Below are 115,343 nucleotides of genomic sequence, written 5' to 3' on the forward strand. Positions count from 1 at the left end.
TGGGCTGCCCGGATGCCAGCCTGCTGATCAGACCGTCGAGAACCAGATCCAGGTAGCTCTGCAGCACATCGGTGGGCACGTCGTTGCGGAGCCTGCCCGCCTCGCGGCCGCGCTCCAGGCGCGCGTGAGTGGCGGCGTCCAGTTCAGCCGAATGCGCCAGCCACGCCGCGCGGAACGAGTCGTCGGTGCGCAGCTTTCGGGCGATCTCCAGCCGGGTGGCCAGCCAGTCGAAATCGGCCGGGTTGGCCAGCACGTTGCGCATCACCTGCACGAGGCCCTGCTCGGCGGCCACATCGGCCATCCGTTCGGTGTCTTCGTGGGCAAGGGCCAGGAACAAGGCCTCCTTGTCCTTGTAGTGGTGAAAGATCGCACCCCGCGACAGTCCGGTGGCCTTCTCGATCCGGGAGACTGTCGCGCCGTCGTATCCGTACTCCGCAAAGCAGCGCCGCGCGCCGTCGAGAATTTCCCGACGACGCGCGGCGAGCCGGTCATCACTGACCTTGGGCACGATCAGCTCAGCTGTTGATCATGTTGCGCAGCACGTACTGCAGGATGCCGCCGTTGCGGTAGTAGTCGGCCTCACCGGGTGTGTCGATGCGCACCTTGGCGTCGAACTCGATGACCGAGCCGTCCTCCTTGGTGGCGGTGACCTTCATCGTCGCCGGGGTGATGCCCTCGTTGAGCTTCTCGATGCCGACGATGTCGATCACCTCGGTGCCGTCCAGACCCAGCGACTTGTGCGATTCGCCCTCGGGGAACTGCAGCGGCACCACGCCCATACCGATGAGGTTGGAGCGGTGGATACGCTCGAACGACTCGGTGATGACGGCCTTGACGCCCAGCAGGACGGTGCCCTTGGCGGCCCAGTCACGCGACGAACCGGAGCCGTACTCCTTGCCGCCGAGGACGACCAGCGGGATACCGGCCTTCTTGTAGTTCTCGCAGGCGTCGTAGATGAACGACTGCGGGCCACCCTCTTGGGTGAAGTCGCGGGTGTAGCCGCCGGATACACCGTCGAGCAGCTGGTTCTGCAGACGGATGTTGGCGAACGTGCCGCGGATCATCACCTCGTGGTTGCCGCGGCGGCTGCCCAGCGAGTTGTAGTCCTTGCGGGCCACACCGTGCGAGTCGAGGTACTGCGCGGCCGGGGTGCCGGGCTTGATCGGGCCGGCGGGCGAGATGTGGTCGGTGGTGACCGAGTCGCCCAGAACCGCCATCACGCGGGCACCCTTGATGTCGGAGACCGGAGCCGGTTCCATCGTCATGCCGTCGAAGTACGGGGCCTTGCGCACGTAGGTCGAATCCTCGCCCCACGCGAAGGTGTCACCTTCGGGGGTGGACAGGTTGCGCCAGTGCTCGTCACCCTTGAACACATCGGCGTAGGACTTGCGGAACATGTCCTGGCTGATGGCGTTCTTGATGGTGTCGTCGATCTCCTGGGCCGACGGCCAGATGTCCTTGAGGAACACGTCGTTGCCGTCGGTGTCCTGGCCGAGCGGCTGCGACTCGAAGTCGAAGTCCATGGTGCCGGCGAGGCCGTAGGCGATGACCAGCGGCGGCGAGGCCAGGTAGTTCATCTTGACGTCGGGGGAGATGCGGCCCTCGAAGTTACGGTTGCCGGACAGGACCGCGGCGACCGACAGGTCGTTGTCGTTGATCGCCTGCGAGATCTGCTCCGGCAGCGGACCGGTGTTGCCGATGCAGGTGGTGCAGCCGTAGCCGCCCAGGTAGTAGCCCAGCTTCTCCAGGTACGGCCACAGGCCGGCCTTCTCGTAGTAGTCGGTGACGACCTGCGAACCGGGCGCCATGTTGGTCTTGACCCACGGCTTGGTCGACAGGCCCTTCTCGACGGCGTTCTTGGCCAGCAGAGCGGCACCGAGCATGACCGACGGGTTGGAGGTGTTGGTGCACGAGGTGATACCGGCGACCACGACGGCGCCGTGGTCGAGGATGAACTCGCCGCGCTCGGAGTCGACAACCTTGATCGGCTTGGTCGGCCGGCCCTCGGCGCCGTTGGCCGCCGACTGCACGACGACCGCGTCGTCCTCGGCGAAGCTCAGCGTGGCCGGATCGGATGCCGGGAAGGTCTCCTCGACGGCCTCGTCGAGCTGGGTGTGGGCCGGGGTCAGGCCCTCCTCGACGTAGTTGTGGATGTCCTTGCGGAAGGCGACCTTCGACTCCGACAGCAGGATGCGGTCCTGCGGGCGCTTCGGGCCGGCGATCGACGGGACGACGGTGCCCAGGTCGAGTTCGAGGTACTCGGAGAACACCGGCTCGTTCTCGGTGTCGTGCCACATGCCCTGTTCCTTGGCATAGGCCTCGACCAGAGCGAGCGACTGGTCGTCGCGACCGGTGAGCCGCAGGTAGTTGATGGTCTCCTCGTCGATCGGGAAGATCGCGCAGGTGGAGCCGAACTCGGGGCTCATGTTGCCCAGGGTGGCGCGGTTGGCCAGCGGAACCTCGGCCACGCCCTTGCCGTAGAACTCGACAAACTTGCCGACGACACCGTGCTTGCGCAGCATGTCGGTGACGGTGAGCACCACGTCGGTGGCGGTCACGCCGGGCTGGATCTCGCCGGTCAGCTTGAAGCCGACGACGCGCGGGATGAGCATCGACACCGGCTGGCCGAGCATCGCGGCCTCGGCCTCGATACCGCCGACGCCCCAGCCGAGCACGCCCAGGCCGTTCTCCATGGTGGTGTGCGAGTCGGTGCCGACGCAGGTGTCGGGGTAGGCCTGGCCGTTGCGCACCATGACGGTGCGGGCCAGGTACTCGATGTTGACCTGGTGCACGATGCCGGTGCCCGGGGGGACGACCTTGAAGTCGTCGAACGCGCCCTGACCCCAGCGCAGGAACTGGTAGCGCTCGGAGTTGCGCTCGTACTCCAGCTCGACGTTGCGCTCGTAGGCGTCGGCGCGGCCGAACACGTCGAGGATCACCGAGTGGTCGATGACCATCTCGGCGGGCGAGAGGGGGTTCACCTTGTTGGGATCGCCGCCCAGGGCGGTGACGGCCTCACGCATGGTGGCCAGGTCGACCACGCAGGGAACGCCGGTGAAGTCCTGCATGATCACGCGGGCGGGCGTGAACTGGATCTCGATGTTGGGCTGGGCGCTCGGGTCCCAGTTGGCGAGGGCGTTGATGTGCTCTTCGGTGATGTTGGCGCCGTCTTCGGTGCGCAGCAGGTTTTCGGCGAGCACTTTGAGCGAGTAGGGGAGTTTCTCGGTGCCGGGTACCGCGTTGAGACGGAAGATCTCGTAGGACTCGTCGCCGACCTCCAGGGTCCCGCGCGCGCCGAATGAATTGATACTCACGTTGTATTCCACTCTCCTCATAAACCGACGGGCTGCGTCGGCGTGTGTTGTAGATCTTCCGAAGTCGATCTGACCGACGGGCTGCGTCGGCGTCGTGCAAAGTCCGTGCCTGGTGCGCGTGGACCGAACTCCCCGGAGGGAGCCCCGACTCCCCGGAAGGAGTCCCAACCCCCCGAAGGGAGTCCCAACCCCCCGAAGGGAGTCACTGTGTGGAGCTTGCCACCGTTGCCCGCGTCGGGCCGGTCATTTTGCCAACTGTTTGTCTACCGAAGAGTGGTAGGCCAGCTCGCAGGCGGGTGACCTGGACACGGTGGTCGGGGGCGTGGTCGTCGGCGATGCGGCGACAGGTTCCAGCATAACAGTACGCGCGTACGGTTTACAAGCCGGCCTGCGCGGAACACGCCGACCGGGTGTGCGGTGTGCGTCACGTCCGTTCGCAGCATCTAGATTTTGATGAGGCATCTCCATCTTGACGCAGGAGTGAGCCCCGGTCGCGGCCGACAGCGGCCCGCCGGGTGGAATTAATCTCCGCGCAACGTGACGAAACCGAGGTAGTGGCAGTGAGTACAGGGACCGACGGCATCGGGACGGGTTCGGGCTCCGGCGAGGTGTTGGCGATCGGCCCGCTGGCCGCCCCGGATCTCCATCTGGCCGCACCGAATCCACGGAACACTCAGGTGGGTGAGGGGATCAAGCTGGGTCCGCTGCGCAAGGATCTGGCCGACGACAATGTCTCGGCACCGGCCGCGCAGGTGCCCGCGTTGCGTGAACTCGTCGCACAAGGGAAAAAGGACGGTCACGACCTTCACTTCGTCGTGCTCACCGAACGGCAGCCCGTCTTCACCAACTATCGCGACATCGCCACCGCATTACAGAAGGACACCTCCGGCACGGTCATCGTTATCGGGCCCAATGCCGTCGGCAGCGCCTCGGATGAGTTCAGCCGTGTCACGCTCGAGCAGGCCACCGACAATCTGAAGTTTGCCGATCAAACCCAGGCCGCCCGGCAGATGTACGACAAGATGACCGAGCCGTCGATCAACTGGACCGTGGCCACGCTCGTCCTGATCGTCGTCGTCGTCATCGGCGCGGTGGCCGCCCGTGTCCTCGGAAGCCGGAAGGGTGAGGTGTCCGGCGCGCAGTCCGACACCGGTTCCCAGAACGCGGACGCCGGCGACTCGGTGGTCGTGGGTGCGGGTGACGCACCGTCATCGGACCCGGGTTCGGCGACGGACTGACCTTCCGGCCGGCCCGAAGGCGCGTTCGGTGCCGCTGTCCTGGTTGTGGTGGCCGGTGTTGCCGAATTGATACCTGCTCCGGCGGCAACTCTTTGCCCTGTTCACGGCGTGATCAAGGAAAGTCACGTTTATGTAATTTGTGGCAGATGGTTTGCCTTGCGTCTGATGTGACGTACGGTTCTACTGTCAACAGTGTGTCTGATGTGATTTGTGTTGCTGATGTGACATGGTGTTGCGGTGGACCGGACCGGTGGAAAGAGGCAGGGAGTTCCTTGGTGACGCGACGTAACGCACCTGCGCCGCGGCTGATCCGTTGGGCAGCCGTCGTGGCGGTACTGCTCATCATCTCGATGTGCGCCGGCGTCGCGGAGGGCGCGCCCAGCAAGTCCAAGCGCGCAACCTCACGTGAGGCGCAGCTCATCACACAGATCGCCGGCGTCGACCAGAACATCGCCGATCTCGACAATTCCGTCGCCGTGCGGCAAGAACAGGTCAACAAGGCGCTCGTCGACTACCAGAACGCCGTCGCCGCACAGCAACTCGCCGATACGGCCGCCAAGGGCGCCCGGCGTGAACTCCGGTTGTCCACCGACGCCGTCGAGAAGGCGCAGGAAGACTTCAACGAGTTCATCCGCACCGTGCAGCGGCAGGGCAACCAGCGCGGATCCATGGCCGACTACGTGTCCTCGCACGATCCCGACGCGGTGCTGAACAAGATGACCGCCGTCGACCAGATCGGCCGCAACCAGAAGGCGATCATCAACCGGTTGCAGGTGGCCCGCAACCAGCGGGCAAACCGTCTCGCCGCGGCCCAGGCCACCAAACGTCAGGCCTCGTTCGCCACCGCCGGCGCAGCCGCCCGCAAGGACGACGCCATCACCTCCGTCACCCAGGTCCGCAGGCAGCTCGCCGACGAACAGCAGCGCCGGGGCCTGCTGGTGCAGCAGCGCACCGGCATCCAGAAGCAGCTCGCCGAGATCCGCAAGGCCACGACCAAGAAGGTCGACCTCGACACCCCCACCACCAGCAGCGGCACCGGCTCGGTCGGCGGCACCGGCAGCAGCGCCGGCGACATCGTCGGCAACCTGCTCGGCACCGACAATCCGTCCATGAAGATGGCGGCCGACGCCGCCGCCAAACTCCTCCTCGACACCGGCCAGCAACTGCTCGCCTCCCTCGTCGGGCAACAGCAGCTCCCGCGCTCGGCACTGCTCGATGAACTCGGCCTCGGCGGTGCCGACCTGGGCAGCTCGGGCCCCAACAGCCTCGCCACCCGGCTGACCACCGGATCGGCCGGATCCCTGTTCGGCAGTACCGGGTCCAGCGGCGGCGGCGTCATCCGGCCGGGTCTGCGCGGGCCGCAAGCCGTCGAAGTCATCGTCAACCGCGCCCTCTCACAGCTCAACGTGCCCTACGCGTGGGGCGGCGGCGACGCCAACGGCCCCACCCAGGGCATTCGCGACGGCGGTGTCGCCGACAGTTACGGCGACTACAACAAGATCGGCTTCGACTGCTCCGGACTGATGATCTACGCGTTCGCCGGCGTCGGCATCGAACTCCCGCACTACACCGGTTACCAGTACACCTCCGGCCCGCAGGTTCCGCTCTCCCAGATCAAACGCGGCGACATGATCTTCTACGGCCCCAACGCCAGCCAGCACGTGGCGCTCTACCTCGGCGACGGCAAGATGGTCGAGGCGCCCCAGTCCGGCTCCATCGTCAAGGTGTCACCCCTGCGCACCGACGGCGCCATGCCGATGGTGGTCAGGTTGCTCTGACCCGACGGTTCCGGGTCACCCGGTCGGCCGGTCTTCTTGGCGAGTTTTCAGTCGACGTGACTAGGCTGGAGCACCGACACACGAGCAGAGCCGTGCGACACCCCAGAACAGGAGCCAACGGTTGACCTCCCCGCAGTCACACACCGACCCGGCCGCAGGCGCGGCCACGCTCAGCGAAGCAGACGCCAAACTGCTTGAACGCACGATCTACGAGGTCAAGCGGGTCATCGTCGGTCAGGACCAGTTGATCGAACGGATCCTGGTCGGCCTGCTGGCTCGCGGGCACATCCTGCTCGAAGGCGTGCCCGGCGTCGCCAAGACCCTCGCCGTCGAAACCTTCGCCCGGGTCATCGGCGGCAGCTTCTCGCGTGTCCAGTTCACCCCCGACCTGGTGCCCACCGACCTCATCGGTACCCGCATCTACCGGCAGGGCCAGGAGAAGTTCGACACCGAACTCGGCCCGGTGGTGGCCAACTTCCTCCTGGCCGACGAGATCAACCGCGCCCCTGCCAAGGTGCAGTCGGCACTCCTGGAGGTGATGGCCGAACGGCACGTGTCGATCGGCGGCACCACCTACCCGATGCCCGACCCGTTCCTGGTGATGGCCACCCAGAACCCCATCGAGAACGAGGGCGTGTACCCGCTGCCGGAGGCGCAGCGCGACCGCTTCCTGTTCAAGGTGCTCGTCGGCTACCCGTCGGTCGAGGAGGAACGCGAGATCGTCTACCGGATGGGCAACTCGGTGCCCACCGTGTCGCCCGTCCTCGACCCGCAGACCATGGTCCGGCTGCAGAAGGTCGCCGGAAACGTTTTCGTCCACCACGCACTCGTCGACTACGTGGTGCGTGTCATCAACGCCACCCGGCGCCCCGCCGAGGTCGGGCTGGGCGAGGTGGCCGGCTGGCTGTCGTACGGTGCTTCACCGCGCGCCACCCTCGGCATCGTCGCCGCCGCGCGGGCGCTCGCGCTCGTCCGTGGCCGCGACTACGTCATCCCGCAGGACGTGGTCGAGATGATCCCCGACGTACTGCGGCATCGCCTGGTGCTGTCGTACGACGCGCTCGCCGACGAGGTTGACGCCGACCAGGTGATCACCCGGGTCCTGCAGACGGTTGGACTTCCGCAGGTGGGCACGCAGGCCACCACCCCCGCGGCGTACCCGCAGACTCAGGTTCCGCAGGCGCAGCAGAACGGTCAGGTCCCCACAGAGGCGGCACGCCCTTATGGCGGCCAATAGCGACCTGCCGTCGTTCGACGCAGGACTGCTCAACGACCCACAGCTCACCGCCGCACTCAACACGCTCGAACTCACGGTCCGCCGCAAGCTCGACGGCGTGCTGCAGGGCTCCCATCTCGGACTCATCCCGGGACCGGGGTCGGAGCCGGGCGAGGCGCGGCCCTACCAGCCGGGCGACGACATCCGCCGCATGGAGTGGTCGGTGACCGCCCGCACCACCGAACCGCATGTCCGGCAGATGATCGCCGACCGCGAGCTGGAGACGTGGCTGGTGGTCGACGCGTCGGCCAGCATCGATTTCGGCACCACCCGCTGCACCAAACGTGATCTGACTGTTGCGGCGGCCGCCGCGATCGTGCATCTCACCGCGGGCGGGGGTAATCGGCACGGGGCGATCATCGCGACGGGCGACAAGCTCGTCCGTGTTCCGGCCGCTTCAGGCCGCGCGCACGCGCGCGCCCTGCTCAAGGCGGTGGCCACCACCACCCGGTCCACCCCCGGTGTGCGCGGCGATCTGCCGGGAGCGATCGAAGCGCTGCGTCGGCCCCAGCGCCGGCACGGACTGGCCGTGGTGATCAGCGACTTCCTCGGCCCGATCAACTGGGACCGGCCACTGCGCGCCATCGGCGCCCACCATGAACTGCTCGGTGTGGAAGTACTCGATCCGCGTGACCTCGAACTGCCCGCGGTCGGCGAGGTCACCCTCGCCGATGCCGAGAGCGGTGAGGTCCGCGACTTCAACATCACCGAACGGGTCCGCCAGGACTACGCCGCCGCGGCCGCGGCACACCGGGCCGAGGTCGGACGCACCATCCGCCGCTGCGGCGGCTCGGTGATGTCGCTGCGCACAGACCGGGACTGGGTCAACGACACCGTCCGTTTCGTCGGCGCCCGTCGCCGCGGAATGGCCGCCGGGGTGGGCTGAACCGATGTCGAACCTGTCCAGTCCCTGGTGGCTGCTGCTCGCTCTCATAGTGGCGGCGTTGGCAGGGGTGTACGTGTACATCCAGCGCCTGCGCGCCCGCCGGGCGTTGCGCTTCGCCAATCTCGAGGTGCTCAACCGGGTGGCGCCGGTCAAACGCAACCCGCTGCGGCACGTGCCGATCGCGCTGCTGGTGGTGGCGTTGCTGCTGCTGACCGTCGCGTTGTCGGGTCCGCAGGCCGATCGCAAGGTGCCGCGTAACAAGGCCACGGTCATCCTGGTGATGGACGTGTCGCGGTCGATGAACGCCACCGACGTCGCACCGTCGCGCATCAAGGCGGCGCAGGCGTCGGCCAAGAAGTTTGCCGACGAACTCACCGAGGGCATCAACCTCGGCCTCGTCTCGTACGCGGGCACGGCGTCGACCCTGGTGTCGCCCACGCCGGATCACACCGCCACCAAGACCGCCGCAGACAAACTGCAACTGGCGGACAAGACTGCCACCGGTGAGGGCATCTTCGCGGCGATCCAGCAGATCCAGACCCTCAACACCGTTCTCGGCGGTGACAAGGCCGCCCCGCCGGCACGCATCGTGTTGCTCTCGGACGGCAAGGAGACCGTGCCCGACAACCCCAACAACCCGCGCGGCGCGTTCACCGCGGCGCGGAAGGCCAAGGAGGAGAAGATCCCGGTCTCCACGATCTCGTTCGGCACGATGGGCGGGACCGTCGACCTCGAAGGCGATCAGGTGCCGGTGCCCGTCGATGACGCCTCGTTGCGCCAGATCGCCAACATCAGCGGCGGTGAGTTCTTCACCGCCGCGAGTCTCGACGAGCTCAACCGGGTGTACGAGAAGCTGCAGAAGGACATCGGCTACGAGACCCGGCGCGGCGACAACTCCCGGCCCTGGCTGATCGCGGGCACCTTGCTCGCCATCCTCGCCGCTTTCGCCGCCCTCGTCATCAACCGGCGCCTACCGTAATACCCGAAAAAGGCTCGTCTCGGACCCGACAACCGCCCATCCATCCTCGACCGATAGGTTCTTGATCTATGGCAGACACCACTGACGTTCCTTCGCGCCCGGCGGCCACTCCGCGTTCGGTCCTGGTGACCGGCGGCAACCGCGGCATCGGACTCGCGGTCGCCCGGCGCCTCGCCGCCGACGGCCACAAGGTCGCCGTCACCCACCGCGGCTCCGGTGCGCCCGACGGCCTGTTCGGAGTGCAGTGCGACGTCACCGACGCCGAGTCCGTCGACAAGGCGTTCGCCGACGTCGAGGCGCACCAGGGCCCCGTCGAGGTGCTGGTGGCCAACGCCGGTATCACCGACAACATGCTGCTGATGCGGCTGTCGGAGGAATCGTTCGAGAAGGTCATCGACGCCAATCTGACCGGCGCGTTCCGCTGCGCCAAGCGCGCCACCAAGGGCATGCAACGCGCCAAGTGGGGCCGGATGATCTTCCTCGGCTCCGTGGTCGCCATGTCCGGCATCCCAGGACAGGTCAACTACGCCGCCTCCAAGGCGGGCCTGATCGGGATGGCCCGGTCCATCGCCCGTGAGATCGGCTCCCGCAATATCACCGCCAACGTCGTCGCACCCGGCTTCATCGAGACCGACATGACCGCGGCGATGGAAGACCGCTACGTGGAGATGGCCAAGCAGGTGATCCCGCTCGGCCGCACCGGCAAGGCCGAGGATGTGGCCGCCGCGATCAGCTTCCTGGCCTCGGACGAGGGCGGGTACATCACGGGGGCCGTGCTGCCGGTCGACGGTGGCATGGGCATGGGTAACTAGGGGAGGAAGAACACACCATGACAGGCATTCTCGAGGGCAAGACCGTCCTCATCACCGGGATCATCACCGACGCGTCGATCGCGTTCCACGCGGCCTCGGTGGCGCAGGAACAGGGCGCCAAGGTGATCATCACCGGTATCCCGGAGCGGCTGCGGCTGATCGATCGCATCGCCAAGCGGCTGCCCCAGGAGGTGCCGCCTGCGATCGGTCTCGACATCACCAACGAAGAGGATCTCGCGGCCCTGGCCGGCAAGATCACCGAACTCGCCCCCGAGGGCATCGACGGTGTGGTGCACTCGATCGCGTTCGCACCCAAGACCCTGATGGGCCCCGACGCGGTGCCCTTCCTCGAAGGACCCGGCCCCGACGTCGCGAAGTCGTTCGAGATCTCCGCGTGGAGCTATGCGGCACTGGCCCGCGCCGTACTGCCGGTGATGAACGAGGGCGGCTCGATCGTCGGGATGGACTTCGACCCGCGCACCGCACTGCCCGACTACAACTGGATGGGCGTGTCGAAGGCGGCACTGGAGTCGGTGAACCGCTACGTCGCTCGCGAGGTGGGCAACGCCAAGCGCATCCGGTCCAACCTGGTTGCCGCCGGACCGATCAAAACCCTTGCCGCCAAGGCAATTTCGGGCACCGCCACCGATGACGCACGCAAACTGAACATGCTCAACGAGTACTGGGATGGGGCATCGCCCATCGGCTGGAATGTCGATGACCCGACCGTCGTCGGCAAGAGCGTCGTCGCGCTGCTCTCGGACTGGCTGCCCGGCACCACCGGCTCCATCGTGTACGTCGACGGCGGAGCCAGCCACAACACCTGGTTCCCCGAGAACTTCCTCGCGTAACCCGATTTCGGTGAAGAAATTTGACGCACTGTTGCTGCTGTCGTTCGGCGGGCCGGAGCAGCCCGACGACGTGATGCCGTTCCTGGAGAACGTGACCCGCGGACGCGGGGTTCCCCGGGAACGGCTCGAAGCAGTCGCCGAACACTACTACCACCTCGGCGGCCGTTCGCCGATCAACCAGTGCAACCGCGACATGATCACCGCCCTCGACGCCGAACTGTTGGCGCGGGGGCGGGATCTGCCGATCTACTTCGGCAACCGCAACTGGTATCCGTTCGTTGCCGATACCGTCGAGCAGATGTACCGGGACGGTCATCGCCGGGTGCTGGTGTTCGGGACATCGGCGTGGGATGGATACTCGGGTTCGGTCCAGTACCACGAGGACATCGCCGGAGCTCTGGACGAGCTGACCCGGCGCATCCCGGACAGCGCGGATGATCCGATGCTGCTGCGTAAACTACCCCAGTTCTGTACAGAACCGGGTTTCCTCAACGCCTGCGAGAACGCGGTCCGCGCGGCATTCGAGTCGCTGCCCGCCGACCCCGCACCCCGGCTGGTGTTCACCGCCCACTCGATTCCGCTCGCTGCCGACCGCAAGTACGGCCCGGTCATCGACGGCCGAGGCATCTACTCCCGGCAGGTCGCCGACGCCTCGGCCGAGGTGGCCCGGCGGCTCGGCATCGACGACTACGACCAGGTATGGCAATCCCGCTCGGGACCACCGCAGGTGCCGTGGTACGAACCCGACATCTGCGACCACCTCACCGTCCTCGCCGACAGTGGCGTGCAATCGGTGGTGGTGTTCCCGATCGGCTTCATCTCCGACCACGTCGAAGTGGTGTGGGATCTCGACAACGAAGCCCGAACCCTGTGCGCCGAACGCGGTCTCGGCTTCCTCCGCGCCGCCACCGTCGGCACCGACCCGACATTCGTCTCCCTGATCGCCGACCTCACCGAACGCTACGCCGATAGCGGCGGAGACCTTGACGCACCGGGCATCGGCGACAACGGCCAGGTGAATGTATCCAGTGACGTGCTCCGCCCCTCAGACACGTCACCTGGGGGAATTCAGAACTTTCGGTTTCCGTGAAGTGCGCATTGCCGAAGTAGTCAATTGGGTATTCGGAACAAGTCTGCTATGTAACGTCGCCGTGCATTAGCCACTCGCTAGTCAAGACATCAAGGATCTTTTCGGGTAGTGATCGCGCAATACCGACTCTACTTTGGGGTCGCTGTAGACTCGTTTACATGCCTGGCAGCGGTGAGCGTACAGATTCTCCCATATTATGGTCTCGTCCCGTGCTGCAGTCCATTGCAGAATTCGTTCCGGGCCCTCATCTCTGATCCAACGTTTGAGGAAGTCTGCCTCTGCGCGAGTTCTCGCCGTAGCTAAGTCATCAACATCGACATGCCCTATGTTCAGCTCGTCAATTGATTGAGTTCCAAGTCCGCAGCACGCCATAGTCTTGCCATCTGGAAGGACAGTCATTGTGGCATGTCCCCTGTGAACCGGTCCAGGTAGTTCTGGAGTCCTGATTGCCCTGATGAGGGCGTAGAAGGGACGATGAGGGACATGGCAGGACGCAAACGGCACTCGGCTGAGGACATCGTGCGCAAGCTGCGGCGCGTCGATGAGCTCGCGGCCGAGGGCAAGACCGGTGAGCAGATCGCGAACGAGCTGGAGGTGTCGGCGGCCACGTTGTACAACTGGCGCCGTTCTCATGGCGGTATGGACGCTGACGCAGCCAAGGAGCTCAAGGAGTTGCGGGATCAGAATAGGCGGCTCAAGCGGCTGCTGGCTGATGCTGAGTTGGAGAAGGACGCGTTGCGGGAGATCGCGAAGGGAAAATTCTGAGCCCGACCTCCAAACGCGCCGCTATCGACATGCTCAAAGGTGAAGGGCATGTCAGAGCGTATGGCGTGCAAGGTGGTTGGGCTTTCCCGGTCTGCGTATCGACGGCTGCCGCAGGCGCAGACCCCGGCCGATCCGGATGCGGACCTGCGCGCCGATCTGCGCGCCTATGCCGGCAAGAACCCGCGGCATGGGTTCCGGCGGGCGTGGGCGTATCTGCGGTTCGACGTGGGGTTGGCGGTGAACAAGAAGAAGGTGCACCGGTTGTGGAAGGAGGAAGGGTTGCAGGTTCAGCGCGCGCCGCGCCGCAAGCGTGCGGGGCAGTCGTCGGTGCCGGTGATCGAGGCAGATGCACCGAATGTGGTGTGGGCTTTGGATTTTCAGTTCGATTCGACTGTGGACGGGCGCAAGATCAAGATCGCGTCGATGGTGGATGAGCACACCAGGGTCTCGCTGCTGGACATCGTGGATACCTCGATCCCGGCCGAGCGGCTGGTCGAGGAGTTGGAGAAGGTGTTCATTGCCGTCGGTGGGCCGCCGAGGGTGTTGCGGATGGACAACGGGCCGGAGTTTATTTCTCATGCGTTGCAACAGTTTTGCGACGGTAAGGTCGGGATCAGCTACATCCCGCCGGGCACACCGTGGAACAACGGGTTCGTCGAATCGTTCAACAGTCGGTTGCGGGATGAGTGTTTGAACCGCAACTGCTGGACCAGCGTGTTGGAGGCCCGTGTGGTGATCGGGGACTTCAAGGACGACCACAACCGCCGGCACCGGCACTCGGCGCTGGGTTACCAGACGCCGGCAGAGTACGCTGCCGGATGCACCTGCACCCACCACCCGGTGGTGTGTGAGATCGCGTGAGCGATCACCTGTAGGAACTGGCTCTAGAACAGCCTGGACCGACTATCGGGGACCTGCCATCTGCGCGTCCGGATGATCGGACAGGCGTTCGCGCGCGCTCGTGAGCGCTGCCGCATCGGGATCTATTCCGGTGATATGCCGACTTGTACTCGCCAACTTCTGCAGCAGTAGTCCGTCCCCGCAGCCGATATCGAGGACTCGGGTCGCATCACTTGCAACGGATGCGACCAGTTCCGTGTGGTATGCCGTGTTGTGGTTCCAGTAGTCTATCTGGCCCATGCGTGTCCTGACCTGCTTGTGATCAGTAGTCCCCGAGTTTCAACGTTTCGATGATGCGCTCAAACCACAGTTCTTGTGCACCGAAATGGGAAGTCGGGCCGAAGTATCGCTTGATCGTAGCCTCGATATCGGATTCCTTGGTGTAGCCGAGAATGCTGCACAGCCGTGCGGCATCTCGGCGGTCGCCGTCGGAGTGGCGCGTCGACATCGCCTTCATTGCGAGAATGTAGTCGGCGGACGCGACCTCGACGCTGAGGCTGGTGCCAAACTGTTGGGCGATCGGGTGCGCGTCCTCGTGCGGTGGCATATAGATGGCGCGCACGGCGTCGTTGAGCCAGTTGGTGGCGAGTCCGTGGCGTTCGGCGATCTCGCGTGCGGCGTCGAGGACCCTCTCCCGAGGCTCGAACACGCCGTCGATGTCGTTCGTCGAACGGCTCGCGTTGTACGCCAAGGCCATTGCGGCTCCGCCTACGATGAAGAGCTTTGCTTCGAGCCCTTGTTGTCGTAGGACCTCTGCCAGTTCGGTCAGCAGGCGATTGATGTCGTCGGCGGTGAACCCAGCATCGGACAGGCTCACACTCCCTCCAGGTTTCCTCGCGACAGGATGACGTTTCGTTCGCGCAGTGCGATGGGTGTGCGCAGCATTTCCAGGAGCCGGTACTTGCCGGTGTCGAGGGGATCGAACAATTCGGTGCTGCGCCGTCCGGGTTCGGCGCACCAGTCGAGTACGCCCGGTGTGGTGCGGCCGGTCCCGGTCATCACCGCTACTCCGGCCAGCAATGAATCCCAGCCGACGTCCCCGGTGGTGGGTGGGCGGCTGTGGAAGGCATCGATGCCGGTCTGGTCGACCAGGTCTCTGGCCTGGAGAACGCTCTGCCGGAGAACCCGGATCGCGAACGAAGGATCGTCGTGCAGCACGGGATCGGAGACGAACTGCTCGGCGAACGTCGCATAGGACGTGACGCGGCGCGATACCTGAGTATGGACGCTCACAATGGCTACCTCGTCTCCGCTCAGGCCAATGTCGTGGACCCCATGTAGGTGGACAAGGACAGGATAGTCGCGAGGCCGAAGATCCAGCAGGTAGTAGCTGGGTTGCTCAGATGATAGGGCGTCAGCGGACGTCGGCGAGTTGGCGGGAGATGAGCTGGTTGACGGCGGTGGCGCGGGCTCGGCGGGTCAGGGTGGCCAGGCGGCGCAGTTCGGTGTCGCCGGAGTTGTGAGCGCCGGCGGTATCACCGAAGGCTGCGCCCGAGGAGTGGGCGATCGTCACGATCGCCTCGATCTGGGCGGCCGAGTCGAGCATCCGGGACACCCGGGTGTCGTCGTGGGGTGGGACGTCGACGCGGAGGCGTTCGGTGAGGTCGCGCAGTTCGGTCCGCAGGTCGGCGGGGGTGGCCCGTAGCCTGGGGCCGGCCGCCGACAGTAGCCCGGCGGCTTCGGAAACTGCTTGGCGCAGCTCGTATTCGAGTTCTGCGGCCGAATCGGAGGGCTGGGTGGGCAGCGTGCCGGTGTACTCGTGGATCGTCCAGCGGATCAGGCCGTCGTGTTCGCGGGGGATCAGTGCGAGCGTCCCGGCCGGATCGTCGATCAGGAGAACCTCGCCGGCCTCGAATGCTGCGGTGGTGGCCGGGCCCGGGGGCAGGCCTTGCGGGTCGCCCGGCCCGGGCAGTCGCACGCTGAGCGCGTTCGCCGCCCGGATGACGGGGAGCAGGGACGTGGCGGTGGCCCCGTCGAGACGCCCGGTGCTGTCGTCGATGACGTAGCCGTCGCGACCGAACATGTCGATGACGTCGTCGGGGGAGCAGAGCCCCGCCTTCCACGCAGCCGCCCACGCCCCGACGGCGCAGGCGGGCCACGACGGGGTGAGCAGAGGTTCGGTTCCGGTCATAGATCTTCGACAATACCGGTCCGCTGATGTACGGGCAGGACAAGAGATTCGGGCAGAGCGGCGCCCGGCGTGGGTCACCCGCGCGGGCCGCCTGGCGCCCTACGGTGTTCGGGTGAGCGATCGTTACGGCAGAGACGTCCTGGCGCAGCCGCGCCGCACCAAACCACGTGTGCCCGAGGTGGCCGCCGAACTCGACCTGGTGGCCGAGGACGCCGCCACCGGCTTCTGCGGGGCGGTCGTCGGCTATGAGAAGAGCTACGCCGGTGATCTGGTGCGGCTGGAGGACCGGCGCGGGCAGACCCGCGTGTTCCTGATGTTGCCCGCCGCGTTCCTCATCGACGGCAAGCCCGTCACGCTGGTCAAACCGAAGGTCGCACGCGCCGGTTACGGTCAGGCCGCCACCGGGGCCGCTCCCGCGCCGACCCGTACTGCGTCCGGGTCGCGGGCGGTGCCCAAACAGCGGGCCCGCACCGCCCGGGCCAGCCGCATCTTCGTCGAGGGCGTGCACGATGCGACGCTGCTCGAACGGGTCTGGGGTGATGACCTGCGCGTCGAGGGTGTGGTGGTGGAGAGCCTCGACGGCCTCGACAATCTCGACGACGCGCTCGCCGACTTCCAGCCCGGACCGCATCGTCGGGCCGGTGTGCTCGTCGACCATCTTGTCGCCGGATCGAAGGAGGCCCGGCTCACCGAGGCGGTCGGCGAGCACGTCCTGGTGTGCGGTCACCCCTACATCGACGTGTGGCAGGCGGTGAAGCCGGCATCGGTGCGGATCCGGGAATGGCCCATCATCCCGCGCGGCACCGACTGGAAGACCGGTATCTGCACCGAACTCGGCTGGGGCACACCACAGGACGGGTGGCGGCGGGTGCTGGCCGGGGTCAAGGACTTCCGTGATCTCGAGGTACCGATCCTGCGGTCGGTCGAGGAACTGATCGATTTCGTCACCGCGACAGACGAAGCCTGACCGCGCGTCAGGTGATGATCAGTTGCGCGAGCCCGAACATCGCGGCCGCCCACAGCACCGACACGAATGTGCCGACGATGAATTGCTCGGATGCCTGCGGTGAGCGGAGTTCCGGGTATCTGGCCAGCCCTTTGACCGCCAGGATCACCGCCAGACCGGCCGGCCACGCCGCATGCAGACTCCCGACGACCGCGAGCCGTTCCAGGTAGCCGATGATGTGGCCGCCGCGCAGTGGGCCCTCGTCGGCGGCCGGTGTGTCGGGACCGGGTGCGTCGGGAGCAGGGGAGTCGGCTTCAGGGGAGTCCGGGGGCGTGGTGTCCACGCGGCCGACGCCGCCGGCGAACAGCACGGCCCGCACCAGGGTTCCGCCGCAGGTCACCGCCGCCGCCGTCGACACGACCCGGGCGATCACCAGCGTGGTGTCGGAGGCTGCAGCTGTCGGGAGAGCCAACAATGCGGCGATGGCCGCGAGGACGGCGATCGCGACGGCAGCACCGATGTCGGCTATCGACGTCCGGGCGTGCGTGCCGGCGCTGCGCCGGTATCCGGCAGCGGCCGGCGGGATCAGCGCGGTGCAGGTGAGGAGAATGATCGCTGCCACTGTCATCGGATGACCTTTGCGGTGTGGTTGTCGGCGGTGCGCAACAGGTCGGCGACCAGGGCGTATGCGGCGTCATCGATATCCCACGCGGCGGCGCGCAGTCGCTGCGACATGGCCTGCGGGGTGATCCCGAGGCGGTCGGCGGCCTGCGTCTGGCTGATGCCGGTGCGCATCAGGTCGACGGCCTGCGTGCCGGCCGTACTACGCCGGGCGATGACGTCGGCGAGCATTCGGGCCGCGGTCTGCGCATGCCGTCCCCATAGAGGGTCCGCCCCGCGGACCGCTATCGGGATACGCCGGTTCTTGGCGACTTCGACGGCGTCGCGGGCATGTTCGAAGGCGGGGCCGCGACCGGCCCGGGTGGATTCGGGCAGGGGCAGTTCGACCCGTCCGAATCCGATGCCGACACTCCAATGTCCGTCGGCGGCCACATCCACCGCGAGCCGGGCGACAGTGGCCGCATCGTCGGCGACGGCCTGCACCTCGTCGCCGGCGGTACGTTCGAAGGGGCGCACGAGTGCGGCGTTCGATGTTGCGGCGAGGAGATGTTCGACACGGTCGATGTCGCGGCGGCTGCCGCGCTGGTCGATCGTCATCACAAACACTGTTCAATGGTAGAACCTTAAGATCTAAGAATCAAGGTTATATACTTGAGTATTCAAGATCTATATGTTGATCTGCGAGATTGAAGGAATCTCGGCGCATACGTAGGCTGGCAAACCGGCTCGGTCGAGGGGGGACGAATGCAAACGCTGGAACAACGGTGCGAAGCGGCACTCAAGCGGTGCCAGGAGAGTCAGACGGCCCGCGCCTGGCGTCGACTACTGACCGCCGCAGCCGGCAACGAACCGGAAGCCACCGTCGCGGCGCTGAGGCTGCTGCCCGACCAGGAGCGTTTCGTCGCGACGATGCTGATCGGACTGTCGTTCCGGGACCTGCAGGTGGCCACCGCGTTCGCGCTCGACGACTCGATGGCCTCCGGCTACCGCGCGGTCGATTGGAGCCGCATCTGCGACGAGCGGATCGTCACCCGCTGGGCAATAGCGGCGCGTGAGATCGATCCGGCCACGGTCGCGCGGATCGTGAATCGTGGCCACACCGGAATAGCGGGCCGGGTGCTGGTCGCCACGATCCGCGAGTGGCTTCGGGCCGGCGACATAGCGGGTGCACAGGCGCTGTGGAACGCGATCAACGACTACGCGAAAGCCGAATGCGCGGCCGGAGCCGCACTGATCTGGTTGGCGACCTCGGACGAGGTGTGGTCCTGGCGGGCCGTCTCGGCCTGCACGGGGAGCTCGATCATTCAGGCGGGCTGGGAGGAAGCCGACGGGCTGGCGACGGTACTTGCTGAGTATCAGCGCGCGGGTCAGGCGGCGGATTCCCAGGGGGTGACCGAAGTCATTGCGGCTCTGAAAGATTGGGTCGACGACCTGGACCGTGGCTATGACTCGCGAGATGCCGTGCGGCAAGCCGGGTTCACCTGTGTGCGGGCCGGCTGGCTCGATCATGCCCGGACGATGGCGTCGTTTCTCTACAACGGTGACGGCGACGAGCTGGACGAGGCCATCAAGACCGGCGTCGCACCCCCGCCCCGTACCTACGAGCACAACAACCCCACGCTGGACGAGGTACTCGGCGAGGAGAGATGCGAGGACCGGCTTGAACAGGCCACCTCGTATGCCGAAGGCCGCTATGCGGCGGGTGAACCGGCCGGGGCGCTGAAAGCCCTGGGACTCGTGCTCGGCGGTGGCGACGAGCTGCCTGCCGCACCGACCGCAGCCGAACGTGCGGCCTGGGCGCTGGCGCTTGCTGTCGGTGGCGGGCATGACGAGGCGCGCGAGATCATCGTCGATCTGGCCCGATCTCAGGCTGCCGGCCGCGAGGAGTTGCCGCGCGATGCGTGCGAGGCGGCGGTCGTGCTGGCCGAGCAGGACGTCGACGTCAGCGAATTTGTCGATGCCGCAACCGCACACGCCACACAGCTGTATTCGGGAGGCGGGCTGCGAAAGTCGGCCGCGGCCGGGTATCTGGCCGGCCTCATCGCCCGGGAGAACAACCTGGATCGTGAGCTGACGCTGTTCCGGTCGGTCAACTTCGGGTACGCAGACCGGGCGCCGTGGCCGAGCGAACTCGCCCCGATCCGGTCGGCGCTGCGGGTGCTCTCCGATGCGCATCCGGAACGGCTGGATCAGTGGCTGAACGAGATCGATCCCCCGGTGCGGCCTTTTGTCGCCGGTGCCGCAGTGCGGTCGCTGGCCGAGTTGCCGTTGGCGGAGATCATCGTCGAGTGCCGGGGCGGTCAGCAGACCGGGGAGCGCAGTCAGAGCGCACACGATCATGAGCTGCCGCAGGAATTCGACGTCGAGCCGCTCGCTGTCGCACTCGCTGACCGGGGACGCGTCGGCGACGCGCTGGAGCTGGTGCGGCCGTATCGGTCCCAGGTGGCGAACGAGGTGCTGCTGAAGATGGCGGAATATACTGTGACACCGGATGATCGGGAAAGGATCAAGGCTGATTTCCGGGCGCGCATGATCGCCGACAAGGCCACCGCCCTGCCGTCCGGGTGGGATTGGGAAGAGGGCGAAGAGGCCGAACACGACGCCCTCGCGGAATGTCGGTTCGGGGCGCTGCTGATCAACTGCGGACAGATCGACGACGCGCTCACCCTCGCTGAATCGCTTCCGGACATCCGCTACCAGATGCGGGCCCCCGAACTCGTCCGCCGGATCGGCGAGCGGCTCGATGCCGCGGACAGCTGGACACCGGAACGGGCCGCTGCGGTGGTACGGATTCTGGCGGGGCCGAGTACACAACCCAATGAGGCCGACGCCGCGATCCTGGCCACCATCCCGGGCGCTGTGATCGCTGATCCGGAGCTGTCTTTGGTGCCGATTGAGGACCGGCTCCGGCACTATCGCTGGCGGCAGGTGCTGGTGCGCTGCGCGGCAGCGGTGGGTGCGATCCGCGCCGGCCGCGTCGACGACGGTGTGGCCCAGATCGCGCGGGAGCTGGACCGGCTGAACCAGCGGGCCGACCCAGACGTGCTGCCGCAGCGTCTGCTGTGGTGTGTCCAGCAGATTCCGAGATCAGTCGGCCGGCGGAATGAATTGTTCATCAAGGTATTCCGGATGCTGACATGGGCCGAGCCGGCCCGGCAGCGCACGCGCGTCGAGAAGATTTTCAGCACGCTCGACCCCGCCGATGCGCTGATCATGGCCCGAGCGATCCGCGAGACACAGCTGCCCGACAAGGTTCGCGTCGACGCCGATCATCGGATCGCCGAGTTCCTCGCAGAGCACAGCGATACCGGTACGTGGGCCTGGGCCGGTGCGCTCCCGATCGACTCCGCGACGACCCCGGCAACAGCCCGCGAGCGGACCCAGCAGGCCGCACGCTTCGAAGCCCGGCGCGGCGCGCTGATCTCGGCGAGCCGATTGGCGAAGCGGGCCGGGCTTGCGACGCTGAGTCACCATGAACGCGAAGCGATTGCCGGTCTGGAGGAACGCTGTGAGCAGATGCTGGAGCGCTGTCACGAAGGAAAGCTGGTCCGGGTCTGGCGGGCTTTGGGTGCCGCGGCCGCGGATGGTGACGGTCAGGCGGCGGCCGCGCAGCTGATCGCCCTGCCTCAGTCGGAGCGCTTTGTAGCGGCACTGGTTCAGAGCCTGACCTTTCCTCGCGTGCTGGTGGCCCTCGCCGCAGCGCTCGATGATTCGCTGCTGGACAGCGATGTCGCCGACGATGGTGACTTCCCGAAAGCGTTGCGATGGAACATGATCTGTGACGCTCGCCTGCTCATCCGCTGGGGGCTGGCGGCGCGAGAGGTGGATGCGGCCCGCGGTGCGAGGATCGTCAATCGCGCCGATCCCGTGGCTGCGGGCCGGGTGCTGCTTGAGATGGCGCGAGATAGGGCGCAGATCAACGCCATTGCGGATGCGACCATCTTTGCCGAGGCGATCGACGGGCAGGCCAAGATCTCTCGCGCGGCCGCGTGTGCGCTGCTGCGGGTGGCGACGCGCGACGACGAATGGTCGCGGCGCGCGATCGCCGGCATCGTCGAGACCCCTATGTCGGGCGATGGCAGCGAGGAGGCCGATGCGCTCGCCACGGTGCTCGGCGAGTACCAGCGGGCCGGGCTCGCCGCTGACGCCGAGGCAGTGGTGACAACCGTTACCGCACTGGTTGACTGGGGTGACGACCCGGATCGGCGCTACCTCGCCGAACGCGGCTACTACTGGGGTACGCAGCACTGCGTCCGCGCGGGCTGGCTCGATCACGCCAGAGCACTGGCCGCGTGCCGAGCCAAGGAACCCGACGACCCGCTCTACGCGGCGATCACGACGGGTATCGCCGTCGAGCCGCCGCAGCCGGCGCCACTGGCTGTGATCGGCATCGACAGGGTGACCGCGGAGACCGATCCGCAGGAAAGACTGGTCAAGGCGAGCCGGTATGCCGAAGTCGACTTCGCCGCCGGGGAGCTCATGGGCGGCCTAGGACTCGCCGCCGTCCTCGACGACGCGGACACCGTACCCGAGGTGGCCGATCCTCAGCGGCAGGCCGAGTGGGCGCTTGCCCTCGCTGTAGGCGGGGCACACGATGCGGCACTCAAGATCGTCGTCGAGCTCGCCGAGGGGCAGGAGTTGCCGCTGACTGCCTGCCAGGCTGCCCTGAGGATTGCCGAAACAGACTATGATGCAACAGCATTCGTCGACGCGGCGATTGCGCACGGTCACGCGACCGCATCGTACAACACCAACTATCCACCGTCAGATTACGTGGCCACCTACCTCGCCGGAATCCTGGCCTTGGGCAATGATCTGGAGCGGCAGAAGCGGCTGCTGACGGCCGCCCAGCGGTACCTCACCCGGGACGCGACGCCCCCCGACCTGCGGTTTGCCGGGCCGGTCAGGGAAACGCTGCGGATCCTGTCCCAAGCTGAACCATCTTGTCTGAGTTGGTGTCTGGCCGAGATTCAGCCCCGGCTGCGGCCCTATGTGGCGGGGGCGGCGGTCGAGTCGCTGGCGGCAATGCCATTGCCGGAGATCATCGCCGTGCGCGGTGGAGCCTCGGCGGCTGCGCTCAGCCAGAAGTCTTGGCGGGTCCGGCGTCAGCTCCAGGAGGTCGATATTCCGCCGCTGGCCACCGCGCTGGCAGAGCGTGGACGCCTCGCCGACGCACTGGAATTGTTGCGGCCATACCGGCCGCGGATCGCGCAGCCGGCCCTGCTGACGCTGTGTGAGACCGTCACGACCGCCGCCGACCGAGCGGAGATCATTGCGGCCTATCGCGAGCGTAAGTCGAGCGATCTGTCCCGCGATGTGGGTGACAACTGGGACGGCGACGAGATCGATTGGAATGTCTGGCTGGCCAGGATGCTGCTGCTCGACGGCCAGGTCGACGAGGCGGTCGCCATCGCGGCGGCTCAGCCCGAGCCCCCGCACTCCTATGAGCTGGGCAGACTGCTGTGCAAGATCGGTGAATGGCTGGATGCGACCGGCGGGTGGACACCGGCCCGCGCGGAAACGGTCATGCGGATCCTCGATGGACCCGGCGTCCCTGCCAAGGGGATGACGTGGACCCTGCTTGCGCTCATTCCTGGCGCGATCGCGGTCACCGGTGATGTGACCCTCCTGCAGCCCCTGTTCCGTAAACTCGACCGCCCGGATCGCGACGCGATACTGGACGTGACAGCGGCCCTCGGAGATCTCCGGGCCGGCCGGGTGAGCGCCGGCATGTCCAAGCTCGCCGAACGGGTCGTCGACGAGGGTCGCGAGACCAATCGCTGGGTGAATCCGCCGCTCATGCTCCCGTGCGTCACCCAGATCCCACGGACTATCGCGAGCCGGGATGACTGCCTGGTCAAAGTATTCCGGATACTTGAGTGGGACCTGGACTATGCGCCGAAGCACCTCCGCACGATGCTCGACGATGTCGATCCCGCTGATCTGCCGGTGATTGCCAAAGCCCTCGCGGAGTCGGAACTACCCGATGACATTCTGGCAGTGGGCAATCGCCTGCTCGGCGCACTCGTGGTGACGAACAGCGACGACGCGTCGCTGCTGCCCATCGAATCGGCACACGGACCGGTCACCGCACGCGAACGAGTCCACGAGGCCGCCTGCTTCCTGGCCCGGCACGGCGATATCGATATGGCAACACGACTGGCAGCGAAGGCAGGTCTCACCGCATGAGCGTCAACCCAACCGAGGCCATCGCCGCCGTCGAGCAGCGCTGCGAGGAGACGCTGGCGCGGTGCCGCGAGGGCACCCTCACGCGGGGCTGGCGGCGCACGGTCCGGGCAGCCGCCGACGGTGCGGTGAAGGCTGCGGCAGCGAGCCTGAAAACCCTGCCCGCACACGAGCGCTTCGTTACCGCGATGCTGCTGGGCCTGTCCTTCCCGAAGGCGCGGGGCGCCCTCACGGCGGCTCTCGACGATTCCCTCGCCGACGGCGAGCTGCAGTGGCACGAGATCTGCGATGAACGCATCGTCACCCGCTGGGTGGTGGCGGGCCGCGAGCTCGACGCGGCGCTCTGCGTCCGGGTGGTGACGCGGGCCGAACACCGTACGGTGGGCCGAGTGCTGTTGGAAGCCGTCCGGGAGCGTTTGCAGCACAATGACACTGCTGGGGCCGAGGTTCTGTTCGCAGCCATCGATCAGAAGTCCAAGCTTGCCCGCAGTTCGGCCTGCGCGCTGCTGTGGCTGGCCACACGCGACGACGAGTGGTCACGTCGGGCGATCGACGACTGCGTCGGGACACCAAAAGTCCAGGTCGGCAACGACGAAGCCGACGCCCTCGCCGCGGTTCTGGGGGAGTATCAGCGCGCCGGGCTGGCGGCCGATACCCCGGCGGTAGTGAACACCGTTGCCGCACTGGTGGACTGGGGAGACAGTCCGGATCTCAGGTACATCTGTAGAGACGGCTACTACTGGGGCGTCCAGAACTGCGTGCGTGCGGGTTGGCTGGACCACGCACGCCGCCTGCGGACGTGCTGGCTCACCCATCACGACGATCCACTCGACAAGGCGATCGCAACCGGGATCGCCGAGGATCCCCCGCAGCGGCAGCGGCCGACCCCCGGGGCGGCGGAAGTGCTCGCCGAACCAGATCGGAATCAGCAGTTGGTGAAAGCGACGGCATACGCCGAAGGCCGTTACCGTGCCGAGGACCTCGAAGGGGCCTACCAGGCGCTGGCCGGGGTCGTCGCAGCCGGCGATCGTGTGCCGGCGACCGCAGGAGCCGAAGAGCAGGCCGAGTGGGCGCTGGCGCTGGCGGTCGGTGGTGCGCAGGCAGAGGCACTGGCTGTCGTCGTCGGCCTGGCCTCCGGCGAGGTTCTGCCGCGCACGGCCTGCGACGCGGCGCTGAAGCTGGCTGAGCTGGGCGGCGATGCGCTCGCGTTCGTGGATGCGGCGATCGCGAACGGCCATGCGAAGGACATCTACGGCGATCACTATCCGCCGGAGGGATATGCGGCAACCTATCTCGGCCGCATCGTCGCCCGCACCGACGATCTCGATCGGGAGCTGGCGCTGGTGCGGGCGGTGCGTACCGAACGTCCGACGCACGTTCCGGAACCGGGCCTGCGCGACGCCGGTCCGCTGCGGGAAACCTTGAGAGTCCTCTCCGACCGGCATCCGCAACGCTTGAGCAGGTGGCTCGATGAGGTCGGCCCGGAGATGGGGCCCTATGTCGCCGGGGCCGCGGTGCGGCCGCTGGCGGAGGTGGTGTCGCTGGCCACCATCATCGCCATTCGGGGCGGTGACCGGGCCTGGATCCTGAGTCAGAACTCGTACGCCAAAACAGAACTCCAGGAAATGGATATCCGGGCCCTGACGACGGGGCTGGCCTCGCAGGGCCGGTTGGACGACGCACTGGAACTGCTGCGACCCTACCGGCCACTCATCGCCCAGGACGCCCTCTATTGGCTGTGTGAGACTGTCCGGACGTCCGATGATCGCGCCCGGATCATCTCGGTGTATCGCGGGCGCAAGCTGGCCGACTTCGATCGGGACCTTGATCAGGGCTGGGACGATGAGGGGTGGATCTGCGAAGAGGCGGTCGACTGGACGTGCAAGCTCGGCAGAATGCTCCTGTTCGACGGTCAGATCGACGAGGCCATCGCGATTGCTGCCGATCAGCCCAAGGTCAAGCACCCCTACGAACGAGCCGAACTGCTGCGCCAGATCGGTACATGGCTCGACGCCAACGACGGCTGGACACCCGCTCGCCGGGAACGGATCCTCCGGATCCTGTGCGGCCCGACCCTCACTGCCGGGACGGTGATGAACTGCGCACCGCAGATCATTCCGGGGGCGATCACCGGTGACCCGGAACTCTCGCTGACGGAGCTCGCGGACAAGCTTTACCTCAGGCAATGGCGGACACCCCTGTTCGCGCTCGCCGGGGTTGGTGATCTCCGGGCAGGCCGGCGCCACGAGGGAATGGCGGAGATCTCGGAGCAGGTACTGGACAAGCCCGATCCGAAGTCGAATCGCTGGGTGCCGCCACCGCGTCTCCTCTGGTGCGTTCAACAGGTTCCGCGGGACGTGAAGATCCGAGATGAGCTGTTTCTCAAGGTCTTCCGGATGCTCGAGTGGGATCTGGAAGACGCGCTGAAGAACATCCGCGCCATGCTCGGCGCCATCGAGCCCGCTGATCTCGCCATAGCCGCGCGCGCCCTGGCCGAATCGGAGTTGCCTGTGGAAATCCGCTCCGTCGGTGAGCAACTGCTCGGCGAACTTGTCGTGGCCCACTCCGAGGACGCCACCCTGCTCCCGATCGAATCGGCGCAGGATCCGATCACGGCGAGACAACGCGTCCAGCAGGCCGCCCGATTCCTGGCCCGCCACGGCGAGCTCGACGCCGCCCGGCGTCTGGCTGAGAAGTCTGGTCTCGTGGCGGCAGGCTGAGGAGTCTGTCGGTTTCACGCGAGTTTGTGATCTGGCACACTGGTCCCATGAGCGCACTGCTGTGGCTGGGGGCTGCGGTGTTGTTGGCCACCGCCGAGTTGATGATCGGTGATCTCGTGCTGCTCATGCTGGCCGGTGGGGCATTGGCGACGGCAGGTGTCGACGCGGTATTCGACACCCCGATCTGGGTTGATGGTGTCGTGTTTGCCGTGGTCTCACTCTTGTTGCTGCTGGTCGTGCGGCCGGTGGCCAAAAGGCACCTGCTCAGCAGGCCGCGCTATCTGAGTAATACCGAGGCACTGGAGGGCAGGAGCGCCGTCGTCACCGAGGCGGTGGACGAGCAGGACGGCCGGGTGAAGCTGAGCGGTGAGATCTGGTCGGCCCGGGCGCTGGAACCCGGTGCCCGGATCCAGCCCGGTGAACAGGTCACCGTGGTGCGCATCGACGGTGCCACCGCAATCGTGTGGAAGGGATGAACGAGAGATGGAAATCGGACTCATTGTCCTGGGGTTGCTGGTACTGCTCGTGGCCACCGTGCTGGCCAAGTCGGTCGCGTTGATCCCGCAGGCCGAGGCCGCGGTCATCGAGCGGCTCGGACGCTACACCCGCACCGTGTCCGGGCAGCTCACGATGCTGGTGCCGTTCATCGACACCGTCCGCGCCCGGGTCGACATCCGCGAACGGGTGGTCTCGTTCCCGCCGCAGCCGGTGATCACCGAGGACAACCTGACCCTGTCCATCGACACCGTCGTCTACTTCCAGGTCACCGATCCGCGTGCGGCCGTCTATGAGATCAACGACTACATCATCGGTGTCGAGCAGCTCGCCACCACCACGCTGCGCAACGTGGTCGGCGGCATGACCCTCGAAGAGACCCTCACCTCCCGCGACTCCATTAACGGGCAGCTGCGCGGAGTGCTCGACGAGGCGACCGGCCGGTGGGGCCTGCGGGTGGCCCGGGTCGAACTCAAGTCCATCATGCCGCCCCCGTCGATCCAGGAATCGATGGAAAAGCAGATGAAGGCCGACCGGGAGAAGCGGGCCACCATCCTGTGGGCCGAGGGTCAGCGAGAGTCGGCGATCAAGACCGCCGAGGGCAACAAGCAGAGCCAGATCCTCGCGGCCGAAGGCGCCAAGCAGGCCGCGATCCTCGAGGCCGAGGCCGACCGGCAGTCCCGCATCCTGCGGGCCCAGGGTGACCGCGCCGCTTCATACCTGAAGGCGCAGGGCGAGGCGAAGGCCATCGAGAAGACGTTCGCCGCGATCCGCACCGGCAAGCCCACCCCGGAGGTACTCGCGTACGAATACCTGCGGCAGCTGCCGGAGATGGCCAAGGGGGAGAGCAGCAAGGTGTGGGTGGTGCCGTCCGACTTCGGCTCGGCGCTGCAGGGTTTCGCGCGCTCGTTCGCCGAGAAGGGCGACGACGGCGTATTCCGCTACCGCACCAACGACGAACCGGTCGCCGACGTCGACGAATCCGAGATCGACGAGTGGTTCAGCCTCTCCCGCGACCCCGAGGTCGCGGCCGCCGTCGCCGAGGCCGAGGCGGTGGCCCGGACCCCGGTCGAAGAGCCGCAGCCCGAACGGCGTTCCGGCGGCCGGGAACGGCGTCCCGTCGCGGCCGCACCCGCACAAACCCAGTTGCCTCCCGAACAGCCGCAGGAGAGCACGGAACCGGGACAGACCGTCCAGCATCAGGTCCCGCCGACGCAGGAGCCCGCACCCGCGCACCGGCCGCCGCAGGCATGGAACGTGCAGCAGGGCGGTCCGCAACAGTCTCCGTCCCAGCAGTCGCCCGCACACCAGCAGACCCCACAACAGCAGCCGCCGTTCCAGGCGCCGCCGCGGCCGGCGTACCCGCAGCAGGGTCCGGGACAGCCTGGTCCCGGTCCGCAACCCGGCCAGCCGGGTGCGCCGCGCTGGTGATGTGCGGACGGCGGGGCTTCCGCGTCAGTTCCCGGTGGTAGGCGCAGGATCGGTGGGGGTGGAGTCCGGGTGAGTGGGCTTCGCCGAGGGTGCGGACGTCGCCGGTGAACTGACCGGCATCATCGAATCCAGTAGCAGCCCGGCGATCCCGGTGGCAAAGAAGACGACCGTCAGCACCAACAGCAGCGGGTCGCGTTCGCCGGTGAGCGCATCGCCGAGAAACACCACCGCGGCGGTCCCCGGCGCCATCCCGATGATCGTGGCCGCCACGTAGGGGAACGTCCCGACCGACGACAGTCCGGCGCAATAGTTGGTGACCGAGAACGGGCAGGCCGCGATGAGCCGCAGCGACCCGATCGCCAGCCAGCCCCGCTGCTCCAGCCGGTACTCGATGGTCCGCACGATCGGCTTGCGCAGGTAGGGGCGGACCCGTTCGCGGCCCACTCGCCGGACGAGCAGGAACGCGATGACCGCCGCGGCGGTGGACGCGATCATCGCGCCGGTGAATCCGACGATCGGGCCGAAGAACACCCCCGACATGACGGTGAAGGTCGACCGCGGGATCGGCGCGATCGTGACGATCGCCGAAGCGGTGAAGAACAGCCACGGAAACCAGGGGCCCAGCCCGTCGCCCCAGTCGCGGACGCTGCCGATCGGCGGCAGCGGAATCAGGTACGCGCACGCGATGACCGCCAACGCTCCCACGCCGCCGATGACGGCGGTCCGGATCGCTCGCGGGTCGGTTTGTCGCACCCGGCCACACTACTGCGTGGCCCGCACCACATCGCCGCGCAGATCCGACCACAAACGAAACACCGAGCGAGCGATCGGCTAAGGTCATGTACGCGTACACACAGTGGTCCACGGAGGTGTCCTGCCCCACATGTCACAGCTCACAGATTCCCTCGACGAGGCGTACCGGAAGTGGTCCTCGTCCGCGGCTGCCGTCCTGGCCAAGTCGCGTCGTGTCGAGGTCGACGAACTTCCGGGAGATGCGGAGTCGTTGCTCGCGACGACCACCGCCGACGGGCTGACGATCCGTCCTCTGTACACGCGGAAGGACGAGACGGCCGAGCCCGGACTGCCCGGCGAGTACCCGTTCGTCCGGGGTGCCGACCCGCACCGCGACGTGAACGTCGGCTGGCGGGTCACCGAGCGCTTCGGCGACGGCGAAACCCGTTCCGCCGCAGAGGTCAACGAGGCGATCCTCGACGCCTTCGTCAACGGCGCGAGCGGTCTGTGGCTGGCCGTAGGCGACGGTGTGGCGGCCTCGGACCTCGCCGAGATCCTCACCGGCGTGTACCTCGACCTGATCCCGGTCACCCTCGACGCCGGCGCCGACGCGGTCGCCGCCTCGCGGGCGTACCTGGAGTTGCGTCGCACCGCGCAGGAGGCCCCGGTCGCCGCCCGGCCGACCGCGGCCACCACCGGATCGCTCGGTCTGTCCCCGCTGACGGCGACCTTCTCCGGGCGGCCGACCATCACCGCGGCCGAGGCCACCGGGCTCGCCGCCGAACTCGTCGAGTCGGGTCAGGCGATCCGCGCCTTCCGCGTCGACGGGGCCGACTTCGCCACCGCCGGCGCCGACGACAGCCTGCAACTGGCGCTGACCGTCGCCGCGGCGCTGGGACACCTGCGCGATCTCACCGCCGCCGGAATCTCGGCCTCGAAGGCACTGGCACAGTTGACGTTCGCCGTGTCGGCCGACGACAACCAGTTCGCCACCATCGCCAAGTTCCGGGCGCTGCGCAAGATGTGGGCGCGGGTGGCCGACGTGGTGGGTGAACGTGAGGCGGGTGCCGCGATCACTCACGGCGTCACCGACCTGTCGATGCTGTCCCAGCGCGATCCGTGGGTGAACATGCTGCGCACCACCATCGCCGCGTTCGGCGCCGGTGTGGGCGGCGCCGACCAGGTCACCGTCCTCGGCTTCGACGCCGCGATCCCGGCCGACCTGCGCACCTCGGGTGCCCAGTTCTCCCGCCGTGTCGCCCGCAACACCCAGCTGCTGCTGCTGGAGGAATCCAACATCGGCCGCGTCATCGACCCGGCCGGCGGATCGTGGTTCGTCGAATCGCTCACCGACGACCTCGCGGCGTCGGCGTGGAACATCTTCACCGAGATCGAAGGCCTCGGCGGCTACCGGGCCGCGCTCGACGCGGGCTGGATCGCAGACCGGGTGGGTGCGGCGCTGGCCGCCCGCGACGATGCGGTGGCACACCGCAAGACCGCGGTCACCGGTGTCAACGAGTTCCCCAACCTCGGCGAGAAACCCATCGAGCGTGCCCTCGCCGGCGACAGCGCCGTGGCCACCGGAACCCCGAAGCTGGCCCGCGTGGGCCGGGCGTTCGAGGGCCTGCGGGATCGTTCGGACGCTCGGCTGGAATCGGTCGGCGCCCGCCCGCAGGTGCTGATGATCCCGCTCGGGTCGGTCGCCGAACACAACGGCCGCACCACCTTCGTATCCAACCTGCTGGCCTCCGGCGGCATCGACGGCGTCAACCCCGGCCCGGTGACGGCTGAGGAGGTGGCCGCTCACGTCGCGAGCACCCCGACCTCGATCGGCGTCATCTGCGGCACCAAGAAGCGCTACACCGAGGACGGTCCGGCAGTACTCGCCGCCGCCCGCGCGGCGGGGCTCGCCACCGTGCTGCTGGCGGGTCCGCTCGCGGAGTGGCCCGACCAGGACAACGCCCCCGACGGTTCGCTCAAGGCGGGAATCGACGCGATCTCCACCCTGACCGGCCTGGTGGATCAGCTTGACGCAACATCCGGTTCGACAGGAGACCAGTCATGACGCAGACCGACCCGGTCACCGACACCATCCCGGATTTCAGCGGCGTCGCCCTCGACGGCGACGCGACCCCGGCTCCCGCCGACAACGAGTCCGATGCCGCGGTGCAACAGCTCGCCGAATCCAACGGCTACACCGTCGACCAGATCACCTGGAACACCCCGGAACAGATCGCCGTCGCACCGCTCTACACGCGCGGCGACCGGGATGCGGTGACCCGCGGCGCCGAGCATCCGTATCCGCTGGATTCGATTCCCGGTGCGGCACCGTTCATCCGCGGCCCGTACCCGACGATGTACGTCAACCAGCCGTGGACGATCCGCCAGTACGCGGGCTTCTCCACCGCCGCCGAGTCCAACGCCTTCTACCGGCGCAACCTGGCCTCGGGCCAGAAGGGTCTGTCGGTGGCGTTCGACCTGGCCACCCACCGCGGCTACGACTCCGACCATCCGCGGGTGGCCGGTGACGTCGGCATGGCCGGTGTGGCCATCGACTCGATCCTGGACATGCGGCAGTTGTTCGCCGGTATCGACCTGGGTTCGGTGTCGGTGTCGATGACCATGAACGGTGCGGTGCTGCCGATTCTGGCGCTGTACGTGGTGGCCGCCGAGGAGCAGGGTGTGCCGCCGGAGAAGCTGGCCGGGACCATCCAGAACGACATCCTCAAAGAGTTCATGGTCCGCAACACCTACATCTATCCGCCGAAGCCGTCGATGCGGATCATCTCGAACATCTTCGAGTACACATCGATCAAGATGCCCAAGTTCAACTCGATCTCGATCTCGGGCTATCACATCCAGGAAGCCGGGGCCACCGCCGACCTGGAACTGGCGTACACCCTCGCCGACGGCGTCGAGTACATCCGCGCCGGCCTCGACGCCGGCCTGGACATCGACAAGTTCGCGCCGCGCCTGTCGTTCTTCTGGGGCATCGGCATGAACTTCTTCATGGAGGTCGCCAAGCTCCGTGCCGCGCGTCTGCTGTGGAGTGAGCTGGTCGCCGAGTTCAATCCGAAGTCGGCCAAGTCGCTGTCGCTGCGTACCCATTCGCAGACCTCGGGCTGGTCACTGACCGCGCAGGACGTGTTCAACAACGTGGCCCGCACCTGTGTGGAGGCGATGGCCGCCACCCAGGGGCACACGCAGTCGCTGCACACCAACGCGCTCGACGAGGCCATCGCCCTGCCGACCGATTTCTCCGCGCGCATCGCCCGCAACACCCAGCTGCTGCTGCAGCAGGAGTCGGGCACCACCCAGTCCATCGACCCGTGGGCCGGTTCCAACTACGTCGAGTGGCTGACCCATCAGCTCGCTCAGAAGGCCCGCGCCCACATCGCCGAGGTCGAGGCCGCCGGCGGTATGACGCAGGCCATCAACGAGGGCCTGCCCAAGCTGCGCATCGAGGAATCGGCCGCCCGCACGCAGGCGCGTATCGACTCCGGCCAGCAACCGCTGGTGGGCGTCAACAAGTACCAGGTCGACGAGGACGAGGAGATCGAGGTCCTCAAGGTCGAGAACTCCAAGGTGCGGGCCGAACAGCTCGAGAAGCTGGAGCGGCTGCGCGCCGAGCGTGACGAGACCGCGGTGCAGGCGGCGCTGGCCGACCTGACCCGCGCCGCCGGGTCGTCGGACGGCGGCATGGAGAACAACCTGATGGCGCTGGCCATCGAGGCGGCCCGGCACAGCGCGACGGTCGGGGAGATCTCCGAGGCGCTGGAGAAGGTGTACGGCCGCCACCAGGCCGAGATCAAGACGATCAGCGGGGTGTACCGGCATGAGGCAGGTCAGGTGAGCAACATCGACGCGGCGATCGACATCGTCAACCGGTTCGCTGACGCCGAAGGCCGTCGTCCGCGTGTGCTGGTCGCCAAGATGGGACAGGACGGCCACGACCGGGGCCAGAAGGTGATCGCGACGGCCTTCGCCGACCTCGGGTTCGACGTCGACGTGGGCCCCCTGTTCGCGACCCCGGAAGAGGTGGCCCGGCAGGCCGCCGACAACGACGTACACGTGGTAGGCGTGTCGTCGTTGGCCGCCGGACACCTCACCCTGGTGCCGGCGCTGCGGGAAGCCCTCGCCGAGGTGGGGCGTCCCGACATCATGATCGTCGTCGGTGGCGTCATCCCGCCGGGTGACTTCGACGAGCTGTACGAGGCGGGTGCGGCGGCGATCTTCCCGCCCGGTACGGTGATCGCCGACTCGGCGGTCGAACTGATCGGCAAGCTCGCCGACAGTCTCGACCTCGAACTGGCCGCCGCCGCGGGTTCGGGTGCGTCGGGGGCTGACGAGAGCTGATGGCACGCCGCCCGATTGACGTCGCAGCGTTGACCGAGGGGGTGCTCGCCGATCGCCGGGCCGATCTGGCCCGGGCGATCACCCTCGTCGAGTCGACACGGCCCGATCACCGCGAGGCAGCGCAGGAGATGCTGCTGGGGCTGACCCCGCATGCCGGAAAGTCGTTCCGTGTCGGCATCACCGGCGTACCGGGCGTCGGTAAATCGACCACTATCGAGACCCTCGGGATGCACCTGATCGAGCAGGGGCACAAGGTGGCGGTCCTGGCCGTCGACCCGTCGTCGACGCGTACCGGTGGTTCGATCCTCGGCGACAAGACCCGCATGGGCCGGTTGTCGGCGGAACAGAACGCGTACGTGCGGCCGTCGCCTACCTCGGGCACGCTCGGTGGGGTCACCAAGGCAACCCGAGAGACCATCGTGCTGGTCGAGGCCGCGGGATTCGATGTGGTGCTGGTGGAGACTGTGGGCGTGGGTCAGTCCGAGGTGGAGGTGGCCCGCATGGTCGACACCTTCACCTTCCTGACGCTGGCCCGCACCGGTGACTCACTGCAGGGCATCAAGAAGGGTGTGCTGGAACTCGCCGACGTGATCGTGGTGAACAAGGCCGACGGCAAACACCAGATCGAGGCGAAGGGCGCCGCGCGTGAACTGAAAGGCGCGCTCGGCCTGATCTACCCGCACGATGCGCTGTGGACACCGCCGGTGCTCACGATGAGCGCCATCGAGAACACCGGTGTCGACGGGTTCTGGAACGCGGTGCTCGACCACAATCGGGTACTGCGGGAGGCGGGGGAGTTCGACCGCCGCCGCACCCGTCAGCAGATCGACTGGATGTGGGCGATGGTGCAGGACACCGTATTGTCCCGGCTGGCCTCCAACGAGCGGGTCACCGATATCCGCAACGAGGTAGAGAAGTTCGTCGGCACAGGCGAATTGACGCCGGCGCTAGGCGCGCAGAAGCTGGTCGCGGCCTTCGACGGCAGCTGAACCGGGCGGCGGCCGCCCCGCGTCACATGTCGAGGGTGGCCCCGCCGTCGACCCGTAGGTCGTGGATGGTGATGTGCCGGGCCGCATCCGAGAGCAGGAAGACGATCGTCGACGCGATATCGCCGGGTTCGGCTATGCGGCCCAACGGGATTCCGATGCGGAACTGGTCCGGCGTTCCGGCCAGGACCCGTTCGCGATCGGCGTCCGAGGTCCACATGCCGGTGAGCATCGGCGTCATCGTCGAGCCGGGGGACACCACGTTGACCCGGATCCCGTGACCGGCCACGGCGAGTCCGACGCTGCGCGCGTACGAGGTGGCCGCGGCCTTGGAAGCGGCGTACTCAGCCATCGCTGTGCGCGGGATCGGCGCGGCGTTGCTGGAGAGCACCACGATCGAGCCCGCGACGCTGTGGGCGATCATCGCCTCGGTCGCGACATCGAGGGTATTGCGCACCCCGCCCGCGTTGACCGCCATGCACAGATCCCAGTCGTCGCTCATCACCCCGGCCGCGTGCACGAGCAGTTCGATCGGACCGTCGGCGGACTCGGTGGCCCGCCAGGCCTCGCGTACACCGCCCGGGTCGCGCACATCCACCGCGCGCACGCTGCCGGAGGCCGCCTGATCCCAGGCACTGACGCGTGCGCCCGAAACGGTCAGGGCGGCCACGACGGCGCTGCCGATGCCGCCGGCGGCACCGGTCACCAGGACATGACGCCCCGTGACGCCCGGTACCACAGCGCCCGCCGGCACCGATCCGGTCACTGCGCGGCGGCCCGCGCCGACGGCACCAGCGAGGAGAGCGCCTCGGCCGTCGAGAGCACCCGGCCCGCTCGCTTGGCGATGTAGGTGGCGGCCATCTCGTGCTCCTCGGCCGAGAAATCGCCGAGCGCGTCGTAGACGAAGAACGGCTCCACGTCGCCCATGAACGCCTCGGTGGCCGAGATCATGCAGCCCATGTGCGCGTACACGCCGACGACGATCAGCTGGTCACGGCCGTGATGGGCCAGCAGATGCCGCATGTCGGTGCGCTGGAAGCTCGAGTACCGCCACTTGGTGACCAAGATGTTGTGGTCGCGGACGGCGAGTTCGTCGACGATCTCCTCGTCGCGTCCCGAGGACAGGCCCTTGCCCCAGAAGTCGGCGAGGATCCCGCGGCGCGAGGGATGCTGATCGCCGGGCTGGGCGGTGAACACGACCGGTACCGAGGCCGTCTCGCACGCCTCCCGGATCGCGACCATGTTGGGCAGCGCGGTGGCCATCGGGTCGGCCGTCACGTCGTAGGCGTCGAGGAAGTAGCGCTGCATGTCGTGCACCAGCAGGGCGACCCGGTTGACGTCGATGGTCCAGTTCACGTTCGTGGGGTACGGACCGGTGGGGACCGGATAAGGGGGGATCTTCGGAATGGCCACATAGTGAGGGTAGCCTCACCCAAGTGAAGGTTGCACCGTGGCCCCAGGAGCTCATCGACCGTTATCGCGCCCAAGGACTGTGGCGTGGCGAAACATTCGACGACGTGCTGCGACAACGGGCGGCAGACCCGCAGGTCGCCACGCGCACCGCGGTGGTCGATGCCACCACGAGCCTCACCTACGCCGAACTCGACGAGCACGTCGGCAGGCTCGCCGCCGGCCTGGTGGCACTGGGCGTCGGCCGTGACGACCGGGTGCTGCTGCAGATCCCCAACCAGGCCGAATACGTGATCGTGGTGTTCGCCCTGTTCCGGATGGGAGCGCTGCCGGTGTTCGGGCTGCCGGCACACCGCGAGAACGAGCTGGTGGGCATCGCGGGCGCGGCGGATGCCGTCGCCATCGTGTCCCCGCGTCGTATCGGGGCCGTCGACCATCGCGCGCTCGCCGAGTCGGTGGCCGCGCAGGTGCCGTCGGTGCGGCACCTCATCGACGTCGACGATCTGGCGTCGGTCTCCGCAGACCCGATCGAGCACGCGCGGTCCGATCCGTCGGAGATGGCGTTTCTGCAGCTCTCGGGCGGCAGCACCGGCATCCCGAAGCTGATCCCGCGCACCCACGACGACTACCTGTACAGCGTGATCCGCAGCAACGAGGTCTGCGGGGTCACCGCGGACACCGTGTACCTGGCCACGTTGCCGGTGGCGCACAACTTCCCGATGAGCTCACCCGGCATCCTCGGCGCCCTGTACGCGGGCGGAACCGTGGCGCTCACCGAATCACCGGCCCCGTCGGTGGCCTGGGAGATGGTGCAGCGCGCAGGGGTCACGATGACCGGCCTGGTGCCGCCGCTGGCCCGGCTGTGGACCGAAACCGCCGAGGCGGGCACCGACTTCGACCTGTCGACATTGCGGACCGTGCTGGTCGGCGGGGCGCGCTGCCCCGACGAACTGGCCCGGCGCATCGGCCCGGCGCTCGGGGTGACACTGCAGCAGGTGTTCGGTATGGCCGAGGGCCTGGTCTGTTACACCCGCCTGGACGACCCCGAAGATGTGGTCACCTCCACGCAGGGCCGCCCGATGTCCGACGCCGACGAACTGCGCCTGGTCACCGAGGACGGCGAGATCGTCACGGACGGTCCCGGCTTCCTCGAAACCCAGGGTCCGTACACGATCCGCGCCTACTGGGCCGACCGCAGCCCCGAATCGTTCGCACCCGACGGCTGGTACCGCACCGGCGACGTGGTGGAACTGACCCCCGAGGGCAACATGCTGGTCCGTGGCCGCGGCGGTGACCGGATCAACAGGGGCGGCGAGAAGGTCTCCGCCGAACAGCTCGAGGAGGAGTTGCTGGCACATCCGCTGGTCCGCGACGCGATCGTCGTGGCGGTGGCCGACAAGTTCCTCGGCGAACGCACCTGCGCCTACGTGATCCCCGCAGACCCGGAGCAGCCGCCGACCCTGCCGGTGCTGCGCAAGTTCGTCCGCGAGGCGGGTCTGGCCGAATGGAAGCTGCCCGACGTGGTCAAGGTCATCGACGGGTTCCCCGAGACCGGGGTGGGCAAGGTCAGCCGCAAGCAGCTGCGGGAACTGCTCGCCCAGAACTGACGCTGTCGTGCGGCGCCGGTCGTCAGTGGCCGGTGCCGTCGACCGGCTCAGGGGCGCTGTGCAGCGCCTCGACCCGGCGCAGCGAACCGAGCAGCGTCATCGCGATGACCGCGAGTACGAGCATCGTCAGGCCGTAGTAGACGATGGCGTCCGACGCCGACCAGATGGTGCCGTACACACCCGCGACCAGTGAGCCGACGGTGATACCGCCGACCTCCTGCGCGGTCCAAAGGCCGGTGATCCGGCCGAGGATCGGGCCGGGAGTGTGGTGCTGGATCAGCGAGAACCGCAGGATCTCCTGCACGGTGTCGCCGTACCCGCCCACCACCAGGATGACCAGCGCCACCACCAGCAGCGAGGTCAGGCCGAACAGGATGTGCAGGCAGAACACCGCGACCAGCGCGCCGAGCAGCGTCAGGCCGGGTCTGCGAAGACCGGGCAGCCAACCGCTGGTGACCGCCGCGAGCAACGCACCCACCGCCATCGCCGCGTAGGCGAAGCCGATCGCCCGCTCGTCGCCGGAGAACCGTTCGTCGGCCAGCGCCGGGACCAGTGCGATGACACCGGCGCCGAGCATCGACAGCACCCCGACGGCCATCACACCGCCGACCACCCGCTGGGTGCGCAGGAACACCCCGATCGACTGTGTGGACGGTCCGTCGGCGGAGTCCTCACCGTGTGGCCCTCCGGGCGCAGCATGGGGCGACGGCGGCATCGAGGGGAGCCCGGTCAGCAGCAGCACGGTGATCGCCGACAGTACGGTCGCGGCCGTGTAGGTCCAGCTCACGCCGACCGCATAGATGACCAGGCCGGCGATGCCGGGGGAGACCGCGGTGCCGATGCGGACCGAGATCGAGTTGAGCGCGCCGACCGCGACCATCTTCTCCTTCGGCAGCAGCGTCGGCAGCGACGCCATCAGCGCGGCGATCGACAGGGCACCGATGAGGCCGTCCGCGGCGGCGAACACGTACACCATCGTGAACAGGGGATCACCGCCGAACACTCCGAACGCGTTGGCCGCCAGGCCCGCGAAGGCGAGCATCGCGCCCGTGCGTCCGATCAGGATCATGATCCGGCGGTCGTACTTGTCGGCGAGCGCCCCGCCGATGAGCATGCCGACGAAGGTGCTGATACCGGTGACGGCCGTCGCCCCACCCACATGCGCCGACGACGTCGTCAGGTCGTACATCTGGATCGGCACCGACACCATCAGCATCCCGATCCCGACAAGGGAGATCAGCCGGGCGGTGAAGATCCGGCGGAACGGTGCGCTCTCGCGCAACGGGGAGAGGTCGATCAGAATCGAACGGTCCGGCACAGAGGTTAGCCTAGCCATGCTCCGGGGCCGGTTGGTGTGCCGGGGTGTGTCCGGCCGCGTGCACATCCCGCGCATAGCCACCGATCACGGCGATCAGTTCGGCGAACACCACCTCGACGTCGGTGCTCACAGCGATGCGGGCATTCGGTCCACCCGGCCACATCGACCGTTCGTCGGCCACCGTCATGCCGCGGGTCAGGGTGCCCTCGAGTTCGACGGCCACCCGCGCCGGGATCGTGCCGACCACTTCGGGCGACAGGGCGACCATCGCGGCGAACGGGTCGTGCAGGTGCGCGATGTAGCCCTCGTCGTGGTCGTGGTGGAACTCGAAGTAGAACCGCAGGGCATCCACCACGTACCGGATCACCGGATTGTCCGAGCGCGACCGTACGCCCCGGGGGTCGGTCACGGCCGGGAGTTCGGCCGGGGTGCTGCCGGCTGCCTGGGCCAGGGCGAACACGTGCGCCGGGGTGAGCGCGATCGATTCGGTGATGTCGAGTGCGCACACGATCGGGTCGGCCGTTCCCGGCGCCGAGAACGCCGCGAACACCTCCGCCGCCGCCTCGGGATCGACGCTCACATTCCATTCGGACACCGGGGTGGTGTTGCCGTGCGTGTGGAACGCCCCACCCATGATCACCAGCCGGCCCAGGCGTCCGGGCAGCTCCGGATCCCGGCGGATGGCCGTCGCCAGCGAGGTCAGCGGACCGGTCACCAGACCCACCAGTGACCCGGGGAACCGCCGGGAGGCGTCGATCCAGGCGTCGGCGGCGTCGAGCCGGTGCGCGGCGGTGGTCGGAGCGGGTAGTTCGGCGTAGCCGACGCCGAGCGGGCCGTGGGTGTCCTCGGTGGTGCGCAGGTCGTCGGCCAGCGGGGTGGGTGCGCCCCGGTGCACGGGGATGTCGGTCCGCCCGCACAGTTCCAGCCACGCCAGGTTGTTCGTGGTCACCACGTCGACGGGCACGTTCCCGGCGGTGCTCGCCACCCCGACGAGGGTGACGTCGGGGCCGGATGTCTCGCGGCCCAGGAGATAGAGCAGTGCGAGCGAATCGTCGATACCGGTGTCGCAGTCGAAGAAGAGCGGGATCACCGGGCCATTCAATCAGCCCCGGGTGCCGGTGCTGATCACGTCCTGCTCGAGCACCTGCGCGCGCCCGCCGATGACGGCGTCACCGGAGACCGACGCGTCGTCGGCGACGACGGCGTTGTCGGTGATCCGGGCCTGACCGTAGACGCGGGCGCGGTCACTGATGGTGGCCTTGCCGGTGACGGTCACCGACCCGGAGATGCGCGCGTGGCCGTCGACGCGTGCCTGGCCGGAGATCTGGCACTGTTCGGTGACGGTGGCGTAGTCACGGATTCGGGCCTCATCGCTGACGCGGGCGTTGCCCGAGACCCGGGCGTGGTCGCCCGCGCTCGCCGATCCGGTGATCACGGCGTCCTCCTGCACCCAGGCGCCGCCGGAGACCATCGCGTTGGCGTTGATCTCGGTGTTGTCGGAGATGTGGGACTGACCCAGGACACGGGCCTCACCGAACACCGACGCATTGCCGTCGACGCGGGCGGTTCCGGAGATGTCGGCGTGGTCGCCGACGAACGCGTTGTCGCGCACCGCCGCGTTCTCCCGGACCCGGGCCGAACCCACCACCCACGCCTCCTCGCCCACCCAGGCCTGGTCGGCGAGGTTGGCAGGTGACTCGATCCATCCGCCTTGATCACCGACCGTGACACGATGCTGGGGCAGGTCGCGGGTGGCGCGGATACGCCGTAGCGTCACGGTATGGGTCACCTCGGCGACGGTGTAGGTGAAATCCTGTGCCTCGCCGACGAACTCGTAGTTCAGTGAGGTGGCGACCCGGGTGGTGTCGCCGGTACTGATCAACTGCGTGGGGGCTTCGGTCGGGGTCGGGGTGCCGACGGGCGTGCGCAGCGCCGCGGTGAGGTCCGCCACGAACTCCGTGCACGAGGGATAGCGGTCGGCGGGCCGCTTGGCCAGCGCCCGGTGGAACACGGCGTCGACGCCGGCGGGCAGACCCAGCCGCATCGCGGCGATCGACGGCGGGGGATCGACGAGGTGCCGCTTGATGATCGACGCGGCGGTGGGACCGGTGAACGGTTTGCAGCCGGTGAGCAGTTGCACCGCGGTGCAGGCGAGTGCGTACTGGTCGCTGCGGCCGTCGAGGTCGTCGTCGGAGATCTGTTCGGGCGAGCTGTAATCGAAGGTGCCGATGAAGCTGCCGGCAGCGGTGAGGCCGTCATCGCCTGCCATCTGGCGGGCGATCCCGAAGTCCGACAGCAACACCTGGCTGGTCTCCGTGTCGATGAGGATGTTGGCCGGTTTCACGTCCCGGTGCACCACCCCGCGCCGGTTGGCGAAATCGAGCGCCGACGCGACGGCCCGCAGGATGTCGAGCGCAGGTTCGATCGGCATACCTTGCGGCGAGATGGCCACCTGCGCGGCGGCGGTGGTGCCGCGCACCAGACGCATGCTCAGCCACAGTTGGCCGTGATCCTCGCCGCAGTCGTAGATCGGCACGATGTGCGGGTGCTCCAGCGACGCGGCCAGCTGGCCTTCGCGCTGAAACCGGAGCCGGAAGGACGGGTCCGCCGACACGGGCACGTTGAGCACCTTGAGCGCCACCATCCGCGGCAGACGGGGGTGCTGCGCGGCATACACGGTGCCCATCCCGCCCTGGCCGAGAATCGCCGACACCCGGTGACCGGCGATCACGGATCCCCCGGCTGCGTGCATGTGAGAGTGACCTTCCCCTGTAGCCGTATCCACCAAGCGCTGCATCTGTCCGGTGCGGTGACCACCCGGATCCGCGTCCACCGGAAAAGTCGGTGCGTGCCCAGAAATCTAACACCTCGGCGGGCACGGTAAGCAGGTCCCGTGACCGGTTGTCCGCCGATCGAACGGCATGATCGGGCGAATGCCGCACAACGGGCAACGGGGTGTGGAATCGGGCACTGGTTGGAAAACGAGAAAATCCCCGGATCCGTGTGGATCCGGGGATTTTCTCGGTGGTGTCCGGAGGGGGACTTGAACCCCCACGCCCGTTAATAGGGCACTAGCACCTCAAGCTAGCGCGTCTGCCATTCCGCCACCCGGACAAGGTGTTTGTCTCTGCTGCTCCGGCCTCCTCGCGGGGGCCGTTCTCGCACCGGCTGGACTACAGTAACCGAGGTTGCCCCGGTTCCCCAAATCACGTAGTAAAAGGGGGTGAGCACCCCACGCGCCACCGACGAAGTGGTCGATCTGGTCAGCCGTCTGATCCGGTTCGACACCAGCAACACCGGAGAGCTGAGCACCACCAAAGGCGAAGAGGAATGCGCCAAGTGGGTGGCGCAGCAGCTCAAGGAGGTCGGCTACGTCACCGAGTACGTCGAATCCGGTCAGCCCGGCCGCGGTAACGTCTTCGCCCGGCTGAAGGGCGATCCCGCCAACACCCGGGGCACTCTGCTGTTGCACACCCATCTCGACGTCGTTCCGGCCGAACCCGCCGACTGGAGCGTGCACCCGTTCTCCGGGTCGGTCTCCGACGGATACATCTGGGGCCGCGGTGCCGTCGACATGAAAGACATGGTCGGGATGGCGCTCGCACTTGCCCGGCAGTTCCGGCGCGAGCGCACCGTCCCGCACCGCGACATCGTGTTCGCGTTCCTCGCCGACGAGGAGGCCGGCGGCACCTGGGGATCGCACTGGCTGGTGGAGAACCGGCCCGACCTGTTCGACGGCATCACCGAGGCAGTGGGGGAGGTGGGAGGCTTCTCGCTGACCGTCGACCGTCCCGACGGCACCCAGCGTCGCCTGTATCTGGTGGAGACCGCGGAAAAGGGGCTGGCCTGGATGCGGTTGACCGCCGATGCCACCGCGGGCCACGGATCGTTCCTGCACGCCGACAACGCCGTCACCGAGGTGGCCGAGGCCGTCGCCCGCATCGGCAGGCACACCTTCCCGCTCGTCATGACCGAATCGGTGTCGCAGTTTCTCGCCGAGGTATCCGCCGAGACGGGTCTGGACCTGAGTCCGGACACCCCCGATCTGGAGACGGCGCTGTTCAAGCTGGGCAACCTGGCCCGCATCATCGGTGCCACCCTCCGCGACACGGCCAACCCGACGATGCTCAAGGCCGGCTACAAGGCCAACGTCATCCCGCAGAAGGCGGAGGCCGTGGTCGACTGCCGGGTGCTGCCGGGCCGGCAGGCCGCGTTCGAGGCCGAGATCGACGAACTGATCGGGCCCAACGTCACCCGCGAATGGATCACGCACCTCGACTCGTACGAGACGACGTTCGACGGGCATCTTGTCGACGCCATGAACGAGGCGATCCTCGCGCACGATCCACAGGGTAAGACGGTGCCGTACATGCTCTCCGGCGGCACCGACGCCAAGGCGTTCGCGAAACTGGGCATCCGGTGCTTCGGTTTCGCGCCGCTGCAGTTGCCGCCCGACCTCGATTTCGCGGCCCTGTTCCACGGTGTCGACGAACGGGTGCCCGTGGAGTCTGTGCTGTTCGGTACGCGCGTGTTGGAGCACTTCCTGCTCAACAGCTGATCCGGCCACTACTGTTGAGCGTGTCTGGACCACCCGTAGGAAAGGTTTTCGATGTCGTCGTTCGACCCGTACGCGGCGCTGCCGCAGCTTCCCGGATTCACCCTCACCTCGACGAGCATCAGCGACGGCCGGCCGCTGGGTAATGCCCAGGTCAGCGGGCTGATGGGGGCCGGCGGTCAGGACCTGTCACCGCAGCTGTCGTGGTCGGGTTTCCCCGCCGAGACCCAGAGCTTCGCGGTCACCGTCTATGACCCCGACGCTCCCACCGCGTCCGGTTTCTGGCACTGGGCGGTCGCCGACATCCCCGCGTCGGTGACGGAGCTGGCCGAGGGTGCCGGCGATGAGACCGGCAGCGGACTGCCCGCGGGCGCCGTCACCCTCAACAGCGACGCGTCGCTGGCCAGGTTCGTGGGCGCGGCGCCGCCTCCCGGGCATGGTCCGCACCGCTACTTCGTGGCCGTCCACGCCGTCGACGTGCCCTCGCTCGGGCTGCCAGAGGGGGCGACCCCGGCGTATCTGGGCTTCAACCTGTTCTCCCACGCGATCGCCCGTGCGGTCATCGTCGGCACCTACGAGCAGGCATCCGAAGACGTCTGACCCCGAGAACCTCTGATACCGGCCGCTGATCTCCGGGGCCTTTAGGTCCCGGAGGTCAGCGACGGTCCGGGTTACCCGCTCCCACAGCGTCGGCGAGGCTCGCGAAGCCCGCGGCCTTGACCCGTGCGGCGAGTCCGTCGTTGATCTCCTTGACCAGCACGGGGCCGCCGTAGATGAAGCCGGTGTAGATCTGCAGCAGGTTCGCGCCGGCGAGCACACGTTCCCACGCCTGATCCGGCGTGCTGATACCGCCGACGCTGATGAGCGCGATCCTGCCGCCGACGCGTGCGTACAGGCGGCGCAGCACCTCCAGGGACCGGTCGGCCACCGGCGGCCCGGACAATCCACCGGCGCCGATGGCGTCGACCTGCGCGGCGGGTGTGTCCAGTCCGGCGCGGGAGATGGTGGTGTTGGTGGCGACGATCCCGGCCAGCCCGAGTTCGACGGCGAGGTCGGCGACCGCGTCCACGTCGTCGTCGGCCAGGTCGGGGGCGATCTTGACCAGCACCGGCACCCTCACCTCGTCGAGGACCCCGGCGAGGATCGGCCGCAGTGAGTCGACGGCCTGCAGGTCGCGCAGTCCCGGGGTGTTCGGTGAGCTGACGTTGACCACCACGAAATCGGCGAGCGGACCCAGCGACCTGGCCGACAGACGGTAGTCGTCGACGGCGTCCTCGACGGGCACCACCTTTGTCTTGCCGATGTTGGCGCCGATGGGGACACTGACCGGGCCACGCCTGGTCTTCGCGAGATGGGTTGCGGCCGAAGCGGATCCAGGGTTGTTGAAACCCATCCGGTTGATGAGCGCGTGATCGTCGGGGAGCCGGAACAGCCGCGGCTGCGGGTTACCGGGCTGCGCATGTCCGGTGATGGTGCCGACCTCGGCATACCCGAAACCGATCTGCCCCCACACGTTGATCGCCGACGCCGACTTGTCGAAGCCGGCCGCCAGACCGAGCGGGGCCGGGAAGTCGACCCCGAACACCCGCTGGTGCAGCACCGGGTCGTGCTTGCCGAAGACCTTGGCAAGCGGATAGCTCAGCAGCTGCGCTGAACCGGTCACCGACAGCACACGGCTCATGAGGTGGTGGATCCGCTCAGGTTCTACCAGGAACATCAGCTTGAGCAACAGGGGATAGAGCACGGCGTTGATTCGGCTCAGCATGCTTGTGCCTCTCCGGGGTTGCGGGTGTCACGGTCGTGGGTGGTCGGTGTGCGGTCACGCGGCTTGGTCTTCTTGCGACGCAGCAGCACCTTGCGGGTGCCGTCGGAGTACAGGCGCACCCGCGACAGCTCCCAGCCACCGAACTCGGCCTCGATCGACAGCCGCATCGACGCGGTGACCCGGGTGACGTCCGGCGGCAGCGTGAGTAGCACCGTTTCGACGGTCTCCGACGATCGTTCCCAACCGCGCGGATAGCGGGACCCGAACCGTGCCGACGCGCTCATCGCGGCACCTGCGCCGAGGACAGATTCGTCGTCGGGTCGATGATCTGCACCCCGGCCCCGCGCGCCGACAGCACGTACAGCGCGCCGGTGGACTCGTCGACGGCGAGGCTGTCGGGCTGGGCGAGCGTGGCCACCCGATATCGTTCGGCCGGTTCACCGTCGGACAGGTCGAACGCGATGAGCTGGTTGGTCGCGGTGGCGCTCACCCACAGCAGTTCCCGCTTCTGATCCCACGCGAGACCGTACGGCGACCCGGACACGGGGTAGCGGAAGCGGTTGACGATCGGCTTGCCGAAGAAGCCGAGGATCTCACCGTCGCGGGTGTTGGCCACCAACACCCGGCCGAAACTGTCGACGGTCGAGGTGGTGGCGCCGTTACCGGCCCGCAGCGCCGCGCCCTTGGAGCCGTCGTCGATGTTGATCGGGGTCACCGACGACTGGGCGCGATCGAGGACCACCACCTGCTCGTCGTCGAGGTCGGCACCGGGCGGCGACACGGTCAGGCCGTCGATGCGGACGAACCCGCTGATGGTGCGCACGCGCGACAGGTCCTTGCCGAACACGACGACCGAGCCCGACGCCGTCCCGACGAGCACCCGGCCGTCGGCGGCCTGCGCCATCGCGGTCGGATCGGCGACGCCCGTCTGGGTGGTCGGGTCGACGGTGTTGTCGGTACCGATCCGGACCACGACATCGGGTCCGGCCCCGATCAGGGAGCCGTCGGGGGCTGCCGCCAGGATGGTCAGCGGTGGGACCGTGATCCGTGCGGTCGGTGTCCCCGGTCTGACGACGCCGGCGCGGTCGAACCGCAGCACCGTGGTGCCGTCGTCGGAGAGCACGTAAAAACGTCCCCGCGCCGCGACGATCGCCTTGCCGCGGGCGGCGGCGATCACCGTGCCGGCGGGAGCGGCCGTGGTCGTCGCCGGTGCCGGCACCGCGGAGGCGGGGGTGACCGTGGGTACGTCGGGCGTCGAATCGTCGGATCCGCATCCCGCCAGGGCCAGCGCGGCCACCACCGTCACCGCGGCCCCGGCGATGCGGACTCGGGAACGGGGACGGACACCACAACCGGCTGAGCGCATGCCGTCCATCTTGCCGAATGCCGGGCGCCCGCATGCAATCGGCGCGTCGTGCGGCGATTCACACCACAGCATCGGGCGTCCGAGGATCGAGTACCGGCGGGAGCCAAGTAGCATCGGGCGCCGTGACCGACAGCATGACGTGGGCCCAGTCGATAGTTCTCGGGGCCGTCCAGGGTTTGACCGAGTTTTTGCCGATTTCGTCGTCGGGGCATCTGCGGATCGTCTCCGAACTGTGGTTCGGCGATGATGCGGGGGCCTCGTTCACCGCGGTCACCCAGCTCGGCACCGAGGCCGCAGTGCTCGTGTTTTTCTTCAAGGACATCGTGCGGATCATCGCGGCCTGGTTCCGTGGTATCGCCGACAAACAGCAGCGCGGCCTCGACTACCGCATCGGCTGGTATGTGATCCTCGCCACCATCCCGATCGGCATCCTCGGGTTGCTGTTCAAGGACCAGATCCGTACCACCGGCCGCAACCTGTGGCTGGTGGCGACGGTGCTGATCGTGTTCGCGGTCGTGTTCTGGGTCGCGGAGAAGTACAGCACCAAGGAACGCTCCCTCGAACAGCTCACCCTGAAGGACGGTCTGGTGATGGGTTCGGCCCAGTGCCTGGCCCTGATCCCCGGTGTGTCCCGTTCCGGTGCCACCGCCAGCGCCGGCCTGTTCCTGGGTCTCGAGCGTGAGGCCGCATTCCGGTTCTCGTTCCTGCTGGCGATTCCCGCCGTCACCGCCTCCGGCCTGTTCTCGCTGCCCGACGCGTTCAGCCCCAGCGGTGAGGGCATGGAGGCCAGTGGACCACAGCTGTTGGTGGCCACGCTCGTCGCGTTCGTCATCGGCTATGCCTCCATCGCCTGGCTGCTGCAGTTCGTCAGCAAGCACTCGATGAACTGGTTCGGCGGCTACCGCATCATCCTGGGCGTCACGATCATCATCCTGCTGTCGACCGGCGTCATCTCCGCCACCTGACGGACCTGGGCATGCGTCCACCGGGGCTGGGGCGCCCCGGCCACTAAGGTTGAGGCATGACCGTCATTCTGGTGCGCCACGGACGTTCCACGGCCAACACCTCGGGGGTACTCGCCGGACGGACCCCCGGCGTGAGCCTGGACGACCTCGGACGCGAGCAGGCGGACGCGCTCGTCGACAGGCTCGCCGACCATCACGGGGCGATCCGCGCCGTCGTCCGTTCGCCGCTCGACCGCTGTGCGCAGACCGTCGCACCCCTGCTGGGGGCGCTGCGGTCCGTCCCCGAACGAGACGGCGATGTGGTCGAGGAGGTCGTCGACGACCTCGCCGAGGTCGACTACGGCTCCTGGACGGGCCGGACCATCAAGGAACTCCTCAAAGAACCGATGTGGCAGGTCGTGCAGCGGCAGCCGTCGGCGGCGGTGTTCCCCGGGGGTGAGGGACTGGCGCAGATGTCGGCGCGTTCGGTGGCCGCGATCCGGTCCCTCGACCGCCGGTTCGTCGGTGAGAGCGGCGACGGCCTGTGGGTGGCGTGTTCGCACGGCGATGTCATCAAATCGGTGATCGCCGACGCGATGGGGATGCACCTGGACTCCTTCCAGCGCATCGTCGTCGACACCGCGTCGATCACCGTCATCCGGTACGGGTCGACGCGGCCGTACATCCACACCGTGAACAACACCGCAGCCGTCTCGGTGCCGGCACCGCGCCCGCCCCGGCCCGACGACGGTGCGGACGACGCGGTGGTCGGCGGGGAGACAGGTGCCCACCTGCGGCCGGACCATCCGCACGCACCCCCGCATCCCGCACCGCCACACCATCCCGGACCACCGGCACACCCCGGGCACCCGCACGAGCCGGGCCCCCTGCACGATCGGCGGGTGCGGGGATAATGAACTTCACGACCAAGGAGGTGTGATGTCACGAGCCATTCATGTGTTCCGCAGCCCGGATCGCTTCGTTGCCGGCACCGTCGGCCAACCCGGTGACCGGACGTTTTTCCTCCAGGCGGTCCATCAGGCGCGCGTCGTCAGCGTGATGCTCGAGAAGCAGCAGGTGCAGATCCTCGCCGACCGGATCGGGATGCTGCTGGAGGAGATCCATCGCCGGTTCGGCACGCCGATCCCGCCGGAAACCGATTCCGTCGACGATCTCAACCCGCTGGTCATGCCGGTTGACGCCGAGTTCCAGGTCGGCACGATGGGCCTGGGCTGGGACGCCGAATCGCAGGCGGTGGTCATCGAACTGCTGGCCGTCACCGACGCCGAGATCGACGAGAGCATCGTCCTCGACGACACCGACGAGGGTCCCGACGCGGTGCGGGTGTTCCTGACGACGGTCGCCGCCCGCGACTTCGCGGCCCGCTCGTCGCTGGTGCTCTCCGCCGGCCGCCCACCCTGCCCGATCTGCGGCGGCCCGCTCGACCGCGACGGCCATCTGTGTGTGCGGACCAACGGCTACAAGCGGGGCGCCGAGCTGAGCAAATCCCTCGACTTCATCGACCCCGAGGTGTTCAAGAGTCTCGCGGTGCAGGACGAGTCGTTGCTGCTCGTCGACGAGGAAGACGACCCCGGCGAGGAACCCTCGGGCGAGGCGGGTGAGGCCTCCGAGGAGGGCGGGGCCGGCGACGAGGAGGCCGGTCCTGACGACGAGGGGTCCGGCGGCCCGCGTTGATGCCGGACGCTGCGCAGCCCGACGGATCCGGTGTTCCCTCCGCCACAACGATCCTCACCGACGGTGAACTCGTCGTGGTCGGGCGTATCCGGTCGGCCAGCAACGCGGCCCTGGTATGTGATGCGGTCGCCGATGACGGCACCGAACTGCGCTGTGTGTACAAGCCGGTGCGGGGTGAGGTGCCGCTGTGGGACTTCCCCGACGGCACCCTCGCGGGCCGGGAGGTGGCGTCGTATCTGATCTCCGACGCGCTCGGCTGGTCGGTGATCCCGGAAACGGTGATGCGGGACGGTCCGGCCGGACCGGGCATGGTGCAGCGGTGGGTCGACACCGTCGACGACGCCGACGGCGGGCAGGCCAGGCTCGATCTGGTGGACCTGTGCCCGCCCGAACTGCAGCCGGAGGATTTCAAGGCGGTGCTGGAGGCCTACACGCCCGCCGGTGATCCGGTCATCCTCGTGCACGCCGACGACCCCCGGCTGCAGCGGATGGCCGTGCTCGACGTGGTACTCAACAACGCCGACCGCAAAGGCGGGCATGTCCTCGAAGGCGTTGACGGCGGGGTGTACGGCATCGACCACGGCATCTGCCTGCATTCGGAGAACAAACTGCGCACCGTGCTGTGGGGCTGGGCGGGTGAACGGATACCGGGGCATCTGCTCGCCGACCTCGCGTCCCTGGCAGATGCGCTCGGCGCCGGCGGCGCGGTCCGTGAGCGCCTGACCGGGCTGATCACCGACACCGAGATCGCCGAGGTGGCCACGCGATGCGCCCGGCTGGTCGATGCCGGCGTGATGCCGCACCCGCCGGGGCGCCGCCCGATTCCGTGGCCACCGTTCTGAGCCGCCGTTAATCGGTGGGCAATATCCGCGAAAATCCCTACGCTCGACAGATGGCCACCTCGGATCCGGTTTTCCCGGACTGCGTCCCGGTCCTGACCGACGGACCGGTGACGCTGCGCGCCCACCGGGACAGCGACATCGACCGCATAGTGGAACTGTGCACCGATCCCGAGATGATCCGGTGGACAACGATTCCGGTCCCGTACCGGCGAATGCACGCCGAGGATTTCGCGTTGCGGCAGATACCGGAGAGGTGGACCGGTGGCAGTGCGATGTACTGGGCGATCGAGGCCGGCGGATTGTTCGCGGGGACGGTCGACATCCGGGGCTCCGGACCCGAGTCCGACATCGGTTACGGACTGCACCCGGATATGCGCGGCCGGCAGATCATGACCCGCGCCGTTCGCCTGGCGGTCACGCACGCCTTCGCCGCCGGCAAGACCGGAATCGGCTGGGTCGCGTTCGACGGCAACCTTCCCAGCATGCGCGTCGCCCACCAGTGCGGTTTCCGGCTCGACGCCTGGGTGCCGGGCGGTGCCGAGGTACGCGGTGAGAAGGTCGACGCCTATCGGGCGTGGCTGCGGTCCGGGGACCCGTTGCATCCCCGGACCTCCTGGGAGTCCACCGTGGCCGACGCCGCCCGGATGCGCGGGCTGTAGTACCGGGTGTCGGGGACGCTGATTGTGCCGACTGCTGGTGCTCCCGGAAATAACCGTTGCGGGTCCGGATCCAGAGGTCTATATTCATCTCTCGTGCCTGAGACAGGCTCCGGGCCAGACACCGGAGAGTCTCCCAAAGGTGCAGATACACAAGTATATTGACAACTTCATGACATTCGGCATGGCGAATAATCCGGGGCGACCCGGTGAAAGGCGGGTGACAACCGTCGCCGGGAGAAATCCCGGTACCCCATGCACTACGAGCCGGAACCTTCACCCCAGGGTGGAGGCATGTCCGAAGCGCGTTGATGGCGTCGCCCCGCCAACGGGAGGCGCCGGGAGAGCCGATCGGTGACCCAGCACCCGCCAGGTGCTGTTCAACAGCAACGGAACATGCGGCAGGGTAAGGAGTTTCAGTCCGAGATCGTCAGTCGAGGGCGGACTCCATGAACGCGGAGGCGGGGCGTGGCTGCTTCGGGGACGCGGGAGAGATCAAGTAGGCCGTGACAGCCGAAAGGTCGAGGGTGCGTGGTATTCCGTCTCCAAAAGGGGCGGAGCCACAAGGGAAAGCGCATCCTCAGTCAGATTTCCACTAGCTCAATTGGCAGAGCAGTTGACTTCGGATCAACGGGTTGACGGTTCGAGTCCGTCGTGGGGTTCACACCCAAGCGAAAGCCTTTCCCCGGCAACAGTGCGACAGTGTCCTAATCCCTGACCCGGCAACGGGAATCAGGGCGCCCGAGGGTCCGCAAGACCCGGAGGTGTTCATGCGCGAGTAACGGTAGCGGAGAGACCGGCCGGTCTTTCTTCGACGCCAAAGCGGTGGAGAAGCTGTTGTCGTGACGCGTGGTGCCACGTACGGCACTGGACATGGTGACTACCGTCGAGAGGCGGTGGATACGCGGAAAACCCCCTGGCAGGGGGAATACAGCCCGCCAAAGGTCACCGGGAGCGGCGAGGTAATCTCACTCGCCGCACCTGATACTTCTGTGCCGATGCGGCGCAACTGATTTCGTCCCGCGAACCGGATGTGGCCACATCTGGTACGCGGGACGAGTCTGTCATCGATGCGGGGTGCTACTCACCTCGATACGTTCCGAAACTCCAAAGATTGCCCTCTGGGTCGCGGACACCGAAGCCACGGGAACCGTAGTCCTCATCGGTCAGTTCCTGGATCACTTCGGCACCTGCGGCCTTCGCACGGGCGAACAGGGCGTCCGGGTCGTCACAGACCACGTACACCGAACCCTGCCCCGGTGGGCGGTTGCAGAACGGGCCATCGTCCTTGCCCGCGGTGCCGAACATGACACCGCCACCGAGCGGCCAGGTCAGTTGAGCGTGTTCGACGATGCTCGGGTCGTCCTCTCGCGTGTACCACGCTTGCTTCTCGAAGCCGAACGCGGTGATGAGGAAGTCGGCGGCGGCGGGTGCGTCGCGATAGGTGAGACAGGGCCAGATGGTGGGTGTTGATGTACTCATAGACCTCATCCTCACCCCGGGGACATCTCCTCGTATTGGAAAGATGGAAGCTCCTCGCTGCGCAGCCACTGCGCGGGCGTGCAGCCGGCCAGTTCGGTGAACTCATTGGTCAGGTGCGCCTGATCGTAGAACCCGCACACCGCCGCCACCTGCGCGATCGACACATGCGTCGGTACCGACTGCAGCATGTGCCGGGCCCGTTCGAACCGGACGATGCGCCCGGCGAGCTTGGGTCCGAGGCCGAATTCATCGGTGAAGCGCCGCGTCAGATGCTGGCGGCTCCACCCCGTCGACGCCGAGATCTCGCCGACGGTCGTGGTACCACCGGAACCGACGAGCAACTCCCAGGCGTGAGCCAACTCGTCGGCCACCTCCGGCACTTCTGGCCGCAGCAGTCGGGTGAGTACCTCGTCGCACACCTCGAACCGGGCCGCCCAGGTCGGCGTGACCTGCAGCCTTTCCCACAGCTCGCTGCCGATCCGGCCGACCAGGTCGTCGAGCTCGACAGTTGTATTCCACAACTCGCGCGCGGGACGGGCGAAGAGGGTGCGGAAGCCGACCGGTGTCAGCTCGATGCCGACGCCCTCCTGGTTACCGTCGTGCGCAATCAGCGCGGGTGTCGCCTGCAGACCGCTGAGGACACACCGGTACGAGTCGGGGGATTGGCGCGGATCGGTCTGCGCGGCCACGTCGATCGGATTGCCGATGCTGACGATGAACGTGACGTTGCGCGACGGCAGCCCACGATGCATGCCCGGGTCGTACCCGTGCAGGCGGTACCCGTGGTACTGCTCGATGAGACCGGCGAGGACCGGTGCCGGCCGTCTCGCCGCCGACGTCGGCTCCATGCCGTCCACGCTACTCGGCGCAAACCCCACCGGAGAGGCTCCGCATCACAATAGTTGCGATGGCGGGGCATGTCCGTGGGATTTCGGGCGGGCGCCACGACTCAATTGTCGGGGGTGGCGGTGATGACGGCGAACCTGTCGTCGAGCCACACATTCCACTCCGCACCGCCGGGGGCCCGGACTTCGACCTCGTAGGCGGCCACCCGGCCGGCAACCTGATCGTCGCCGGCATCCACGTCGACGACGGTGCCGGGCACCCTGGTCAGTGCGGCATCGGAGGCGCGGCGCTGCTGGTCGGCGGTCAGCACTCGATCGTCGTCGGCCGCGGTGGGCGTGGGGATCGCAGCCGGACCCGTTGTGACGGTTGTGGTCTGTGTGGGCCGGTCGTCATCGACGGAGATGATGGCGAACTTGTCATCGAGACGCACGTCAACCTCGGTGCCGTCGGGGCGGGTCACCTCGACCTCGTACGATCCCGGATCGTCCTTGTCGCTGCGTTCGCTGTCGGTGACCCTGCCGTCGCCGACATACTTCAGCGCCGCAGCCGATGCCTGATCAAGGGTGCTGCCGGTCAGTTCGTCACGGTCGTCGGCGACGGCGTAGGCGATGCCGCCGACTCCCGCGGCCACCACCACGGCACCGGCTGCGATCAGGACCTTCTTGCTTGTCAGGGTGTCTGCGATGCTCATGGCGACCACTGTGCCCAACAGTGGCTGAATCCACGCTGAATCAGGGTCGGCCCCCCGATGGGAGCTCGATCACAAAGCTCGCGCCGCCGTCGTCGCCGTCCTCCACACGTACTGTGCCGCCGTGCGCCACGATGATCTCCCGGACGATGGCCAGACCGAGTCCGCTGCCGCCGTCGTCACGGGCCCGGGCCTCGTCGAGCCGGACGAACCGCTCGAAGATCCGTTCCCGGTCGGGTGCGGGCACCCCGGCACCGTCATCGGAGACCGTCACCCGCGCGAAGCCGCCGGACTCGGTGGCCCCGAACGACACGCGCGTGCGGGCGTGGCGTGCGGCGTTGTCGGTGAGATTGCGGAACACGTGATCGAGGGCGGTCCGATCACCCTGTATCCGGGTGGCCTCGACGCGACTGCTGTCGACGGTCAGGTCGGGTCGTTCGCGGGTGAGGCGGGCGGCATCGGCCAGGAGCAGGTCGTCGAGGTCGACGTCGTCTCCGGTGGCGGTGGCGCGGCCTTCGTCGGCCCGGGTTAGCAGCAGCAACTGGTCGACGAGCCGCTGCAGCCGCAACGACTCGGAGACCACGGTGTCGGCGAGCTCGTCGCGGTCGATGGCGTCGGGGTAGGCCTGGGCGACCTCGCCGGTCTGGCGCAGCGTGGTGATCGGGGACCGCAACTCGTGCGAGGCGTCGGAGACGAAGCGTCGTTGCCGGTCACGGGAGGTTTCCAGCCGGTCGAGCATCTTGTTCATGGTCACCGCCAGCCAGTGGATCTCATCCCGCGAACCGGGCGGATCGACCCTGCGGTCCAGGCTGTTGCCGGACACCGACGCCACCTCGCGCCGCATCCGTTCCACCGGGGCCAGCGACCGGCCGATCACCAGCCAGATCACCCCACCCACCAGCAGCAACACCACCGGCCCGCCGGTCGCGAGGAGCGGGATCAACGTGGCCACCGAGTCGTCGGCATCCTCCAGAGACACCGCCGTCACCACCGTGTAGTCGGTGTCCTGCCACTCGGTGTCGATGACGGCGATGGTGTAGCGATGGTCGGCACCGGGCAGGTCGACGATGCCGCGACGGGCGGGCAGGCGAACTCCCGGTTGGGAGGACACGACGATGCGGTCACCGGCATGAACCTGCGACACCACATCTTCCGGTTCGGCGTCGGTCTCGTCGTCCTCGTCGTCGTCCGCCTCACCGCGGAGGGTGGCCGGGGGGCCGGCGGCGGTGACCTGGCCGGCGATCTGCGCCGCACGGGCGGCGGCGGTATCGGCAGCACCATCGCGGAGCGCATCACGTTGCAGAAGCACCAGTGCGATGGCCGCGACCACCAGCACCACCGCCACAACGGCGAGCGCGCCCAACGTCGCCCGGACCCTGATCGACGCCGTGACCCGGTGCAGCGCGCTAGCCACCGTCGGCCGCCAACCGGTAACCGGCACCGCGCACCGTCTGGATCGCCGAGCGGCCGAAGGGCCTGTCGACCTTGTTCCGCAAATGCCGGATGTACACCTCGACGATGTTCGGGTCACCGTCGAAAGTCATGTCCCACAACGATTCCAGGATCGTCCTCTTGGACACCACGTCACCCGGGGTGCGCATCAGCAACGCCAGCATCGCCGTCTCCCGTGCGGTCAGCTCGATCTCGGTGTCACCGCGCCAGGTACGCCCCGACGCCGGGTCGTGCCGCAGATCGCCCGCCTCGAGAGTGACCGGACGCGGGGGAGCGCCGCGCCGGGCCAGCGCCCGGATCCGGGCGAGAAGAACCGGAAACGAGAACGGTTTGGTCAGGTAGTCGTCGGCGCCGGTGTCCAGGCCCTCGATCTGATCCCACTCGCCGTCCTTGGCGGTCAGCATCAGCACCGGCGTCCAGTTCTGGGCCGCCCGCAAGTCTCGCGTCACCTGGTACCCGTTGAGCCCGGGCAGCATCAAATCGAGCACGATCGCGTCGTAGCTGTTCTCCTGCGCCAGCCACAGCCCGTCGGTACCGGTGTGTGCGACGTCGACCGCGAAACCCTCCGCGACCAGCCCGGCCCGGATGGACCGCGCCAGCCGAACCTCGTCGTCGACCACCAGAACCCGCATGCCAGCCATTATGTCCGGTTTATGGCGTGCGTTTATCCACAGGCGCGCGGTGATGCCCTGGTCAGAATGCCGATCCGACGGTTGAATCGGTGGCCATGACCTGGAGGGAGACATACGATGACAGCTATGCCGACCGAAGTCCTGGGACTTCCGCGCGGACGCGCGTTGACACGCTCCGACCTCGCGGCGATGCCCGATGATGGTCACCGCTACGAGCTCATCGACGGGGTACTCATCGTGAGTCCCGCGCCGAAGATCCGGCACCAAATCGTGGCGGGGGAGCTCACCGCCCGGATGCGCGCCGTATGTCCACCGAACGCGCGGGTCCTGTTCGCGCCGGTCGATGTCGTTCTCGCCGAGGACACCGTGATCCAACCCGACATTCTGCTCGCGCCGCGGGGGGATTTCACGGAGACCGACCTGCCCGGACCGCCGCTCTTGGCCATCGAGGTGCTGTCCCCATCCACCAAGGGAATCGACCTGCTGCTCAAGAAGGACCGGCTCCAACGGGCCGGCTTCCGGTACTACTGGGTTATCGACCCCGACCAGCCATCGATTGCCGCTTTCGCATTGCGCAACGGCGTGTTCGAGCTGTGCGGGCAGGCATCGGGAAGCGAAACATTCACCGCGACAGAACCTATCGCGATCAGCTTCGCTCCCGACGACCTAGTGGACTAGGGGCCACCGGACGCCCGCAGCACGGCGCCCCTGAAGACCGGTTGCGTCAGCGCACCGGCAGCGACTCGTCCCTCTTGAGCACGAAGAAATACGGCCGCCGAACACCTTTCAGATCCATCGCGCCCAACACGGAATCGTCGGACAGGCGATGGAAGACATCGTTGATGGGCAGCTGGTCGTACACCATCGTGGCCGAGTCGACACCCCGGTAGCGGGTGGTGCGCAGCCGCGCCTTGGAGCCGCGTGCCCGGGTGGCGAAGTTGGTCACACCGATCGGGCCGGCGAACGACATATTCCGCAGTTGCGGGGCGGCCCGCAGGGCGCCGAGAGCGCTGAACGCCATCACCGGATTCATCGGCCACAAGCTCTTGCCGTCACGGCTGGGGAACAGCAGCGGGTGCACGTTCTCGGCGTCGATGAACTGTTTGCCCCACCAGCCGCTGGCGGCCAGCGCCCCGTCGATCGGATGTCCGGTGGGCATCTCGGCGCCGCGCCAGGTGCCGATCATGAACTCGGGATCGACCGCGGGGAGCGAGTCGAACAGTTCGGACGCCGCATCGGTGGTCGTGGGAGCGTCGGCGATCACATCAGAAAGCTGCATGGCGCCGATCCTAGAGGCGATGCTATATCTTTCGGAAATTACTGTGACCACCAACACTTCAAGACCTGTATGAACCGCTCAATGGTGGAAGTGTGAGCCGGTTCCTTCCCTCGGCATCGGGGAGTCCAGGGCGTCGAGGAAGGCGACCTCGCTGTCGATGTCATGCAGGAGTGCCGTGGCCAGGTCGTGGCTCAGTCCCGCTCGCACGACGATGCGCTGCAACGTCATCTCGGCGAGGTCGTCGGCCATCGGATAGGCGGGAACCAGCCAGCCCTTCATGCGCAGCCGGTCCGACAGGTCGTAGAGAGTCCACTTGTCGGTGTAGCCGGGTTTCAGGCGCCACGCGAACACCGGGATCGTGTCGCCCTTGCTGACCAGCTCGAACGGTCCCAGCCGGGCGATCGATGACGACAGGTAGCCGGCCACGTCGAGTGAGCTCTGCTGGATCTGCCGGAATCCCGCACGGCCCAGACGCAGAAAGTTGTAGTACTGCAACAGGACCTGTGCACCGGGACGGGAGAAGTTCAGGGCCAGAGTCGGCATATCGCCGCCGAGATAGCTGCAGTGGAACACCATGCTGTCGGGCAGCGCATCGGTGTCGCCCCACACGATCCACCCGAGGCCGGGGTAGACGAGGCCGTACTTGTGGCCGGAGGTGTTGATGGACACCACCCGTGGCACCCGGAAGTCCCATTCGAGGTCGGGTTGGCAGAACGGTGCGATCATGCCGCCCGACGCCGCATCGACGTGGATCTTGACGTCGAGACCCGTGCGTCTCTCGATCTCGTCCAGCTTCTTCGCGATCGTTTTGACGGGCTCGTAGAGGCCGTTGAAGGTGACGCCCATGATCGCCACCACGCCGATGGTGTTCTCGTCGACGTAGCTCTCCAGGTCGTGGCCGTCGAACACGAAGTGCTCCTCGGTGACCGGCACCCAGCGTGGTTCGACTTCGAAATAATTGAGGAATTTCTCCCAGCACACCTGGACGGCGGTGGACAGCACCAGGTTCGGTCGGTCCGTCGGTTTGCCTTCCGCTCGGCGGCGCGTCTGCCAATGCCGTTTGAGCGCAAGGCCACCCAGCATCGCCGCCTCCGACGACCCGATGGTCGAGGTGCCGATGGCGTTGTCCACATCCGGCACATGCCACAGGTCGGCGATGATCCGCCAGCAGCGGTCCTCGATGGCCGCGGTCTGCGGATACTCGTCCTTGTCGATCATGTTCTTGTCGTACGTTTCGGCGTACAGACGGCGGGCCTCGTCGTCCATCCAGGTGGTGACGAAGGTGGCCAGGTTGAGCCGGGCGTTGCCGTCGAGCATCGCCTCGTCGTGCACGATCTGATAGGCGGTCTCGGGCAGACTCATCCCGTCGGGGATGGTGAACTTCGGCAGTTCGGTGGACTCGCCGGGACGCACGAACACCGGGTTGAGCGACAATGTGTCGTCGAGGTTGGTGGTGTGCCGAGCATTGGTGTGCCTGCGGGACATGGCCTCTCCTCGATGTACTGCTGCCGGTCGCGTCCAGCGTCGCAGACATAGCACCCGATGGCAGCCGAAGCCCGCGATGTCGTTTTCGGTGGCGCAACGGGCCCGACCACCCATCTCGTGGTGCCCGCGATCAGTCAGTCGTGACTCCGCTCAGCCCTACACCCACCGTAGCCACTGCTCGTTCCACACGTCGCCGGGAAACCTGACCTGAGGGGCGTAGGTGAGATAGTCGTAGGCAATCCCGCGAAGGTATCGCGGGGTAAGCCCGCGCAGCGCGGGTGATCGGGTGACATAGACCGCCGTCCCGCCGAAGTGCCTGCCCTTCACCGTGATGCGCTTCACTGCTGATCCGGGGTTCGGCGGGTGGACCACCAACTGCGCATAGGACTCGCCGGTGGGTGCGGGGTTCGCGACCAGCGTGATGCTGTTGGCGTCATCGGGGCGGCCGCGTGTGCCGTAAAGGGTGATCTCTTCGTGCAGCCTGAGGCCGGCAAGGTCGTACAGCGTGCCCGGTGTCGGGAGGGAACTGGCGTGCGCTATCTCGATGTACAGCTTCCCGATGCGGGAATCGTAGTCGATGACGACATGCGCGAAGTCCTTGTGCGGCAGGGTGTCCAAGTCGGAGTGCTCCACGGCCACATAGCCGGGGGCGGCTCCGGCATCGGCGGAGCCACCGACCAGCACGCCGACCGACGATGCGAGTACGACCGCGAACAGTGCCAGACCGCGTCGAAGTGAGGTGGGTGGTCGAAATCTCGTGGGCATGCGACCCCTCTCCAGGCTGTGCGCGAGGCAGGAGCGGCCGACCTGCCATCAATCGTCTCCTGTCGAAATTGTTCGCCTTCCTAAATTTCGACCGTAGCGACTGACGTCAGGAAAGTCACCCCTCCTGCAGGCGACGGCCGAGTTCGGCCGCGCACAGTTCGAGGAAGGCATCGACTTCATCCTCGTTATAGCCGCGCTGTCCCAACGGTGGTTTCGAGAAAGCAACATTGCGGATGTCGGCCGGTGCAATCCCGGCAGCGTTCGGGTCGTCGCGGAACCGCCCGGCGACGACTGCGAGGAAGCTGTCGACCTCGTCCATGTTGTAGCCGCGCTGTCCGATCGGCGGTTTCGCGAACGCCACATTGTCGATGTCGCCGGCCGAGAGGTGGCCGACAGGCCTGCCGGGCGAGGCGGAAGCGGGCTGATTCTTCGGGCGTCCCCAGATCGCCGACCATTTGCTCATCGCGGAATCCTTCCCGTCGTTCGCCTCACGGTGATGGTGGCGACTGTACCGATCCCACGGACATCGCCGCGTCGATCGGATGGGGGACCGGGGGCGATCGGAAGCGCGGGGCAACATTCCATACAGTGGACACCATGCAATCGTGGCCACAACCCAGCCTTCCGACCGTTCCCGGCCGTGGTCCGGCACTGCGTCTCTACGACACCGCCGACCGACAGGTCCGCCCGGTCACCCCCGGTCAGACCGCCACCATGTACGTCTGCGGCATCACGCCGTACGACGCCACCCACCTCGGCCACGCCGCCACCTACCTGACCTTCGACATCGTCAACCGGGTGCTGCGCGACCAGGGCCACGACGTGCACTACGTCCAGAACGTCACCGACGTCGACGACCCGTTGTTCGAACGCGCCGCCCGGGACGGTATCGACTGGCGTGACCTCGGCGCCCGCGAAACCCAGTTGTTCCGTGACGACATGACTGCGCTGCGGGTGCTGCCGCCGCGCGACTACATCGGTGCCGTCGAATCGGTGAACGAGGTGGTGGAGGCCGTCGAGAAGCTCATCGCCTCCGGGGCTGCCTACATCATCGATGACGAGTACCCCGACATCTACTTCCGCACCGACGCCACTGAGCAGTTCGGCTACGAATCGGGTTATGACCGGGCCACGATGGACAGGTTCTTCGCCGAACGCGGCGGCGACCCGGACCGTCCCGGCAAACGCAACCCGCTCGACGCCCTGCTGTGGCGCGCCGCCCGGCCCGGCGAACCGTCGTGGGAATCACCGCACGGGCCCGGCCGCCCCGGTTGGCACATCGAATGCTCCGCGATCGCGCTCAACCGGCTCGGCGTCGAGTTCGACATCCAGGGCGGGGGACAGGACCTGATCTTCCCGCACCACGAATTCTCCGCCGCCCACGGCGAGGCCCTCACCGAGTCCCGCCGATTCGCCCGCCATTATGTGCACACCGGCATGATCGGGCTCGACGGCGAGAAGATGTCCAAGAGCCTCGGCAACCTCGTCCTGGTGTCCAAGCTGCGGCAGCAGGGTGTCGACGTGGCCGCGGTGCGCCTCGGGCTCCTGGAACACCACTACCGGACCGACCGCATGTGGACCGATGAGGTCCTCGAGCGGGGGCAGGCACGCCTGACCCGGTGGCGCACAGCCCTGGCCGCACCCGCCGGCCCCGACACCGCACCCGTCATCGAGCGGGTCCGGCAGCACCTCGCCGACGACCTCAACACCCCCAAAGCGCTGGACGCCGTCGACGCCTGGTGCGCCGACGTGGAAACCGGGATCGGCACCTCGGCGTCGGCGCCTGCGGACCTCGCGGTGGCCGTCGACGCGCTGCTCGGGATCAGCCCGCGCTGAGTGACAGATCTCTCGTCCGCTTGGGTACAGTGCTCTCGTGGCTCGCGTGAATGAGATCAGCTCCGGCACCAACTCCGGTGTGTGGACCGTCGTCACCCAGACATCGACCTATCTGCTCGATTTCAACGAGATGACGCTGCTGCGGGCACCGGGCGTAGGGGTATCCGACAGCGAGGAATGGGCGGTCAGCAGGCTGCGCCGCGACTCCGAGGACATCCCGCTGCTCGGGGTGCGCACCTGCCGGGTCGGCGAATCGGCCCAGTTCTGGGTCCGGGCCGCCGACGACCCGGACGTGCGCACCTGGCGCATCACCACACCCGTCGAGTCGATCGAGAAGATCGGCTAGACCGATCAGCCCGGGAACGGCCCGGAGTCACCGCGCCGTTTGAGGTACCGCTCGAACTCGGCGGCCAGGGCGTCACCGTCGTACTTGGCCATCAACTCGTCCGGGCTGTCCTCGGCGTCGCCGCGTTCCTCCAGGCCACGGACGTAGTCGGCGATCTCGTCGTCGTCCTCGGTCATCTCGGTGACCGAACGTTCCCATTCCTCCGACTGCTCGGGCAGCGTGCCCAACGGCACCTCGATGTCGAGGACCTCCTCGACGCGGCGCAGCAACGCGATGGTCGCCTTCGGATTGGGCGGAGTGGACACGTAATGCGGCACCGCCGCCCAGAACGACAGCGACGGCAGTCCTTCTTGCACGAACAGGTCCTGCAGCACGCCGGTGATGCCGGTCGGCCCCTCGTACCGGCTTTCGGCGAGGTTGTAGCGGGTGGCCGATTCGCTGCTGTAGGCGGCGCCGGTCACCGGCACCGGCCGGGTGTGGGGAGTGTCGGCGAGCAGCGCGCCCAGCATCACAGTCACCTCGATACCCAGGGCGCGGGCGACGTCGACGATCTCGGCGCAGAACGCGCGCCAGCGCATGTTGGGTTCGATGCCGCGGATGATCACGATGTCACGATCGGATCCGTCGGGACTGCAGTAGGAGATCGACGTGGTCGGCCAGTCGATTCGCCTGGTCACCCCGTCGACCTGCTTTACCGTGGGCCGGTTGACCTGGTAGTCGTAGTAGTCATCCCCGTCGATTTCGACGAGATGTTCGGCGTCCCAGTTGAGTGCAAGGTGCTCAACCGCGCCACTCGCGGCGTCCCCCGCATCGTTCCATCCCTCGAATGCGGCAATCAGGACCGGACGGCGGAGCCGGGGAAGGTTCGACAGTTGCTCAGCGTTCACTGATCCAGCCTACGACCGAACCGCAATGAAGGGCGAACTAAGCTGTCAACCATGTCCTATCGCAAATCTCACGCAACCGAACAGGCCGGATACGATTCATCCTTCCTGTCGGCCATGTCCCGCCGAGTGCTGATCGGCGACGGTGCGATGGGCACGATGCTCCAAGCTGCGGATTTGACCCTCGACGATTTCAACGGCCTCGAAGGCTGCAACGAGATCCTCAACGACACCCGTCCCGATGTGCTCGCCGGTATCCACCGAGCCTACTTCGAGGCCGGTGCCGATGCCGTCGAAACCAACACCTTCGGCTGCAACCTGTCCAATCTCGGCGACTACGACATCGCCGACCGCATCCGCGAGCTGTCCTACAAGGGCACCGCGATCGCCCGAGGTGTCGCCGACGAGATGGGTGTGTCGGCCGATGGCACCCCGCGTTTCGTGCTCGGCTCCATCGGCCCTGGCACCAAGCTGCCCAGCCTCGGGCACACCACCTTCGAGATCATCCGCAACGCCTACTTCGAGTGCGTGGCCGGAATGCTCGACGGCGGCGCCGACGCGATCCTGGTGGAGACCAGCCAGGACCTGCTGCAGGTCAAGGCGGCGGTGATCGCGGCCCGCCGGGCGATGGCCGAACTGGGCCGGTCCATCCCGATCATCTCCCACGTCACCGTCGAGACCACCGGCACCATGCTGCTCGGATCCGAGATCGGTGCCGCCCTGACCGCGATCGAGCCGCTCGGCGTCGACATGATCGGCCTGAACTGCGCCACCGGCCCCGCCGAGATGAGCGAACACCTGCGGTACCTGTCCAAGCACTCCCGCATCCCGGTGTCGGTGATGCCGAACGCGGGTCTGCCGGTGCTCGGCCCCAACGGCGCCGAGTACCCACTGGCCCCCGACGAACTCGCCGAGGCGCTCAGCGGCTTCGTCAGCGGTTTCGGGCTGGCCTTCGTGGGCGGTTGCTGCGGCACCACCCCCGAACACATCCGGCAGGTCGCCGAGGCGGTGGCGCAGGTCACCCCGGCGGTGCGCGCCCCCGACCACCAGTCGGAAACCTCGTCGCTGTACACGGCGGTGCCGTTCGACCAGGACGCCAGCTTCCTGGTGATCGGGGAACGCACCAACTCCAACGGATCCAAGGCGTTCCGGGAGGCGATGATCGCCGGCGATTACCAGAAGTGCCTGGACGCCGCCAAGGACCAGACCCGCGACGGCGCCCACATGCTCGACCTCAACGTCGACTACGTGGGCCGCGACGGTGCCGCCGACATGACGGCGCTGGCCACCCGCTTCGCCACGTCCTCGACGCTGCCGATCATGATCGACTCCACCGAACCCGACGTCATTCAGGCGGGTCTGGAAGCGCTCGGCGGTCGGTGCGCGGTCAACTCCGTCAACTACGAGGACGGCGACGGCCCCGACTCCCGGTTCGCGCGCATCATGCGGCTGGTCGTCGAGCACGGTGCCGCGGTCGTGGCGCTGACCATCGACGAGGAAGGCCAGGCGCGTACAGCCGACCACAAGGTGCGGATCGCCGAACGCCTCATCGCCGAGATCACCGGCGAGTGGGGCCTGTCGGAGGAGGACATCATCATCGATGCCCTCACCTTCCCGATCTCCACCGGCCAGGAGGAGGTGCGTCGCGACGGGATCGAAACCATCGAGGCCATCCGCCGGCTCAAGGAGGCACATCCGGAGATCCACTTCACCCTGGGTATCTCCAATATCTCGTTCGGCCTGAACCCGGCCGCCCGGCAGGTGCTCAACTCGGTGTTCCTGCACGAATGCGTGCAGGCCGGTCTCGACACCGCGATCGTGCATGCCTCCAAGATCCTGCCGATGGCGCGGATCCCCGACGAACAGCGGACCGTCGCCCTCGACCTGGTCTACAACCGCCGCACCGACGACTACGACCCGCTGCAGAAGCTCATGGAGCTGTTCGAGGGTGTGTCGGCAGCCTCCGCCCGCGAGTCGCGGGCCGCGGAACTGGCGAAACTGCCGCTGTTCGAGCGGCTCGAGCGGCGCATCGTCGACGGTGAACGCAACGGACTGGAGGCCGACCTCGATGAGGCGATGACCACGGTACCGCCACTGAAGATCATCAACGAGACCCTGCTGTCGGGCATGAAGACGGTCGGTGAGCTGTTCGGTTCGGGCCAGATGCAGTTGCCGTTCGTGCTGCAGTCGGCCGAGGTGATGAAAACCGCTGTGGCACACCTGGAACCGCACATGGAGTCCACCGGAGACAGTGGCAAGGGCCGGATCGTGCTGGCCACGGTCAAGGGCGACGTGCACGACATCGGCAAGAACCTCGTCGACATCATCCTGTCCAACAACGGCTACGAGGTCGTCAACATCGGTATCAAGCAACCGATTTCGACGATCCTGGAGGTCGCCGAGGACAAGAAGGCCGACGTGATCGGCATGTCGGGTCTGCTGGTGAAGTCCACGGTGGTGATGAAGGAGAACCTCGAGGAGATCAACTCGCGGGGTCTGGCCGACACGTACCCGGTGCTGCTCGGCGGTGCCGCCCTCACCCGCGCCTACGTCGAGAACGATCTCACCGACACCTACGACGGTGACGTGCACTACGCGCGTGACGCCTTCGAGGGCCTGCGGCTGATGGACGACATCATGGCCACCAAACGGGGAGAGGGGCCCGATCCGGACAGCCCGGAGGCGATCGCCGCCGCCAAGAAGGCCGCCGACCGCAAGGCGCGGCACGAGCGGTCCAAGAAGATCGCGGCCAAACGCAAGGCCGCCGAGGTTCCGGTGGAGGTGCCGGCGCGGTCGGATGTGGTGTCCGACAACCAGATCCCGACGCCGCCGTTCTGGGGCACCCGCATCATCAAGGGTGTTCCGGTCGCCGACTACCTGCAGTTGCTCGATGAGCGAGCCCTGTTCCTCGGCCAGTGGGGGCTGCGCGGCACCCGCGGCGGCGACGGACCGTCGTACGAGGATCTGGTCGAATCTGAGGGCCGGCCGCGGCTGCGGCACTGGATCGACCGGCTGTCGACGGAGAACATCCTGCAGCACGCCGCCGTCGTGTACGGGTACTTCCCGGCCGTCAGTGAAGGCGACGCGGTGCACGTGCTCACAGAACCGCGCCCCGATGCCCCGGTGCGGTACACGTTCGAGTTCCCCCGGCAGCAACGCTCCCGGTTCCTGTGCATCGCGGACTTCATCGCCTCCCGCGAATCGGCCGTTGCCGCAGGACATGTCGACGTGCTGCCGTTCCAGCTCGTCACGATGGGGCAGCCGATCGCCGACTTCGCCAACAAGCTGTTCGCCGAGGACGCCTACCGCGACTATCTCGAGGTGCACGGCATCGGTGTGCAGCTCACCGAGGCGCTGGCCGAGTACTGGCATCAGCGGGTGCGCTCGGAACTGTCGTTCGGGGGCGAGGACCCGGAGAACCCCCAGGGCTTCTTCGACCTCGAATACCGTGGTGCCCGTTTCTCGTTCGGGTACGGTGCCTGCCCCGACCTCGACGACCGCGCCAAGATGATCGACCTGCTCGAACCCGAGCGGATCGGCGTGACGCTGTCGGAGGAACTGCAGTTGCATCCCGAACAGTCCACCGACGCGTTCGTCCTGCACCACCCCGAAGCCAAGTACTTCAACACCTAGCCACCCGTTATGTGGTGGATCGGGACCGTACGTGAGCCCCGATCCACCACAAACGCGGTCAGCAGGAACCACGCAGAGCGCTCCCATCGGGTTCACAGCAACCGCGACGACAGTGGTCTCATGACGTCTGCAACTCTTGTGCGTTCCGACGGTGATCCGGTGGACTCCGACGACCGGACCGGGCCACCGGGAACAACGCCCCGATGGCTGCGCTGGTCGGTGCTCGGGGCGATCATCGTCGTCGCCCTGGTGATCCGCCGGCACTACCTCGACATCGAAACCCTCGACTACCGGGCGTTCCTGAGCCGCTGGTACGGGGTGCTCGACGCCCAGGGTATCGATGCGTTCAAGGAACGTTTCGCTGACTACAACTATCCGTACCTGTATCTGATCTGGATCCTCACCGCGCTCAACATCCCCGCGCTCGTGGGGATCAAGGCGATCTCGATCGTCTTCGATTTCGTGCTGGCATTCTTCGCCTACCGGATCGTGGCGCTGCGCACCGATCGGTTCTCGTTGCGGGCGTTGGCTTTCGGTGTGATGATCCTGCTGCCGTCGGTGATCGCCAACAGTGCCTGGTGGGGTCAGGCCGACGGGATCTATTCGGCGTTCGTGCTCGGCGGGATCTACTTCCTCCTGCGGGCGCAGCACGGCGGGATCGGCCGGTCACGGTACCTGTGGAACTCGGTGTGGGCGTGCGCGTTCTTCGGTCTGGCGCTGTCGTTCAAACTGCAGGCGATCTTCGTGCTGCCGGTGCTGGCCTGGCTGCTGCTGCGCGGCAGGCTGCCCTGGCAGTCGCTGTTGGCGATTCCGGCGGTGTTCGCGCTGACGGAGGTGCCCGCGCTGATCGCGGGGGCACCGCTGCACGACGTGCTGACGGTGTACCTGGATCAGACCGGGTCGTATAAGAAGCTCACCCTCGGCGCGGCCAACCTGTACCAGCTCGTCTCCATCGACGGGGACGCCACCTGGCTGGCCCACGCCGGCATCGCGGCGGCCGGCGTCATCGTCGTGGCCTTCCTGGCGTGGTCGGTGTGGAAGAGGCCGGCGGTCACCCCGGCGTCGATCCTGGCCGTGGCGACGGCGAGCGCGGTGATCGTGCCGTTCCTGTTGCCGGCCATGCACGACCGCTACTTCTACACCGCCGAGGTACTCAGCGTGGTGCTGGCGTTCTACCTACCGCTGCGATTCGTCGTCATCCCGGTGCTGATCCAGCTCGCGGCGATCGGTGTCTATCACACGTCGCTGAGCGGTGACCAGGGGATGGGCGGTCCTGGAGGCGGTGGCTTCGGGGGCGGTCAGGGCGGTCCCGGCCGCACGGGTTCCGGTATCTCCGATGCGGCGGGCAACACCGCCGGCGCGGGAACCGGCGGAACCGGCAACGGACCGAGCGCAGGACCCGGAGGCGGAGGTCAGGGTGGTGGCCCGGGCGGCGGGGGACCCGGCGGCGGCAACGACGGCTACACGTCGGGCCGCGGCGACAGCACACTCGTGATGTGTGCCACCGCGATGGGTCTGTCCGCGCTGACCCTGGTGTACGCGGTCGCCCACACGTTCAGGAAATAGTACCCGCCGACACGTGGCGGATCGTGGCCCTGAATGAGCTCCGATCCGCCACATACCGCGAGATCGAGTTGCCGCTGGGAACCGGAGACTTCGGCTGAGATGGTTCATGCCATGATGGGCGGGTGACGTCAGGGGGGGTGGCGGTGACGAGTTCGGTGGCTGCTGGAGACATTTTCGCCGGGTATCGGATTGAGCGCCGGATCGGTGCGGGCGGTATGGGTGAGGTGTTTCTTGCCGAGCATCCGAGGCTTCCCCGCAAAGATGCGCTCAAGCTGCTCTCACCTGGGATCCGTGGTGACGGCGATTTCCGGCGCCGCTTCGTCCGGGAAGCAGAACTGTCGGCCGGCCTTCGGCATCCGCATATCGTTCCGATCTACGACTGCGGAGATGTGGACGGCCGGTTATGGATCTCCATGGCCTATATCGAGGGGCCCGATGCCGGTACGCTGGCATCGAGCTACGAGAACCGTTTCATGCCAACAGAGTTGGTGATCGACATCACCAATGCGATCGCTGGGGCTCTGGACTACGCACATGAGCGGGGTTTGTTGCACCGCGATGTCAAGCCCGGGAACATCCTGGTCGACGAGAGTTCGCGTCCGCAGGCTTACCTTGCAGATTTCGGCATTGCCAGACCTCAGGACGACAACCTGGGATTGACCGCCACCGGCGGATTCATCGGAAGCGTCCCGTATTGTGCTCCCGAGCAGTTCGATGACCCACGAACGTTGACCGCCGCCGTCGATCAGTATCAACTCGCCTGTACCGCGTTCGAGCTTCTTACCGGCGCACCACCTTTCGGGTCACCAGAGCCACTTGCGGCAATGCGGCAGCATTTGACCGCGGATCCACCTGATCCGGGGTATCGGCGGCCGGGACTGCCCCATACCCTTGCAGGGGTGTTCAGACGGGCCCTCGCCAAGGACCCTTCGCATCGTTACCCGACCTGTGCGGATTTCGCCGATGCCCTGGCCGAATCGCTCCGATCAGCATCCGTGCCCGAAGGAGCCCGACAGGCGCCGAACGATTGGGGAAGACTCGGTTTGCCGGTGGTCGGGAGCCTCACGGATACTGGCGATCGACCGGAAGAACCCAACCCAGGCCGCCGCGAAGTGCTCGGGCAGTCGTCGGCAATCGACCAACACCCCGGGCCGGCGCGGAATCACCGCCTCCGCGTCCGGAAAGTCGATGACAGGGTTTACCAGTTGCGCGATCGCCGGTGGGCTGTACTGCTGGGGATTCAGCGACGACGGGCAGGACAACGACACGGAGTCGCCGACGCGGGTCGGCGGACTGTCACAGCCCGAAGCTGTTGCCACGAGTCACGGCACCTCTTGTGCCATTTCCGGCGGCGGACTGTACTGCTGGGGGAGCAACGACTACGGGGAGATCGGGGATGGGACGAATATCTACCGGCCGGCTCCCACCCGGGTTCCAGGAATATCGGGTGTGACCGCGGTGTCCACGAACTCCTCGATGACATGCGCGGTGGCAGACGGCAAAGTCTATTGCTGGGGTGACGGCCGCCTATGAGGATCCGGCGATCACGGGCGGTCACCAACCGGGAAATCGGTCAGCTGGTGAACAGCAATCCCAGGGCGATCACTCCGAGTGCGGTGATCACACCCACGATGGCGGCGAGCGACTTCACCACCGCTGTGCGCCGGGTGACCAGTGTGCCGAGAGCCAGGACCAGGACCGCGGCGCCGATTCCGACCGGGATCAGGGCCTGCAGCTGCCAGGCCGTGCAGTCGCTGTCATCGAAATCATCGGTGCACATGCCGCTCAGGCCGAGAAACAGCAGCGACACCAATGCGCTGACACCGAAGAGCAACGAACCGGCAAGCACGGTCACCACACGCAACGTGACCACGACAGGTGGTGGTTTCACCGGCGGGTGACCTGACATGACCCGATGCTAGTACCAGCCCGCGCGGTGTCGTCCACGCAAATGGGTGGGGTCAGGGCTGCGCAGGCAGGCGGAGCAGCCGTTGGGTGAGGAACGCGCCGAACGCGACGCCGGTGCCCAGCGCCACACAGATGGTCGCCGCGCTGCCGAACTGGGCGGCGCCCGACTGCCCGCCCATCTGAAGCAGGATCCCCGAGACGACGGCGATGCCGGGCAGCAGGGCGCCGGTGATCCCCATCAGCGCGAACACATGCTGCGGGTATCCGGTGCGGCGGGCCATGACCATCGACACCGCACCCAGGACGATCGCGGCGCCCGCGTTGGCCCACAGGGTGTTGAACCCGGCTGCCACCGACAACGCCTGATTCGCAGCCCCGGTGATCACTCCGATGACGGTCGCCGGGACCAGGAGCTTGAGCCACCCGCCGTTGGCGAGGGCATTGCCGATCGCCCCGAGTGCGGAGAACACCAACGCGAAGTACCAGGGCAGCCCGGGCAGTTCATCGAGCAGCGGATGCTCCATGTGCAGGAGCTCGCCGAGCTGGAAGGTGAGCGCACCGCCGATCGTGATACCGAGCCCGGTGACCGCGACACTACCGGTGCGGGTGACCGCGGTGAGGTAGTCGGCGTCGATGATGTCATTCATCGCCCCGATGATCTGCGGCAACGGGATCAGCAGCAGCCAGTTCACCGCGATGGCCGCCGCCGCACCCACCGGGTCGACGGCACCGGCCTTCACGAGCACGGTCGCGACTGCGCCGGCAACCGAACTCTGCACGGCGATGGTGAACAGATGCGGCAGATGAAGGCGGCCCAGAAGCTGCCCGGCGAGAGCGGTGACGACCTGAACGGCGCTTGCCGTCACCCACGCCTGCCAGCCAACGCCCAGCTGCATGGCGATCACGAACGCCAGCAACGTGGTGCCGACGGTGACCGCCCACCACGGCGCGACGGCGGCACGCAGGTCCCGGACCTCCTGACGCAGGTCGTCGAGGCGGTCCGCTGCCTGATCGCCGGCATCACGGAGGCGTGCGGCAAGCCGGTGCAGTCGCAACGACCGTCCACAGTCGATGAGGTCGAGGGCGTCGGCGCACGTGGTGACGGTGACGTTGGAACCGTCGGGCAGATGCGCCTCGACGATCACCACCCGTCCGACAGTGGTGCAGTGGAACCCGTCGAGACCCAGCGCCTGTGCGTCATCCGAAAGCACCTGCTTGGTGCTCCACCCGGACTGGCCGGACTCCAGGAAGCCACACGCCAGGTCGGCGAGCAACCCGAGACGATCACGGATCTGGGTGGGAGTGGTCTCCATGGCAGGCAAGAGTAAGGCGCCCGGCAGGCCAATCGGCGTCACGGTGACCGGCATGTTTGGGAACACCACGGCCATCTCGGGGATGATGGGGCAGATGAGCACCGCACCCGTGGCACCGGCCGCCATCCTGTGGGACATGGACGGCACCTTGCTGGACTCCGAACCGATCTGGGACATCGCGGTCGAGGAGTTCACGCTGCGGCACGGCATCACGATGAGCCCGGCTCTGCGTGAATCGACCCTCGGCAACTCGCTGCCCGACGCCATCGGCAAGGTGCACGACGCCGCCGACCTCGCCCCCGGCGACCGTGACCTCGCCGGGGACAGCCGGTGGATCATCGACCGGGTGAAGGTGCTGTTCGGCGAGGGACTGCCGTGGCGGCCCGGTGCCGCGGAGATCCTCGATCTGCTCGTCGACCTCGAGATCCCGTCGGTGCTGGTCACCAACACGATCCGCGAACTCACCGAGGTGGCGCTCGACACCCTCGGCAGGCACCGGTTCACCGCCACCGTCTGCTCTGACGAGGTAGCCGCCGGCAAACCACAGCCGTTCCCGTATCTGCGTGCCGCCGAACTGGCCGGCCGGCACCCCGGCGAATGCCTGGCCGTCGAGGACTCCCCGACAGGGACCGTCGCCGCCACCACCGCGGGCTGCCCGACGCTGGTGATCCCGTCGGCGGTCCCCATCCCGAAGGGGGCGCTGCGCAGCTTCCGGACGACGCTGACCGGCATCACGTTCGACGATCTGGTCACCGCCTGGACCGGCGAACATCAGCATATCCATTAGGACCGGTCACCGGCGGCGTGGAAGAATAGCGCCCCGTGAAGACATTCGAGGAGCTGTTCGCCGAACTCAGTGACAAGGCCGTCAGCCGCCCCGAGGGGAGCGGCACCGTCGCCGCCCTCGACTCCGGAATCCACACCCTGGGCAAGAAGATCATCGAAGAGGCCGGTGAGGTGTGGCTGGCCGCCGAACACGAATCCGACGAGTCGCTCGGTGAGGAGATCTCCCAGCTCGTGTACTGGCTGCAGGTGATGATGATCAAACGCGGACTGACCCTCGACGACGTTTACCGACATCTGTGAACCGATAGGCCCCAACACCTTTCACAGTCCCACCTCGTCAAAGGATCTACCCACCATGTTGCGTGTGGCAGTGCCCAACAAGGGCTCCCTCAGCGAATCCGCCTCGGCAGTGCTTGCCGAGGCCGGCTACCGGAAACGTTCCGACAGCAAAGACCTCACGGTTCTCGACAACACCAACGATGTCGAGTTCTTCTTCCTACGGCCCAAGGACATCGCCATCTACGTCGGCCAGGGCACCCTGGACCTGGGCATCACCGGCCGCGACCTCGCCGGCGATTCCGGCGCCGCCGTCGACGAACAGATCTCGATGGGATTCGGGTCGTCCACGTTCCGCTATGCCGCCCCGGCCGGGCAGGAATGGACCGTTGATGATCTCGCCGGCAAGCGGATCGCCACCTCGTACCCCAACCTGGTACGCCGCGACCTCGCCGACCGCGGTTTCACCGCCGAGATCATCCGCCTCGACGGTGCCGTCGAGATCTCGATCCAGCTCGGTGTGGCCGACGCCATCGCCGACGTCGTCGGCTCCGGACGCACCCTGCGTCAACATGGGCTCGTCGCGTTCGGTGACACACTGTGCGACTCGGAGGCGGTGCTGATCTCCCGTGCCGGCGTCGAACCGGATAAGGCGGCACGCCAGTTCATCGCCCGCGTGCAGGGCGTGGTGATCGGCCAGCAGTACGTGATGATCGACTACGACTGCCCCCGCTCACTTCTCGAACAGGCCTCGGCGATCACCCCCGGCATCGAGTCACCGACCGTCGCCCCGATGGCCGATCCCGACTGGGTGGCTGTGCGCGCGATGGTGCCGCGCAAGCAGCACCAGAACCTGATGGACGAGCTGGCCGAACTCGGCGCCAAGGCGATCCTGGCCACCGACATCCGTTCCTGCCGCTTCTGACCGGAAACACCCGACGACGCCCCGTCGACGGTTTCGAGGCTCGTCGCTTGCGCTCCTCACACCTCAACCGACTGGCTGAGGTGTGAGGATCACGAAACTCAGTCGCCCAGCGCGGCGATGATCCGGGGCCGCAGTTCGGCGGCCGGGATCACCGCGTCCACCGAACCGACCTCGACGGCGCGGCGGATGCTGTGGATCTTGTCGAACTCCGCGGCCACCTCACCGAGCTTCTCGGCCCGCACCGACGACCGCATGTCCTCCAGGTCGGCCTCGAGCAGGGTGCGTTCGGCGCCCTCGGCGTTCTCGGTGCGGGTCCGCAGTTCCTGTACCCGCGGATCGGCGGCGGTCCGGTGCGACACCTCGCCGCCGAACACCGCGGCCGCGGCCGGGGCACCACCGAGGACCGACGCGAACGAACCGTCGACGGCCAGCACCGTCATCCGCGGATTGAGCGTCTTGGAGAACACCACGAACGCACCGCCGTGGTAGCGCGAGATCACACAGAACGCGATGGGGCCGTCGAAATTGACGATGGCCCTGCCGATCTCGGCGCCGTACTCCAACTGCAGCTTGCGCATCGACTCCGGTGAACCGTCGAAGCCCGACAGGTTGGCCAGCACCACCAGCGGCCGGTTGCCGCTCGCTGCGTTGATGGCCCGGGCCGTCTTCTTCGACGAGTTGGGGAACAGCGTGCCCGCGGTGTAGGTGTCCGGACCGTCCGACGGCGGGAAACCGGTGCGCGGCACGGCCTTCGACTCGATACCGATGAGACACACGGGCTTACCGGCCAGGTGGGCGTCGGTGACCACCGACGTCTCCGCATCCGCCATGTCCGCCCAGCGCTCGAGCACCGGATGATCCTGGTCGGCCACGGCGCGCATCACTGTGCGGATATCGAACGGCTTCTTGCGGTCCGGGTTGGCGGTAGCCGAGAAGATGTCGCCGACGGTGGTGAAATCGCTGCCGGCCAGCACATGCGGGAACCCGCTGACGTCGCGGTCGGACGGGTCGGCGGTGACTGCGCTGCGCGGTGTGCTCTCGCCGGGGACCACATAGGTGTGGTCGTAGTGCGACATCAGGATGTCGCGGGCCGCGGTGAGATTCGGGGCCCAGTACTGGGCCTGACCGTTGGGTCCCATCACGCGGTCGTAGCCGCCGATGCCGAAGTTGTCCTCCGCGGACACACCGCCCGAGAAGTCGAGCGCCTGCTTGCCGGTGAGCACCATCGCCGACTCAGGCGTCATCACCAGGATGCCCTTGGTGTGCATCAGCATCGTCGCCTCGGCGTTCCAGTACGGTTGTGCGCCGACATTGATGCCCGCGACAACGATGTTGATCTCGCGGCCGTCCTGGGTGAACTCGACGATCTTCTTGAGGGCCGCGGCCACCCAGTCCATGTTCTCGGTGCCCGATTCCATCGACACCCGGGCGCCCGCCGACAGCGAATACCATTCCAGTGGAATGTTGCGCTCCTCGGCCAGTTCCAGGGCGGCGATGACCCGGCGGCATTCCTGCTCGGACAGTGCGCCGAGCGCCTTGGTCGGGTCGCCGAGCAGCACCACACGGGTGATGCCGTCGGGGTACTTGGCTGTGGCGGTGGTCACCAGACCGGCGACGATCGCGGCCTTGTTGAGGCCCTTCGGCCGGTCCACCGGGACCAGGGTGCCGTCGTCGGCCAGATCGTGCTCGGTGAAATCACCCAGCAGATCCACCAGCTCGTACGGGTAGACGTTGCCGCGGGCGGCGGCACGCAGCACCTTCTGCCGGTAGGCGTCGATGGGCTCGACCGGTTCCCCGATCGGGATGTCGTACTCGACGACGGCATTGCCGGCCGCGTCGAAGCTCAGGTGGATCGCCGTCTTGACCAGCTCACCGGTCTCCTCGTCCGGCCTGCGGCCGATGATGAGGATCTCCTCCAGACCCGCACCCGCCGTGGTGGGCAGCACGCGGTCGGCGATGCCCTGCAGCTCGGCGGCGGTGGCGGTGATCGGCGGCCACACGTACAGCACCATGCGGTTGGTGCTGAACCGGGTGGCCGCGGGACGCCGGGCGTGGGCACGGCGGATCGAGTCCAGGCAGGTGGCGATGGTCCGCTCGGCGGTCGGGTAGACGAGCAGGTTGGCGTCCTGATCTCGGAGCGGGGTCAGGTCGCGGACCTGGGCAAATGCAATCAGCCGGTCGTCGGAGGGGTTCTCCTTGGCGACGGCGCGGAACAGGTAGATCTCTTCGTCGTCGGTGGACCGCAGCCGCGTGAGATCGAACTTGTGCAGCCGCTCCATCTGCATGCGCTGGGCGATATGCGGGTGCAGACCACGGATCAGCCGGTCCTCGGTGAGTCCCGACAGTGACGGCCGGAACGTGAAGTGATGGTGCATCACGGTGCTGCCGGTACCCGCGACCGTGGCGGTGATCCGTTGCAGCTGCTCGGGAATCGGGCGTGCCGACACGATCTCGTGCAGCGCGGCCACCATCTCGTCGAAGGACGCGGGCTGGCGTTCCCAGCTGAGGTAGATGTCGGCGACAACCGGAACCGAACTCGACGAGGCGAGTTCGATGAGGCCGCGGACAGCGGCATCGAGAGCGCCGTAGTTGACGGCGACCGAGGCGACGGTGACGTTCTGGCGGTCGGCGACCACGACGTTGCATCCGGCGATGTCGCGGACCCGCAGGTCGGTCAGTCCCTTGTTGCCGTAGTAGCGGCGGGTGAGGACCTCGAGCATCGGCGAGTTGTCGTAGTTGCCGCGGGCCAGGCGCTGGGCGAGCAAGCGTACGAGCGGCTGGGTGCTCGGGACCATCCGCGCGATCCGTTCGGCGCGGTCGGCGGCATCGGGGTGCTGGTCCAGATACAGCAGCGACTTACGCACATCGGTGTACACGCGGGCACGATCACGGCGCAGCACCGGCAGCGCGAACCACGCGTAGGCCACCCCGCGGGCCAGGTCAGCGATCCGGGGGAAGCGGACCTGGGTGACCCCGACGACCCGTTCCAGGGCGACGGCGACCGAACCTGCGATGGCACTGTCCGGCACGGGCTCCTTCAGCCATTCGCGCAGTAGGGTGGTGACCACCCCGACGGTGCCCGGCTGGCGATCGGCCGCATCCGAACGCTGGTGCGCCAGGAAGATCCGGTACACGCTCGATTCCAGCTCGGGGGTGCGGTCGAGTTCGGTGACCCCGTAGTGGCGCAGTGCCTTGGTCAGGGTGCTGCGGAACGACTCGGGCAGGCCGGCGCGTTCGACGTCGAGGCTCCGCAGGTACGTGTGGAAGTACTCACGGGCGCTGTGCACGTGGCCCAGGCCGTCGTCGTCCTCGGTGCTCTGCCGGTACCGGTCCGACGGCCCGATGTTGGTCAGGTCGGCGAGATCGGTGAACACCTCGATGAGGTCGAGTTCGGCGGCGATCTGCCGATGACCGTCGGCGGTGGCGGCGCTACGTGCGGCCACATAATCGTCGACGACGATCTTCCCGTCGTGCGGGCCCGCGTCGTAGCCGAGCAGCAGGCTGCGCAGGTCTTCCTGATGACGGACCAGCAGTTCGTCGGAGCTGCGTCCACCGGCGGTTTCCGGCAGGTCCAGCTCGGCCTGCGTCGACGGCGCCGAATCGGCGCTGTCCTCGTCGTCGCCGTCGGACAGTTCCTCCAGCCGGAGCAGGGGAGCACCGGACTCGACCTGCGAGCCGACGGTCACCACGCAGTCGGTGAGCCGGGCGCGGAACGGTGCCCGCAGCACCGTCTCCATCTTCATGCTCTCCAGGACCAGCACCGGATCACCGGCCTCGACTTCGGCGCCGACCTCCAGCGGGGTGGCGACCACCAGTGCGGGGGCGGGGGCGCGCAGGACACCTCCCTCGTCACGGCTGACGCGGTGGGTGATGCCGTCGACCTCGATCAGGTGGACGGGGCCGTGGGTGCCGGTGGTGACGCGATGGCGGACCCCGTTGACGCGGATCTGGCCCGAGTGGCGGTCGAAGCGGTGCAGATCGATATCGGCGGTCTGGGTCTGGCCGCCGGCGTCGATGCCGATACGGAAGCGGTTGGCGCCGACCCGGGTGGCACGCACCCGGTAGGTCGCACCGCGCAGTTTGAGATCGAGGGGGCGGCCGCTGTGGTGCTGGACCTGGGGCCGCCCGCCGGCGGCGGTGGTGAGCAGGCGATGCTGTTCGGCCTGCTCGTCCTCCTCGTAGATCTCGATCGCCGCGAGCGCGAGCGCGACACCGATGTGCCGGTGGGATACCAGCCGGCCCTCACCGCGGACACGGTCGATCCAGCCGGTGTCGGCGGACCCGTCGATCACCTCGGGCTGATCGAGCAGATCGAGCACGAAGCCCTTGTTGGTGGCGCCGCCCTCGATGATGACGCGGGTCTCGGTCATGGCGCGGCGCAGCCGGCCCATGGCCTGCTCACGGTCCGATCCGTAGGCGATGATCTTGGCGATCATCGAATCGAAGTCGGCGGGGATGGTGTCGCCCTCGCTGACACCGGTGTCTACGCGGACACCGGGGCCCGCGGGCAGGTCGAGCATCGCGATGCGGCCGGGTGCGGGCGCGAAATCGCGGTCCGGGTCCTCGGCATTGAGACGGGCCTCGACGGCGTGTCCGCGTTCGGCGGGCGGGGTGCCCTCGAGCTTGTTGCCGGAGGCCACCCAGATCTGGGCGCGCACCAGGTCGACACCGGTGGTGAGCTCGGTGACCGAATGCTCCACCTGCAGGCGGGTGTTGACCTCCAGGAACGCGAAGAGTTCGTCGCCCGGGTGGTACAGGAACTCGACGGTGGCGGCACCGGAGTAGCCGACGGCCACGGCGAGACGTTCGGCCGATTCCTTGAGCTGGGTGACCTGGTCGGGCCGCAGGACGACGGACGCGGACTCCTCGATGACCTTCTGGTTGCGGCGCTGGATGGAGCAGTCACGCACGCCGAGCGCCCACGCGGTGCCCTGACCGTCGGCGATGACCTGCACCTCGACATGACGTCCACCGGACACCATGCGTTCGAGGAACACGACGCTGCTGCCGAACGACCGCGCGGCCTCCTGCCGGGTCCGCTCGTACGCCTCCACCAGGTCGCTTTCCTGGGTGATGACGCGGATACCGCGACCACCACCACCGGCGGTGGCCTTGAGCATCATCGGGTAGCCGATGGTGTTGGCCGCGGCGATGGCGTCCTCGAGCGTGTCGACGGCGCCGCCGCTCCACGGAGCGACCGGGACACCCACCGACTCGGCGATCTGCTTACCACCGATCTTGTCGCCGAGTTTGCGCATCGCCTCGGGACTCGGTCCGATGAAGGTGACGCCGATCTGGGCGCACAGTTCGGCGAACGCCGGGTCCTCGGCGACGAATCCCCAACCGACCCAGGCGGCTTCGGCGCGGGTCGCGACGAGGGCCTGCTCCAGTGCCTTGAGGTCGATGTACGGGCGCGCCGACGCGGGGCCGAGGTCGTAGGTGATGTCGGCCTCGCGCACAAATGTCGCGTTGCGGTCGACGTCGGTGTAAAGCGCGATCGTCTCGATCGTCGTGCCCGTCTCGGCGGCGAGGTCTCGCACCGCGTGTATCAGTCGCATGGCTGCCTCGCCACGGTTCACGATGGCGATTCTGCTGAACATCGTCTACTCGCTCCATTCCCCACGTCGTCGTCTTACCGGGACAGATCTGTCACCGAACCGGTGGCCGGATGTGACCCTTTGAGTACCCCATTGTGTGGGTGATCCGCGCTACTACCAAGTAGGACCGGCCGGGGAGTGGGATATCCGACGTTTGCCGGGCATCCGCTGCGGAAAACCCACGCTGTGCCAGCGGAACGATTCCGGGGGCTGTCGTTGCCTGTGAGACCCGTGCGGCTACGGTGTGCCGATGACGCTGACGGTATCCGCGCAAGTGGCATTGATCCTGGCCGGGCTGATCTTCCTGTGGGCTCTGCTGCTCGGTACCTGGAAGTTCCGGCAGATCGCCCGCAGCCCTCAGGGACAGGCACACATCTACGTCGATATCGCGCACCGGGCGGCCCTGATGTACTCGTTCGCGACCGGCCTGCTCGCCGCCTTCGTGCAGTTCAGCGCATGGCCCACCTGGCTCAATGTGACGGCGCTGGGCGTGGTGGTGTTCTTCTTCGTGGCGGCGATCGCCTCGTACTGTCTGCACGGCTGGAAACGGGACACCGAGAATCAGCTGAAACCGCTGCACCCGGAGACTGCCGCCTTTATGGTCGCGCTGATCGTCGGCGAGGTGGGCGGCAGTGCGCTGATCCTGGCCGGCTTCATCGTGGAACAGGCCAAGAGCTGGGGCTGATCCCGGGGGAGCGTGTGTCGGTGACCAGGCGCGACCATCGATTCAGCGGCGCAGTGTCCAGGACGAGTGCGCCGCCGGGCACCGGATAGATCCGGCGTGAGGTGTTCACCTCGTCCTGCGCCGCGAGGGATACCGCGCCGGAGCGGTCCGCCCGCAGCACGATGTGGTCGGCGATCACCCAGACAGCACCGTCGGTGGCAGCCACGAGCTGGGGAGAGCGCGGCACGACGGCACCTGGCCGGACGCCGTGCGCCAACTGAATCCCGACAGGTGCCACAGTCCGTGATCGGTTCCCGCTCTTCTCGCGCGGACCGACGACCGTGGTTCGAGTGGTGCCGGTGATCCGCTCGACGGTGTTCCAGGTGGCCACCCACAGCGCCCCGTCGGTTGCCCGGACGGCGTCGACGACCTCGCCGCTCGCCACGCGAGCAAGGGAGCCGCGATCACTCACCCGCCACAACCCGTCTGACGACAACAGCAGGGGACGTCCGGTTGCCCGCACATCGGGAATCAGTGCGGCGGAGCCGAACGTCGTCGGATCCAGCGCGAGCCGCACCGGCGCTCTGCCTGGCTCACCGTGGGTGAGCGTGAGGTTGTACGAGGCCTCAACGGTCAGGTGCGGGTCATCACCGGCGCCCGACGGCGAGGTGCCGGTGGCCGGGCGCCCGGACTCCTCGAGCCACCAGAGTCCGCCCATGCCATCGGAGATCGGGGACCCGCCGACATTGCGGATCGGGGCGTGCCGCCAGGATGCCCGTTCGGTACCGTTCGCGTCGAAGATGGTCCAGGTGTCCTGACCGGCCCTGCTGCTCACGTACGTTCCGCCGAGGTCGAGGGGCGCGATCGGATAGCGGGCCGCCGGTCCCGCGACCGGCACGGTCCGCAGCGGCGGTGCCAGCCGGGGCACATCGGCCAGACAGGTATCGGCGGGAGGTTTCAGCGGCGAGAGCTGCTCCGTCGTGGTGCGCACCACCTGGAACGAGTCGTACGCACCGTGCATCAGGTATAGCAGGACCGAGCTGTCCGCGTCGACCGTCATGCCGCGGGTCAGGCCAGGCAGCGGATCGGCGATCCGACTCTGCACTCCTGCCGCGTCGACATGGCTGACCCTGGTGGTCCGGTCGACCTCGTGGGCGATCCACCATCCGCCCTTTCCGTCGGGCTGTGCGACCGGCTCACCGGCGAAATAGCTGCGGACGGGATCGGAGGTGGAGCCGCACGACTCGTCGGCCGCCCCGGCGAGCCGGGTCACGGTTCCGTCCGGTGTCAGGAGTTCGAGCCGGTAGCCATAGCTTCCGGCGCGACGGGACCTTAGCGCGCCGGCCGCGCTGGGCACCAGACCGGCGACGTCGGTGACCGCGGGTGTGATCGAAGGCAATTGCCCGGCGTCGGCGGGGAGGCCGGAGGCGAGCTGCCCGACGCGGACCGAACCATCGAGTGCACGCATCCACACGGTGCCGTCAGTGCCGATGTCACCGGCGGTCGCCACGGAGCCGAGGGTGCTGACCGAACCGTCACCGTCGATCACGGTGACATCGGTACCCGCCTGAACGGCGATCGAGTCCCGGTACGTACCGAGAATGCGGGCGGTGCGTCGTTCGGTCCGCATCAGAATCCGGGTCCGGCCGTCGTCGCCCACCGCTGTCATCGTGTCACCGTCATAGAGGACCGGCCGGCCCGACAGCAGGCCGAGCCGCGATTGCAGACTCGGTGTCACCAATCCGCGGATTCCTTCCGGATCGGTGTCGAATCCCGCCGCGGTCACGCGCTCGAACGCTGCCGGAACCGCGGGTGGCGCGGCCACCGACCCGCGCGAGGGCAGGGGAAGGACCACGGCCACCAGCGCCACCGCGATCACCGCGACGACCGCGAGGGCACGAGCCGGCGCACACGTCGCGGCCGGTCCGATCGCCAGCGCCCCGGAGACGAGACCGCACACCAACGCCACGATGGGAGCGGGCGTCACGTCGACGCCGATCAGCGCGTGTGCGGCCAGCCCGGTCATGATCGCGGCACCGGCACAGATACCGGCCGCGGCGAGGGCGCCGCGCCGCCGCAGCGCCGCGACCACCAGGAACGGCACCACCACCAGCAGGAGCGCCGCCGGCTTCCCGACGACCTCCCACCCCGGAGACGTCGCCGGATCACCACGAAGCACCCGAGCGGTGACCACCCAGGGCGCATCGTCGGCCCGCCACCACGGAAACCACAGGGTGGCACCCGAGACGAGGGCGGCAATCGCCGCCACGATCACCCGCACCGACATGGCATCGAGCCTAGGCATGCCACGAGAGGACGGATCGGTGCCGACCGGCGATTCCGCCGTTCAACCGACGAACAAGCGCGCATCGGCCGGCGCCGGCGCCCGGGACTCGGCAACCTCAGTTCTTGACCAGCAGCACCGTCTGCGCCGACCTGCCCAGGTATCCGTTCACGTCGAACAGGTCGGCAAAGGTGGCGCCGTAACCGGCGTCGCCGCGGGTCATCTCGGCGTCGATGCCGATCCACGGCCCGGTCGGCTCGTGGGTCAGATGCACCGTGGTGTCGGTGTTCATCCACGACCACTCGAAGGGCTGCAAGGTGGTGCCCACCCCGTTGGCGATATCGAGGACGGTGAAGATCGACTCGATGTCGGTGGTCTGTTCACCGGCCACCAGAGGCAGCGACGGACGGATCCAGTACGCATCGGTCGCACCGTTGGCCGATGGCAGGTTGGCCGAGACGACGGTCGCGAGAAACCCGATCGAACCCCAGTCGACGCCGGCGTCATGGGCCCGCACGCCCGGTCCGGCATCGACGGTGTCGGGGTGGGGATACGGTTCGCGCGGTGAGTGCGCGGCCTCGGTGGTGTCGGCGGTGCGCATCCGCCACGCCGACGTGCGGCCCACCAGGCGGTACGAGCCGTCGGGCTGCTGCACCTCCAGGTCGGTCGAGAGCATCGAGATCTGGCGGCCCGGCCGGTCGACGCGGGTCCGGACCCGGTTGATGCCGAAACCGATCGCCCCCAGGATGTCGGTGGTGATCCGGGTGTAGTGCTGGGTGGGATCGGGACTGTGCCGGGTCAGCGACCGCACCATCAGCCCCGACGGCGGGCCCCCGTGCTGCAGGGCCGGCGACCACACGCTCTGCGTCGCCTGCGTCGGCCGGAAGTATTCGAAGCCGTCCTCGTCGGGTGCGCCGTCGCCGACGGGCTCGTAGTAGCTGCTGAAGTCCACGCCCTGAACTGTAGGACGTATCACCTCAGTCGAATCCGGGTGGGGGACCGGGGTAGCCGGGGACGGTGCCGCCGAACTCCGGGCACCGGGCCTTGTGCTCGCAGAACCGGCACAACCAGGACTTCTGGGGCCGGAAGTCACCGGTGACCACCGCCTCGCGGATCGCCGTCCAGATGGCGGTGAGTGTGCGTTCGAACCGTTGCAGCTCGGCCTCGTCCGGGGTGTAGGTGAGTTGCTGGCCGTCGGCGAGATACATCAATTGCAGCCGGTCGGGCACCACACCACGGTCCCGCCACAACGCCAGCGCGTAGAACTTCATCTGGAACAGGGCCCGCGCCTCGCCGGTCTCGCCCGGCGACCGCCCCGTCTTGTAGTCGACGACCCTGACCTCGCCGGTCGGGGCGACGTCGATGCGATCGACGAACCCGCGCAGCGGCAGCTCGGCCGAGTGCACCTCCAGGTACTCCTCGCACGACGCCGCGTCGAACGCGGTGGGGTTCTCCATCGAGTAATAGGTGGCGATCAGTTTCTGAGCTGAGGCGATGAACTCGTCGGCGGCCTCGGGACCGACCACCTCATGCAACGACGGATCGCCCTCACACAACGCCGCCCACGCCCCCTCGACGAGTAGTTCCGCCGATTCGCGGGTCCGTAGATCGGCCGGCATGTCGAACAGGTTCTCCAGTGCGGCATGCACCACCGTGCCCTTGGTCTGCGCCGGAGTAGGGGTCTCGGGGAAACGGTCGATCGTCCGGTACCGGTACAGCAGCGGGCACTGTTTGAAATCGGCAGCCCGCGACGGGGACAGCGCGAGGGGACGGCCGACGATCCCGCGGGCGTCGGTGCCCCCCGGGTCGGATAACCCGGGTGAGTTGTCGGCTGGACGGTCGACGGCGGTGGTCACATTGGCAGGTTAGGCCCCGGCTGTGACAATGTCGTGCGGACACTCACGCTTCACGGCCCCACAAAGGGCCGGGGCAGACGAAGGGATTCACCACTTATGCGCGCGACCGGCCCGTTCACCGTCGGTGACCGTGTACAACTCACCGACGCCAAGGGTCGCAAGTTCACCGTGGTTCTCGAAGAGGGCAAACAATTCCACACCCACCGCGGCGCGATCAGCCACGACGACCTCATCGGGGCGCCCGAGGGCTCTATCGTCTCGGCCACCAGCGGCACCCAGTACCTGGCGCTGCGGCCGCTGCTCGTCGACTACGTGCTGTCGATGCCGCGCGGCGCGCAGGTGATCTACCCGAAGGACTCGGCCCAGATCGTCACCGAGGGCGACATCTTTCCCGGAGCGCGGGTGCTGGAGGCCGGCGCCGGATCCGGCGCGCTGACGTGTTCCCTCCTGCGGGCGGTCGGTGCCGAAGGAGAGGTCCGCTCATACGAGGTGCGCGAGGACCACGCCGAACATGCCCAGCGCAACGTCGAGACCTTCTTCGGGGGCGCCCCCGACAACTGGCGGCTGGTGGTCGACGATCTCGCCAACCACGACCCGGCAGACCAGTACGACCGCATCATTCTGGACATGCTCGCCCCGTGGGAACCCCTCGACGTGGTGCGCCGGACATTGAAACCAGGTGGAGTTCTGGTGATCTACGTCGCCACCGTCACCCAGCTGTCGCGAGCGATGGAATCGCTGCGGGACCAGGAATGCTGGACCGAACCGCGGGCCTGGGAGTCGATGGTGCGCGAATGGAGCGCGGTCGGTCTGGCCGTGCGTCCCGAACACAGAATGCAAGGTCACACTGCTTTTCTGATCACCGCCCGGCGGCTGGCCGACGGAACGACCACCCTGCGTCCCCAACGGCGCCCGACCAAAGGCTGACATCTTTACCGGCTCCGGGTGTTCACCGGGGAAACATCACGCATACGCCGCGGCGACACACATTTAACCCCGCAACCGGACCGTAAGGTGTGCCGCGCAAAGCATTGCGCGCCGCACCCCGGTAGCGTGGAGTCACGGTGCATCACTCGAGTGTGCTGCCGGGGAGAGGAGTCAGCAATGACCGAATCTGACCGTCATGACAATGCAAACCGGGCCGCCGAGGCCAGGACGTCGAACTCCGGGGACTCGTTTGTCCCGGCTTATTCGCCGACAGCGGCGTCGGGAACGGATGCCAATCGTGATCGTGAACTGCAGCAGCGGGTCGACTCGCTGACGGTACGTAACGCCAAGCTCCTCGAAACGCTGAAAGAAGCGCGTCAGCAACTCATCGCCCTGCGCGAGGAGGTCGACAGGCTCGGCCAGCCGCCGAGCGGCTACGGTGTCCTGCTCGATGTGTACCCCGACGGCACCGTCGACGTGTTCACCTCGGGCCGCAAGATGCGGCTGTCGTGCTCGCCCAACATCGACACCGACATCCTCGACAAGGGCCAGACGCTGCGCCTGAACGAGGCACTGACCATCGTCGAGGCCTGCGAGTTCGACTCGGTCGGCGAGATCAGCACACTGCGTGAGGTGCTCGCCGACGGTAAACGCGCCCTGGTCGTCGGCCACGCCGACGAGGAGCGCGTCGTCTGGCTCGCCGAACCGCTGGTCGGTTCGATGGAAGGCGATGTCGACGGACCGGGCCGTAAACTCCGGCCCGGCGACTCGCTGCTCGTGGACACCAAGGCCGGTTTCGCGTTCGAACGCGTCCCCAAGGCCGAGGTCGAGGACCTGGTCCTCGAAGAGGTTCCCGACGTGGGTTACGAGGACATCGGCGGTCTCGGCCGGCAGATCGAGCAGATCCGTGACGCCGTCGAACTGCCGTTCCTGCACAAGGACCTGTTCCGGGAGTACGCGCTGCGCCCGCCCAAGGGCGTGCTGCTGTACGGCCCGCCCGGGTGCGGTAAGACGCTCATCGCGAAGGCCGTCGCCAACTCGCTGGCCAAGAAGATCGCCGAGGTCCGCGGTGACGACGCCAACGAGGCCAAGTCGTACTTCCTCAACATCAAGGGTCCCGAGCTGCTCAACAAGTTCGTCGGTGAGACCGAACGGCACATCCGGCTGATCTTCCAGCGGGCCCGCGAGAAGGCCTCCGAGGGCACCCCGGTGATCGTGTTCTTCGATGAGATGGACTCGATCTTCCGGACCCGTGGCTCGGGTGTGTCCTCCGACGTGGAGACCACCGTCGTGCCGCAGTTGCTCAGTGAGATCGACGGTGTCGAGGGCCTGGAAAACGTCATCGTTATCGGTGCCTCCAACCGTGAGGACATGATCGACCCGGCCATCCTGCGGCCCGGCCGTCTGGACGTGAAAATCAAGATCGAGCGGCCCGACGCCGAGTCGGCGCAGGACATCTTCTCCAAGTACCTGGTCGATGCGCTGCCGGTCCACGACGATGATCTGAACGAGTTCGGCGGCGACAAGGCGGCCTGCATCCGCGCGATGATCGAGCGGGTCGTTGACCGGATGTACGCCGAGAGCGAGGACAACAGGTTCCTCGAGGTCACCTACGCCAATGGCGACAAAGAGGTCATGTACTTCAAGGACTTCAACTCGGGCGCGATGATCCAGAATGTCGTCGACCGGGCCAAGAAGTACGCCATCAAGTCGCAGCTCGACAGCGGCCAGCCGGGTCTGCGGGTGCAGCACCTGTTCGACTCGATCCTCGACGAGTTCGCCGAGAACGAGGACCTGCCCAACACCACCAACCCCGACGACTGGGCCCGGATCTCGGGCAAGAAGGGCGAGCGGATCGTGTACATCCGCACGCTGGTCACGGGCAAGAACTCCGGCGCCAGCCGGGCCATCGACACCGAGACCAACACAGGCCAGTACCTGTAGGACAACCGCACGTGAACGCTCCGGGTTCCCTCACCTGCGACGGGACGGAACCCGGGGCGTTCGCGTGTGCGGCACGCCGTTCGTAGTCCGCTTGTACGACGATCTGTCGCCCGGCCGGGAATCAGGCATTAGAGTCATCGCGTGATGACCACTCCCCAGGGATTGCTGCCATGCCGGGTGAACGTCAACGGGCAGGTCTTCCGCCTCGGCGGTGCCCCCCAGACGACGTTGGGCCGAACACCCGAGAACGATATCGTCGTCAACCATCCGCTGGTCTCGCGGCGGCACCTGGCGTTCGTGTGGCGCGGCAACCACTGGGCGGTCATCGACGCCGGAAGCACCAACGGCTACTTCGTCAACGGCCGCCGGCTCGCGGAGTTCCCGATCAGCGGACCGGTACAGTTGCGGCTCGGTGACCCCAATACCGGCCCGGTCGTCGAGGTCATCCCGGAGCAGGCGCCGAGGCAGGCGCAGATGCCGCCGCCCCACCAGCAGCCGCGTCGGGAAACCATCACTGTCAGCGTCGGCGGACCGGCCCGCACCATCGGCCGCACCCCCGACAACGACATCGTCGTCAACGACGTCCTGGCTTCCCGCCACCACGCGCGGTTGTCGCAGGTCGGTGAGGGCCTGGTCCTGGAGGACCTGCACAGCGTCAATGGCACCTTCGTCAACGGCTCTCGCATCAGCCGGGCCGTGTTGCGTGAGAACGACGTCGTCACCATCGGTAACAGCGACTTCGTGGTCAGCCGTGGCAATCTGCTGCGCGGCCAGGAGGAGTCCGTCGTCGCCGACGGCGTGCAGGTCACCGCGGTGGGACTGACGGTCGACGGCGGCAAACAGCTCCTGCAGAATGTCTCGTTCAACGCGGCCCCGGGCACTCTGACCGCCATCATCGGGCCGTCGGGTGCCGGTAAGTCGACGATGTCGAAGATCGTCGCCGGCCTGGCCAACCCCACCGCCGGATATGTGACGTTCGAGGGCCGCAATGTCCACGAAGAGTATGAGGCGTTGCGCACCCGTATCGGGATGGTGCCGCAGGACGACGTGCTGCACATGAAGCTCACCCTGCGTGAGGCGTTGCGGTACGCGGCCGAACTGCGGCTGCCCACCGACTCGTCGAAAGCTGACCGCGACCAGGTCATCATGGGTGTGCTCGCCGAGCTGCAGCTGACCGAACACCTCGACACCCGTGTCGACAAACTGTCCGGTGGCCAGCGTAAACGCGCCTCCGTCGCGATGGAACTGCTGACCGGGCCGTCGCTGCTGATCCTCGACGAACCGACCTCCGGTCTCGACCCCGCCCTCGACCGGCAGGTGATGAAGACGCTGAGGCTGCTCGCCAACGCGGGCCGCGGGTGCTGGTGGTGACGCACTCGCTGAGCTACCTGTCGATGTGCGACCAGGTGCTGCTGCTCGCGCCGGGCGGCAAGACCGCCTATTGCGGTTCGCCGGCGCCCTCGAACGTGATCGCGGCGATGGGCACCAACGACTGGGCCGAGATCTTCGAGTTCGTCGCCTCCTCCCCGGACGTGGCGGCCTCGCGCTACCAGTCGGGACGGATCCCCACACCACCCGCTCCACCGGCACCGCGTAGCGGCAAACCCATCCGGGCGCCACAGACCAGCATGGTGCGGCAGATCAGCACCATCGGCCGCAGGCAGGTGCGGCTGATCTTTGCCGACCGCGGCTATCTGGTGTTCCTCGGAGTGCTGCCGCTGGTGCTGGGGCTGCTCACCCTCGTCATCCCGGGCGACAAGGGGCTGAGCTTGAACAACGCCGACAACCCCGGCGAGGCCGTGCAGATCCTGGTGGTGCTCGTCCTCGGTGCGATGTTCATGGGTGCGGCGCTGACGGTGCGCGACCTGGTCAGCGAACGGGCAATCTACGAGCGGGAACGTGCCGTCGGCCTGCGTCCGTCGTCGTATCTGGGTGCCAAGATCATCGTGTTCTTCGTGATCGCCGTTCTGCAGGCCGGCGTGATGCTCGCCATCACCTACGCCGGCCGCGGCACGCCGAGCGAGGACGGATTCTTCCTGGTCGGGTCGCTCGAACTGTTCGTCGCGATCGCCCTGCTGGCCTGTGTCAGTGCCCTGATCGGTCTGACCATCTCTGCGGTGGTGAAGTCCGCCGAGCAGACTATGCCGCCGCTGGTTCTGGTCGTGATGGTGCAGTTGGTGTTCTGCGCCGGTCTGTTCCCCCTCGCCGGTCGCGCGGGCCTCGAACAACTCGCCTGGCTGTTCCCGGGCCGCTGGGGGTATGCGGCATCCGCGATCGCGGTGGATCTCACCAAGATCGGGCCGCTGGCCCCACAGACCCAGGACGAGCCGCTATGGGAGCAGACGGCCACCGCCGCGTTCCTCAGCTACGGGATCCTGATCGCGATGGGTGTGCTGCTGGTGTTCGTCACCTATTCCCGGCTGACCCTCAAACGCAAGAGCTCGCCCGGAGCGGCCAACCGCGGGTAAGCCCGTGGCCGGCCGCCCCGGCCCGCTCAGGACGAGGTGACGGCCGCCGCCCCGGTGGCGCCGTACCCGGACGCGGTGATCACCACACCCGGTCCCGCATCCTCGGCCGTACCCGACGGATACCGGACGAAACCCAGCTCGGCGTCGTCTGTCAGATTGGGGTGCTTGGGCAGGACCCGCGCGGTGTATCCGTGCCTGCCCGAATGCCGCGGCGACACCACCGCGGAGAACAGGGTGCGGCCCGAGGCGTCCGGCCCGCCCGTGGGTGCCATCTCGGTGATGGTCGGGTCGAGGATGTCGCCCTCGGCGGACACCCTGCCGACGAGCGCCTGCACCGCCACCCGTTCCGGCGTGAGACCGCCGAGTTCGACGTGCGCGGTCAGCGTCACCGACGCACCCGGTGTCGACTCCGGATCGGCGGTCGCGGCGTCGGAACCGGAGTCCTCGACACCCAGGATCTGCACCGCACCCCATCTCTGGTTGAGCTGGCCGCGGAACCCGGCCAGATCGCGGGCGCCCGCGTAGTCATCGGCGCAGATCAGCTCGAACGAACTCGCGGCAGGCGCGTACAGGGCGGTCGTGTAGTCGCGGACCATGCGTGAGGCCAGCACCTTCGGGCCCAGTTCGGCGAGGGTGTGGCGCACCATCTCCACCCACCGTTGCGGGATGCCGGCCTCGTCGCGGCCGTAGAAGAGCGGGATTACCGACTCCTCCAGCAGCTCGTAGAGTGCCTGGGCCTCCAGGTCGTCGCGACGGTGTTCGTCGGTGACTCCCTCGGCCGAGCCGATGGCCCATCCGTTCTCGCCGTCGGCCATCTCGTCCCACCAGCCGTCGAGGATCGACAGGTTGAGGCCGCCGTTGAGGGCGGACTTCATGCCGGAGGTGCCGCAGGCCTCGAGCGGGCGGACCGGGTTGTTGAGCCACACGTCGCAGCCCGCGTAGATGTGACGGGCCATCGAGATGTCGTAGTCGGGCAGGAAGATCATCCGGTCCCGCAGGTCCGGATCCTCGGTGAACCGGACCACCTGCTGGATGAGCGACTTGCCGCCGTCGTCTGCGGGATGCGCCTTACCCGCGATGACCAGCTGCACCGGCCGGTCGGGGTTGGTGAGGATCGCGCGCAGCCGGTCCGGGTCCCGCAGCATCAGCGTCAGACGCTTGTAGGTGGCCGCGCGGCGGGCGAATCCGATGGTCAGGGCGTTCGGGTCGAAGATGTCGGTGGTCCAGCCGAGTTCGGCGTCGGTGAACCCGCGGTCGCGGCCACTGGCCAGTGCCCGCCTGCGGACCTCGTCGACCAGTTCGGCACGCAGGTCGTTCCGCTGGGTCCAGATCTTCTCCGCGGTCAGTTCCCGGTACACGGCCTCGGCCGACGGCGAGTCCGGGTCGGTGAGGTGCTGCCAGGCCGGGGCCACCCAGGTGGGACCGTGGACACCGTTGGTGACCGAGCCGATCGGCACCTCGTCGGCGTCGAAGCCCGGCCACAGGTCGGCGAACATCGCCCGGCTCACCTCGCCGTGCAACTCCGACACACCGTTGCTGCGCTGCCCGAGCCGGAAACCCATGTGCGCCATGTTGAAGATGTTCGGGTCGGCCTCGTCGCCCAGATCGAGCACGGTGGCGGTGTCGAGACCGCCGAGCAGGCGTGAGCGGCCCTCGGTGTCGGGGTCGAGGTAATAGCGGACCAGGTCGACCGGGAAGCGGTCGATGCCGGCGGGCACCGGCGTGTGGGTGGTGAAGACGTTGGAGGCGCGCACCACCGACTCGGCGGTGTCGAAGTCGAGGGCTTCGGGTCCGGTGACCAGCTCCCGGATGCGTTCGACACCGAGGAAACCGGCGTGCCCCTCATTCATGTGGAACACCGACGGCTGGGCGCGGCCGGTGAGCCGGACGTACTCGCGGATGGCGCGGGTACCGCCGATACCGAGCAGGATCTCCTGTTTGATGCGGTGGTTCTGGTCGCCGCCGTAAAGCCGGTCGGTGATCGCGCGCAGTTCCTCGTCGTTGCCGGCGAGGTCGGAGTCGAGCAGCAGCAGGGGGATCCGGCCGACGGTCGCCACCCAGATCTGGGCGGTGAGCACCCGGCTGCCGGGCATCGGGATGGTGATGGTCACCGGGGCGCCCTCGCCGTCGGTGAGGAGTGTCAGCGGCAGCGCCGTCGGATCGTTGACCGGGTAGCGCTCGATCTGCCACCCGTCGTGGCTCAGGCTCTGCCGGAAGTAGCCGGACCGGTAGAACAGCCCGACACCGATCAGCGGCAGCCCGAGATCCGAGGCCGCCTTGAGGTGGTCTCCGGCAAGGATGCCGAGGCCGCCGGAGTAGATCGGCAAGACCTCCGAGATACCGAACTCCATCGAGAAGTAGGCGATGCCCACGGGCGGGGAATGGGTCGGATCGTCGTCGAGGGTGCCGGAGTAGTCGCCGAACCACGCGGAGTCGGCGAGATAGGACTCGAGGTCGCTGGCCGCCTCGTTCAGCTTGTCGAGGAATGCGGCATCGGTGGACAGTTCCGCGAGCCGCTCGGGGGCGACCTCGGACAATAGCCGCAGCGGATCACGGTCTGCCGCCCAGAGTTCGGGGTCGACCGTGGCGAAGATGTTCTGCGTGGGCGTATGCCAGGACCAGCGCAGGTTGTGGGCGAGGGCGGACAGGTCGGCGAGGGAGTCGGGCAGTGGTACCCGAACGGTGAACCGGCGGAAGGCTTTCACACGGTTGTACGCTACCGAGCCGCGGGCGTTGCTGCGACCGGATGCGAGGGCCGTCCGGTTAACACTGTGCGACAAGGTCGCGGGACTTCCCGGCCCCGGGCGGCGCGCGCCGGACGGCCATGTGCGGAATCCGATCGGCGCGGCCATTAGGCTCGAAGGATGCAGCGAATCATCGGTACCGAGGTCGAGTACGGCATCTCCGCGCCCGGCGACCCGACCGCGAACCCGATCATGACGTCCACCCAGGCGGTCCTGGCGTATGCCGCCGCCGCGAGTGTTCCCCGCGCCAAGCGCACACGCTGGGATTACGAGGTCGAATCACCGCTGCGTGATGCCCGTGGATTCGACCTCGGCCGCGGTTCCGGTCCGGCGCCGATCATCGATGCCGACGAGATCGGCGCGGCCAACATGATCCTCACCAACGGTGCGCGGCTGTATGTCGACCACGCCCACCCCGAATACTCGGCGCCCGAGGTGACCGACCCGCTGGATGCGGTGATCTGGGACAAGGCCGGTGAGCGGGTGATGGAGGCCGCCGCGCGCTACGTCGCGAGCGTGCCCGGCGCGCCGAAGCTGCAGCTGTACAAGAACAACATCGACGGCAAAGGCGCCTCGTACGGCACCCACGAGAACTACCTGATGGACCGCAAGACCCCGTTCACGGCGGTGATCGCCGGCCTGACCACGTTCTTCGCCTCCCGCCAGGTCATCAGCGGCTCCGGCCGGGTCGGGATCGGGCAGTCCGGCGACGAGGCCGGGTTCCAGCTGTCGCAGCGCGCCGACTACATCGAGGTTGAGATGGGTCTGGAGACCACCCTCAAACGCGGCATCATCAACACCCGCGACGAACCGCACGCCGACCCGGAGCGCTACCGACGGCTGCATGTGATCATCGGTGATGCGAATCTCGCCGAGACCGCCACCTACCTCAAGGTGGGCACCACCTCGCTGGTGCTCGACCTCATCGAGGCCGGGGTTGACTTCTCCGACATCGAGCTCGCGCGCCCGGTGACCGCGGTACACACCATCAGCCACGATCCGACGCTGCAGGCGACCGTGGCCCTCACCGACGGACGCGAGCTCACCGCCTTGGCGCTGCAACGCGAGTATCTCGAGCGGTGCACCCGTTTTCACGAGCAGAACCACAGCGACGACACCCGTGCCAAGCACGTGCTCGACACGTGGGCCGAGGTGCTCGACAAGCTCGAACGCGACCCGATGGAATGCGCCGATATCCTCGACTGGCCGGCCAAGCTGCGCCTCCTCGAAGGCTTCCGGCAGCGTGAGGGCCTGACCTGGTCGGCGCCGCGGCTGCACCTGATCGACCTGCAGTATTCGGATGTGCGCCTGGACAAGGGTCTCTACAACCGGCTGGTCGCGCGCGGCTCGATGAAGCGGCTCGTCGACGAGGCCGACGTGACCCGCGCCATCACCTCCGCCCCGGAGAACACCCGCGCCTACTTCCGTGGCGAATGCCTGCGCCGGTTCGGTGCCGAGGTCGCGGCGGCGAGCTGGGATTCGGTGATCTTCGATCTGGGCGGCGAATCGCTCGTGCGGATCCCGACACTCGAACCGCTGCGTGGCAGCCGCGCCCACGTCGGTGCGCTCCTCGACTCGGTGGACTCGGCGGCCGAATTGGTCGGGCAACTCACGAATTAGGGGCCGACACCCCTCGTGTCATGACCGCCCGCCGCGGCACGGGCACCGGTAGGGTGGACAGCACGACAATCGGTGAAAACGGTCGCACCGGTGCCACGCACCGTCGGCCCTCGCCGATACGGCTCGCCGACAGGCGATCGGTAAGGAGGCAGCAGATGGCGCAGGAACAGACCAAACACGGTGGCGGCGGAGACGACGAGGGTCTCGGTCCCGACGGCAGTGCCGGTCAGGAGCGGCGTGAGAAGCTGGCCGAGGACACCGACGACCTGCTCGATGAGATCGACGACGTGCTGGAGGAGAACGCCGAGGACTTCGTGCGCGCGTACGTGCAGAAGGGCGGCCAGTGAGCGACCGGTTCAGTTCTCACACTCCCGGTTCCCAGTTGGGCCCTACCCTGTCTTTCGGGGCTGACATCTCCTCATTCACCGAGTACCTGCGGGTGCACGCACCCGATCAGCTTCCCGCCGCCCGGGCCGAACGACTCGCGGCGATGCAGGGCGGCGACGCCTCGGACATCCCGCACGGCACCACCATCGTGGCGGTGTCGTACCCGGGTGGGGTGGTGCTCGCCGGTGACAGGCGGGCGACCATGGGCAACCTGATCGCCACCCGCGACGTCCGCAAGGTGTACCTCACTGACGACTATTCAGCCGCGGGTATCGCGGGCACCGCGGGTATCGCGATCGAGATGGTCCGGCTGTTCGCCGTGGAGTTGGAGCATTACGAGAAGCTTGAAGGGGTGCCGCTGACCCTCGACGGCAAGGTCAGCCGCCTGGCCTCGATGGTCCGTGGCAACCTGGGTGCGGCGATGCAGGGCCTGGCGGCGATCCCGCTGCTGGTCGGCTACGACATCGACCACGCCAGCCCGGACGAGCGCGGCCGGATCTTCTCCTTCGACGTGGCGGGTGACCGGCACGAGGAGTTCGGCGGCTATCAGGCGATCGGGTCGGGTTCGGTGTTCGCCAAGTCGTCCCTCAAGAAGCTGTATCGCCACGATCTGGACGAGGCGGCGGCGCTGGCGATCGCCGTCGAGGCGCTGTACGACGCCGCCGACGACGATTCGGCAACCGGCGGGCCGGATCTGGTCCGCAAGATCTTCCCGACGGCGGCCGTGGTCGACGCGACCGGTTCCCGTGAGGTGCCGCCCGCCGACATCGAGGCGGCAGCCCGCACAGTGGCCGAGCGCCGCACGGCAGAGCACGAGGGGGAGGCGCGATGACTTTTCCGTATTACGCCAGCGCCGAGCAGATCATGCGCGATCGCTCGGAGCTGGCCCGTAAGGGTATCGCCCGGGGCCGCAGCGTCGTGGCGCTGACGTACGCCGACGGTGTGCTGTTCGTCGCGGAGAACCCGTCGAACACGTTGCGCAAGGTCAGCGAGATCTACGACCGCATCGGTTTCGCCGCGGTCGGCAAGTACAACGAGTTCGAGAGCCTGCGCAAGGCCGGTATTCAGCTCGCCGACATGCGCGGCTACAGCTACGACAGGGCTGACGTGTCGGGGTTGTCGCTGGCCAACGCCTACGCCAACACCCTCGGTGCGGTGTTCACCGAGCAGCCCAAGCCGTTCGAGGTGGAGCTGTGCGTGGCCGAGGTGGCCAAACCGGGCAAGCCCGGGGTGTCGCAGCTGTACCGGATCAGCTACGACGGCTCGATCTCGGACGAGACGCGCTTCCTGGTGATGGGCGGTGCCACCGAGGCGATCGCGGCCACGCTACGGGAGAAGTACGAGTCCGGGCTCAGTCTTGCGGATGCGCTGACGCTCGCCGTCGACGCCCTGGCCACGCCACCCCCGGCCGCCAACGGTGCGGCGGAAGCACCGCGCCGCGAACTGACCGCGGGTGATCTGGAGGTCGCGATCCTCGACCACAACCGTCCCCGCCGCGCCTTCCGCAGGCTCCCGGCGAAGACGGTGGAGGAACTCCTGGCCCAGGTGGCCTCCGCGTCCGGCGAGCCGGAACAGGCCAAGACCGACGTACCACCCACCACAGAAGACCAGCCCGAGTAACCCGCAGGACGGGTACAAAGCCAAGTTCCAGACCAACCGATCCGGTGTTTGTGCTGCTGACAGGCTTGGGCGCGTCGTCTGGACCGAAGACACGCGAGCGAGGAACGAGCCCCGCGTGTCCAAGGGAAGACGACGCAGCAGCCCAAGCCTGTCAGCAGCACAAACACACAATCTAACGAGTAGGGTTGAGCCGTGCAGCGTCGAATCATGGGGATCGAGACAGAGTTCGGAGTCACGTGCACCTTTCACGGGCATCGTCGGCTGAGTCCTGATGAGGTGGCCCGGTATCTGTTCCGCCGGGTGGTGTCGTGGGGCCGGTCGTCGAACGTCTTTCTGCAGAACGGTGCCCGGCTGTACCTGGATGTGGGTTCGCATCCGGAGTATGCAACTGCCGAATGCGACAGCCTGATCCAGTTGGTCAATCATGATCGTGCGGGTGAGCTGGTTCTCGAGGATCTGTTGATCGACGCGGAGCAGCGGCTGGCCGATGAGGGTATCGGCGGCGATATCTATCTGTTCAAGAACAACACCGATTCGGCCGGCAATTCGTACGGCTGCCACGAGAATTATCTGGTGGTGCGGGCGGGGGAGTTTTCCCGGATCTCGGATGTGTTGTTGCCGTTCCTGGTGACGCGGCAGCTGATCTGTGGTGCGGGTAAGGTGCTGCACACGCCGAAGGCGGCCACCTTCTGTCTGTCCCAGCGTGCCGAGCATATCTGGGAGGGCGTGTCGTCGGCGACCACTCGGTCGCGGCCGATCATCAATACCCGTGATGAGCCGCATGCCGATGCCGAGAAGTACCGTCGCCTGCACGTGATCGTGGGCGATTCGAATATGGCGGAGATGACCACCTTGCTGAAGGTGGGTTCGGCGACGCTGGTGCTGGAGATGATCGAGGCGGGGGTCAGTTTTCGCGATTTCGCTCTCGATAATCCGATCCGGGCGATCCGTGAGGTCAGCCACGATACGACTGGTCGTCGACAGGTGCGTCTGGCCGGTGGTCGCCAGGCGAGTGCTTTGGAGATTCAGCGCGAATACTATGCGCGTGCCGTGGAGCACATGACCAACCGGAAGCCGGATCCGGAGATGGATATGGTCGTCGACCTGTGGGGCCGGGTGCTCGATGCGGTGGAGTCGGGTGATTTCTCGAAGGTCGACACCGAGATCGACTGGGTGATCAAGCGCAAGTTGTTCGAGCGGTACCAGAATCGGTATTCGATGGATCTGGCCGATCCGAAGATCGCTCAGCTCGATCTGGCCTATCACGACATCAAGCGGGGCCGCGGTGTGTTCGATGTGCTGACCCGTAAGGGTTTGGTCGCGCGGGCCACCACCGACGAGGCGATCAAGGAGGCGGTGGACGAGCCGCCGCAGACGACGCGCGCGAAGTTGCGTGGTGATTTCATTTCGGCGGCGCAGAAGGCGGGCCGCGATTTCACCGTCGACTGGGTGCATTTGAAGTTGAACGATCAGGCGCAGCGCACTGTGCTGTGTAAAGACCCGTTCCGCAGCGTGGATGAGCGCGTCGATCGCTTGATCGCTTCTATGTGACCCGTAGGGTTATCGGGTGGCCAAAGCGAGAATCACACCGGACGAGCGAATTCTGAGTCTGGTTATCTGCCTGTTGCATGCGCCGCAATACGTGACGGCGGAGTACATCCATAAGCAAGTGTCCGGGTACGCGTCATCGAAATCGCCGGAGTCGTTCAAACGAATGTTTGAGCGGGACAAGCAGAGTTTGCGTGAGATGGGCGTCCCGATCATCTCGGGCCTGACGCCGGACGGGGTGGAGGGTTACCGCATCGATCCGGCCAGTTACGCGCTTCCCGAGATCACCCTCGATCAACAGGAGGCGGCCGCGATCGCGATGGCCGTCGCGTTCTGGGAGGTGCCCGAGGTGGCGGCACTGTCCAGGACGGCGATGCTCAAGCTGGAGGCGGCGGGGATCGACCTGCCCGACGACGCGTTCGACGGTATCGAGACCACGGCGGGACGTGGTGCCGACGCCGAGCCGGTGCTGGCGGCGCTGGTTCGGGCCGTCGACACCGGTCGCGTGGTGACATTCGAGTACCGGGCGGGCAGTACCGCCGCTCCGGTGACCCGGACGCTGGAACCGTGGGGCGTGGTCACTCACCGCGGCCACTGGTACGTGGTCGGGCACGACCGGACGCGCGAGGCCACCCGGACTTTCCGCTTGTCGAGGCTGTCCGCTGTGGAGGTGATCGGTAAGGACGGGGCGGTGGTGATACCCGACGGCATCGATCTGCAGCAGACCGTGGCCGACACCGTGGCGTCGGCCGTCGGCACCACCGAGGTGATCGCCCATGTGTGGGTTGCCGCGGGGCGGGCGCACGGTTTGCGCCGGATGGCCCGGCAGTTGACGCCGCACCGGTTGGGCGATGAGGACGGCGATCTGCTGGAGATCGAGGTGCGTTATCTGTCGACGGTGGTGCGGGCGATTCTCGGTGCCGGTGCCGACGCGGTGGTTCTCGATCCACCGGATCTGCGCGCCACCGTGATCGGTGCGCTCGACAGCGTGATCGGGGCGACCGGCGATCGAGAAGGGGTGTGACGGCCTGATGACCTCCAAACCGACGCGGTTGACCAGACTGCTGGCGATGGTGCCGTACTTCCAGGCCCGTGATGGGATCTCGATCGCGCAGGCGATGGCCGACCTCGGGGTGACCGAGCGTGAGCTGTACGCGGATCTGAATCTGCTGTTCGTGTGCGGCCTTCCCGAAGGCAAGGGCGGCGACCTGATCGACCTGGCTTTCCCGTTCTACGACGACCCGAAGGATCTGGTCGAGGTCGAGTTCCGTGAGGGAACGGTGTCGGTCATCTTCTCCGCCGGCATGGACAGGCCGCTGCGCCTGACCACCGCGGAGGCCACGCCCTTGCTGGTGGCCTTGCGGCAGTTGGTGAAGACTCCGGGACTGGTGGACTCGGCGGCCGTCGACCGTGCGATCGCGAAGATCGAGACCGCTGTCGGTGCGCGGGTCACCGGTGTCGCCGCGGCCGCTGAGACGACGCGCACCGAGGATGCGGACTCGACGTATGCCACGATCAGGAACGCGGTCCGCGACGAGCGTGCGCTGAGGTTGCGGTACTACACCGCGACCCGCGATGAGACGAGTACCAGGACCGTCGACCCGATCGCCGTCAAGGTCGTTGACAGCGCCACTTATCTGGAGGCGTGGTGCCGCGAGGCCGAGGGCAGAAGGCTGTTCCGGTTCGATCGGGTCGATGAGGCCACCGCGCTCGATGAGCCGTCCCGCCCGCCGGAGGAACCGGAGTCGGCGGCGGTGTCCCCGGTGCTCAGTCAGAATCCCGAGCTGCCGGTCGCGGTGATCGAGATCGATCACCGGTTGAAGTGGATCCTCGACTACTACACGGCGGAGCCGATCGATGACGTCACCGAACGGGTCGATGACGCCACGGCAGACTCGGAGCAGCGTCCGATCCGGGCGCGTCTTGTCTTTGCCTCCGAGGACTGGCTGACCCGTTTCCTGCTGGGCTTCGGCGGTGATGTCCGTCTCGTCCGGATCGAGGCTCCCGGTGCTAGCGCCGCGACCTCGGCCGACGCGGTCACCACCGCGATGGCCGCGCGGGCCGCGGCGGCTCGCGCGAGGTACGCGTGAGTATGTGGTCGGGTAGCATGGCCGGGTAACTACCTGGGAGGTTGGGCGTCATGGGCGCTATGTCGTGGTGGCACTGGGCGATCGTCGCGATCGTGGTCATTGTTCTCTTCGGTTCCAAGAAGCTGCCCGAGGCGGCACGGGGCCTCGGACAGTCGTTGCGCATCTTCAAGAGTGAGGTCGCCGAGATGCAGAACGACGGTAAGAAGGCCGCGCCGGAGGCGTCGCGTGAGCTCACCGCCAAACCGGTCGACCCGGGCACCGGGCAGTCGGCGGACGACGTCAAAAAATCCGCTTAACCCGGCACGGTCTGCCGGGTGCGTATACCTCTGGACCCGAGGAAGCGTAAACGCAAGGTCAACCCCGACGGCACGATGTCGTTGGTGGAGCACCTGTACGAGTTGCGCACTCGGGTGATTGTGTCCCTGGTCGCGATCGTCGTCACGACCATCATCGGTTTCGTCTGGTACAGCACCTCGTTCTGGGGCCTGGAGTCGCTCGGGGAGTTGCTGCGCCGTCCCTACTGTGACCTGCCGCCGGAAACCCGGGCCGCGTTGTCGGCCGACGGCGAGTGCCGGTTGCTGGCGACCGGTCCGTTCGACCAGTTCATGCTGCGCCTGCAGGTGGGGCTCACCGCCGGTGTGGTGCTCGCCTGCCCGGTCTGGCTGTATCAGGTGTGGCAGTTCATCACCCCGGCGCTGATGAAGAACGAACGTCGCTATGCGCTCTCGTTCGTGTCCTGCGCGGCGGTGCTGTTCGTCGCGGGTGCGGTGCTGGCCTACCTAGTGGTGGCCAAGGCTTTCCACTTCCTGCTGACCGTCGGCAGCGATGTGCAGATCACGGCTCTGGCCGGTGACCAGTACTTCAGCTTCATCCTGCGCTTGCTCATCGTGTTCGGGGTGAGTTTCGAACTGCCGCTGCTGATCGTCGCGCTGAACCTGATCGGCGTCCTCAGCTATCGGCGGCTCACGTCATGGCGGCGTGGCCTGATCGTGGGGATGTTCACCTTCGCGGCGATCATTACCCCGGGCTCCGATCCGTTCACGATGCTGGCGCTCGCGCTGGCGCTGACCGTGCTGCAGGAGGTCGCCATCCAGGTCGCGCGCATCTCCGACCGTCGCAAGGCCAAGCGTGCGGCACTCAACGAACAGCTCGCCGACGAGGAGGCCAGTACGCTACCCGCACCGTCATCGGAGCCACGCGCGTCGGTGGTCGCACCGGCGAAGGCATTCGATGACATCCTGTGACCGGACATCCTGTGACCGGACATCCTGTGACCGGACATTCTGTGAGCCGACATTCTCTGAGGGGGACATTCTGTGAGGGTGCCGGACATCGAACCGCGTGGTGATGAACTCTCAGGCACAGCCGGCCCAGCCGAGGTGAATCCCGACGAGGCCGTCGGCCCGGAGCTGACGGCGTTTGCCGCCGGGCTCAGGTTCGCGCTCGACCCGTTCCAGCATCGCGCGTGTGTCGCGCTCGAGGCCGGGCACGGTGTGCTGGTGTGCGCGCCCACGGGTGCGGGTAAGACGATCGTGGGGGAGTTCGCCGTGCACCTGGCGCTCGCCGCCGGCACCAAGTGTTTCTACACGACCCCCATCAAGGCGTTGAGCAATCAGAAGTACGCCGATCTGGTGGCGGTGCACGGCGCCGCGGCGGTGGGCCTGCTGACCGGTGACGTCGCGATCAACCCGGGCGCACCGGTGGTGGTGATGACCACCGAGGTCGTCCGCAACATGATCTACGCCGGGTCGCCTGCCCTCGAGGGTCTGTCGCACGTGGTGATGGACGAGGTGCATTTCCTGGCCGACCGGTTCCGCGGCGCGGTATGGGAAGAGGTGATCCTGCACCTCGATCCGGCGGTGCGCGTGGTGAGCCTGTCGGCCACCGTGTCCAATGCCGAGGAGTTCGGCGACTGGATCAAAACGGTACGCGGCGACACCACCGTGATCGTCGACGACCACCGTCCCGTGCCGCTGTCTCAGCACGTGCTGGTCGGCAACCGGATCTTCGATCTGTACGAACACGCACCACACGGCCCGGGCAAGAAGGGCGGGCGGGAGGTCAACGCCGACCTCAAGCGGTACATCAGGCACAAGATGCTGACCAACGACGACCGGTTCTCCGACTCCCGTGGCCGGGGCCGGGGACGGGGCCACCGTGGTGGTGGAGGCCCACGGGCGTCGCGTCCGGATGTGGTGGCGAGCCTGGACCGGGACGGGTTGTTGCCCGCGATCATGTTCATCTTCTCCCGTAAAGGCTGTGACGGGGCGCTCGCCCAGTGTCAGCGGTCCCGGCTGTCGCTACTCGAACCTCACGAAGTGGCGGCAGTCGACGAGATCGTCGACAAGCACCTGACCGATATCGCTCCAGCGGATGCGGAGATCCTGGGGGTCGAGCAGTGGCGGGCGGGTCTGCGGCGTGGTTTCGCCGCCCACCACGCGGGGCTGCTGCCCACGTTCCGGCACGCGGTGGAGGAACTGTTCGCAGGCGGCCTGGTGAAGGTGGTGTTTGCCACCGAGACACTGGCGTTGGGCATCAACATGCCCGCCCGGTCCGTCGTGCTCGAGCGCCTGGTCAAATACAACGGTGAGGCGCACGTCGACCTGACACCGGGCGAGTTCACCCAGCTCACCGGACGGGCCGGCCGCCGCGGCATCGACACCGAAGGCCATGCGATCGTCCTCTGGACGCCGGAGGTGGTGCCCGAGCAGCTCGCCGGGCTGGCCGGGGCGCGCACGTTCCCGCTGCGCAGTTCGTTTGTGCCCGAATACAACATGGCGGTCAATCTGCTCGGCAGGATGGGGTTGGCGGGCGCGCAGGAACTGCTGCATCGCTCATTCGCCCAGTTCCAGGCGGACCGGTCGGTGGTCGGGCAGGCCCGCAAGGTCGACCAGGCCCGGATCCGGCTACGCAAGACCGACGCGCAACTGTCAGAACTGGCGACCGCGCGAGGCATCGGACGGCGGGACACGGAAGGAGACGCCGACAATCCCGGCAACGGCTTCCTCGACTATGTCGACCTGCGCGAGACGATCCGGCGACGGGAACGGGACCTGAAGTTCCACCGCCGGGTCGAGACCAATCAGTCGATCGTGGAGGACCTCGGTGCCCTGAAGAAGGGGCATGTGATCGGGCTGCAGGGCCGCCGGCATCGCGGTCTGGCGGTGGTCCTGGAACCCGCCGCCCACGCATCGGATCCGAAACCGCTTGTGCTGGTGGAGGATGCCTGGTGCGGTCGCATCGATGAGCGGGACTTCGTCAATCCGCCGCAGGTCCTGGGCAATATGCGGCTGCCCCGGCATCCCGACCGCAGCACCGGCCGCGGCCGCCGCGACCTGGCCTCGGCCTTGCGCGCGACCGGCATCGAGATGCCACGCGGGCGGGGTAATAAACGGGCACCGGCCGCCGACGACGCCGAGCTCAAACGCCTGCGCACGGAGCTGCGGGCGCATCCGGCGCATCGCCTCGACCCCGGCGACCAGTTGTTCCGGCTCGCCGAGCAGCGCAACCGGCTGCTGCGGGAGATCCTGAGCGCCGAACGGGACATCGCGTCCCGGACCTCCACGCTGGGCGTCACGTTCAGCCGGATCGTCGACGTGCTGGCCGAACTGGGTTATGTGACCCGCACCGGCGACAGCGTCGAGGTGGAGGATGCGGGCCGGTTGCTTGGCCGCATCTACAGCGAGAGCGATCTGCTCGTCACCGAATGTCTGCGCGCCGGCGTGTGGGAAGGGCTGTCGCACAGCGACCTTGCGGCGGTGGTCTCGGCGATGGTGTACGAATCGCGGCGCGACGGTGCGGGCGGGGTCGATTCGGTCCCCGGCAATCCGCGCCTGCGGGGCGCGCTCACCGACACCGTCGAGGTGTGGCAACGGCTCAACGAGGTCGAGCGACGGCACCGGGTGTCCGCGACCCGTGAGCCCGACACCGGATTCTCGGTCGCCGTGGCGATGTGGTCATCGGGGAGATCGCTCACCGATTCGCTCGCCGCGGCGGGTCAGGCCGGACAGCTGCTGTCTCCCGGCGATTTCGTGCGCTGGAACCGGCAGGTGATCGACCTGCTGGAACAGATCAGGATCAGTGTCGGACCCGACGCGCCGCTGTCGACGACGGCCGCGCGGGCGGTCGGGTCGATCCGGCGCGGAGTGGTCGCCGCGGAGCTGGGCTGACGAGTTCGGGTGCGGTGAGCGTGCCCACACTTGCGCGGACCCGCACCCGTGTGCCGCCCATGCTGTACCCGCAGCGGCTGCGGTAACGTGCAGGGCAACGGTGCGCCAGGAGCGCGCTGATGCGTGCCACACCGACCAATCGAAGTGCCCGGTCGTGAAGAGCGGGGAGAAGGCGGGAAACAGATGACCGAGCCCAATAACCCGAACACGCCGTCGGGTCCCGGTGCGCCCGGCACCGGTGGCGATGCCACCACAGTGGGCAATTCCGCGCCCTACGGCAATCCGGCGGGCCAGGCGCCGCAGTACGGCGCGGCGCCGGGGTCGTCGCCCTACGGCCCGCCCGGCTACGTCGCCCCCGCCTACGGCGCTCCCACGCCCGGCACGTCCGATTTCGGTGCCGCCAATCCGTACGCACCTCCCGTCGCCGGACAGTACGGGCAGCCGCCGCAGCCTCCTGCGGGCGGTCCTGGCTACGCCGACCCCGGTCAGTACGGTCAGACCGCATTCAGTCAGCCCGGCCAGCAGTATCCCGCGCCGGGCCAGCAGTTCGGCCAGTCCGCGCCCGCATACGGCCAGCAGTCGGGTCAGCCCGGCCACTATGGGCAGCAGCCTCCTCAGTACGGGCAGCAGCCCGGCCAGTTCGGCCAGCAGCCGGGTGCGGCCGGCCCGCAGTACGGCGCCGACCCGTTCGGCGGACAGCAGCCGACCGGCTCGCCGAGCAAACTGCCCAAGCTGCTCGGAGCCGTGGGAGGCGTGATCCTGGCGATCGCCGCGATCGTGCTGGTGACCGGTTTCTGGCTGCCCGGCTGGTTCCCGAAGACGTTGTCGCAGAGCGCGGTCGAGGACGGGGTGAAGAAGGTGCTGAGCAACGACTACAGCATCACCAACGTCGACAAGGTGTCGTGCCCGTCGGGGGAGTCGGTGTCGGAGGGTAAGACTTTCACCTGCGATCTGTCCGTCGGCGGTCAGTCGCAGAAGGTCACCATCACGATCGTCGACGACGACGGCAAGTACGAGGTGTCCCGCCCGAGCTGATCGACTGCACCGGCCTGCCGGTCACCACCGAACTGCGGTGACAGGCAGGGCGGGTTTCACCCGTGGTTGGTTATTCCGGTGACCAGTTGAGGGCGTTGGACAACCGCCCCAGCGAGGCACCGATACCCAGTTCGGCCTCAAGTTCGGCCAGCCGTGCGGGGTCGGCAGGGGCGGTCGGCAGCGCATCGGTGTCACGCGAGTCGATGGTGTCGGCGTCGGTGCGGACGGCCACCACCACCCGCGCCGCGGTCAAATAGTCGGTGGCGTCGGCGAGCGCATTGCGGCTGCGCGTAGGTACCGATGAATCACCTTGCAGTGCGGCCTTTTCCAGAGCATCAAGGCTGCCGAACGCGGTGATGAGCTTGGCCGCGGTCTTCTCACCGATACCGGTCACCCCGGGCAATCCGTCCGACGGGTCGCCCCGCAATATCGACATCTCGGCGTAGGCGACACCCGCCCGGCCCTCGGGCACCCCGTACTTCGCGGCCACCTCGGCGGGCCCCATCATCTCGGCCTTCGCCAGACCGCGGCCCACGTACAACACCCGCACCGGCACCGGATCCTCGGCCACCACCTGCAGCAGGTCGCGATCACCGCTGACCACCACCACCGGATCGTCGGCCTCGGCGAAGGCGAGTGTGCCGATCACGTCGTCGGCCTCGCAGCCGTCGGCACCGGAGGTCGCGATACCCGCGGCGGCGAGCACGTCGAGGATCATCGTGACCTGCGGGGTGAGGGTGTCGGGTACCTCCTCGACGTCGGTGCCCGACTCGCCGGCTGGTTCGGCCACCCGGTGCGCCTTGTACGACGGGATGAGGTCGGTCCGGAACGACGGCCGCCAGTCCAGGTCCAGGCACACCACGAGCCGGGTGGGCTGCTCCCGGGTGACCAGGGAGGCGATGGTGTCGATGAACCCGCGGACGGCGTTCACCGGCCGGCCGTCGGGTGCGGTCATCTTCTCCGGCAGTGCGTAGAACGAACGGAACCACAGGCTCGCGCCGTCGAGAAGCATCAATGATCCAGCCACCCGGTCAGTCTGACATGACCGGGCTAACCTGTGACACATGCAGCGTTTCTCCTCCGACGTGTACCGGGAGCGCCTCGCCCGCGCCGCCACCCTGACCGGTGCGGCCGGTCTCGACGGAATCGTGGTCTCGACGGGCCCGGATCTGCGGTATCTCACCGGATCTCGTGCCGACACCTTCGAACGGCTCACCGCACTGGTCATCCCGGCATCGGGGTCTCCGCGCCTGGTGGTGGCCCGGCTCGAACTGGCCTCGCTCGCCGAGTCCGCCGTCGCCGACCTGGGGATCGAGGTCGCCGACTGGGTCGACGGCCAGGACCCGTACGCGCTCGCACTGGACGCGCTGCCCGCCGATCCGGCGATCGCGGTGTCGGATGCGATGCCCGCCCTGCACGTGATCCCGTTGGCCGAGCGCACCGGACGCACACCCGCCCTGGCGACGGCGGTGCTGCGCGAACTACGCATGATCAAGGACCCGGCCGAGGTCGAGGCGCTGCGCGCGGCGGGGGCGGCGATCGACCGGGTACACGCCCGGATGGGTGAATGGCTCAAGCCGGGCCGCACCGAACGCGAGGTGGCAGACGACATCCGGCAGGCGATCGTCGCCGAAGGGCACACCGGCGCAGAGTTCATCATCGTCGGGTCAGGACCCAACGGGGCCGACCCGCACCACGAGTTCTCCGACCGGGTGATCGAACGCGACGACATCGTCGTCATCGACATCGGCGGGCCCGTGGAACCCGGCTACAACTCGGATTCCACCCGCACCTACTGCTTCACCGAACCGCCCGCCGACATCGCCGACGCCTATGCCGCCCTGGAACTGGCGCAGCGCACCGCGGTCGCGGCCGCACGGCCGGGGGTGAGCGCAGAAAGCGTCGACGCCGCAGCGCGCGACATCCTCGTCGAACACGGACTCGGCGAACAGTTCATCCACCGCACCGGACACGGCATCGGGCTGTCGGTGCATGAGGAGCCCTACATCGTGGGCGGCAACGACATCACCCTGCGCCCCGGGATGGCGTTCAGTGTGGAACCGGGCGTGTACTTCTCCGGCCGCTGGGGAGCCCGCATCGAGGACATTGTGGTGATCACCGACGACGGTTGCGAGCCGGTGAACAACCGCCCGCACCACCTGGTGAATCTGTCAGCCGAATAGGGCGGCCGACCCCATCGCCCGGGTCACGCTGATCTCGATGACCACGCGGCGCGGATTCTCCTTGGGCTGCCGGTAGCGGCGCGCGTACCGCTCCTCGGCGTCGGCGACGCGGGATCGTTCCCGGCTCACTGTCGCCGGACCCTCCAGAGTGAGCCAGCGCGGCCCGTCGACGTGGGTGACGGCGGCGTACCCGCCGCGTTCGACGTTGCGGACCTTCTGACTGCCGTCGAAGGTGATGACCCGCGCGGTCCGGGTGTCGGGGTCGTAGGTGAATCCCACGGCCGCGACGTGCGGTGTGCCGTCGACGCGGGTGGTGGCGAGTGTCGCCAGGTGGCGTTCGGTGAGGAACACGTGGGCTGCGTCGTTGAGTGCGTCGGGCGATCGGGCCATGCGCCACAGCGTAGGTGATCGGGTACCGCGGTCGACGGGTGGAATACTGGGGGCCATGCCTGACAGTCCCGGTTCTGTTGTCGTGTTCGGTGGCCGTAGCGAGATCGGGGTGGCCGTCGCCGAACGCCTCGCATCCGGCCGCACCGTGGTGCTGGCCGCACGGCGTCCCGACGATCTGGCCGACGAACAGCGCAGGCTCGAAGCCGCCGGTGCAACCCGGGTGGCGGCCGTCGAGTTCGACGCGAACGACACCGCCTCCCACACCGCGCTGATCGAGCGCCTCATCGCCGACCACGGTCCGGTGGCAGTCGCGGTGGTGGCATTCGGGATTCTGGGCGACCAGCAGCGCGCCGAAACCGACGTCGAACACGCCCTGCAGATCGCGCACACCGACTACCTGGCGCAGATCAGCGTGCTCACCCCGCTCGCGACCGCGCTGCGGGCGCAGGGGTCGGGCACCATCATCGTGTTCTCCTCCGTCGCCGGGATCCGGGTGCGGCGCGCCAATTATGTGTACGGCTCCACCAAGGCCGGGCTCGACGGTTTCGCCACAGGCCTCTCGGATGCCTTGCATGGCAGTGGTGTTCGGTTGCTGCTGGCCCGGCCCGGTTTCGTGATCGGGGCGATGACCCGGGATCTGATGGCGGCGGGCACGAAACCGGCACCGCTGTCGGTCACCGCCGACACCGTCGCCGATGCGGTGGTACGGGCGTACCGGCGTGGGCGGGGTGAGGTGTGGATTCCGTGGGCGCTGCGGCCGATGTTCTTCGGTATGCGCCTGCTGCCGCGCGCCATCTGGCGGAGGCTGCCCCGGTGACCGAACCGTGGTTCGTGGTCGTCGGTATCGGGGAGGACGGCTGGGCGGGCCTGACCGGCACCGCCCGTGACGCTCTGGAGAAGGCCGATATCATCTACGGTTCCCCCCGCCAGCTGGAACTGATCAGCGCCGAGGTCAATGGTGCGCGCACCCGCCTGCACCCGTGGCGATCACCGATGTCGCAGCACCTGGCCGAGGTGCTCGACAACCCGCCGGCGTCGGTGGTGCACGTGCTGGCCAGTGGCGATCCGATGTTCCACGGCGTGGGGGCGTCGATCGTGCGGAGAGTCGGCGCCGATCGGGTGGCCGTGCTGCCACATGTGTCGAGCGCGTCGCTGGCGTGCGCGCGGCTCGGCTGGGATCTGGCCGGTACCCGTATCGTCAGCGCCGTCACCGGACCACCGGAGGCAATCGTCGAGCATGTGTCGGACGGCCGGCGCATCCTGGTGCTCAGCCGTGACGAACACACACCGTCGCAGGTGGTGACCATTCTGCGGAACCACGGGTTCGGTGATTCGCGGGTGCGGATCCTGGAACGTCTCGGCGGCCCCGCCGAACGTGTCATCGACCCCGGCCGCGACGACGTTCACCCGCTCAACATCGTCGCCGTCGACTGCCGCGGCCCCCGCACATCGGCCGCACCCGGACTGCCCGACGAGGAGTACGAGAACGACGGCCAACTCACCAAGGAACCGATCCGCGCCCTCACCGTGTGCGCATTGCGGCCCGGTGGCCGACAACTGCTGTGGGATGTGGGCGGCGGCTCGGGCAGCATCGCCATCGAATGGCTGCGGGCCGATGCCGACGGCCGCGCCATCGGCTTCGAGGCCGATCCGACGCGGGCAGAACGCCTGGCCCGCAACGCCGTCCGGCACGGAGTCGCCCACCGGCTACAGGTCGCGGGGAAAGCCCCGGAGTCCTTCACGGGCCAGGGTGTGCCCGACGCCGTGTTCATCGGTGGTGGCTTGTCGGAGCAGGTCCTCGAACAGTGCTGGGACGCACTGGTTCCGGGCGGTCGGCTGGTGGCCAACGGCGTGGCGATCGAATCGCAGAACCTGCTCACTCAGGCAGCCGGAGTACACGGAGGCACCCTGCGCCGGTTCAGTATCGAAACGGCCGCGCCGCTGGGATCGCTGACCACGTGGCGACCGGCCCTCCCGATCGTGCAGTGGGTAGCCGACAAGAGTCAGGAGCAGCAGCGATGACCGTCTATTTCATCGGGGCCGGGCCCGGCGCGGCCGATCTGATCACCGTGCGCGGGTCGCGGATCCTCGGCAACTGCCAGACCTGTGTGTACGCGGGTTCACTGGTGCCACAAGAGATGCTGTCGCTGTGTCCGGACGGGGCAGAGCTGGTGGACACCGCGCGGATGCCGCTGGACGCGATCATCGACACGATCGTGGCCGCCGACGCCGCCGGTCACGATGTCGCCCGACTGCACTCGGGCGATCTGTCCCTGTATTCGGCGATGACAGAACAGCAACGCCTGCTCACCGAACGCGGCGTCGCGACCGAGATCGTGCCCGGGGTGCCGGCATTCGCCGCGGCCGCTGCCGCGCTCGGCTCCGAGCTGACCGTCCCGGGCGTGGGGCAGAGCCTGCTCATCACCCGGGTGTCGACGCTGTCCACCGACATGCCGCCGGGCGAGACGCTGCCCGACCTCGCCACCGCCGGCGTCACCCTGGCGCTGCACCTGGCGGCGCACCGGGCACACGAGATCGTCGACGCCCTCGCCCCGCATTACGGCGGCGACTGCCCGACGGCGACCGTCGCGTTCGCCAGCCGCGAGGACCAGCAGGTGGTGCGCTGTCCGCTCACCGAACTGCCCGATGCGCTCGCGGCCGCAGCCATCACCAAGACGGCCGTCATCTTCGTCGGCCGAGTCCTGGAACCCCAAGGGGTACAGACGATCACCGACAGCTACCTGTATTCGGCCGCCCGCATGTCCAAGCTTCGGAGCCACCGGTGAACGCGATCCTGATTCTGGGCGGTACCGGAGAGGGCCGCGAGCTCGCGGGTCTGCTGCACGATGCCGGGATCGAGGTGATCACCTCACTCGCGGGCCGTGTCGCACAGCCTCGGCTGCCGGTGGGGGAGGTCCGCATCGGCGGATTCGGGCAGTACGCCTCCGGTGACGGGGTGACCGGCCTGACGAACTGGTTGCACGAGAACAACATCCAGGCCGTGGTGGACGCGACCCACCCGTTCGCCGCCACCATCACCGACCATGCCGCCGAAGCCGCCCGGCGCGCCGGGGTGCCGCTGCTGCGACTACGCCGGCCGGCCTGGGACCCCGCCGACTTCCCGGGGGGTGACCGCTGGCACCACGCCGACTCGATCGAGGCAGCGGCCCAACAGGTTTCGCACCTCACCACGGCAGGTGACCGCGAGCGGGTACTGCTCACCACCGGACGTCAGGACGCCTCGGCGTTCGCCGGCATCGACAGTGCGTCGTTCCTGATCCGCGTCGTCGACGCCCCCACCGGACCACTGCCGCCACGTCACGAGATCCTGCGCTCGCGCGGCCCCTACGACACCGACTCCGAACGCCGGCTACTCACCGACAACCACATCGACGTGCTCGTCACCAAGAACAGCGGGGGAGCGCTCACCCGCGCCAAACTCGACATCGCCGGCCCGCTCGACATCGACATCGTCGTCGTCGACCGACCTGCCGAGCCGGCCGACATGCAGGTCGTCGATACCGTCGCCGACGCCCACACCTGGTGCCTCGACACCGTCGGATAGTCACCCCCAGAGCTCCTCGTCTGAAGCCTCTGTGGATTGTGGTCACCGGGTGGCTCAAAGGCCCAGAGCCTGGGTGTTCCTCGGGGTGGAGGGCCCCGGGGTAGGTTGGGCAGCGATGAGCGCGCCACAGCACATGCCACCTCTGTACCCACCCGGCCCACCGGTTGATCCGTTCGCTCCGCCGCCGATTGTCGCCGCGAAATCGTCGTCGGCGGCGGCGTGGGTGGTCGGCGCAATTGCGGCGGTAGCGCTGGTGGCGGTACTCGTGGTGGGTGCGGTGGCCTACCCGGTGGTGACTCGGGTTTCCGGCGAGCCGACCGCCGTGGCGGGCGGAGGATCCGCGCCGACGAGTGCAGCGGGGGCTCCGTCCGTGGCCACCGGCTTCGGGTTCCGGACCGCAAAACCCAGTCCCAGCGATACCGACCGGCGGGTGGTGGTGACGCTGTTCGAAGATCTGCAATGCCCGGCGTGCAAACAGTTCGAGTCAATGTTCGGTGAAGCGATCACCACGCTGCGGGCCAACCCCGACGTGGTCGTCGAATACCGGATGATCTCGTTCCTCGACCGCGCCTCCACGAACAACTATTCCTCACGCGCCACCAATGCCTCGGCGTGTGTCGCCGAGGCGACCGCTACCGGCGGGGACTGGTCGACGTGGCTGCGTTTCCACACGATGCTCTACGACGAGCAACCCACCGAAGGCGGAGCGGGCCACACTGACGCCGCTCTGGCCTCACTGGCGGTCGGGGCAGGATCGCCCGATGTGAGCTCGTGCATCATCAACAACCTCTACGCGTCGTGGATCCAGGCCGGGACCCGTGATGCGCTGGACGCGATCACCGGCACCCCGACCGTCCAGATCGACGGCGTGGCCGTCGATCTGAGCACCCCGTCGGAACTGGTCAGCGCCGTCGAGCGGGCGGTCGCCTGAGCCCCGACCGGTCGGTCACAGGGTGACAGCGATCAGGACCATCGAAGCGACCCCGAGGCCGAGCAGCACGACGTTGACCGGCAGCGCCTTGAACTCCTTGAGCTTCGCGTGCAGCCCGATCGCGAGCACCTGGATGACGGTCAGACCGAGAACGGCGGCGAACGACACCCAACCCGCCCACTCCCAGCCGTCGACGGTGTGGGCCAGGATCAGCGGCACGATGGCGCCGACCGCGCCGACGACCTCGGACCAGGCCGCGAAATAGGCCGGGCCCTTGCCGGTGGTTGTGGTCCAGGGCATCTTGTCCTGCAGTTGTGGCCACGGGGTGGACGCCTTGCCGCCTCCGGCGGCGAGATTGATGGCGGCGACGATACCAGTGATGATCCAGGTTGCGATGAGCATGGTTGTTCCTTCGTGGTGAACTTTGTTGGGGAATGGGTTGTGATGGTCAGTTGCCGCCGCGGGCCAGGCGCATGAGGTCGGTGTCGAAGTCGACCTCGGCGGCGGTCTGTTCGGCGCGGGTGGCGTTTCCGGCGAACGAATGCTGATAGCCGGCCCACCCACCGCCGGCGATGTCGCGGCCCACACCGCTCGCGGTGAGCGCGGCGAGTTCACCCGCCGCCCGGTCGATTCGTTTGCCGAGTTCTGCGCTGCCCCAATCGTCGGGGGCGGCGAATACCGATGTCGGGGCCGGGATCGTGCGGAAGAACGCGAACAGCGGGCGCAGCTGGTCGTCGAGAACCATCGCGTGGCGTTCGGATCCGGCGGTGGCGGCCAGGAGCACGGGTGTGGCGATGATCAGGTCATTGTCGAGCAGGTCGATGAACGACTTGAACAATCCACTGATTCCGGCCTTGTACACCGGGGTGGAGGCGATCAGGGCATCGGCTGCGGCCAGTTTCTCGATCGCCTCCTGAACGGGTTGTGTCGGGAACCCGGCCACCAGACTGCGCGCGATGTCGCCGGCGATCGGGGCCAGTTCTATCACCGTCGCCACCGCGTTGCGGCCGGACTCGCGGAGCCTGTCGACGGTTGCCGCCGCGGCCTGATCGGCGAGCATGCGGGTCGTCGACGGATCGCTCGTGCCGGCGCTGATCGCGACGACGCTGTACGAGGCTTCTCCGAGGCTCATGCGAACCTCGGCATGTTCGCGCGCCTCGCCGGATCGCTGTCGATGTACGGCAGTGATCCGGAGGTGTTGTCGCCGGTATTCGGTCGCGGGCGGGCCTGCCGGGTTTCCCCGTCACCGTAGGCGGCCTGAACGAGTGAGGCGTGGGTGGGTGCCTCCGGCACACCGGGTGCCCGCAGCGCCGACATTTCTTTGCGCAACACCGGCACCACCTCGGTGGCGAGCAACTCGACCTGTTCCAGCGCGACGTCCAGCGGCATCGATCCCAGGTCCATCGCCCACAGCTGCCGCTGGTAGTCGCCGAACCCTTCCCGGAAGGTGAGGGTTTTGTCGATGACCTCCTGCGGCGACCCCACCGACAGCGGGGTGCCTTCGGCGAACTGTTCCAGGCTCGTGCCCTGGAACATGGGGTAGGAATCGAAGTACGGCCGGAACCCCGCGTAGGCATCTTGGGAGTTCTTGGCGATGAACGCCTGCCCACCCAGGCCGACGAGGGCGTCCTGCGCGCGGCCGTGCCCATGGTGTTCGAACCGCTGCCGATAGAAATCCACGAGCGGTTTGAAGTGGAAGTTCGGGGCCAGGATGTGGTTGGCGAAGTAGCCGTTGCCGTAGAACGCGGCCTGCTCGGCGATCTCCGGGGTGCGGATCGCGCCGTGCCACACGAACGGCGGAACCCCGTCGAGGGGGCGCGGGGTCGAGGTGAAACCCTGCAACGGGGTGCGGAACTTTCCTTCCCAGTCCACCACGTCTTCACGCCACAGCCGGTGCAGCAGGTTGTAGTTCTCCAGCGCGAGGGGAACGCCGTCGCGGATGCTCTGCCCGAACCACGGGTACACCGGAACCGTGTTGCCGCGACCGAGCATCAGGTCCATGCGGCCGTCGGCGACGTGCTGGAGGAATGCGTAGTCCTCGGCGATCTTCACCGGGTCGTTCGTGGTGATCAGGGTGACGGAGGTGGACAGGAGAATGTTCTTGGTCTGCGCCGCGATGTAGGCGAGCATCACCGGCGGCGCGGAAGCGACGAAGGGTGTGTTGTGGTGCTCACCGAACGCGAACACGTCCAGGCCGAGCTCGTCGGCGGCCTTGGCGACCCGGATCGTGTCCTGGATGCGTTGGGCCTCGGAGCGAGGTACACCGGTGGCCGGATCAGGGGCGATGTCGCCCACACCGAAGATGCCGAATTGCATGATGGATAAGTCCTTTCGCGTAATGCCTGGTGCGAAGGGGCCGTGCGGGTGCATGAGGGCCGGAGCGCGCGGTCTCGTCGAAATAGCTGGAATCGGGGCTTGTCAGTCCGCCGGAGGTAGGTTCAGGTGTTGCCGCAGGGTGCGGGTCAAGTTTTCGATCTGAGTCAGTTCTTCCGGTGACAGGGCGTCGATGAACAGTTCCCGGATCGCCATGAGGTGCGGGATCGATCCTTCGCGGAAAGCGCTGTACCCGTCGTCGGTGAGCGCCACATCGATGCCGTGGGGATCGTCGGGGCATCGGGCGCGCCGGAGGAGGCCACGCTTTTCCATCCGGCCGAGATGATGGGACAGGCGACTACGTTCCCAGCCGATCAGTTCGGCCAACTCGGACGACCTCAATGTCCGGCCGGTGGCCTCACTCAATGCCAGCAGTACCTGATAGTCACCGGAGGACAGCGACGATTCGTCCTGCAGGCGACTGGCCAGGCGAGAGCGCAGTGCCTCAGATGTCTCAATGTATCCACGCCAGATCCGCAGCTCATCGCGCGTGGGCGTCTTTCGCTGTCCCATAGCCACACCTCCTTGGATTGACACGTCAACTCTATGCGCACGGCGTTGACGTGTCAATTCCGATCCCGCAGGTTTCTGGAGAATCAACCATCCGCAGGCAATGTGCCCTCGCGGATCGCCACGTCGCCGGAAAGTTGCGTGGTGGCGTCAGGAAGGCGTGTGTCGGCGAGGGGTGAACACCAGGTCGCCGGCCGGGCGCGACACCGTCGTCGTCGCCGAGGATCCGACGACGATCAGGGTGCGCATGTCCACCACGGCCGGGTCGAACTCGCCGACGGTGGTGGTGTGCAGGGACTGCTCCGGGCCGCCCACATCGCGGCCCAGCACCAGCACACGCTCGGGTGACACCGATTCCAGCAGTAGCTCTTTCAACGCGGCAACCTGCCACGCACGGCTTGCCGAGCCGGGGTTGTAGATGGCGATGACCAGGTCGGCGGCCAGGGCATGTCGGAGCCTTTTGCAGATCACTTCCCACGGTTTGAGCCGGTCCGACAGCGAGATGACCGCGAAGTCGTGGCCGAGCGGCGCGCCCACCGCGGCGGCGACGGCGGTCGCGGCGGTGACACCGGGCACCACCCGCACCGGCACGTCCTGCCAGGCCGGTTCGGAGGCCACCTCGGCGACGGCGGTGGCCATCGCGAACACACCCGGGTCACCGGAGGACACCACTACCACCCGCGCCCCGCGATGGGCCAGGGCGAGGGCGAACTCGGCGCGTTCGGATTCAACCCGGTTGTCGCTGGCGTGGATCCGCTGCCCTGGTCGCGGGGTCAGGCGTTTGAGGTAGGTGGTGTAGCCGACGAAGTCGGTGGCGGCGGCGAGTTCGGCCCGCACCTCCGGCGTCGTCCAGGTATCGCGGCCGGGGCCCAGACCCACGACCACCACCTCACCCGACGTACCGCCCGCCGGTGCGGCCGGGTTGTTGCGTCCACCGGGCACCACGATCATCGAAAAGTACGGAACCTGAGCCGGATCCACGTCGGCCGCGGGCAGCACCCGCTGCGAGGTGGTCGACGCCCGCTCGACGTACCACGCTTCGTCGAGGCGCCCGGAGGCTTCGAGCGCGGCGCGCACGGCGGTGAAGGTGCGGCCCAGTTTCATCACCGCGAACGCGTCGGCGCTGCGGAATCGTGCGGTCAGGTCGACCTGCGAGAGGGTGCCGGGGATGACGGTCAGTGTTTCCTCGCCCTCCACCAGTGGGATGGCCATCGCCGCCGATGCCGCGCTCACCGACGTCACCCCGGGCACGATTTCGGCGTCGAACTCACCGGCCAGGCGTTTGTGCATGTGCATGTAGGAGCTGAAGAACAGGGGGTCGCCCTCGGCCAGCAGCACCACGTCGCGTCCGGCGCGCAGGTGTTCGGCCAGCCGCCGCGCCGACTCGGTGTAGAAGTCGGCCAGCGCCCCGGCGTAGCCGCGTGGATGATCGGTGGTCTCGGTGGTCACCGGGTACATCAGCCGCTCTTCGATCTGCCCGTCCCGCAGATACGGGGCGGCCACCGACCGGGCGATGCTGTTGCCGTGGCGCGCACAGTGATACGCGATCACCGGTGCCTCGCCGATCAGCCGGGCCGCCTTGATGGTGACCAGTTCGCTGTCCCCGGGGCCCAGGCCCACGCCCCACAGTGTGCCGTTCGCGGTCATGTTTCACACCTCCGAGGTGGAGGCCAGGGCGTTGAGCG

Annotated in this window: 95 protein-coding genes, 1 tRNA gene and 3 pseudogenes (1 of these 99 running past the window's edge); 56 read left to right on the top strand and 43 right to left on the bottom strand. The window is 67.5% G+C overall.

Annotation, left to right across the window (positions count from 1 at the left end):
• Positions 1–508 (bottom strand): TetR/AcrR family transcriptional regulator (locus GOAMR_RS01225; protein ID WP_005181558.1); only part of this gene is annotated, 508 nt, incomplete at its 3' end.
• Positions 509–515: 7 nt separating this feature from the next.
• Positions 516–3,335 carry an aconitate hydratase gene (locus GOAMR_RS01230; RefSeq protein ID WP_170319096.1) on the bottom strand — a complete coding sequence of 940 codons (2,820 nt, stop codon included), beginning with the start codon at positions 3,333–3,335 and terminating at the stop codon, positions 516–518.
• A gap of 539 nt (positions 3,336–3,874) precedes the next feature.
• On the opposite strand from GOAMR_RS01230, the gene GOAMR_RS01235 reads away from it, so the two are divergent.
• From GOAMR_RS01235 to GOAMR_RS01280, 9 genes and pseudogenes are all read left to right on the top strand, one after another.
• Positions 3,875–4,552, top strand: a complete 678-nt coding sequence (locus GOAMR_RS01235) for an Rv1476 family membrane protein (protein ID WP_005181602.1) — start codon at positions 3,875–3,877, stop codon at positions 4,550–4,552.
• A 275-nt stretch (positions 4,553–4,827) separates the two neighbouring features.
• Entirely contained in the window at positions 4,828–6,330 is a 1,503-nt protein-coding gene (locus GOAMR_RS01240; RefSeq protein ID WP_005181606.1) for an NlpC/P60 family protein, read from the top strand.
• Positions 6,331–6,451: 121 nt separating this feature from the next.
• Positions 6,452–7,567 (top strand): AAA family ATPase, encoded by a 1,116-nt coding sequence (locus GOAMR_RS01245; protein ID WP_005181607.1) that lies wholly within the window; start codon positions 6,452–6,454, stop codon positions 7,565–7,567.
• The gene (locus GOAMR_RS01250) at positions 7,554–8,492 is read left to right on the top strand and encodes a DUF58 domain-containing protein (RefSeq protein WP_005181608.1); all 939 of its coding nucleotides are present in this window, start codon (positions 7,554–7,556) and stop codon (positions 8,490–8,492) included. Before GOAMR_RS01245 ends, GOAMR_RS01250 begins: the two co-directional genes overlap by 14 nt.
• Positions 8,493–8,496: 4 nt before the next feature.
• Positions 8,497–9,471: a VWA domain-containing protein gene (locus GOAMR_RS01255; protein ID WP_005181609.1), complete on the top strand. Its 975-nt coding sequence runs from the start codon at positions 8,497–8,499 to the stop codon at positions 9,469–9,471.
• A gap of 68 nt (positions 9,472–9,539) precedes the next feature.
• Positions 9,540–10,283, top strand: coding sequence for a 3-oxoacyl-ACP reductase FabG1 (gene fabG1, locus GOAMR_RS01260; protein WP_005181610.1), 744 nt, complete (start codon positions 9,540–9,542; stop codon positions 10,281–10,283).
• 17 nt (positions 10,284–10,300) lie between these two features.
• The gene (gene inhA, locus GOAMR_RS01265; RefSeq protein ID WP_005181611.1) at positions 10,301–11,134 is read left to right on the top strand and encodes an NADH-dependent enoyl-ACP reductase InhA; all 834 of its coding nucleotides are present in this window, start codon (positions 10,301–10,303) and stop codon (positions 11,132–11,134) included.
• Between the two features lie 10 nt (positions 11,135–11,144).
• Entirely contained in the window at positions 11,145–12,224 is a 1,080-nt protein-coding gene (locus tag GOAMR_RS01270; protein WP_005181615.1) for a ferrochelatase, read from the top strand.
• A gap of 483 nt (positions 12,225–12,707) precedes the next feature.
• Positions 12,708–13,850 (top strand): annotated as a pseudogene (locus tag GOAMR_RS01280) (IS3 family transposase).
• 42 nt (positions 13,851–13,892) lie between these two features.
• Here GOAMR_RS01280 and GOAMR_RS23915 read toward each other — a convergent pair.
• The 4 genes from GOAMR_RS23915 to GOAMR_RS01295 all read right to left on the bottom strand — a co-directional run bounded on the left by GOAMR_RS23915 (position 13,893) and on the right by GOAMR_RS01295 (position 16,020).
• Positions 13,893–14,129 (bottom strand): class I SAM-dependent methyltransferase, encoded by a 237-nt coding sequence (locus GOAMR_RS23915; protein WP_005181643.1) that lies wholly within the window; start codon positions 14,127–14,129, stop codon positions 13,893–13,895.
• Between the two features lie 22 nt (positions 14,130–14,151).
• Positions 14,152–14,706, bottom strand: a complete 555-nt coding sequence (locus GOAMR_RS01285; protein WP_005181646.1) for a DUF6036 family nucleotidyltransferase — start codon at positions 14,704–14,706, stop codon at positions 14,152–14,154.
• The gene (locus GOAMR_RS01290; RefSeq protein WP_005181648.1) at positions 14,703–15,122 is read right to left on the bottom strand and encodes a hypothetical protein; all 420 of its coding nucleotides are present in this window, start codon (positions 15,120–15,122) and stop codon (positions 14,703–14,705) included. Before GOAMR_RS01290 ends, GOAMR_RS01285 begins: the two co-directional genes overlap by 4 nt.
• A gap of 121 nt (positions 15,123–15,243) precedes the next feature.
• A complete protein-coding gene (locus GOAMR_RS01295) occupies positions 15,244–16,020 on the bottom strand; it encodes an Rv1486c family protein (protein ID WP_005181651.1) in 777 nt (258 codons plus the stop codon).
• 112 nt (positions 16,021–16,132) lie between these two features.
• Between GOAMR_RS01295 and GOAMR_RS01300 the strand changes: the two genes are divergently transcribed.
• Complete coding sequence (locus GOAMR_RS01300; RefSeq protein ID WP_005181654.1) at positions 16,133–16,987, top strand: DUF3097 domain-containing protein; 855 nt, start codon at positions 16,133–16,135, stop codon at positions 16,985–16,987.
• Between the two features lie 7 nt (positions 16,988–16,994).
• On the opposite strand, the gene GOAMR_RS01305 is transcribed toward GOAMR_RS01300, so the two are convergent.
• Both GOAMR_RS01305 and GOAMR_RS01310 read right to left on the bottom strand, forming a co-directional pair.
• Positions 16,995–17,594: a hypothetical protein gene (locus GOAMR_RS01305; protein WP_005181655.1), complete on the bottom strand. Its 600-nt coding sequence runs from the start codon at positions 17,592–17,594 to the stop codon at positions 16,995–16,997.
• On the bottom strand, positions 17,591–18,193 hold the full coding sequence (locus GOAMR_RS01310; protein WP_040514024.1) for a hypothetical protein: 603 nt from the start codon (positions 18,191–18,193) through the stop codon (positions 17,591–17,593). The genes GOAMR_RS01305 and GOAMR_RS01310 overlap by 4 nt, the downstream gene beginning before the upstream one ends.
• Positions 18,194–18,331: 138 nt before the next feature.
• Between GOAMR_RS01310 and GOAMR_RS01315 the strand changes: the two genes are divergently transcribed.
• Genes GOAMR_RS01315 through GOAMR_RS01330 form a run of 4 tightly spaced genes read left to right on the top strand, consistent with a single transcriptional unit; the run spans position 18,332 to position 28,419 of the window.
• Entirely contained in the window at positions 18,332–23,776 is a 5,445-nt protein-coding gene (locus tag GOAMR_RS01315; protein ID WP_005181659.1) for a hypothetical protein, read from the top strand.
• On the top strand, positions 23,773–26,493 hold the full coding sequence (locus GOAMR_RS01320; RefSeq protein WP_005181662.1) for a hypothetical protein: 2,721 nt from the start codon (positions 23,773–23,775) through the stop codon (positions 26,491–26,493). The genes GOAMR_RS01315 and GOAMR_RS01320 overlap by 4 nt, the downstream gene beginning before the upstream one ends.
• Positions 26,494–26,540: 47 nt before the next feature.
• Positions 26,541–26,969: an NfeD family protein gene (locus tag GOAMR_RS01325; protein ID WP_005181665.1), complete on the top strand. Its 429-nt coding sequence runs from the start codon at positions 26,541–26,543 to the stop codon at positions 26,967–26,969.
• A gap of 7 nt (positions 26,970–26,976) precedes the next feature.
• Complete coding sequence (locus tag GOAMR_RS01330; RefSeq protein WP_005181668.1) at positions 26,977–28,419, top strand: SPFH domain-containing protein; 1,443 nt, start codon at positions 26,977–26,979, stop codon at positions 28,417–28,419.
• Between the two features lie 24 nt (positions 28,420–28,443).
• Here the strand turns inward: GOAMR_RS01330 and GOAMR_RS01335 are convergent, their stop codons facing one another.
• On the bottom strand, positions 28,444–29,172 hold the full coding sequence (locus GOAMR_RS01335; RefSeq protein WP_005181671.1) for a TVP38/TMEM64 family protein: 729 nt from the start codon (positions 29,170–29,172) through the stop codon (positions 28,444–28,446).
• Positions 29,173–29,302: 130 nt separating this feature from the next.
• On the opposite strand from GOAMR_RS01335, the gene GOAMR_RS01340 reads away from it, so the two are divergent.
• Genes GOAMR_RS01340 through meaB form a run of 3 tightly spaced genes read left to right on the top strand, consistent with a single transcriptional unit; the run spans position 29,303 to position 34,496 of the window.
• A complete protein-coding gene (locus GOAMR_RS01340) occupies positions 29,303–31,216 on the top strand; it encodes a methylmalonyl-CoA mutase family protein (RefSeq protein ID WP_005181674.1) in 1,914 nt (637 codons plus the stop codon).
• On the top strand, positions 31,213–33,507 hold the full coding sequence (scpA, locus tag GOAMR_RS01345; protein WP_005181677.1) for a methylmalonyl-CoA mutase: 2,295 nt from the start codon (positions 31,213–31,215) through the stop codon (positions 33,505–33,507). The genes GOAMR_RS01340 and scpA overlap by 4 nt, the downstream gene beginning before the upstream one ends.
• The gene (gene meaB / locus GOAMR_RS01350) at positions 33,507–34,496 is read left to right on the top strand and encodes a methylmalonyl Co-A mutase-associated GTPase MeaB (RefSeq protein WP_005181680.1); all 990 of its coding nucleotides are present in this window, start codon (positions 33,507–33,509) and stop codon (positions 34,494–34,496) included. The genes scpA and meaB overlap by 1 nt, the downstream gene beginning before the upstream one ends.
• A gap of 22 nt (positions 34,497–34,518) precedes the next feature.
• On the opposite strand, the gene GOAMR_RS01355 is transcribed toward meaB, so the two are convergent.
• Positions 34,519–35,259 (bottom strand): SDR family oxidoreductase, encoded by a 741-nt coding sequence (locus tag GOAMR_RS01355; RefSeq protein WP_373278748.1) that lies wholly within the window; start codon positions 35,257–35,259, stop codon positions 34,519–34,521.
• Complete coding sequence (locus GOAMR_RS01360; protein ID WP_005181685.1) at positions 35,256–35,906, bottom strand: isochorismatase family protein; 651 nt, start codon at positions 35,904–35,906, stop codon at positions 35,256–35,258. The genes GOAMR_RS01355 and GOAMR_RS01360 overlap by 4 nt, the downstream gene beginning before the upstream one ends.
• Before the next feature lie 23 nt (positions 35,907–35,929).
• Between GOAMR_RS01360 and GOAMR_RS01365 the strand changes: the two genes are divergently transcribed.
• Complete coding sequence (locus GOAMR_RS01365) at positions 35,930–37,510, top strand: (2,3-dihydroxybenzoyl)adenylate synthase (RefSeq protein ID WP_005181689.1); 1,581 nt, start codon at positions 35,930–35,932, stop codon at positions 37,508–37,510.
• A gap of 22 nt (positions 37,511–37,532) precedes the next feature.
• Here the strand turns inward: GOAMR_RS01365 and entS are convergent, their stop codons facing one another.
• From entS to GOAMR_RS01385, 4 genes are all read right to left on the bottom strand, one after another.
• The gene (gene entS, locus GOAMR_RS01370) at positions 37,533–38,828 is read right to left on the bottom strand and encodes an enterobactin transporter EntS (protein WP_005181691.1); all 1,296 of its coding nucleotides are present in this window, start codon (positions 38,826–38,828) and stop codon (positions 37,533–37,535) included.
• Between the two features lie 10 nt (positions 38,829–38,838).
• Positions 38,839–39,918, bottom strand: coding sequence for a nucleoside hydrolase (locus GOAMR_RS01375; RefSeq protein WP_005181694.1), 1,080 nt, complete (start codon positions 39,916–39,918; stop codon positions 38,839–38,841).
• A 12-nt stretch (positions 39,919–39,930) separates the two neighbouring features.
• The gene (locus GOAMR_RS01380) at positions 39,931–41,580 is read right to left on the bottom strand and encodes a protein kinase domain-containing protein (protein WP_005181696.1); all 1,650 of its coding nucleotides are present in this window, start codon (positions 41,578–41,580) and stop codon (positions 39,931–39,933) included.
• Positions 41,581–41,853: 273 nt separating this feature from the next.
• A tRNA-Leu gene (locus GOAMR_RS01385) sits at positions 41,854–41,942 on the bottom strand.
• Positions 41,943–42,051: 109 nt separating this feature from the next.
• On the opposite strand from GOAMR_RS01385, the gene GOAMR_RS01390 reads away from it, so the two are divergent.
• Together GOAMR_RS01390 and GOAMR_RS01395 are read left to right on the top strand one after the other, a co-directional pair.
• A complete protein-coding gene (locus GOAMR_RS01390) occupies positions 42,052–43,386 on the top strand; it encodes a M20/M25/M40 family metallo-hydrolase (RefSeq protein WP_005181700.1) in 1,335 nt (444 codons plus the stop codon).
• Between the two features lie 51 nt (positions 43,387–43,437).
• Positions 43,438–43,983: a YbhB/YbcL family Raf kinase inhibitor-like protein gene (locus tag GOAMR_RS01395; RefSeq protein ID WP_005181702.1), complete on the top strand. Its 546-nt coding sequence runs from the start codon at positions 43,438–43,440 to the stop codon at positions 43,981–43,983.
• Between the two features lie 55 nt (positions 43,984–44,038).
• Here the strand turns inward: GOAMR_RS01395 and GOAMR_RS01400 are convergent, their stop codons facing one another.
• From GOAMR_RS01400 to GOAMR_RS01410, 3 genes are read right to left on the bottom strand one after another with little or no spacing between them, the layout of a single operon-like run.
• Entirely contained in the window at positions 44,039–45,148 is a 1,110-nt protein-coding gene (locus GOAMR_RS01400; RefSeq protein ID WP_005181704.1) for a quinone-dependent dihydroorotate dehydrogenase, read from the bottom strand.
• Entirely contained in the window at positions 45,142–45,432 is a 291-nt protein-coding gene (locus tag GOAMR_RS01405; RefSeq protein WP_005181711.1) for a DUF5703 family protein, read from the bottom strand. The genes GOAMR_RS01400 and GOAMR_RS01405 overlap by 7 nt, the downstream gene beginning before the upstream one ends.
• Positions 45,429–46,514, bottom strand: a complete 1,086-nt coding sequence (locus tag GOAMR_RS01410; protein ID WP_040514048.1) for a YncE family protein — start codon at positions 46,512–46,514, stop codon at positions 45,429–45,431. Before GOAMR_RS01410 ends, GOAMR_RS01405 begins: the two co-directional genes overlap by 4 nt.
• Positions 46,515–46,636: 122 nt before the next feature.
• Here GOAMR_RS01410 and GOAMR_RS01415 point away from each other — a divergent pair, with 122 nt between their 5' ends.
• Genes GOAMR_RS01415 through GOAMR_RS01435 form a run of 5 tightly spaced genes read left to right on the top strand, consistent with a single transcriptional unit; the run spans position 46,637 to position 50,654 of the window.
• The gene (locus GOAMR_RS01415; RefSeq protein ID WP_005181716.1) at positions 46,637–47,479 is read left to right on the top strand and encodes an undecaprenyl-diphosphate phosphatase; all 843 of its coding nucleotides are present in this window, start codon (positions 46,637–46,639) and stop codon (positions 47,477–47,479) included.
• A gap of 56 nt (positions 47,480–47,535) precedes the next feature.
• Positions 47,536–48,372, top strand: coding sequence for an MSMEG_4193 family putative phosphomutase (locus GOAMR_RS01420; protein WP_005181719.1), 837 nt, complete (start codon positions 47,536–47,538; stop codon positions 48,370–48,372).
• Positions 48,373–48,397: 25 nt separating this feature from the next.
• Positions 48,398–49,153 carry a DUF3090 domain-containing protein gene (locus GOAMR_RS01425; protein ID WP_005181720.1) on the top strand — a complete coding sequence of 252 codons (756 nt, stop codon included), beginning with the start codon at positions 48,398–48,400 and terminating at the stop codon, positions 49,151–49,153.
• Positions 49,153–49,995, top strand: coding sequence for an SCO1664 family protein (locus GOAMR_RS01430; RefSeq protein ID WP_005181721.1), 843 nt, complete (start codon positions 49,153–49,155; stop codon positions 49,993–49,995). Before GOAMR_RS01425 ends, GOAMR_RS01430 begins: the two co-directional genes overlap by 1 nt.
• 50 nt (positions 49,996–50,045) lie before the next feature.
• Positions 50,046–50,654, top strand: coding sequence for a GNAT family N-acetyltransferase (locus tag GOAMR_RS01435; protein ID WP_050942546.1), 609 nt, complete (start codon positions 50,046–50,048; stop codon positions 50,652–50,654).
• 1,077 nt (positions 50,655–51,731) lie between these two features.
• On the opposite strand, the gene GOAMR_RS01445 is transcribed toward GOAMR_RS01435, so the two are convergent.
• The 5 genes from GOAMR_RS01445 to GOAMR_RS01465 all read right to left on the bottom strand — a co-directional run bounded on the left by GOAMR_RS01445 (position 51,732) and on the right by GOAMR_RS01465 (position 55,751).
• A complete protein-coding gene (locus GOAMR_RS01445) occupies positions 51,732–52,133 on the bottom strand; it encodes a VOC family protein (protein ID WP_005181723.1) in 402 nt (133 codons plus the stop codon).
• 11 nt (positions 52,134–52,144) lie between these two features.
• Positions 52,145–52,981 (bottom strand): helix-turn-helix domain-containing protein, encoded by an 837-nt coding sequence (locus GOAMR_RS01450; RefSeq protein WP_040514054.1) that lies wholly within the window; start codon positions 52,979–52,981, stop codon positions 52,145–52,147.
• A 101-nt stretch (positions 52,982–53,082) separates the two neighbouring features.
• Complete coding sequence (locus GOAMR_RS23415) at positions 53,083–53,670, bottom strand: PepSY domain-containing protein (protein WP_138943537.1); 588 nt, start codon at positions 53,668–53,670, stop codon at positions 53,083–53,085.
• 40 nt (positions 53,671–53,710) lie between these two features.
• The gene (locus GOAMR_RS01460) at positions 53,711–55,081 is read right to left on the bottom strand and encodes a sensor histidine kinase (protein WP_005181738.1); all 1,371 of its coding nucleotides are present in this window, start codon (positions 55,079–55,081) and stop codon (positions 53,711–53,713) included.
• A complete protein-coding gene (locus tag GOAMR_RS01465) occupies positions 55,074–55,751 on the bottom strand; it encodes a response regulator transcription factor (protein WP_005181740.1) in 678 nt (225 codons plus the stop codon). The genes GOAMR_RS01460 and GOAMR_RS01465 overlap by 8 nt, the downstream gene beginning before the upstream one ends.
• 117 nt (positions 55,752–55,868) lie before the next feature.
• Between GOAMR_RS01465 and GOAMR_RS01470 the strand changes: the two genes are divergently transcribed.
• Positions 55,869–56,429, top strand: a complete 561-nt coding sequence (locus GOAMR_RS01470; protein WP_040514028.1) for a Uma2 family endonuclease — start codon at positions 55,869–55,871, stop codon at positions 56,427–56,429.
• A gap of 46 nt (positions 56,430–56,475) precedes the next feature.
• On the opposite strand, the gene GOAMR_RS01475 is transcribed toward GOAMR_RS01470, so the two are convergent.
• The 4 genes from GOAMR_RS01475 to GOAMR_RS25710 form a co-directional block, all read right to left on the bottom strand.
• Complete coding sequence (locus GOAMR_RS01475; protein ID WP_005181745.1) at positions 56,476–57,030, bottom strand: DUF4334 domain-containing protein; 555 nt, start codon at positions 57,028–57,030, stop codon at positions 56,476–56,478.
• Positions 57,031–57,108: 78 nt separating this feature from the next.
• Complete coding sequence (gene gad, locus GOAMR_RS01480) at positions 57,109–58,515, bottom strand: glutamate decarboxylase (RefSeq protein ID WP_005181747.1); 1,407 nt, start codon at positions 58,513–58,515, stop codon at positions 57,109–57,111.
• 156 nt (positions 58,516–58,671) lie between these two features.
• Positions 58,672–59,280 carry a hypothetical protein gene (locus tag GOAMR_RS01485; RefSeq protein ID WP_040514029.1) on the bottom strand — a complete coding sequence of 203 codons (609 nt, stop codon included), beginning with the start codon at positions 59,278–59,280 and terminating at the stop codon, positions 58,672–58,674.
• 115 nt (positions 59,281–59,395) lie between these two features.
• Complete coding sequence (locus GOAMR_RS25710; RefSeq protein ID WP_005181752.1) at positions 59,396–59,743, bottom strand: DivIVA domain-containing protein; 348 nt, start codon at positions 59,741–59,743, stop codon at positions 59,396–59,398.
• 134 nt (positions 59,744–59,877) lie between these two features.
• On the opposite strand from GOAMR_RS25710, the gene mshC reads away from it, so the two are divergent.
• Together mshC and GOAMR_RS01500 are read left to right on the top strand one after the other, a co-directional pair.
• The gene (gene mshC / locus GOAMR_RS01495) at positions 59,878–61,116 is read left to right on the top strand and encodes a cysteine--1-D-myo-inosityl 2-amino-2-deoxy-alpha-D-glucopyranoside ligase (protein ID WP_005181755.1); all 1,239 of its coding nucleotides are present in this window, start codon (positions 59,878–59,880) and stop codon (positions 61,114–61,116) included.
• Positions 61,117–61,153: 37 nt separating this feature from the next.
• Positions 61,154–61,462, top strand: a complete 309-nt coding sequence (locus GOAMR_RS01500; RefSeq protein ID WP_005181759.1) for a hypothetical protein — start codon at positions 61,154–61,156, stop codon at positions 61,460–61,462.
• A 5-nt stretch (positions 61,463–61,467) separates the two neighbouring features.
• On the opposite strand, the gene GOAMR_RS01505 is transcribed toward GOAMR_RS01500, so the two are convergent.
• Positions 61,468–62,349, bottom strand: a complete 882-nt coding sequence (locus GOAMR_RS01505) for a PAC2 family protein (protein WP_005181763.1) — start codon at positions 62,347–62,349, stop codon at positions 61,468–61,470.
• A gap of 51 nt (positions 62,350–62,400) precedes the next feature.
• Between GOAMR_RS01505 and metH the strand changes: the two genes are divergently transcribed.
• The 4 genes and pseudogenes from metH to GOAMR_RS25840 all read left to right on the top strand — a co-directional run bounded on the left by metH (position 62,401) and on the right by GOAMR_RS25840 (position 69,078).
• Positions 62,401–65,979 (top strand): methionine synthase, encoded by a 3,579-nt coding sequence (gene metH, locus GOAMR_RS01510; RefSeq protein ID WP_005181765.1) that lies wholly within the window; start codon positions 62,401–62,403, stop codon positions 65,977–65,979.
• A gap of 120 nt (positions 65,980–66,099) precedes the next feature.
• Entirely contained in the window at positions 66,100–67,545 is a 1,446-nt protein-coding gene (locus GOAMR_RS01515; RefSeq protein WP_005181768.1) for a putative hexosyltransferase, read from the top strand.
• Between the two features lie 155 nt (positions 67,546–67,700).
• Positions 67,701–68,471, top strand: a pseudogene (locus tag GOAMR_RS25835) (serine/threonine-protein kinase); the annotation flags it as partial.
• A gap of 262 nt (positions 68,472–68,733) precedes the next feature.
• Positions 68,734–69,078 (top strand): RCC1 domain-containing protein, encoded by a 345-nt coding sequence (locus GOAMR_RS25840; RefSeq protein ID WP_373278749.1) that lies wholly within the window; start codon positions 68,734–68,736, stop codon positions 69,076–69,078.
• A gap of 40 nt (positions 69,079–69,118) precedes the next feature.
• On the opposite strand, the gene GOAMR_RS01520 is transcribed toward GOAMR_RS25840, so the two are convergent.
• Positions 69,119–69,454, bottom strand: a complete 336-nt coding sequence (locus GOAMR_RS01520) for a hypothetical protein (protein ID WP_138943539.1) — start codon at positions 69,452–69,454, stop codon at positions 69,119–69,121.
• A gap of 52 nt (positions 69,455–69,506) precedes the next feature.
• On the bottom strand, positions 69,507–70,766 hold the full coding sequence (locus tag GOAMR_RS01525) for a threonine/serine exporter family protein (protein WP_005181775.1): 1,260 nt from the start codon (positions 70,764–70,766) through the stop codon (positions 69,507–69,509).
• A 94-nt stretch (positions 70,767–70,860) separates the two neighbouring features.
• Between GOAMR_RS01525 and GOAMR_RS01530 the strand changes: the two genes are divergently transcribed.
• From GOAMR_RS01530 to hisG, 3 genes are read left to right on the top strand one after another with little or no spacing between them, the layout of a single operon-like run.
• A complete protein-coding gene (locus tag GOAMR_RS01530; protein WP_244427214.1) occupies positions 70,861–71,553 on the top strand; it encodes an HAD family hydrolase in 693 nt (230 codons plus the stop codon).
• A 35-nt stretch (positions 71,554–71,588) separates the two neighbouring features.
• Positions 71,589–71,852, top strand: a complete 264-nt coding sequence (locus tag GOAMR_RS01535) for a phosphoribosyl-ATP diphosphatase (protein ID WP_005181787.1) — start codon at positions 71,589–71,591, stop codon at positions 71,850–71,852.
• Positions 71,853–71,907: 55 nt separating this feature from the next.
• A complete protein-coding gene (hisG, locus tag GOAMR_RS01540) occupies positions 71,908–72,753 on the top strand; it encodes an ATP phosphoribosyltransferase (RefSeq protein WP_005181789.1) in 846 nt (281 codons plus the stop codon).
• Positions 72,754–72,851: 98 nt separating this feature from the next.
• Here the strand turns inward: hisG and GOAMR_RS01545 are convergent, their stop codons facing one another.
• Positions 72,852–78,353 carry an ATP-binding protein gene (locus tag GOAMR_RS01545; RefSeq protein ID WP_005181792.1) on the bottom strand — a complete coding sequence of 1,834 codons (5,502 nt, stop codon included), beginning with the start codon at positions 78,351–78,353 and terminating at the stop codon, positions 72,852–72,854.
• Positions 78,354–78,600: 247 nt separating this feature from the next.
• Between GOAMR_RS01545 and GOAMR_RS01550 the strand changes: the two genes are divergently transcribed.
• Positions 78,601–79,035, top strand: a complete 435-nt coding sequence (locus GOAMR_RS01550) for a hypothetical protein (RefSeq protein WP_005181794.1) — start codon at positions 78,601–78,603, stop codon at positions 79,033–79,035.
• Here the strand turns inward: GOAMR_RS01550 and GOAMR_RS01555 are convergent.
• The 3 genes from GOAMR_RS01555 to GOAMR_RS01565 all read right to left on the bottom strand — a co-directional run bounded on the left by GOAMR_RS01555 (position 79,004) and on the right by GOAMR_RS01565 (position 83,154).
• Positions 79,004–81,319 carry a hypothetical protein gene (locus tag GOAMR_RS01555; protein ID WP_138943541.1) on the bottom strand — a complete coding sequence of 772 codons (2,316 nt, stop codon included), beginning with the start codon at positions 81,317–81,319 and terminating at the stop codon, positions 79,004–79,006. The genes GOAMR_RS01550 and GOAMR_RS01555 overlap by 32 nt on opposite strands.
• A 97-nt stretch (positions 81,320–81,416) precedes the next feature.
• On the bottom strand, positions 81,417–82,250 hold the full coding sequence (locus GOAMR_RS01560; protein ID WP_005181804.1) for a thioesterase family protein: 834 nt from the start codon (positions 82,248–82,250) through the stop codon (positions 81,417–81,419).
• A gap of 25 nt (positions 82,251–82,275) precedes the next feature.
• Positions 82,276–83,154, bottom strand: a complete 879-nt coding sequence (locus tag GOAMR_RS01565; protein ID WP_005181807.1) for a RecB family exonuclease — start codon at positions 83,152–83,154, stop codon at positions 82,276–82,278.
• A 96-nt stretch (positions 83,155–83,250) separates the two neighbouring features.
• Between GOAMR_RS01565 and GOAMR_RS01570 the strand changes: the two genes are divergently transcribed.
• From GOAMR_RS01570 to GOAMR_RS01580, 3 genes and pseudogenes are all read left to right on the top strand, one after another.
• Complete coding sequence (locus tag GOAMR_RS01570; protein ID WP_005181810.1) at positions 83,251–84,081, top strand: tRNA (adenine-N1)-methyltransferase; 831 nt, start codon at positions 83,251–83,253, stop codon at positions 84,079–84,081.
• A 177-nt stretch (positions 84,082–84,258) separates the two neighbouring features.
• Entirely contained in the window at positions 84,259–86,025 is a 1,767-nt protein-coding gene (arc, locus tag GOAMR_RS01575) for a proteasome ATPase (RefSeq protein WP_005181813.1), read from the top strand.
• 144 nt (positions 86,026–86,169) lie between these two features.
• Positions 86,170–88,493: pseudogene (locus GOAMR_RS01580) on the top strand (FHA domain-containing protein).
• A 26-nt stretch (positions 88,494–88,519) separates the two neighbouring features.
• On the opposite strand, the gene glgP reads toward GOAMR_RS01580, so the two are convergent.
• Entirely contained in the window at positions 88,520–91,198 is a 2,679-nt protein-coding gene (glgP, locus tag GOAMR_RS01585) for an alpha-glucan family phosphorylase (RefSeq protein WP_050942549.1), read from the bottom strand.
• A 159-nt stretch (positions 91,199–91,357) separates the two neighbouring features.
• Here glgP and dop point away from each other — a divergent pair, with 159 nt between their 5' ends.
• From dop to GOAMR_RS01640, 11 genes are all read left to right on the top strand, one after another.
• Positions 91,358–92,857 (top strand): depupylase/deamidase Dop, encoded by a 1,500-nt coding sequence (gene dop / locus GOAMR_RS01590; protein WP_005181823.1) that lies wholly within the window; start codon positions 91,358–91,360, stop codon positions 92,855–92,857.
• A 155-nt stretch (positions 92,858–93,012) separates the two neighbouring features.
• Positions 93,013–93,204, top strand: coding sequence for a ubiquitin-like protein Pup (locus tag GOAMR_RS01595; protein ID WP_040514036.1), 192 nt, complete (start codon positions 93,013–93,015; stop codon positions 93,202–93,204).
• Positions 93,201–94,076, top strand: a complete 876-nt coding sequence (gene prcB, locus GOAMR_RS01600) for a proteasome subunit beta (RefSeq protein ID WP_005181827.1) — start codon at positions 93,201–93,203, stop codon at positions 94,074–94,076. The genes GOAMR_RS01595 and prcB overlap by 4 nt, the downstream gene beginning before the upstream one ends.
• A complete protein-coding gene (gene prcA, locus GOAMR_RS01605; RefSeq protein ID WP_005181829.1) occupies positions 94,073–94,864 on the top strand; it encodes a proteasome subunit alpha in 792 nt (263 codons plus the stop codon). Before prcB ends, prcA begins: the two co-directional genes overlap by 4 nt.
• Before the next feature lie 192 nt (positions 94,865–95,056).
• Positions 95,057–96,415, top strand: coding sequence for a Pup--protein ligase (pafA, locus tag GOAMR_RS01610; RefSeq protein ID WP_005181832.1), 1,359 nt, complete (start codon positions 95,057–95,059; stop codon positions 96,413–96,415).
• Between the two features lie 16 nt (positions 96,416–96,431).
• Entirely contained in the window at positions 96,432–97,436 is a 1,005-nt protein-coding gene (locus GOAMR_RS01615) for a helix-turn-helix transcriptional regulator (protein ID WP_005181835.1), read from the top strand.
• A gap of 4 nt (positions 97,437–97,440) precedes the next feature.
• On the top strand, positions 97,441–98,502 hold the full coding sequence (locus tag GOAMR_RS01620) for a helix-turn-helix transcriptional regulator (protein WP_085949020.1): 1,062 nt from the start codon (positions 97,441–97,443) through the stop codon (positions 98,500–98,502).
• A 50-nt stretch (positions 98,503–98,552) separates the two neighbouring features.
• Positions 98,553–98,798: a Sec-independent protein translocase subunit TatA gene (gene tatA, locus GOAMR_RS01625; RefSeq protein ID WP_005181841.1), complete on the top strand. Its 246-nt coding sequence runs from the start codon at positions 98,553–98,555 to the stop codon at positions 98,796–98,798.
• A gap of 18 nt (positions 98,799–98,816) precedes the next feature.
• Complete coding sequence (tatC, locus tag GOAMR_RS01630) at positions 98,817–99,746, top strand: twin-arginine translocase subunit TatC (RefSeq protein WP_005181844.1); 930 nt, start codon at positions 98,817–98,819, stop codon at positions 99,744–99,746.
• A gap of 135 nt (positions 99,747–99,881) precedes the next feature.
• Positions 99,882–102,671, top strand: coding sequence for a DEAD/DEAH box helicase (locus tag GOAMR_RS01635; protein WP_040514063.1), 2,790 nt, complete (start codon positions 99,882–99,884; stop codon positions 102,669–102,671).
• 183 nt (positions 102,672–102,854) lie between these two features.
• Positions 102,855–103,706: a DUF4333 domain-containing protein gene (locus GOAMR_RS01640; RefSeq protein ID WP_005181850.1), complete on the top strand. Its 852-nt coding sequence runs from the start codon at positions 102,855–102,857 to the stop codon at positions 103,704–103,706.
• 70 nt (positions 103,707–103,776) lie between these two features.
• Here the strand turns inward: GOAMR_RS01640 and GOAMR_RS01645 are convergent, their stop codons facing one another.
• On the bottom strand, positions 103,777–104,718 hold the full coding sequence (locus tag GOAMR_RS01645) for a 5'-3' exonuclease (protein WP_005181852.1): 942 nt from the start codon (positions 104,716–104,718) through the stop codon (positions 103,777–103,779).
• Between the two features lie 52 nt (positions 104,719–104,770).
• On the opposite strand from GOAMR_RS01645, the gene GOAMR_RS01650 reads away from it, so the two are divergent.
• Positions 104,771–105,889, top strand: coding sequence for a M24 family metallopeptidase (locus tag GOAMR_RS01650; protein ID WP_005181854.1), 1,119 nt, complete (start codon positions 104,771–104,773; stop codon positions 105,887–105,889).
• Here GOAMR_RS01650 and GOAMR_RS01655 read toward each other — a convergent pair.
• Positions 105,878–106,279 (bottom strand): pyridoxamine 5'-phosphate oxidase family protein, encoded by a 402-nt coding sequence (locus GOAMR_RS01655; protein WP_005181857.1) that lies wholly within the window; start codon positions 106,277–106,279, stop codon positions 105,878–105,880. The two genes, GOAMR_RS01650 and GOAMR_RS01655, sit on opposite strands and share 12 nt — an antisense overlap.
• 55 nt (positions 106,280–106,334) lie before the next feature.
• Here GOAMR_RS01655 and dprE2 point away from each other — a divergent pair, with 55 nt between their 5' ends.
• From dprE2 to GOAMR_RS25715, 5 genes are all read left to right on the top strand, one after another.
• The gene (gene dprE2, locus GOAMR_RS01660; RefSeq protein ID WP_040514040.1) at positions 106,335–107,096 is read left to right on the top strand and encodes a decaprenylphospho-beta-D-erythro-pentofuranosid-2-ulose 2-reductase; all 762 of its coding nucleotides are present in this window, start codon (positions 106,335–106,337) and stop codon (positions 107,094–107,096) included.
• The gene (locus GOAMR_RS01665; protein WP_005181863.1) at positions 107,093–108,301 is read left to right on the top strand and encodes a bifunctional cobalt-precorrin-7 (C(5))-methyltransferase/cobalt-precorrin-6B (C(15))-methyltransferase; all 1,209 of its coding nucleotides are present in this window, start codon (positions 107,093–107,095) and stop codon (positions 108,299–108,301) included. Before dprE2 ends, GOAMR_RS01665 begins: the two co-directional genes overlap by 4 nt.
• Entirely contained in the window at positions 108,298–109,065 is a 768-nt protein-coding gene (gene cobM, locus GOAMR_RS01670) for a precorrin-4 C(11)-methyltransferase (RefSeq protein ID WP_005181865.1), read from the top strand. The genes GOAMR_RS01665 and cobM overlap by 4 nt, the downstream gene beginning before the upstream one ends.
• Positions 109,062–109,844: a cobalt-precorrin-6A reductase gene (locus GOAMR_RS01675; protein WP_005181881.1), complete on the top strand. Its 783-nt coding sequence runs from the start codon at positions 109,062–109,064 to the stop codon at positions 109,842–109,844. Before cobM ends, GOAMR_RS01675 begins: the two co-directional genes overlap by 4 nt.
• A 115-nt stretch (positions 109,845–109,959) precedes the next feature.
• Complete coding sequence (locus GOAMR_RS25715; protein ID WP_280109973.1) at positions 109,960–110,775, top strand: DsbA family protein; 816 nt, start codon at positions 109,960–109,962, stop codon at positions 110,773–110,775.
• A gap of 15 nt (positions 110,776–110,790) precedes the next feature.
• Here GOAMR_RS25715 and GOAMR_RS01685 read toward each other — a convergent pair whose 3' ends face one another.
• From GOAMR_RS01685 to GOAMR_RS01710, 6 genes are all read right to left on the bottom strand, one after another.
• Positions 110,791–111,177 (bottom strand): DoxX family protein, encoded by a 387-nt coding sequence (locus GOAMR_RS01685; RefSeq protein WP_005181887.1) that lies wholly within the window; start codon positions 111,175–111,177, stop codon positions 110,791–110,793.
• A 46-nt stretch (positions 111,178–111,223) separates the two neighbouring features.
• A complete protein-coding gene (locus GOAMR_RS01690) occupies positions 111,224–111,907 on the bottom strand; it encodes a CE1759 family FMN reductase (protein WP_005181889.1) in 684 nt (227 codons plus the stop codon).
• Positions 111,904–113,091 carry a CE1758 family FMN-dependent luciferase-like monooxygenase gene (locus GOAMR_RS01695; protein WP_005181892.1) on the bottom strand — a complete coding sequence of 396 codons (1,188 nt, stop codon included), beginning with the start codon at positions 113,089–113,091 and terminating at the stop codon, positions 111,904–111,906. Before GOAMR_RS01695 ends, GOAMR_RS01690 begins: the two co-directional genes overlap by 4 nt.
• A 102-nt stretch (positions 113,092–113,193) precedes the next feature.
• A complete protein-coding gene (locus GOAMR_RS01700) occupies positions 113,194–113,661 on the bottom strand; it encodes a MarR family winged helix-turn-helix transcriptional regulator (RefSeq protein WP_005181895.1) in 468 nt (155 codons plus the stop codon).
• 147 nt (positions 113,662–113,808) lie between these two features.
• Positions 113,809–115,305, bottom strand: coding sequence for a precorrin-2 C(20)-methyltransferase (locus tag GOAMR_RS01705; protein WP_005181897.1), 1,497 nt, complete (start codon positions 115,303–115,305; stop codon positions 113,809–113,811).
• 3 nt (positions 115,306–115,308) lie between these two features.
• On the bottom strand, positions 115,309–115,343 hold the 3' portion of the coding sequence (locus GOAMR_RS01710) for a precorrin-8X methylmutase (protein WP_005181900.1). Its footprint extends 592 nt past the window's final position; 35 of the gene's 627 nt are visible here — the last part of the coding sequence; the start codon falls outside the window, past its right edge — the gene reads right to left on this strand; its stop codon occupies positions 115,309–115,311.

The sequence above is a fragment of the Gordonia amarae NBRC 15530 genome (assembly GCF_000241345.1).
Taxonomy (GTDB): Bacteria; Actinomycetota; Actinomycetes; order Mycobacteriales; family Mycobacteriaceae; genus Gordonia; species Gordonia amarae.

Bases quoted from the DNA above. Each gene is read 5' to 3' on its own strand.
- GOAMR_RS01230 (WP_170319096.1), bottom strand. From the start codon at position 3,335: ATGAGGAGAGTGGAATACAACGTGAGTATCAATTCATTCGGCGCGCGC.
- GOAMR_RS01250 (WP_005181608.1), top strand. From the start codon at position 7,554: ATGGCGGCCAATAGCGACCTGCCGTCGTTCGACGCAGGACTGCTCAAC.
- GOAMR_RS01255 (WP_005181609.1), top strand. From the start codon at position 8,497: ATGTCGAACCTGTCCAGTCCCTGGTGGCTGCTGCTCGCTCTCATAGTG.
- fabG1 (WP_005181610.1), top strand. From the start codon at position 9,540: ATGGCAGACACCACTGACGTTCCTTCGCGCCCGGCGGCCACTCCGCGT.
- inhA (WP_005181611.1), top strand. From the start codon at position 10,301: ATGACAGGCATTCTCGAGGGCAAGACCGTCCTCATCACCGGGATCATC.
- GOAMR_RS23915 (WP_005181643.1), bottom strand. From the start codon at position 14,129: ATGGGCCAGATAGACTACTGGAACCACAACACGGCATACCACACGGAA.
- GOAMR_RS01295 (WP_005181651.1), bottom strand. From the start codon at position 16,020: ATGACCGGAACCGAACCTCTGCTCACCCCGTCGTGGCCCGCCTGCGCC.
- GOAMR_RS01305 (WP_005181655.1), bottom strand. From the start codon at position 17,594: ATGACAGTGGCAGCGATCATTCTCCTCACCTGCACCGCGCTGATCCCG.
- GOAMR_RS01315 (WP_005181659.1), top strand. From the start codon at position 18,332: ATGCAAACGCTGGAACAACGGTGCGAAGCGGCACTCAAGCGGTGCCAG.
- GOAMR_RS01320 (WP_005181662.1), top strand. From the start codon at position 23,773: ATGAGCGTCAACCCAACCGAGGCCATCGCCGCCGTCGAGCAGCGCTGC.
- GOAMR_RS01325 (WP_005181665.1), top strand. From the start codon at position 26,541: ATGAGCGCACTGCTGTGGCTGGGGGCTGCGGTGTTGTTGGCCACCGCC.
- GOAMR_RS01330 (WP_005181668.1), top strand. From the start codon at position 26,977: ATGGAAATCGGACTCATTGTCCTGGGGTTGCTGGTACTGCTCGTGGCC.
- GOAMR_RS01340 (WP_005181674.1), top strand. From the start codon at position 29,303: ATGTCACAGCTCACAGATTCCCTCGACGAGGCGTACCGGAAGTGGTCC.
- scpA (WP_005181677.1), top strand. From the start codon at position 31,213: ATGACGCAGACCGACCCGGTCACCGACACCATCCCGGATTTCAGCGGC.
- meaB (WP_005181680.1), top strand. From the start codon at position 33,507: ATGGCACGCCGCCCGATTGACGTCGCAGCGTTGACCGAGGGGGTGCTC.
- GOAMR_RS01380 (WP_005181696.1), bottom strand. From the start codon at position 41,580: ATGCACGCAGCCGGGGGATCCGTGATCGCCGGTCACCGGGTGTCGGCG.
- GOAMR_RS01395 (WP_005181702.1), top strand. From the start codon at position 43,438: ATGTCGTCGTTCGACCCGTACGCGGCGCTGCCGCAGCTTCCCGGATTC.
- GOAMR_RS01400 (WP_005181704.1), bottom strand. From the start codon at position 45,148: ATGCTGAGCCGAATCAACGCCGTGCTCTATCCCCTGTTGCTCAAGCTG.
- GOAMR_RS01405 (WP_005181711.1), bottom strand. From the start codon at position 45,432: ATGAGCGCGTCGGCACGGTTCGGGTCCCGCTATCCGCGCGGTTGGGAA.
- GOAMR_RS01410 (WP_040514048.1), bottom strand. From the start codon at position 46,514: ATGCGCTCAGCCGGTTGTGGTGTCCGTCCCCGTTCCCGAGTCCGCATC.
- GOAMR_RS01420 (WP_005181719.1), top strand. From the start codon at position 47,536: ATGACCGTCATTCTGGTGCGCCACGGACGTTCCACGGCCAACACCTCG.
- GOAMR_RS01425 (WP_005181720.1), top strand. From the start codon at position 48,398: ATGTCACGAGCCATTCATGTGTTCCGCAGCCCGGATCGCTTCGTTGCC.
- GOAMR_RS01430 (WP_005181721.1), top strand. From the start codon at position 49,153: ATGCCGGACGCTGCGCAGCCCGACGGATCCGGTGTTCCCTCCGCCACA.
- GOAMR_RS01435 (WP_050942546.1), top strand. From the start codon at position 50,046: ATGGCCACCTCGGATCCGGTTTTCCCGGACTGCGTCCCGGTCCTGACC.
- GOAMR_RS01445 (WP_005181723.1), bottom strand. From the start codon at position 52,133: ATGAGTACATCAACACCCACCATCTGGCCCTGTCTCACCTATCGCGAC.
- GOAMR_RS01450 (WP_040514054.1), bottom strand. From the start codon at position 52,981: ATGGAGCCGACGTCGGCGGCGAGACGGCCGGCACCGGTCCTCGCCGGT.
- GOAMR_RS23415 (WP_138943537.1), bottom strand. From the start codon at position 53,670: ATGAGCATCGCAGACACCCTGACAAGCAAGAAGGTCCTGATCGCAGCC.
- GOAMR_RS01465 (WP_005181740.1), bottom strand. From the start codon at position 55,751: ATGCGGGTTCTGGTGGTCGACGACGAGGTTCGGCTGGCGCGGTCCATC.
- GOAMR_RS01470 (WP_040514028.1), top strand. From the start codon at position 55,869: ATGACAGCTATGCCGACCGAAGTCCTGGGACTTCCGCGCGGACGCGCG.
- GOAMR_RS01475 (WP_005181745.1), bottom strand. From the start codon at position 57,030: ATGCAGCTTTCTGATGTGATCGCCGACGCTCCCACGACCACCGATGCG.
- gad (WP_005181747.1), bottom strand. From the start codon at position 58,515: ATGTCCCGCAGGCACACCAATGCTCGGCACACCACCAACCTCGACGAC.
- GOAMR_RS01485 (WP_040514029.1), bottom strand. From the start codon at position 59,280: ATGCCCACGAGATTTCGACCACCCACCTCACTTCGACGCGGTCTGGCA.
- GOAMR_RS25710 (WP_005181752.1), bottom strand. From the start codon at position 59,743: ATGAGCAAATGGTCGGCGATCTGGGGACGCCCGAAGAATCAGCCCGCT.
- mshC (WP_005181755.1), top strand. From the start codon at position 59,878: ATGCAATCGTGGCCACAACCCAGCCTTCCGACCGTTCCCGGCCGTGGT.
- metH (WP_005181765.1), top strand. From the start codon at position 62,401: ATGTCCTATCGCAAATCTCACGCAACCGAACAGGCCGGATACGATTCA.
- GOAMR_RS01515 (WP_005181768.1), top strand. From the start codon at position 66,100: ATGACGTCTGCAACTCTTGTGCGTTCCGACGGTGATCCGGTGGACTCC.
- GOAMR_RS25840 (WP_373278749.1), top strand. From the start codon at position 68,734: ATGACAGGGTTTACCAGTTGCGCGATCGCCGGTGGGCTGTACTGCTGG.
- GOAMR_RS01520 (WP_138943539.1), bottom strand. From the start codon at position 69,454: ATGTCAGGTCACCCGCCGGTGAAACCACCACCTGTCGTGGTCACGTTG.
- GOAMR_RS01525 (WP_005181775.1), bottom strand. From the start codon at position 70,766: ATGGAGACCACTCCCACCCAGATCCGTGATCGTCTCGGGTTGCTCGCC.
- GOAMR_RS01530 (WP_244427214.1), top strand. From the start codon at position 70,861: ATGAGCACCGCACCCGTGGCACCGGCCGCCATCCTGTGGGACATGGAC.
- hisG (WP_005181789.1), top strand. From the start codon at position 71,908: ATGTTGCGTGTGGCAGTGCCCAACAAGGGCTCCCTCAGCGAATCCGCC.
- GOAMR_RS01545 (WP_005181792.1), bottom strand. From the start codon at position 78,353: ATGTTCAGCAGAATCGCCATCGTGAACCGTGGCGAGGCAGCCATGCGA.
- GOAMR_RS01550 (WP_005181794.1), top strand. From the start codon at position 78,601: ATGACGCTGACGGTATCCGCGCAAGTGGCATTGATCCTGGCCGGGCTG.
- GOAMR_RS01555 (WP_138943541.1), bottom strand. From the start codon at position 81,319: ATGCCTAGGCTCGATGCCATGTCGGTGCGGGTGATCGTGGCGGCGATT.
- GOAMR_RS01570 (WP_005181810.1), top strand. From the start codon at position 83,251: ATGCGCGCGACCGGCCCGTTCACCGTCGGTGACCGTGTACAACTCACC.
- arc (WP_005181813.1), top strand. From the start codon at position 84,259: ATGACCGAATCTGACCGTCATGACAATGCAAACCGGGCCGCCGAGGCC.
- dop (WP_005181823.1), top strand. From the start codon at position 91,358: ATGCAGCGAATCATCGGTACCGAGGTCGAGTACGGCATCTCCGCGCCC.
- GOAMR_RS01595 (WP_040514036.1), top strand. From the start codon at position 93,013: ATGGCGCAGGAACAGACCAAACACGGTGGCGGCGGAGACGACGAGGGT.
- prcA (WP_005181829.1), top strand. From the start codon at position 94,073: ATGACTTTTCCGTATTACGCCAGCGCCGAGCAGATCATGCGCGATCGC.
- tatA (WP_005181841.1), top strand. From the start codon at position 98,553: ATGGGCGCTATGTCGTGGTGGCACTGGGCGATCGTCGCGATCGTGGTC.
- GOAMR_RS01640 (WP_005181850.1), top strand. From the start codon at position 102,855: ATGACCGAGCCCAATAACCCGAACACGCCGTCGGGTCCCGGTGCGCCC.
- GOAMR_RS01645 (WP_005181852.1), bottom strand. From the start codon at position 104,718: ATGCTTCTCGACGGCGCGAGCCTGTGGTTCCGTTCGTTCTACGCACTG.
- GOAMR_RS01650 (WP_005181854.1), top strand. From the start codon at position 104,771: ATGCAGCGTTTCTCCTCCGACGTGTACCGGGAGCGCCTCGCCCGCGCC.
- GOAMR_RS01655 (WP_005181857.1), bottom strand. From the start codon at position 106,279: ATGGCCCGATCGCCCGACGCACTCAACGACGCAGCCCACGTGTTCCTC.
- dprE2 (WP_040514040.1), top strand. From the start codon at position 106,335: ATGCCTGACAGTCCCGGTTCTGTTGTCGTGTTCGGTGGCCGTAGCGAG.
- cobM (WP_005181865.1), top strand. From the start codon at position 108,298: ATGACCGTCTATTTCATCGGGGCCGGGCCCGGCGCGGCCGATCTGATC.
- GOAMR_RS25715 (WP_280109973.1), top strand. From the start codon at position 109,960: ATGAGCGCGCCACAGCACATGCCACCTCTGTACCCACCCGGCCCACCG.
- GOAMR_RS01685 (WP_005181887.1), bottom strand. From the start codon at position 111,177: ATGCTCATCGCAACCTGGATCATCACTGGTATCGTCGCCGCCATCAAT.
- GOAMR_RS01690 (WP_005181889.1), bottom strand. From the start codon at position 111,907: ATGAGCCTCGGAGAAGCCTCGTACAGCGTCGTCGCGATCAGCGCCGGC.
- GOAMR_RS01695 (WP_005181892.1), bottom strand. From the start codon at position 113,091: ATGCAATTCGGCATCTTCGGTGTGGGCGACATCGCCCCTGATCCGGCC.
- GOAMR_RS01700 (WP_005181895.1), bottom strand. From the start codon at position 113,661: ATGGGACAGCGAAAGACGCCCACGCGCGATGAGCTGCGGATCTGGCGT.
- GOAMR_RS01705 (WP_005181897.1), bottom strand. From the start codon at position 115,305: ATGACCGCGAACGGCACACTGTGGGGCGTGGGCCTGGGCCCCGGGGAC.